At 51.1% G+C, this 115,343-nt stretch carries 92 protein-coding genes, 9 tRNA genes and 6 pseudogenes (2 of these 107 cut by a window edge); 56 read left to right on the top strand and 51 right to left on the bottom strand.

Translation table 11 applies throughout. The features are described 5' to 3' along the window. Window positions 1–736: the 5' portion of a LysR substrate-binding domain-containing protein gene (locus tag KNV97_RS16420; RefSeq protein WP_218562364.1), read on the bottom strand. The gene continues 122 nt to the left of window position 1, outside the view; the window shows 736 of its 858 coding nt (coding positions 1–736); its start codon is at window positions 734–736; its stop codon lies off the left edge, out of view. A 102-nt stretch (window positions 737–838) separates the two neighbouring features. Here KNV97_RS16420 and KNV97_RS16425 point away from each other — a divergent pair, with 102 nt between their 5' ends. Continuing rightward, the gene (locus KNV97_RS16425; RefSeq protein ID WP_218562365.1) at window positions 839–1,486 is read left to right on the top strand and encodes a glutathione S-transferase family protein; all 648 of its coding nucleotides are present in this window, start codon (window positions 839–841) and stop codon (window positions 1,484–1,486) included. A gap of 379 nt (window positions 1,487–1,865) precedes the next feature. On the opposite strand, the gene KNV97_RS16430 is transcribed toward KNV97_RS16425, so the two are convergent. Both KNV97_RS16430 and KNV97_RS16435 read right to left on the bottom strand, forming a co-directional pair. Beyond that, on the bottom strand, window positions 1,866–2,828 hold the full coding sequence (locus KNV97_RS16430) for a transposase (RefSeq protein ID WP_218562366.1): 963 nt from the start codon (window positions 2,826–2,828) through the stop codon (window positions 1,866–1,868). 254 nt (window positions 2,829–3,082) lie between these two features. Next, window positions 3,083–3,616, bottom strand: a complete 534-nt coding sequence (locus KNV97_RS16435) for an acyloxyacyl hydrolase (RefSeq protein WP_256612172.1) — start codon at window positions 3,614–3,616, stop codon at window positions 3,083–3,085. Between the two features lie 331 nt (window positions 3,617–3,947). Here KNV97_RS16435 and KNV97_RS16440 point away from each other — a divergent pair, with 331 nt between their 5' ends. Further along, window positions 3,948–4,520, top strand: coding sequence for a YceI family protein (locus tag KNV97_RS16440; RefSeq protein WP_218562367.1), 573 nt, complete (start codon window positions 3,948–3,950; stop codon window positions 4,518–4,520). A 239-nt stretch (window positions 4,521–4,759) separates the two neighbouring features. Continuing rightward, window positions 4,760–6,515: pseudogene (locus KNV97_RS16445) on the top strand (lysophospholipid acyltransferase family protein). 286 nt (window positions 6,516–6,801) lie between these two features. Here KNV97_RS16445 and KNV97_RS16450 read toward each other — a convergent pair. Next, complete coding sequence (locus KNV97_RS16450) at window positions 6,802–7,731, bottom strand: LysR family transcriptional regulator (RefSeq protein WP_218562368.1); 930 nt, start codon at window positions 7,729–7,731, stop codon at window positions 6,802–6,804. Window positions 7,732–8,026: 295 nt separating this feature from the next. On the opposite strand from KNV97_RS16450, the gene KNV97_RS16455 reads away from it, so the two are divergent. Further along, window positions 8,027–9,526 (top strand): UbiD family decarboxylase, encoded by a 1,500-nt coding sequence (locus KNV97_RS16455; RefSeq protein WP_218562369.1) that lies wholly within the window; start codon window positions 8,027–8,029, stop codon window positions 9,524–9,526. A gap of 362 nt (window positions 9,527–9,888) precedes the next feature. Here KNV97_RS16455 and KNV97_RS16460 read toward each other — a convergent pair whose 3' ends face one another. The 3 genes from KNV97_RS16460 to KNV97_RS22050 form a co-directional block, all read right to left on the bottom strand. Then, the gene (locus tag KNV97_RS16460; RefSeq protein WP_136483254.1) at window positions 9,889–11,622 is read right to left on the bottom strand and encodes a BCCT family transporter; all 1,734 of its coding nucleotides are present in this window, start codon (window positions 11,620–11,622) and stop codon (window positions 9,889–9,891) included. A 328-nt stretch (window positions 11,623–11,950) separates the two neighbouring features. Further along, window positions 11,951–13,480 (bottom strand): CoA transferase, encoded by a 1,530-nt coding sequence (locus tag KNV97_RS22045; RefSeq protein WP_256612175.1) that lies wholly within the window; start codon window positions 13,478–13,480, stop codon window positions 11,951–11,953. A gap of 1 nt (window position 13,481) precedes the next feature. After that, window positions 13,482–14,465, bottom strand: coding sequence for a CoA transferase (locus tag KNV97_RS22050; protein ID WP_256612177.1), 984 nt, complete (start codon window positions 14,463–14,465; stop codon window positions 13,482–13,484). 509 nt (window positions 14,466–14,974) lie between these two features. On the opposite strand from KNV97_RS22050, the gene KNV97_RS16470 reads away from it, so the two are divergent. The 3 genes and pseudogenes from KNV97_RS16470 (at window position 14,975) to KNV97_RS16480 (ending at window position 18,999) form a co-directional block, all read left to right on the top strand. After that, on the top strand, window positions 14,975–16,132 hold the full coding sequence (locus tag KNV97_RS16470) for an iron-containing alcohol dehydrogenase (protein WP_136483252.1): 1,158 nt from the start codon (window positions 14,975–14,977) through the stop codon (window positions 16,130–16,132). A 176-nt stretch (window positions 16,133–16,308) separates the two neighbouring features. Next, a pseudogene (locus KNV97_RS16475) lies at window positions 16,309–17,800 on the top strand (CoA-acylating methylmalonate-semialdehyde dehydrogenase). A 335-nt stretch (window positions 17,801–18,135) separates the two neighbouring features. Continuing rightward, a complete protein-coding gene (locus KNV97_RS16480) occupies window positions 18,136–18,999 on the top strand; it encodes a LysR substrate-binding domain-containing protein (RefSeq protein ID WP_256612998.1) in 864 nt (287 codons plus the stop codon). A 281-nt stretch (window positions 19,000–19,280) separates the two neighbouring features. Here the strand turns inward: KNV97_RS16480 and KNV97_RS16485 are convergent, their stop codons facing one another. The 4 genes from KNV97_RS16485 to KNV97_RS16500 all read right to left on the bottom strand — a co-directional run bounded on the left by KNV97_RS16485 (window position 19,281) and on the right by KNV97_RS16500 (window position 22,685). Then, a complete protein-coding gene (locus tag KNV97_RS16485; protein WP_218562370.1) occupies window positions 19,281–20,606 on the bottom strand; it encodes an MmgE/PrpD family protein in 1,326 nt (441 codons plus the stop codon). 87 nt (window positions 20,607–20,693) lie between these two features. Then, a complete protein-coding gene (locus tag KNV97_RS16490) occupies window positions 20,694–21,713 on the bottom strand; it encodes a tripartite tricarboxylate transporter substrate binding protein (RefSeq protein ID WP_218562371.1) in 1,020 nt (339 codons plus the stop codon). Between the two features lie 89 nt (window positions 21,714–21,802). Further along, a complete protein-coding gene (locus tag KNV97_RS16495) occupies window positions 21,803–22,477 on the bottom strand; it encodes a LysR substrate-binding domain-containing protein (protein ID WP_218562372.1) in 675 nt (224 codons plus the stop codon). After that, window positions 22,464–22,685, bottom strand: coding sequence for a LysR family transcriptional regulator (locus KNV97_RS16500; protein ID WP_218562373.1), 222 nt, complete (start codon window positions 22,683–22,685; stop codon window positions 22,464–22,466). The genes KNV97_RS16495 and KNV97_RS16500 overlap by 14 nt, the downstream gene beginning before the upstream one ends. 148 nt (window positions 22,686–22,833) lie before the next feature. Between KNV97_RS16500 and KNV97_RS16505 the strand changes: the two genes are divergently transcribed. The 4 genes from KNV97_RS16505 to KNV97_RS16520 all read left to right on the top strand — a co-directional run bounded on the left by KNV97_RS16505 (window position 22,834) and on the right by KNV97_RS16520 (window position 25,853). Continuing rightward, window positions 22,834–23,241: an acyl-CoA thioesterase gene (locus KNV97_RS16505; RefSeq protein ID WP_218562374.1), complete on the top strand. Its 408-nt coding sequence runs from the start codon at window positions 22,834–22,836 to the stop codon at window positions 23,239–23,241. A gap of 294 nt (window positions 23,242–23,535) precedes the next feature. After that, window positions 23,536–24,435 (top strand): tripartite tricarboxylate transporter substrate binding protein, encoded by a 900-nt coding sequence (locus KNV97_RS16510; protein ID WP_218562375.1) that lies wholly within the window; start codon window positions 23,536–23,538, stop codon window positions 24,433–24,435. A 226-nt stretch (window positions 24,436–24,661) separates the two neighbouring features. Beyond that, the gene (locus KNV97_RS16515; protein WP_218562376.1) at window positions 24,662–24,910 is read left to right on the top strand and encodes a CoA transferase; all 249 of its coding nucleotides are present in this window, start codon (window positions 24,662–24,664) and stop codon (window positions 24,908–24,910) included. Between the two features lie 7 nt (window positions 24,911–24,917). After that, the gene (locus tag KNV97_RS16520; protein ID WP_256612182.1) at window positions 24,918–25,853 is read left to right on the top strand and encodes a CaiB/BaiF CoA transferase family protein; all 936 of its coding nucleotides are present in this window, start codon (window positions 24,918–24,920) and stop codon (window positions 25,851–25,853) included. A gap of 363 nt (window positions 25,854–26,216) precedes the next feature. Here the strand turns inward: KNV97_RS16520 and KNV97_RS16525 are convergent, their stop codons facing one another. From KNV97_RS16525 to KNV97_RS16545, 5 genes are all read right to left on the bottom strand, one after another. Continuing rightward, window positions 26,217–27,257 (bottom strand): AbrB family transcriptional regulator, encoded by a 1,041-nt coding sequence (locus KNV97_RS16525; RefSeq protein WP_218562378.1) that lies wholly within the window; start codon window positions 27,255–27,257, stop codon window positions 26,217–26,219. A 146-nt stretch (window positions 27,258–27,403) separates the two neighbouring features. Next, window positions 27,404–28,615, bottom strand: coding sequence for a 3-oxoadipyl-CoA thiolase (gene pcaF / locus KNV97_RS16530; RefSeq protein WP_218562379.1), 1,212 nt, complete (start codon window positions 28,613–28,615; stop codon window positions 27,404–27,406). A 71-nt stretch (window positions 28,616–28,686) separates the two neighbouring features. Beyond that, entirely contained in the window at window positions 28,687–30,678 is a 1,992-nt protein-coding gene (locus KNV97_RS16535; protein ID WP_218562380.1) for a 3-hydroxyacyl-CoA dehydrogenase NAD-binding domain-containing protein, read from the bottom strand. Window positions 30,679–30,689: 11 nt separating this feature from the next. Further along, window positions 30,690–32,783 carry an acetate--CoA ligase family protein gene (locus tag KNV97_RS16540; RefSeq protein WP_218562381.1) on the bottom strand — a complete coding sequence of 698 codons (2,094 nt, stop codon included), beginning with the start codon at window positions 32,781–32,783 and terminating at the stop codon, window positions 30,690–30,692. After that, the gene (locus tag KNV97_RS16545; protein ID WP_218562382.1) at window positions 32,783–33,577 is read right to left on the bottom strand and encodes an enoyl-CoA hydratase/isomerase family protein; all 795 of its coding nucleotides are present in this window, start codon (window positions 33,575–33,577) and stop codon (window positions 32,783–32,785) included. Before KNV97_RS16545 ends, KNV97_RS16540 begins: the two co-directional genes overlap by 1 nt. A 390-nt stretch (window positions 33,578–33,967) precedes the next feature. Here KNV97_RS16545 and KNV97_RS16550 point away from each other — a divergent pair, with 390 nt between their 5' ends. After that, entirely contained in the window at window positions 33,968–34,456 is a 489-nt protein-coding gene (locus KNV97_RS16550; protein ID WP_218562383.1) for a tripartite tricarboxylate transporter TctB family protein, read from the top strand. Window positions 34,457–34,465: 9 nt separating this feature from the next. Beyond that, window positions 34,466–35,941, top strand: coding sequence for a tripartite tricarboxylate transporter permease (locus tag KNV97_RS16555; protein ID WP_218562384.1), 1,476 nt, complete (start codon window positions 34,466–34,468; stop codon window positions 35,939–35,941). Window positions 35,942–36,521: 580 nt separating this feature from the next. Here the strand turns inward: KNV97_RS16555 and glmS are convergent. Next, window positions 36,522–38,353 (bottom strand): annotated as a pseudogene (gene glmS / locus KNV97_RS16560) (glutamine--fructose-6-phosphate transaminase (isomerizing)). A gap of 92 nt (window positions 38,354–38,445) precedes the next feature. After that, window positions 38,446–39,207 (bottom strand): DeoR/GlpR family DNA-binding transcription regulator, encoded by a 762-nt coding sequence (locus KNV97_RS16565; RefSeq protein ID WP_218562385.1) that lies wholly within the window; start codon window positions 39,205–39,207, stop codon window positions 38,446–38,448. Between the two features lie 436 nt (window positions 39,208–39,643). On the opposite strand from KNV97_RS16565, the gene pykF reads away from it, so the two are divergent. Next, window positions 39,644–41,056, top strand: coding sequence for a pyruvate kinase PykF (gene pykF / locus KNV97_RS16570; RefSeq protein ID WP_218562386.1), 1,413 nt, complete (start codon window positions 39,644–39,646; stop codon window positions 41,054–41,056). Between the two features lie 444 nt (window positions 41,057–41,500). Here the strand turns inward: pykF and KNV97_RS16575 are convergent, their stop codons facing one another. The 3 genes from KNV97_RS16575 to KNV97_RS16585 all read right to left on the bottom strand — a co-directional run bounded on the left by KNV97_RS16575 (window position 41,501) and on the right by KNV97_RS16585 (window position 45,476). Beyond that, window positions 41,501–43,372: a GGDEF domain-containing protein gene (locus KNV97_RS16575; RefSeq protein WP_256612187.1), complete on the bottom strand. Its 1,872-nt coding sequence runs from the start codon at window positions 43,370–43,372 to the stop codon at window positions 41,501–41,503. A 228-nt stretch (window positions 43,373–43,600) separates the two neighbouring features. Then, window positions 43,601–44,299 (bottom strand): oxidative stress defense protein, encoded by a 699-nt coding sequence (locus KNV97_RS16580; RefSeq protein WP_218562387.1) that lies wholly within the window; start codon window positions 44,297–44,299, stop codon window positions 43,601–43,603. A 274-nt stretch (window positions 44,300–44,573) separates the two neighbouring features. Then, a complete protein-coding gene (locus KNV97_RS16585; RefSeq protein WP_136483205.1) occupies window positions 44,574–45,476 on the bottom strand; it encodes a LysR family transcriptional regulator ArgP in 903 nt (300 codons plus the stop codon). 172 nt (window positions 45,477–45,648) lie between these two features. Between KNV97_RS16585 and KNV97_RS16590 the strand changes: the two genes are divergently transcribed. After that, the gene (locus KNV97_RS16590) at window positions 45,649–46,272 is read left to right on the top strand and encodes a LysE/ArgO family amino acid transporter (RefSeq protein ID WP_218562388.1); all 624 of its coding nucleotides are present in this window, start codon (window positions 45,649–45,651) and stop codon (window positions 46,270–46,272) included. A 135-nt stretch (window positions 46,273–46,407) separates the two neighbouring features. Here KNV97_RS16590 and mscS read toward each other — a convergent pair whose 3' ends face one another. The 6 genes and pseudogenes from mscS to KNV97_RS16620 form a co-directional block, all read right to left on the bottom strand. Next, window positions 46,408–47,271, bottom strand: coding sequence for a small-conductance mechanosensitive channel MscS (mscS, locus tag KNV97_RS16595; protein WP_136483203.1), 864 nt, complete (start codon window positions 47,269–47,271; stop codon window positions 46,408–46,410). Between the two features lie 311 nt (window positions 47,272–47,582). After that, entirely contained in the window at window positions 47,583–48,659 is a 1,077-nt protein-coding gene (gene fbaA / locus KNV97_RS16600; RefSeq protein ID WP_218562389.1) for a class II fructose-bisphosphate aldolase, read from the bottom strand. A 151-nt stretch (window positions 48,660–48,810) separates the two neighbouring features. Further along, on the bottom strand, window positions 48,811–49,974 hold the full coding sequence (locus KNV97_RS16605) for a phosphoglycerate kinase (protein ID WP_218562390.1): 1,164 nt from the start codon (window positions 49,972–49,974) through the stop codon (window positions 48,811–48,813). A gap of 254 nt (window positions 49,975–50,228) precedes the next feature. Further along, window positions 50,229–51,255 (bottom strand): annotated as a pseudogene (epd, locus tag KNV97_RS16610) (erythrose-4-phosphate dehydrogenase). Between the two features lie 244 nt (window positions 51,256–51,499). Further along, on the bottom strand, window positions 51,500–52,456 hold the full coding sequence (locus KNV97_RS16615) for a siderophore ABC transporter substrate-binding protein (RefSeq protein WP_218562391.1): 957 nt from the start codon (window positions 52,454–52,456) through the stop codon (window positions 51,500–51,502). An 89-nt stretch (window positions 52,457–52,545) separates the two neighbouring features. Next, window positions 52,546–54,639: a TonB-dependent receptor domain-containing protein gene (locus KNV97_RS16620; protein ID WP_218562392.1), complete on the bottom strand. Its 2,094-nt coding sequence runs from the start codon at window positions 54,637–54,639 to the stop codon at window positions 52,546–52,548. A gap of 162 nt (window positions 54,640–54,801) precedes the next feature. On the opposite strand from KNV97_RS16620, the gene KNV97_RS16625 reads away from it, so the two are divergent. Further along, complete coding sequence (locus KNV97_RS16625; protein ID WP_218562393.1) at window positions 54,802–55,698, top strand: LysR family transcriptional regulator; 897 nt, start codon at window positions 54,802–54,804, stop codon at window positions 55,696–55,698. An 82-nt stretch (window positions 55,699–55,780) separates the two neighbouring features. Here KNV97_RS16625 and tkt read toward each other — a convergent pair whose 3' ends face one another. Next, on the bottom strand, window positions 55,781–57,778 hold the full coding sequence (gene tkt / locus KNV97_RS16630; protein ID WP_218562394.1) for a transketolase: 1,998 nt from the start codon (window positions 57,776–57,778) through the stop codon (window positions 55,781–55,783). A gap of 378 nt (window positions 57,779–58,156) precedes the next feature. Here tkt and metK point away from each other — a divergent pair, with 378 nt between their 5' ends. The 8 genes and pseudogenes from metK to ruvX all read left to right on the top strand — a co-directional run bounded on the left by metK (window position 58,157) and on the right by ruvX (window position 65,144). Further along, window positions 58,157–59,311, top strand: coding sequence for a methionine adenosyltransferase (metK, locus tag KNV97_RS16635; RefSeq protein WP_136487555.1), 1,155 nt, complete (start codon window positions 58,157–58,159; stop codon window positions 59,309–59,311). Between the two features lie 404 nt (window positions 59,312–59,715). Further along, window positions 59,716–60,513 carry a DUF2189 domain-containing protein gene (locus KNV97_RS16640; protein WP_218562395.1) on the top strand — a complete coding sequence of 266 codons (798 nt, stop codon included), beginning with the start codon at window positions 59,716–59,718 and terminating at the stop codon, window positions 60,511–60,513. Window positions 60,514–60,726: 213 nt separating this feature from the next. Further along, window positions 60,727–61,227: a SprT family zinc-dependent metalloprotease gene (locus tag KNV97_RS16645; RefSeq protein WP_136487557.1), complete on the top strand. Its 501-nt coding sequence runs from the start codon at window positions 60,727–60,729 to the stop codon at window positions 61,225–61,227. A gap of 181 nt (window positions 61,228–61,408) precedes the next feature. Further along, a pseudogene (locus KNV97_RS16650) lies at window positions 61,409–62,124 on the top strand (endonuclease). Window positions 62,125–62,348: 224 nt separating this feature from the next. Further along, window positions 62,349–63,080, top strand: coding sequence for a 16S rRNA (uracil(1498)-N(3))-methyltransferase (gene rsmE, locus KNV97_RS16655; RefSeq protein WP_218562396.1), 732 nt, complete (start codon window positions 62,349–62,351; stop codon window positions 63,078–63,080). A gap of 11 nt (window positions 63,081–63,091) precedes the next feature. Beyond that, complete coding sequence (gene gshB / locus KNV97_RS16660; RefSeq protein ID WP_136487560.1) at window positions 63,092–64,048, top strand: glutathione synthase; 957 nt, start codon at window positions 63,092–63,094, stop codon at window positions 64,046–64,048. A gap of 77 nt (window positions 64,049–64,125) precedes the next feature. Beyond that, window positions 64,126–64,690, top strand: a pseudogene (locus KNV97_RS16665) (YqgE/AlgH family protein). A 28-nt stretch (window positions 64,691–64,718) separates the two neighbouring features. Continuing rightward, window positions 64,719–65,144, top strand: coding sequence for a Holliday junction resolvase RuvX (ruvX, locus tag KNV97_RS16670; RefSeq protein WP_136487562.1), 426 nt, complete (start codon window positions 64,719–64,721; stop codon window positions 65,142–65,144). Between the two features lie 142 nt (window positions 65,145–65,286). On the opposite strand, the gene KNV97_RS16675 is transcribed toward ruvX, so the two are convergent. After that, window positions 65,287–66,402 (bottom strand): PilT/PilU family type 4a pilus ATPase, encoded by a 1,116-nt coding sequence (locus KNV97_RS16675; RefSeq protein ID WP_218563448.1) that lies wholly within the window; start codon window positions 66,400–66,402, stop codon window positions 65,287–65,289. 45 nt (window positions 66,403–66,447) lie between these two features. Next, window positions 66,448–67,485 carry a type IV pilus twitching motility protein PilT gene (locus tag KNV97_RS16680; RefSeq protein WP_136487563.1) on the bottom strand — a complete coding sequence of 346 codons (1,038 nt, stop codon included), beginning with the start codon at window positions 67,483–67,485 and terminating at the stop codon, window positions 66,448–66,450. A gap of 40 nt (window positions 67,486–67,525) precedes the next feature. Here KNV97_RS16680 and KNV97_RS16685 point away from each other — a divergent pair, with 40 nt between their 5' ends. The 7 genes from KNV97_RS16685 to hemW all read left to right on the top strand — a co-directional run bounded on the left by KNV97_RS16685 (window position 67,526) and on the right by hemW (window position 72,625). Continuing rightward, a complete protein-coding gene (locus KNV97_RS16685; RefSeq protein WP_136487564.1) occupies window positions 67,526–68,236 on the top strand; it encodes a YggS family pyridoxal phosphate-dependent enzyme in 711 nt (236 codons plus the stop codon). A gap of 211 nt (window positions 68,237–68,447) precedes the next feature. Then, window positions 68,448–69,266, top strand: coding sequence for a pyrroline-5-carboxylate reductase (proC, locus tag KNV97_RS16690; RefSeq protein WP_218562397.1), 819 nt, complete (start codon window positions 68,448–68,450; stop codon window positions 69,264–69,266). A gap of 122 nt (window positions 69,267–69,388) precedes the next feature. Beyond that, entirely contained in the window at window positions 69,389–69,946 is a 558-nt protein-coding gene (locus KNV97_RS16695; RefSeq protein WP_136487566.1) for a YggT family protein, read from the top strand. Continuing rightward, the gene (gene yggU, locus KNV97_RS16700) at window positions 69,946–70,236 is read left to right on the top strand and encodes a DUF167 family protein YggU (protein ID WP_136487567.1); all 291 of its coding nucleotides are present in this window, start codon (window positions 69,946–69,948) and stop codon (window positions 70,234–70,236) included. Before KNV97_RS16695 ends, yggU begins: the two co-directional genes overlap by 1 nt. A gap of 168 nt (window positions 70,237–70,404) precedes the next feature. After that, entirely contained in the window at window positions 70,405–70,806 is a 402-nt protein-coding gene (locus tag KNV97_RS16705) for a DUF4426 domain-containing protein (RefSeq protein ID WP_256612999.1), read from the top strand. Between the two features lie 17 nt (window positions 70,807–70,823). Continuing rightward, window positions 70,824–71,447: an XTP/dITP diphosphatase gene (locus KNV97_RS16710; RefSeq protein ID WP_218562399.1), complete on the top strand. Its 624-nt coding sequence runs from the start codon at window positions 70,824–70,826 to the stop codon at window positions 71,445–71,447. Further along, window positions 71,447–72,625 carry a radical SAM family heme chaperone HemW gene (gene hemW, locus KNV97_RS16715; RefSeq protein ID WP_218563449.1) on the top strand — a complete coding sequence of 393 codons (1,179 nt, stop codon included), beginning with the start codon at window positions 71,447–71,449 and terminating at the stop codon, window positions 72,623–72,625. The genes KNV97_RS16710 and hemW overlap by 1 nt, the downstream gene beginning before the upstream one ends. Window positions 72,626–72,749: 124 nt before the next feature. Here the strand turns inward: hemW and glsB are convergent, their stop codons facing one another. Both glsB and trmB read right to left on the bottom strand, forming a co-directional pair. Then, a complete protein-coding gene (gene glsB / locus KNV97_RS16720; protein WP_136487570.1) occupies window positions 72,750–73,670 on the bottom strand; it encodes a glutaminase B in 921 nt (306 codons plus the stop codon). Window positions 73,671–73,841: 171 nt separating this feature from the next. Next, window positions 73,842–74,561, bottom strand: coding sequence for a tRNA (guanosine(46)-N7)-methyltransferase TrmB (gene trmB / locus KNV97_RS16725; RefSeq protein WP_136487571.1), 720 nt, complete (start codon window positions 74,559–74,561; stop codon window positions 73,842–73,844). A 194-nt stretch (window positions 74,562–74,755) separates the two neighbouring features. Here trmB and mutY point away from each other — a divergent pair, with 194 nt between their 5' ends. The 12 genes from mutY to KNV97_RS16785 all read left to right on the top strand — a co-directional run bounded on the left by mutY (window position 74,756) and on the right by KNV97_RS16785 (window position 79,557). Next, the gene (gene mutY / locus KNV97_RS16730; protein ID WP_136487572.1) at window positions 74,756–75,811 is read left to right on the top strand and encodes an A/G-specific adenine glycosylase; all 1,056 of its coding nucleotides are present in this window, start codon (window positions 74,756–74,758) and stop codon (window positions 75,809–75,811) included. A gap of 21 nt (window positions 75,812–75,832) precedes the next feature. Continuing rightward, complete coding sequence (locus KNV97_RS16735) at window positions 75,833–76,105, top strand: oxidative damage protection protein (protein WP_136487573.1); 273 nt, start codon at window positions 75,833–75,835, stop codon at window positions 76,103–76,105. A gap of 94 nt (window positions 76,106–76,199) precedes the next feature. Then, window positions 76,200–77,327: a membrane-bound lytic murein transglycosylase MltC gene (gene mltC / locus KNV97_RS16740; RefSeq protein ID WP_136487574.1), complete on the top strand. Its 1,128-nt coding sequence runs from the start codon at window positions 76,200–76,202 to the stop codon at window positions 77,325–77,327. Window positions 77,328–77,477: 150 nt separating this feature from the next. Further along, window positions 77,478–77,553 (top strand) — tRNA-Phe (locus KNV97_RS16745). Window positions 77,554–77,606: 53 nt separating this feature from the next. Further along, window positions 77,607–77,682, top strand: a tRNA-Thr gene (locus KNV97_RS16750). Window positions 77,683–77,689: 7 nt separating this feature from the next. After that, window positions 77,690–77,765 (top strand) — tRNA-Phe (locus tag KNV97_RS16755). Window positions 77,766–77,897: 132 nt separating this feature from the next. Then, window positions 77,898–77,973 (top strand) — tRNA-Asn (locus KNV97_RS16760). A gap of 1,040 nt (window positions 77,974–79,013) precedes the next feature. After that, window positions 79,014–79,089, top strand: a tRNA-Phe gene (locus KNV97_RS16765). Window positions 79,090–79,146: 57 nt separating this feature from the next. Next, window positions 79,147–79,222 (top strand) — tRNA-Thr (locus tag KNV97_RS16770). 33 nt (window positions 79,223–79,255) lie between these two features. After that, a tRNA-Asn gene (locus KNV97_RS16775) sits at window positions 79,256–79,331 on the top strand. 36 nt (window positions 79,332–79,367) lie between these two features. After that, window positions 79,368–79,443, top strand: a tRNA-Thr gene (locus KNV97_RS16780). A 38-nt stretch (window positions 79,444–79,481) separates the two neighbouring features. Beyond that, window positions 79,482–79,557, top strand: a tRNA-Asn gene (locus KNV97_RS16785). 395 nt (window positions 79,558–79,952) lie between these two features. Here KNV97_RS16785 and djlA read toward each other — a convergent pair. After that, window positions 79,953–80,804, bottom strand: a complete 852-nt coding sequence (gene djlA / locus KNV97_RS16790; protein ID WP_136487575.1) for a co-chaperone DjlA — start codon at window positions 80,802–80,804, stop codon at window positions 79,953–79,955. Between the two features lie 215 nt (window positions 80,805–81,019). On the opposite strand from djlA, the gene lptD reads away from it, so the two are divergent. From lptD to apaH, 6 genes are all read left to right on the top strand, one after another. Continuing rightward, window positions 81,020–83,374, top strand: coding sequence for an LPS assembly protein LptD (gene lptD, locus KNV97_RS16795; protein WP_136487576.1), 2,355 nt, complete (start codon window positions 81,020–81,022; stop codon window positions 83,372–83,374). Between the two features lie 63 nt (window positions 83,375–83,437). After that, entirely contained in the window at window positions 83,438–84,733 is a 1,296-nt protein-coding gene (surA, locus tag KNV97_RS16800; RefSeq protein ID WP_218562400.1) for a peptidylprolyl isomerase SurA, read from the top strand. Beyond that, window positions 84,723–85,718, top strand: a complete 996-nt coding sequence (pdxA, locus tag KNV97_RS16805; protein ID WP_218562401.1) for a 4-hydroxythreonine-4-phosphate dehydrogenase PdxA — start codon at window positions 84,723–84,725, stop codon at window positions 85,716–85,718. Before surA ends, pdxA begins: the two co-directional genes overlap by 11 nt. A gap of 27 nt (window positions 85,719–85,745) precedes the next feature. Continuing rightward, window positions 85,746–86,561, top strand: coding sequence for a 16S rRNA (adenine(1518)-N(6)/adenine(1519)-N(6))-dimethyltransferase RsmA (gene rsmA / locus KNV97_RS16810; protein ID WP_136487579.1), 816 nt, complete (start codon window positions 85,746–85,748; stop codon window positions 86,559–86,561). Window positions 86,562–86,749: 188 nt separating this feature from the next. Then, complete coding sequence (apaG, locus tag KNV97_RS16815) at window positions 86,750–87,130, top strand: Co2+/Mg2+ efflux protein ApaG (protein ID WP_136487580.1); 381 nt, start codon at window positions 86,750–86,752, stop codon at window positions 87,128–87,130. 10 nt (window positions 87,131–87,140) lie between these two features. Next, on the top strand, window positions 87,141–87,950 hold the full coding sequence (gene apaH / locus KNV97_RS16820; protein ID WP_218562402.1) for a bis(5'-nucleosyl)-tetraphosphatase (symmetrical) ApaH: 810 nt from the start codon (window positions 87,141–87,143) through the stop codon (window positions 87,948–87,950). Window positions 87,951–88,044: 94 nt separating this feature from the next. On the opposite strand, the gene folA is transcribed toward apaH, so the two are convergent. The 6 genes from folA to rplU all read right to left on the bottom strand — a co-directional run bounded on the left by folA (window position 88,045) and on the right by rplU (window position 92,162). Then, complete coding sequence (folA, locus tag KNV97_RS16825) at window positions 88,045–88,551, bottom strand: type 3 dihydrofolate reductase (RefSeq protein ID WP_218563450.1); 507 nt, start codon at window positions 88,549–88,551, stop codon at window positions 88,045–88,047. Between the two features lie 78 nt (window positions 88,552–88,629). After that, the gene (locus KNV97_RS16830; RefSeq protein WP_218562403.1) at window positions 88,630–89,100 is read right to left on the bottom strand and encodes a threonine/serine exporter family protein; all 471 of its coding nucleotides are present in this window, start codon (window positions 89,098–89,100) and stop codon (window positions 88,630–88,632) included. Window position 89,101: 1 nt separating this feature from the next. Then, window positions 89,102–89,863, bottom strand: a complete 762-nt coding sequence (locus KNV97_RS16835) for a threonine/serine exporter family protein (protein WP_136487584.1) — start codon at window positions 89,861–89,863, stop codon at window positions 89,102–89,104. 242 nt (window positions 89,864–90,105) lie between these two features. Further along, window positions 90,106–91,281 (bottom strand): Obg family GTPase CgtA, encoded by a 1,176-nt coding sequence (cgtA, locus tag KNV97_RS16840; RefSeq protein ID WP_136487585.1) that lies wholly within the window; start codon window positions 91,279–91,281, stop codon window positions 90,106–90,108. 291 nt (window positions 91,282–91,572) lie between these two features. After that, entirely contained in the window at window positions 91,573–91,830 is a 258-nt protein-coding gene (rpmA, locus tag KNV97_RS16845) for a 50S ribosomal protein L27 (protein ID WP_136487586.1), read from the bottom strand. A gap of 20 nt (window positions 91,831–91,850) precedes the next feature. Further along, on the bottom strand, window positions 91,851–92,162 hold the full coding sequence (gene rplU, locus KNV97_RS16850; RefSeq protein WP_136487587.1) for a 50S ribosomal protein L21: 312 nt from the start codon (window positions 92,160–92,162) through the stop codon (window positions 91,851–91,853). A gap of 271 nt (window positions 92,163–92,433) precedes the next feature. On the opposite strand from rplU, the gene ispB reads away from it, so the two are divergent. Next, entirely contained in the window at window positions 92,434–93,405 is a 972-nt protein-coding gene (ispB, locus tag KNV97_RS16855) for an octaprenyl diphosphate synthase (protein ID WP_136487588.1), read from the top strand. 254 nt (window positions 93,406–93,659) lie between these two features. On the opposite strand, the gene mdh is transcribed toward ispB, so the two are convergent. Continuing rightward, complete coding sequence (gene mdh / locus KNV97_RS16860; RefSeq protein WP_136487589.1) at window positions 93,660–94,595, bottom strand: malate dehydrogenase; 936 nt, start codon at window positions 94,593–94,595, stop codon at window positions 93,660–93,662. Window positions 94,596–94,993: 398 nt separating this feature from the next. Here mdh and argR point away from each other — a divergent pair, with 398 nt between their 5' ends. The 5 genes from argR to KNV97_RS16885 all read left to right on the top strand — a co-directional run bounded on the left by argR (window position 94,994) and on the right by KNV97_RS16885 (window position 100,749). Next, window positions 94,994–95,467, top strand: a complete 474-nt coding sequence (argR, locus tag KNV97_RS16865; protein WP_136487590.1) for a transcriptional regulator ArgR — start codon at window positions 94,994–94,996, stop codon at window positions 95,465–95,467. A 384-nt stretch (window positions 95,468–95,851) separates the two neighbouring features. Beyond that, window positions 95,852–96,820: a TAXI family TRAP transporter solute-binding subunit gene (locus KNV97_RS16870; RefSeq protein WP_136487591.1), complete on the top strand. Its 969-nt coding sequence runs from the start codon at window positions 95,852–95,854 to the stop codon at window positions 96,818–96,820. Window positions 96,821–97,067: 247 nt separating this feature from the next. Then, window positions 97,068–99,647, top strand: coding sequence for a TRAP transporter permease (locus tag KNV97_RS16875; protein ID WP_218562404.1), 2,580 nt, complete (start codon window positions 97,068–97,070; stop codon window positions 99,645–99,647). Between the two features lie 118 nt (window positions 99,648–99,765). Next, on the top strand, window positions 99,766–100,203 hold the full coding sequence (locus KNV97_RS16880) for a universal stress protein (protein ID WP_136487593.1): 438 nt from the start codon (window positions 99,766–99,768) through the stop codon (window positions 100,201–100,203). Between the two features lie 162 nt (window positions 100,204–100,365). Then, complete coding sequence (locus KNV97_RS16885) at window positions 100,366–100,749, top strand: DUF2061 domain-containing protein (protein ID WP_218562405.1); 384 nt, start codon at window positions 100,366–100,368, stop codon at window positions 100,747–100,749. Between the two features lie 133 nt (window positions 100,750–100,882). Here the strand turns inward: KNV97_RS16885 and KNV97_RS16890 are convergent, their stop codons facing one another. Beyond that, complete coding sequence (locus KNV97_RS16890; RefSeq protein WP_218562406.1) at window positions 100,883–101,683, bottom strand: glycosyl hydrolase 2 galactose-binding domain-containing protein; 801 nt, start codon at window positions 101,681–101,683, stop codon at window positions 100,883–100,885. A 114-nt stretch (window positions 101,684–101,797) separates the two neighbouring features. Continuing rightward, complete coding sequence (rraB, locus tag KNV97_RS16895; RefSeq protein WP_136487596.1) at window positions 101,798–102,220, bottom strand: ribonuclease E inhibitor RraB; 423 nt, start codon at window positions 102,218–102,220, stop codon at window positions 101,798–101,800. Between the two features lie 14 nt (window positions 102,221–102,234). On the opposite strand from rraB, the gene KNV97_RS16900 reads away from it, so the two are divergent. Beyond that, window positions 102,235–102,417, top strand: coding sequence for a hypothetical protein (locus KNV97_RS16900; protein ID WP_136487597.1), 183 nt, complete (start codon window positions 102,235–102,237; stop codon window positions 102,415–102,417). 96 nt (window positions 102,418–102,513) lie between these two features. Here KNV97_RS16900 and tldD read toward each other — a convergent pair whose 3' ends face one another. The 9 genes from tldD to KNV97_RS16945 form a co-directional block, all read right to left on the bottom strand. Next, entirely contained in the window at window positions 102,514–103,959 is a 1,446-nt protein-coding gene (tldD, locus tag KNV97_RS16905; protein WP_136487598.1) for a metalloprotease TldD, read from the bottom strand. A gap of 2 nt (window positions 103,960–103,961) precedes the next feature. Next, entirely contained in the window at window positions 103,962–104,789 is an 828-nt protein-coding gene (locus KNV97_RS16910) for a carbon-nitrogen hydrolase family protein (protein WP_136487599.1), read from the bottom strand. A gap of 11 nt (window positions 104,790–104,800) precedes the next feature. Next, window positions 104,801–108,742, bottom strand: a complete 3,942-nt coding sequence (locus KNV97_RS16915) for a YhdP family protein (RefSeq protein WP_218562407.1) — start codon at window positions 108,740–108,742, stop codon at window positions 104,801–104,803. Window positions 108,743–108,753: 11 nt separating this feature from the next. Beyond that, window positions 108,754–110,223 (bottom strand): ribonuclease G, encoded by a 1,470-nt coding sequence (rng, locus tag KNV97_RS16920; RefSeq protein WP_136487601.1) that lies wholly within the window; start codon window positions 110,221–110,223, stop codon window positions 108,754–108,756. Window positions 110,224–110,245: 22 nt separating this feature from the next. Continuing rightward, entirely contained in the window at window positions 110,246–110,836 is a 591-nt protein-coding gene (locus KNV97_RS16925) for a Maf family protein (protein ID WP_136487602.1), read from the bottom strand. A 7-nt stretch (window positions 110,837–110,843) separates the two neighbouring features. Continuing rightward, window positions 110,844–111,332 (bottom strand): rod shape-determining protein MreD, encoded by a 489-nt coding sequence (gene mreD / locus KNV97_RS16930; protein ID WP_136487603.1) that lies wholly within the window; start codon window positions 111,330–111,332, stop codon window positions 110,844–110,846. Beyond that, window positions 111,322–112,224, bottom strand: coding sequence for a rod shape-determining protein MreC (mreC, locus tag KNV97_RS16935; RefSeq protein ID WP_218562408.1), 903 nt, complete (start codon window positions 112,222–112,224; stop codon window positions 111,322–111,324). Before mreC ends, mreD begins: the two co-directional genes overlap by 11 nt. A gap of 54 nt (window positions 112,225–112,278) precedes the next feature. Further along, a complete protein-coding gene (locus tag KNV97_RS16940) occupies window positions 112,279–113,322 on the bottom strand; it encodes a rod shape-determining protein (RefSeq protein ID WP_020332232.1) in 1,044 nt (347 codons plus the stop codon). 149 nt (window positions 113,323–113,471) lie between these two features. Next, window positions 113,472–115,343, bottom strand: partial view of a DUF6701 domain-containing protein gene (locus tag KNV97_RS16945; protein WP_218562409.1) — the 3' portion only. 1,329 nt of this gene lie beyond the right edge of the window; only the last 1,872 of its 3,201 coding nucleotides appear in the window; the start codon falls outside the window, past its right edge; its stop codon occupies window positions 113,472–113,474.

Below are 115,343 nucleotides of genomic sequence, written 5' to 3' on the forward strand. Positions count from 1 at the left end.
GCGGAAAGTCACTCAGGATGGTGAGATCGTCGGTTACACTGAGCCGCCCCATCGCGCCAACCGCCAGCCCCTGACGGACAATCGCCCGCTGCGCCGATGACGTATTACAACACGCCACTAAGTGAAACGGCACACCGCGCTTGGTCAGGCTGTCGATCGCAGCAGCATGATAACGGCAATCTGCCTGAAACAGCGCCAGCGGCAACGAAGCACTCTGAGTGACCGCCGCATCCGGCTGCGCGCAGATCCAAACGCCCTGATCACTGGTAATCCAGTACCCTTCCTCACTGTTGGACGAACGCGTCACAATCGCGGCATCCAGCTTACCTTCGTCCAGCCACTGGCGCAGTACCACACTCGGCTCATTAAACACCTGAATTGAACAGGTCGGTTTCGCCGCCAGTAACGCCTGCATTAATTTCGGCAATACCTGATCGTTATAGTCTTCCGGACAGCCGAGTCGCAGTGGCTGTTTGTGCTGGAACTGTTGCAACTCGACCAGCGCCTTATCGTGCCGATCCAGCAGTTCATGGGCATGATTGACCAGGCGGATACCCGCTTCGCTCAGGGCCAGATTACGCCCCTCTTTGACAAACAGTTCACTACCGATTTCCTGCTCCAGCTTGCGCATCTGCGCACTGAACGCCGATTGGGTCCGGGCAATTTGCTTGGCGGCGCGGGTAAAACTGCCGGTGTCGACAAAGGCCAGAAAACTGCGTAACGAGTCAATATCCATATCAATCCATCGCTTTTATTAATGGTTATTATCCAAACAATCCGTTAGTCAGGCTGCGATTGTTTTTCTATGCTGAGCAACAGACAAGACAAGGAGTTATGTATGCAACTTTATATCGCCAATCAAAACTACTCAACCTGGTCACTCAGAGCCTGGCTGATTTTTGCCCACTACCAACTGCCGGTCGAGATCCGTAAACTGCAGCTATGCACCCCGGAGTTTTATACCACGCTGCAAGCCATTACGCCGACAGGCAAAGTCCCGGCGCTACAGAATGGTGACATCGTCGTGTGGGAATCGCTGGCGATTCTTGAGTACGTCAATGACAACTATCTAAATGGCCAAGCCTGGCCTGCGGATAAAGCCGACAAAGCCAAAGCCCGGGCCATCAGCTGCGAAATGCATTCGGGGTTCAATGCGCTGCGTAACGAAATGCCGATGAACTGCCGCGCGCGCCGTCACGTTGAGTTAAGCGATGCCGCACAACAGGATATCGCCCGCATTGATACGTTATGGAGTGAGCAGATGGCGCGCTATCCAGGCCAATGGTTGTTTGGCAAGTGGTCTATTGCGGATGCAATGTTTGCCCCGGTCGCGCTGCGCTTTAAAACCTACGGTATCGAACTGTCACCCGGCGCCGCCCAATACCGGGATCACGTGCTCGCCAGCCCGACCATCCAGCGCTGGCTCAGCGAAGCCAGCTTAGAAACCGAGATTGTTGATATCGATGAGGCCGGCACGCCAGTCTGATTTTTATTGGGACATGATTTTTATTGGGACACACACCGTTATTCTTAACGGGACACACCGTAAATACTCTTAACGGGACACACACCGTAAATATTGACGACTGATTAAAGTGTGTGTCCTGCTAATATATCCGAGCAGGACACACACCTTGAATTATGGTGTGTGTCCTTATCCACTCCCTTCAACACAAATGAATCTGAACAGGACACACACTTTAAGAGCAAAAACTAAACGTATAGTGTCCTTCACTCTCTAAACCAATATCAGAAAACGAAAGTAAATGAGGGTTATGACATCAAGGTGTACCAAAGCGGAAGGAAAGGTGTACCAAAGAGGACGTAAATACAGCAGAAATGAATCTGTACCCGGTTTTAAATAACTAAGAAATGACGATCCCCAGCATACGCTGGCGATTTAACTGCGATTTAGCATGCATGAGATGACGCTGCGAACCAACCCATGCTCTCGGCCTCTTCTCAAGTTCAGAGCAAAGCGTTAAACACTCTTTCTGCACCAGTGATAAACGCTGCAGAATACCCGGTGCGCTCTCATCGAGAACCCCACGTTTACCTTCTCTCATCTGCCGTCCCAGCCAATCCAATAGCTCCAGATAATCCATCAATCGAAACGGGATACCACGCTTTTTTTCCTGGCTGTGGTAACCAATAAAATCCAGCAAAGCACGCGCAGAGGTTTTACCTCTATCCAGGGCAACCAGGCGCGCTTTCACCGAAGTATGGTCAGACTGCTCAGGCGTATCCGCGACTTTCGCCCGTACAGGATTAAGATCAGCGTACGCCATAGCCGCCAGCAGAGCTTTGTCATCGAGCAGGGCCTGAGACTTAAACCGCCCTTCCCAGAACCGACCTGTGCACTGATCCTCTTGATTCGCCTGCCGTGCTATCTGGTAATTTAACTCTTTCATAAACCAGCTCAGTGAGCAAAGACGAGAGCGCCAAACCTCGATAATTTCCCGGCACTTCTGCCATTCGGCGGCAGCTAATTTCTGACCTGATTGATAACGCTGAATCAGTCTAGGCAAACAATGTTCTATCCCCCAGCGTTCAATGACGTCTGAATCGGAAAGTCCAGCCACGCCGTCCATGTCAATAAAGGCCACCAGGTGATAGTGATTACTCATCACTGCATAAGCGCAAATATCAATGCAGTAAATGGTCGCCAGAGTTAAAATGCGCTCTTCCACCCAAGCGCGACGATGTTGATAAGACTGACCGGTATGAGAATCCTCTCCACATAAATACGAACGACGTACGCAGCGAGAAACGCAGTGATAATAGGGTGTGATGTCAGGGCAAATCAACTGAGAGCGTGCTGTCGTCATAGGTCATGTCATTTATGGGTGATATGACGAGTCTGGCGCACAGAGCATAAAGCGCAAACGCACAAGAAAAAACTGCAGTCCAGATATCGTAACAGCTGCAACTGCACTGCTTATAAAGTAGTAGAAAGTGGCCGCTCACCCGGGGGAAATGAACAGAAATAAACAGAGAAATAATCAGGACACACACCGTCAGTCACATTGAAATGATGGTGTGTGTCCTCGTCAAGGGCTGGGAAAAATGAACAGGACTGATGTCACCAGGAATAACGCACATTGATCAGTGCGGTGTTGTAGCCGGCGTTCTCATCATACAGCCCGCCGTTCGAGTAGTGAACATACATAAAGGCGAGATAAACCGCGTCATATTTCAGCCCGGCCGCGATTCGGTCTTCAAACTGGAAGTGGCCGCCCATGTCACGATCGTTGACATAACGGTCGCTGATGTAACTCACCCCGATACCGAACTCAACCACAGGGACGCCACCGAGCAGCGGCTGCGTGAACTGGTAATAGAGCACCGGCGTCAGCGCAATGATGCTGAAATCATCATCGTCGCGCAGGAACCAGCGGTTGTAGGACGCATCCCAGTACACAGCGAGATGGCCGCGGTCACTCTCCAGCCAGCGGTAATCGAGGTCGTGTTGCACCCCAATGCGCCCCAGCAGATCGTCATCAAACGAATAACCGGCCCCGATGCTGACACCGTCCACCAGGCTCTGACTGTAACTGGCAGGAACAAACAGAATAGACATGATGACTATCAATAGATTACGAAATAAAATATTCATAGTTTTGCTTTCTTGTTGTTATTGATAAAGGACATTTTAGTATAGGCACGCCATTAGGAAAGTTGCACAGCAGATCACATTTTGCACTTTCTTGGCGCGGCGTCTGCAGGCAAAATGACTAAGGCTGCGGCAGCGGCCGTTTGCAGGCAGGCAGGCCAGGGTTAAAAAAGTACCAACTGCATGTCGTCGCTTCCGCTCTTATGCCAACGCTGTCTCTCATACCTGCGCATTCTCTGGAGCGACCCTTTCACTCTCATACCAACAATGTTTGTCATCCCGTGAATTAACCGACTACGCTTATGACTAATCCCCTCCCGATAAGGTTAGCATAATGAACAAAATCACCACTTCCCTCTGCCTCGCACTCACCGCTTTCTCTGTGCCAACGCTCGCCGCCGGTGACTACCTGCTTGACCCTAACCTCTCTTCGGTCAGTTTCGCCACCATCAAAAAGCAGTACATCGTCGAGCCGGCCAGCATACGTACCCTGAGCGGACAGCTGAGCGAAGATGGTAAGTTCTCAGTCAATATCGACCTGACAGGCATCCGTACCGGCGTACCGACCCGGGACAGTCGCCTCAACGAGATCTATTTTGAGAGCATGAAATATCCCCAGGTGACGGTCAGCGGTGCGGTCGACAGTAAACTACTGTCCGGGGCCGCCAGCAGCAGCATTATCTCAGCAGAGGTCACCCTGTACGGCCACAGCAAGATGGTGGATTTCCCGGTGGTGATCATTCCCGCCGATGGTAAGGTCATGGTCAGCTCCAGCGCTCCGGTCATCATCAACGCCGCTGATTTCTCGATTCCGGCCGCCAACCTGAGCGCCCTGTCAGACACCGTGGGCGGGCTGAGTTTGTCGGACAGCGTACCGGTCAGCCTGACGCTGCTGTTTCAACAATAAGTTCAGTAATTACTTAAACAGTAACTTCAACAATAACACGCGGCACTTGAGCGCTTAATGGAATCAATAGTTTAGTGAAACCAGCACCAGCCGGCGTCACTAATTTGTAGTCAAGTCACTAATTTGTAATCAAGTCACTAATTTGCAATCAAACCGCCATTAAAGCCTCATGAAAGCGCCGCGAATCTGACACACAGCCTGACTAGCATAACGTCAACACATAGGATTGTGAGGACGTTATGCTATCCACCAGCCCCTTCAAATTACCGCGTAAAACCCCGTTTGGCCTTGGCGAACACTTGGCAGAATGGGCAACCGGATTAAGCCAGCTGGATAAATTCTACGCCCAGCGCCCGGCCGGCTGTGACACCGCGCAGTTCCTGCGCTTTACCCTCGAAATTCTCGGTATCGATTATCAGCTCACGAAAGGCTCGTTAGCTCATGTGCCGCAAAGCGGTGCCACTGTAGTGGTTGCCAACCACCCGCTCGGCTGCGTGGAAGGCGTCATTCTGGCCGAAATGCTGCTGACCCGCCGCTCTGACATCAAGATCCTCGCCAACCACTACCTCAAAACCGTACCGGAACTCGATTCACTGTTTATCGGCGTCGATGTGTTTGAAACCGAGAAATCGGCCAAAGCCAATCTGATCGCGATGCGCCAGGCACATAAACACCTTGAGCAAGGGGGGGTTGCTGCTGATTTTCCCGGCTGGTGAAGTGTCGCAACTGGTCGATCGCAAACAGCGCCGCCTGGAAGACAAAGAGTGGAGTCACTCAGTCAGCCGCCTGATCAAAAAACACAAAGCCAAAACGGTGCCGGTGTTTATCGACGGCCATAATTCGAAACGCTTTTATATGGCAGGTAAAATCCACCCGCTGCTGCGCACCCTGATGCTGGGACGCGAGCTGCTCAATAAAAAACAGAGCTGCATCTCAATCGCGATTGGCGAAACCATTCACTACAAAGAGATTCACGATCTGTGCGACCAGCAGTTGGTCAATTACCTGCGCCTCAACACCTACCTACTGCACAGCCAGCACACCATCACGCGGAATAAGGCGACCCAGGACAGTTCGCTGCAGCCAATCGACAGCCGACTGCCATCGGAGGATCTGCGCCAGGATTTAGCGCGCCTGCCTTTCTCCGATCATCTGCTGCGCCACAACGAATTTGACGTCTACTGCACCCGGGCCGAAAACATTCCGGCCATCATGCATGAGATTGGTCGGGTAAGAGAAATCAACTTCCGTCAGGTCGGTGAAGGCACTGGGCTTGCGCTCGATATCGATGAGTTTGATCGCGACTACCTGCATCTGTTTATTTGGGATCGCGAGCGTCAGGCACTGGTCGGCGCCTACCGTCTTGGCCTGGTGGATCAAATTCTGACAGAGCGCGGTATCGACGGCCTCTACTCCAGCACCCTGTTCCATTACGATCCGCGCTTTTTGCACAACATGGGCAATGCGATTGAAATGGGTCGCTCGGTGATCGACGCCTATTATCAGAAGAGCATGGCACCGCTGCTGCTGCTGTGGAAAGGCATCGCCACTTACGTCAGCCGCAACCCGCAGTACACTCATCTGTTCGGGCCAGTCAGCATCAGCAGTGATTACAGCGATCAGGCTCGGTGCCTGCTGGCCGATACCATGACCCTGCACTACTACGACAAAGCGCAGGCGGATTTGGTCGAAGCCACCAACCCGCTGCCGGTCGGTCAAAATCTGTGGAATGCCAGCCTGCTTACCTCACTGGCCGATCTACAACTGCTGTCGCGGGTGATTGCGCGTATCGATGAAGGCAAAGGGATACCTGTTCTGCTGCGCCAGTATCTCGGCCTGAACGGCAAACTGGTCAGCTTCAACATCGACCCGGACTTTAACGATGCGCTGGACGGCCTGATTGTGGTTGACCTGCGCAACGTGCCGCAGCGCACGCTGGCGCGCTATATGGGCAGCGCCGAAGCTGAGCAGTATCTGGACTACCACCAGCAATAATTATCTGCCAGACGAAACCATCTCTTAGGAGGACACACACCGTAATTAAATGCGTATCTCTTAACAGGACACACACCGCAATTAAAGGTGCGTGTCCTCGTAACAAAGAGGCATCGTAACGGCGTGTGTCCCGCTTACTTTCCCTGCAATCATCTTTCTGCCCGCGAAGCCACGCCCTTTCTTAACGGGACACACACCGTAACTCAAGCAGCAACTAAAGGTGTGTGTCCCCGTAACAAAGAGGCATCGTAAGGGCGTGTGTCCTGCTTACTCTTTCTCTGCAGACTTAAGCGCTACGATGGCGCGGGTGGGTGACAATCTCACTGATGATGTGCTCGCGAAACCAGCGGTGTGCGCTGTCATTGTTGAATTTTTCGTGCCAATAGACGGAATGCTGAGACTGCGCGACCCGAAACGGTAGCACCCGAACCACCAGGCCGAAGTCCTGCGCCATGTATGTCGCCAGATGCTGCGGCACCACAGAGATCATCTCGCTGCTGCGAATGGCACTAAAAGTCGGGATATAGCCCTGAGTGGTCAGTTTAATATTGCGTTTCAGACGGCGTTGGCTGAAATAGCGGTCAATCTGTTTCGAGCTGCCGCCACCAGTCACGGTCTGCACAAACGGCTGGGCAAGAAACTGATCCATGCTGATCTCAACCTGATTAGCCAGCGGATGATCCGCGCTCATCACCATCACCCAGTGATCTTTATCGATCACCTTACGGATGAAATTGGGCGCAAAGTCTTCATCTATGGTGATCACAAAGTCGATCAACCCCTCCAGCAGCAGGCTGCGCGCCTGCACATCCCAGTTGATAGTATGAAACGACACCTGCGACTCATCAGCCAGATAGGGCCGGAGCACATCCGGCAGAATGTAGGCACTGACGTAATCCGGACAGGCAATAATAAACTCGCGCTTATCCTTATCCGGATCATAACTGGCGGCAAAAATATCATTCAGCCCGTCCAGCACCAGCGCCAGACTCGACTGGATCTCAAGCGCAGTTGGCGTGAGCTGCATATGTGACCCGACCCTCACCAGCAGTTGGTCATTGAGTAAGCGGCGTAACTGGGCGAGATGCTTACTCATGGTCGGCTGGGCGATACCCAGCGACTCTGCTGCCGCGGTAACACTCTTGTACTCCAGTAAGGCATTGAGCGGGATCAGCAGATTCATATTGATCTGATTAAGCGGTTTAACCTGCTTCATAAACATTCCAAAACATAATATTTCACATTCATTTTAGGTTATGGATAACTTGTACTCAATCTCTATACTGGACCGCAGATAACAGGTTGCTCTCTGCGACCCGTTCACAGCACCACCCCGCGTACCAACGGCGTATCACCCGCTTTGACAGATCCGACAAATCACGCCCGTCAGACACAGCCTTCATGCTGGGCCGACGCACGCCCGTGATTGCCTTGTGTATTCCTCAAAGCCGCTGCCCACCGTTGTGCGTTAAACCTGAAGTAGCAGCACACCACAGCTGCGAGGATCTAACATGCAAAAATACCGCCCTGAAGATTACCAACGCGCCCGGGAAGAGATCACCGACCTGCGCTCCGCGATTCAATTTCTCTCCGAATATGAAGGCCAGCTGCTGGAAACCGATATCGAAGTCGATCCGGTCGGTGAACTGTCCGGTGTCTATCGCCATATCGGCGCGGCCGGCACCACCATGCGCCCGACCAAAGAAGGTCCGATGATGCTGTTTAACAACATCAAAGGCTTTGAGAAATCACCGGTTGCGATTGGCGTACTGGCCAGTCGCGCACGTACCGCCCTGCTGCTCGGCCATGAGCCGGAACACCTCGGTCATGCCATGATGCAGGCCGCCAATAGCCCGATCAAACCGATCCTGGTCGATCAGGCGCCGTGCCAGGAAGTGGTGCACTACGCCGACGATCCGGACTTCGATATCCGCAAACTGATCCCGGCCCCCACCAACACAGTGGAAGATGCCGGCCCGTACGTCACCCTCGGCCTGGTGTATGCCGAAGATCCGCAAAACGGCGATACCAACGTCACCATTCACCGCCAGTGCTTTCAGTCGCGGGATGAAGTATCGATCTTCTTCGCGCCGGGCCGTCATATTGATGTGTTCCGTAAAAAAGCCGAAGCGATGGGCAAACCTCTTCCCATCACGGTCAATATCGGTCTCGATCCGGCAGTGTACGTTTCCGCCTGCTTTGAGCCACCAGTGACCCCGCTGGGCTTTAACGAACTGGAAATCGCCGGCGCGTTCCGTAACCGCCCGGTTGAACTGGTTCAAGCCAAAACCGTCGATACCAAAGCCATCGCCCATGCTGAAATCGTGATTGAAGGTGAGATCATGCCGGACTACCGCGTGGTGGAAGATCAAAACAGCCACACCGGTAAAGCCATGCCGGAGTTTCCCGGTTACACCGGCGAAGCCAACCCGAGCCTGCCGGTGATCAAAGTAAAATCGGTGACAACGCGCACCAACCCAATCACCCAAACCTGTATCGGCTGCAGTGAAGAGCACGTCAGCCTGGCGGGTATCTGTACGGAAGCGAGTATTTTGTCGATGACTGAGCGCGCTATGCCGGGCCGCGTCCTGAATGTCTACGCCCACTCGTCCGGTGGCGGTAAACTGATGGCGGTGATGCAATTCAAAAAACTGAGCGCCAAAGATGAAGGTCGTCAGCGCCAGGCCGCACTGGTCGCCTTCGGTGCCTTCCCTGAGCTGAAGAACATCATAGTGGTTGAAGATGACGTGGATATTTTTGACTCTAACGATGTGCTGTGGGCGCTCAATACCCGCCACCAGGCCGATGTCGATACCATCGTCATTCCGGGCGTGACCACCCACGTACTCGACCCGTCACAAATGCCGGACATGAGCCCGTCGATCAAGGCGCGAGGTATGTCGTGTAAGACCATCTACGATTGCACCGTGCCACTGGAGCTGAAAGAGACCCGCTTCCAGCGCTCGCAGTTTATGGAAGTCGATTATCAACGCTTCTTACCACAAGACTGATCCTACGAGCAGAGCTCCAGCAGAACATGCGCTAAGCAGGACACACACCTCAACGAGCGATAAACCCAAAGGCGTGTGTCCTCGTTAGAGATAGTGTGTGTCCCGGTTAAAGATTTGCCCTGTTAAGGCTTCAACGATTAAAGGGATTTAAGAGAAGGCGTGTTCAAGTGACCAAAAGTAAAAAGGCACAGCCAGAAATCAATCGGACTGCGCCTCAACAATCGGCAGGACAACCCGGCGTATGCTCCCCCTTATACCGGGTTGTCCCTGTGCTTACTGTGCCCCGGCCAATGGGTGGGCGAGAGACAAGTAACTGATTCACCTAAGGGCGAAGATTATCGGTTAGTGGATCACTCCCTTGCTCAGGAAAGATCGGCGATTTCTCTTTCCACGATTTTTTTCACTTGATCCTCATCGGCAACAAAGCTTTCTCTGTCTTTGCGTAACGATTTCACCAAACCAAACATCATCGCAATAATAACAAGGGTAAAGGGCAAAGCCCCTGCAATCGAGGCCGCTTGCAGTGCTTTTAACGCCTCTTTCCCCCCCATTAACATAATCATCAGGGTGACCACTCCCAGTAACGAGCCCCACAAAATACGTTGCTGGACAGGTGGACGACGCCCGAACGATAGCAGCCGGCCCAATACCAGAGTGCCAGAGTCCGAAGCGGTCACGAAAAAGACCACCACCACAATCAGCGCGCAGACTTTTGCAATGGTCGCTGCGATACCAGGGGTGAGCACATCAAAGGCGGCAAACAAGGTGCCCGCATAATCCCAATGGTTTACCGCGGTGTGGTAAATGGTCATGTTCGAGCCATAAATCGATTGATAGATACCCGCTGAACCGATAACGCTGAACCAGATCAAGGAAACTAACGTCGGGATAAAGATGACGCCCATAACAAACTCGCGGATGGTACGTCCTCGTGAGATGCGCGCGATAAACATGCCGACAAACGCCGACCAGGCAATCCACCATCCCCAATAGAAGATGGTCCAGCCGCCCTGCCAGGTTTGTTCTTCTGTGCTTCGTGCCGTCCACAAAGTCATAAAGAAAGACTGGGAAACGTATTCTCCCAGCGTCGTTAAACTGCTCGCAATCAAGTAGTTACCATTCGATGCCAAAAGAAAATACAGAATAATAGTAATGCAGATGTAGCTGTTGAACTGAGACAGCATATTAATACCTTTGGCGACACCGCTTGTGGCCGACAAGGTCGCAATCAAGGTAATAAAGATGATAGACAGAACGGTGACGGTGGTGGATTTTTCTGCTAAAAAGTTGAGTGAAATGAGTCCGGCGCTGATCTGCTCCACCCCCAGTCCCAGCGTGGTGGCAATACCGAAGATAGTGCCAAAAACGGCCAGTATATCCACCGCATGCCCTATCGGGCCGTAAATCTTATTGCCAATTAATGGATAAAGCGCGGAACGAATTGAAAGCGGCAGCCCCTTCCGAAAAGAAAAATAAGCGAGTGACAAGCCGACGATGGCATACAACCCCCACCCCACAGCTCCCCAATGGAATACGGTTAGGGTCACTCCCCCCACCGCGGCTTCGGCCACCAGATCATTAGGAACCGGAAATCCGGCATCTCCGGGTTGCAAGCCAGCGGCCAGTGCGACCTGTTTGGCTTCAAAAAAACGCCTGACCGCGCTTTTCACCTCGGCGCTCATGAACGGATTGCCGCCGCTCCAGTCGCTGGCAAAGTGTATCATGGGTTCAGACATGGAAAAAAACAGCATACCGGCCCCGGTTCCACAGCCAAACAGCATAGAAAACCAAGCAAAATTGGAAAACTCCGGTTTTTCGTCATCCCTGCCTAACCGAATGCCTCCCACCTTAGAAAGCATTAACGTTGTGCACACCAGGAAAGAAAGCAGCATGATGATAATGTAATACCAGCCCAGCGTTTCTTCGATCCATCTTTTTAGCCCCAGGAACTGCTGACTGGCCACTTCCCCCAGCAAAATGGTATAGAGAATAAACACCACAACCATCACTAAAGCGGTTATTCCCAGGGTTGCATTGAGGCCTTTAAGTACTCCTCGCTGAGCAATAAAGGCATCGATCTGTCTATCTTCAAGCATTGGTAACCTCTTATTTTTTTTATTGTGCCAGTGTTATCCTAAAAATCTAAAAGGGATACAACAAACTAGAAAAACAGGGTCATTCCATAAGTAAATTAATGGATTACCAGCAAAACCCCATCCGTTTAACCCGGTTTATATGCACTAGTGTCGCTTACTCTGGGATAATGCGATCAAGTCATCGCCACAGGGGCAGTGACTTGATCCGATTGCATTATTGAGTCACAACCACTGAATACATGTTCTATTACTTATTACTTATTACTTATTACTTATTACTTATTACTTATTACTTAGTAATTATTGGCTATTGGCTTTTGGCTACGCGCTAGCCGGGCAAATATTGTTTACTCCAGCCTAAGCTGGCGATATTAAGCTCGATCATGCTTGCTATTTCACACTCGCTATAGCCGATACTGGCTAACACGGCTTGGGTTGAGTGACCAAATTTTTCCGTCGCAGCGATCGCCCGTATTGCCGCCCGGCTTGGCCGAATCGAATAGTGGTCAATTTGGGTAAAACAATGCCCGCTGGGATGATCAGGATAAATAGAAAACGCATAACTCCCTAAATGCGTGCCAACGCTGCCATCGTGCACACGGCTGTATTGCTGGCGTAAGGCCTCGATGGAGTTTGGCTCCGCCACCGCGACATCGGCCTCACGGAGAAGATTGAGCCAATGGGCAGTCGCCGCTTGTTTGAAAGCATTTTTTAAATAGACGTGTACATCCGGCGTATCGCTCAGCTCGGTTAAACCCTCAATGGCGGTGAGTTGGCCCAATTCGCTCGGGTTGGAGTCGAGAAAGATCCAACCGTCCAGGGTTTGATAAAAATGTGACAGCGGATGATTGCCTAATACGGTGCGGCCCGATGCCTCGTTAAATGGCTCTCGTCCTTCATAATCAAACATAAACGGAAGCTGAGCCATATTGGTGACCGCCGAAAGAGACGTTCTGACCCTGCTGACCTGACCGGTCATTAATTGATGGTACATCGCCAACGCCATCCCCATACCCGCCGCAAAACCACAGTTGACGTCTAAGGTACCGACATGAGCGTGTTCTTCCGGCGTTTCACTTCCGCCAAAACGCATCATGATGCCACTGTTGGCCTGAATAATATCATCGTAACCAATGTAGTTGGTTTTAGGTCCTGGCAAGGGGCCACCAAAACAGTCTAAGCGACAAAACAGCACCTCCGGATTGACCGCAAGCAGACTCTGAGCGTCCAGGCCCAGAGGTTCAAGCTGGCGTTGCGGGGCATTAATCAGCACCAGATCCACCGACCGGATCAGGCGATGCAGCACTTCACGGCCTTGTTCGGTCATGATGTTAACCAACGCTTTCTTTTTGCCCATATCAGTTTGAAAGCTGTAGACACAGCCGATGAGCGGATCATAAAGCGGCGTGACCGGATCCAGCTTAATCACCTCTGCCCCAAATCGGCCTAAAAACGCGCCCGAGTGAGGTCCGGCGATCACATTGGTCAGATCGAGCACTTTTTTACCGTCCAGCCAGCCTTTCTGCTCTTGGCCAGTGGCGCCAACCGCTTGAACTGCATTAGGTGCAAAAGGAGAAACTGTGCTATTTAAACGCTCTAATGCTGCCTCAAAACTGACAAATTCTCTGCCCCTGGCTTGGATAAACGACGCCGGATTGTGTTCAAACCAGACTAACGGGCCAGGCTGCTTCATCCAACCATATTCTGGGTCATTCACCTCAATAATTAAACCGGCCTGGTTGGTATGCTCGTCATGCAACCATTCTTGCGTTGTACGCTGTGACGCGCCAGGGATCCCCGTGTCGCCAAAAATGCGATCCCACTCACTGGCCGTTTTGGTCAGAAACGCCCGCTTCATTTTAGCGGCAACGACCTTGGCCCATTTTTTCCGGCAACGGGTAGACTCCGAGTGAGGTCTCCCCGTCCCATTCATCGACCGGTAAGTGCAGATCTTTTACTTCGGGAAAGCCTTCCGCCATCAGCTCATCGTACACACCAAGAACCTGCAGAGCACGTTTGGCATGATTACGGTGAGACGGACACACACAGTAAAACTTTCGGCCATCGGCACAATCATAGGTGCGGAAAAACGGATCTAAGTACTCTTGCAGCTCGGCATAACTGAGATCCATGTCTATGTTATTGTCGCGACGATAAGCAATTTCATGCTCCCGCATGGTCTTGTAGCGCTCGGGCAGCTGATCAATCACAAACGAATTATATGAAAGGCCTTCCATTAAGGCCGCCGCGACCGGCACTTCGATGTGGTCGCCCTGGCCGCTTTGCGCCCGTTCATACAAGGCCATGACAACGGAACTGGCAGCCAGCGATATGGCATAGGAGGAGCCAAGCGGAACCGGCGAAAAGCTGGGCTCAATCCCCATCAGCACACGGTTAAATCCCATATCGGTAAAAGAGCCTGAGGTGGCCGCGATGATCGCCTCGGTCGCTTTCCATTCTCGTCTTAGCATGTCGTTGCTGGCAAAGCCTGGTATCGACAAGGTGATCAGTTCAGGACGCTCTGCGCGTAATGCATCGAAATCAATGCCAAGTCGACTTAAAACACCCGGCCGAAAGTTCTCGATCACCACGTCTGCCTGCGCAATCAGCTGTTGTGCCTGGCTCAGCCCCGTCGCGGATTTTAAGTCTAAGGTGATGCACTGTTTATTGCGATTTAACACTGCATTGGCAGGGCTAACCCACTGTGGCCCTTGCGGTGGGTCAATATGAATTACTGTTGCGCCAAGGTCGGCTAACGTCATGGCAACAGCTGGAGCAGCGATTTGTTGTCCAAAGTCCACGACCCGGACACCAACAAGAGGCAGTTGATGGTTATTATTCATCTCTATTGATCCTGTGTAAAAAGCGTCTTTTCACTGAATGAAGAAACCCCGTTTGGAGCGGGCTTATTCACTTGTTTTTTATTACCGCGGCAGAGCCACCTCGTAAGTACTGCAAAGTTCAGCACAGGCGGAATACTAGAATTGCACTTCGATAGCCACTAGCAATAAAAACAAGACCAATGGGTGAATTTTTTTTATGCCTGCGAAAAAATAACAAAGTTGAATATACAAGCGGCTGATAAAAATAAGATATTTAAATAGGCTCACCAGAGCAGATTAACAGCTATAAAAATACTTAACTCTAAGGGTTATTTTTTATTGCTTTAAAGAGCTAAGCTTATTCATAACAATGAAGTTGTTTATCAGTCTTAGGTTGGGTTAATTCCTGCTGAGTCATAACGCAATAATGCTTACCCGTATTTAATTGCCGTATTGAATGCTTAGCCGTATTTGAGGTGTTATTTGCAGATAAGCTAAGGATAAGCTAAATAACAATAAGTGGAGCCGATATGTCTAACCAAATAATTCTGCCTCGTATCCTCCAGGTAGGAGAAAATGCCAGTTTAGAAATTCCGACCATTCTGAACAGTCTAGGGTGCTCTCGCCCCCTCATCATTACAGATAAAATGATGGTTGAACTGGGCTATGCGCAACAAGTTCAGTCTTGCTTAAACGAGCATCAAATCATCTCGGAAGTGTTTGATGATACCGTGCCAGAGCCAACAGTCAGCTCAATTCAGGCGGGAGTCAACGTCGTTCGTCATGGTAACTTTGACAGTATTATTGCTTTAGGCGGCGGCAGTCCAATCGACAGCGCAAAGGCGATCAGTATCCTGGGTAAATTTGGCGGCGAAATGCGCGATTACAAATTCCCAAGAGTCGTCAATGAACAAGGCCTGCCTATCATCGCCGTCCCGACCACAGCCGGTACCGGCTCCGAAGTGACGCGCTTTACCATCATCACCGACGAGACCAATGATGAAAAGATGCTGTGTGCAGGGGTGGGTTTTATGCCAATCGCTGCTCTGGTCGATTACACACTGACCCTGAGCCTGCCTGCCCGAATCACCGCCGATACCGGCATTGACGCTTTGACGCATGCCATAGAAGCCTATGTCAGTAAAAAGGCCAGTCCGTACAGTGACAGCCAAGCCATTGCCGCGATGAAGTTAATCGGCCCTCACCTGCGCCGCGCTTATCACGATGGTCGTGATCATCAAGCCCGGGAAGCCATGATGTTAGGTTCTACATTAGCCGGCATTGCCTTTTCTAACGCTTCCGTTGCCTTAGTGCACGGTATGAGCCGACCGATTGGCGCCGCCTTTCATGTTCCTCACGGGCTCTCCAATGCCATGCTGTTACCCGCGGTGACCGAGTTTTCAATTCCAAGCGCAGCGCACAGGTACGCGGACTGTGCGCGGGCAATGGGTGTTGCTACGCAATCCGATAGCGATCAAGAGGCCAACCGTAAACTCATGGCGGAACTGCATGCGCTCAATGACGAACTGATGGTACCGACGCCAGCGCAATTTGGCATCGACCGCCAGCAGTTTTTGGCACTCATGCCTACGATGGCAGAACAAGCTCTGGCATCAGGCTCACCAAATAATAACCCCGTTGTACCAACACCAGAACAAATCATCGAAATTTATCAACAGCTTTGGTGAGTGAGTACAGCATGACGAGCTCGCCCGGACGGCTCGCTCTTAGCGCAATGTTTGTACTTAACGCAATGTTTGTACTTAACGCGATATTTGTACTTAACACCATATTGATAATTAACGTAATACCTTGTACTCAAAGAAAAAACCAGTGACAGGCAAACTATATTCGAGGAAGAACAATGAACACCATCGGACACCTAATTAACGGTCAGTTAGTAACAACAGCTCAACGCTTGCAAGATGTTTACAACCCTGCAACCGGTACAGCCTCAAAGCAGGTTGCCTTAGCACCGAAAGAAACCGTGCAAGAAGCGATTGCCGCTGCGCAGGCAGCATTCCCGGCCTGGCGCGATACGCCAGCGATCAAAAGAGCCAGGGTTATGTTCCGCTTCAAGGAATTACTGGAGCAACATGCAGATAAAATTTGCCAGTTGATCGGCGAAGAGCATGGCAAGATCTGCCATGACGCGGCTGGTGAGCTACAAAGAGGCATCGAGAACGTCGAATTTGCCTGCGGCGTGCCGGAACTGCTCAAAGGCGAGTTCAGTAAAAATGTCGGGCCAAATATTGATTCCTGGAGTGAATTTCAGCCATTAGGTGTAGTGGCCGGAATTACCCCTTTCAACTTCCCGGCCATGGTACCGATGTGGATGTTTCCGCTCGCCATTGCCTGTGGTAACACCTTCGTTCTGAAACCTTCAGAACGCGACCCGAGCTCAACCCTGTATATTGCCCAGCTGTTAAAAGAAGCGGGCCTGCCGGATGGCGTACTCAACGTAGTCAATGGCGATAAAGAAGCCGTTGATGTGCTATTAACGGATGAGCGTATTAAAGCGGTCAGCTTTGTCGGGTCGACCCCGATTGCCGAATACATTTATGCCACAGCGTGTGCCAATGGTAAGCGTTGCCAAGCATTGGGCGGAGCGAAAAACCACGCGATTGTGATGCCGGATGCGGATATGGACAATGCGGTTAACCAACTGCTCGGCGCGGCATTTGGCTCATCAGGTGAACGCTGCATGGCGTTGTCGGTTGCGGTTGCGGTCGGCAAAGAAGCGGCCAATGCCTTGGTCGACAAAATGCAAACCGCGATGCAGCACCTTGCAGTTGGTGAGTACAGTGACAAAAACAATGATTTTGGCCCGGTGATCACGCGCGAGCATCAGCAAAAGATTATCGGTTACATTAACAGTGCGGAAGCTGATGGTGCGAGCGTAGTGGTCGATGGTCGCCATCCCAACGTAGCGGGCTATGAGAGCGGCTTCTTTGTCGGCGCAACATTGATAGATGGCGTCACCCCCGTCAATGCAAAGCTACCAGGAAGAAATTTTCGGTCCCGTCCTGCAGGTGGTTCGTGTCGAGACCATGGAACAAGCAATGCAGCTGATTAATGATCATGAATACGGAAACGGTACTTGCATCTTCACGCGTGATGGCGAAGCTGCGCGCTATTTCTCTGACCACATTCAAGTGGGCATGGTCGGGATCAACGTACCGCTTCCTGTCCCCGTCGCTTATCATAGCTTTGGCGGTTGGAAACGCTCGCTGTTTGGTGATCTGCATGCCTATGGCCCTGATGGGGTGCGCTTCTACACCAAGCGTAAAACCATCACACAGCGTTGGCCGTCAAGCGGCGTGCGCGAAGGTGTGACCTTTGCTTTCCCGAGCTAAGCCTCCCATCGTCATCATAGCCAGTCCAGCCTAGCGCTGGCCTGGCTTTTTTATCCGGTGTAAAAGTCGCTGTTTACGATATTCAGCGAATCGCTTCTTCATATTCATCACCTCCGTCATTGGATAAACATTAGTCAGTGCAGACCAGAGCAGATTAAAGGGAACTGGTCACAAAATAGCAAATGCAGCCGTTCACGCCCAACTTGTTAAGGTTAGAATGACGGTAAAAAAACGTTTTAAACGCACACAGCCTAGTGAACATAAGAAGCAAAAAATGAAAAAAAAACTGCCCCCCCCTCAATTGGCTTAGATCATTTGAAGTTTCCGCACGCTGCCTGAACTTCACCCAGGCAGCTCAGGAACTTAACATGACTCAAGCCGCCGTCAGCCAGCAAATCAAAGGATTAGAAGCGCAATTAGGCACTGAGCTGTTTAAACGCTTACCCAGAGGCTTAGAACTGACCAAATCCGGCCGTGCATATATTCCCATCGTGCATGAATCTATCAAACGGCTGGCCGACGTCACCAATGAATTGTTTGGACAAGGGCAGACCCGACCGTTAACCATTCGCTCTAGTCTGGTTTTTTTTAGCACGTGGTTAGCGCCGCGATTAGGGCGTTTCAGAAAACTGCATCCAGAGGTCAACCTGCGCCTGCCGGCCAATATCTGGGTAGAAAATCTCGATAAAGAATCGGACATGGAGATTCGTTACGGAATGGGGGAGTGGTTTGGTATGCATTGCCACAGACTCACCTGGGACTACCTGATCCCGGTATGTAGCCCTGCACTTCTCAATACTACTATCCCGCTAACCACGCCCAATCAACTGCTCAATCACACCCTGCTGCATGTTGACGGGTATAACGAAGGATGGGCTTACTGGCTGAACAAAACCGGCTTTGCGCACATTGACTCTTCGCAGGGGATTCATTTTGATACCTTAATTTCAGCCCTCGAACTGGCCAAAGCTGGCGAAGGGGTTGCATTAGGAAGAAGCTCTTTGATTCAAGGCATGCTCACCGCCGGGCAATTGGTGGCGCCATTTGAACAAAAACTCCCAACCAGTGAGGCATTTTATCTGGTAAGCCCTAACCAAGCTATCGAGCATCCCCACGCTCGCCTGTTTCGGTCTTGGCTGTTAAACGAAGTGGAACAAGGAAAAAGCCACTGGTCTTTGCCGGCCTGCGGGACGGCCTAGTGCTGATTATATGGGGTCTGTAGACACAAACGAAGCCCCCTTAAAACTCACTCCTCTCAGCCCTCTTTTAGCAGGACACACACCATCTCTTAACCGGACACACACCGTAACTCAAGCAGCAACTAAAGGTGTGTGTCCTGTTCCGGGAAAGTGAATACACAAAAAGGCGCAGCCAGAAATGCATCTGACTGCGCCTTTGTTGTACACAATTATCAAAGCTCTCGAAGCTTCACAAACTAACGAGCGCCTGATCTAGCCAGCTAAGCTATTCAATAAAAGACCTAAAAATAAGGAATATCCTTTGAACGTAAAACCCCATACTCTAGCTGCGCTTGTTGACTATCATTTAGGATGCCTTCTGTTAACTCTCGGTATTTCTCCACTAAATCCGCATCACTTAGTGGATCTTCAGGATCTCCTTTACGGGTTTTCTGGTGATGCTCAATCACAACTCCAGTGTTCAAAGTAATGACCACTTTGGACGATCTTACACTAGGGTATAATGCACTCAGGCCTTCATCTCGATAAACCTGAATCCGTTTTGCAAAATCGCGGATATCTTGGCGCTGCAAAGTTTCTTCGCTAAACGCATGCAGGCGAGTTTTGCCCGTCAAACAATAAACCGCCACGCAATACTGCAAACTAAAACGGGCTTGCTGGGCATCTTCAGGGGAGGGGCGATCGCACATTTTTTTGGTTGCATCATAGCCATATACGTCTATGGATTGAATATCAGCATAGGTAAGTTGATGTTCTTTAAATACATGTCCGACACCATCAATAGCAGGGAAGATATGCCCACAACATCCATGGTTCTTGACGGTCATTCTAGTGATAGGAGTCCATTCATACATGCCATCAAAGGCATTATCCCAATTCACAGTCGCCTCTGTCGTCGCATTTGCCCAACCATACAAGCCACTCAAACTATCGATGGAAGCTTTTACACCCGCCAATGCCGATTTGCCCGCTAGTATGCCGGCCTGAGCCGCATGACCTGCATGCAACGCTTTTGTCATGCCTTTCCCTTGAAGATTGGCTTGGTGTCCACCGGCAAAACTACTCGCAATGCCGATGGCATGCATGATCTGCTCTTGAGTTCCTGATGCCAACATTACAGTTGCCACAGCTGCACCAATCGTGCCCACTGTCGAAGTGGTATGCCAATATTTATAGTGTGCAGGCTGAATAGCCAATGCTAATCGACATCCCACTTCATAGCCTGCAATGATGGAGCGATGTAAAGCCTCAAGCGAAACGCTATCTTGCTGAGCAACCGCAAGCGCGGCCGAAATAGTCGGGCTCCCCGGATGATAACCGCCGTCTTTGAAAATATCATCGAACTCTACGGTGTGGCTGGCCACCCCATTGATGAAAGCAGCATAGCTTGCCGAAACAAAGTCACTATCCACATAGGAATACGCTTTGCCTAGCCCTTTATCGAGAACATGTTTTAATTCAGTACAAGGGCTTCTGACTGCACCAGGTAAGGTTGTTGCATACCAGTCTAATAATACGCGTCGTGTTGCCCATGAAACACCATCGGACAATGGACAAGACTGCCAGTGAAAGGCTAATTCTGATAGTTCAACGATTGGATTTTTCAAGCGAAGCTCCAAAAAAGCAAATTGTAATGATGTTGAGACATTATCAAATAGAAAAAGGGCATATCTGCCCTTCTTCTATTTACCTAATTATTCGATAACGCCTGCTTTCTTTAGATTGTATTCCGCCAACTCAGAAATTTGTTTAGCAGCTTTGTAATAATCGACAGGACCTAGCCAAGAATCAATAACCCCAGAGTTTCGAGCATAGGATTGATAATCTTCATCCAGCATTGCTTTATGGAAGGCATCAGCAATTTGCTGCTGTGTTTCTTCAGGGATACCTTTAGGTCCAAATACTCCTCGTAACTGCACCCAGCTGTTTTCAACATTATAGCCTTGATCTGAGAAGGTTTTGATACTCTCATAACCATCTAACGGCTGCATGCCATGCACACCTAGCCCTTTAATTCGGCCAGCATCAAAGAAAGACTTCGCACCACCTAGACTAGACATACCTACGTCGATATGGCCACCAAGTAAAGCAGCAACAATATCTGGCGTAGAGTTAAACGCGACCCAGTTAAGCTCCACACCCGCCGCTTCAGCATACATACTCATACTAATGTATTGAGTCGATCCAACAGGGCCAAAGCCCCCTACGTTAATCGTACGTTTTTTAGCGGCTTGTTCTAAATCCTTAAGATCATTTAAATCTGAATCGACACGAACATACATTAGATTTTGATCTTCTTGGGTAGTTGCAATCCAAGAGAAGTCATCTAGAGCAAATGTACCTTTTAAGTTATCCACCATCCCGGTGAAATGAGAAAGCGTGTTAATACCTAATGTTTGACCATCAGGTTTCGCGGATCGTACACGCGCCATTTGCGAAGCACCACCGCCACCAGGTGAGTTGACTACAATGATATTCTCGCCAATCTGAGGCTCAAGCGATTTTGTTAAAGTACGAATAAAGATATCGGACGAGCCGCCAGCCTTAGTATGCATATAAATAGTGACAGGGCCATTAGGCCACTTGTCCTCTGCTATTGCACCTAAACTAACACTAGCTACGACTGCAGCTACCGCGACTTTACCTAAGATTGATTTTATAGACATGCTGTTACCTTCTTTCTTTTTATAGGTGGTTTTATGAACGATTATCATCGTCTCACCGTTGCACCATCCATAAAACTAAATATATGTAAGGCCTGCCCTAACTTTTAATCAGTTTTCTCTCTTAACGGTCATAAGCACTACCTTTCCATTGACCCCCTCATCCACTTAAGGAACTTCAGCAATGCCTCACTAGGCGATGCCTTGCTAGACCAAACCAGGTAATAGCTTTCCCCTGGCTTATAAGATTCAGGGAAAGGCGAGACCAACTGTCCTTTCTCAATCATTCCTTCAACAAAAACTTTTACTGCCAATGCCACGCCCATCCCCATAGAGGCCGCCTCATAAGCGGAAGAAGAGTAATCAAAGCGAATACCTTTTTGGTTATCAAAAGCAATATTTCTTGAATTAAGCCACCCTTCCCAATCATGGTTTCGCGCTAGGGAATGCAGTAACGTCAGACCTTGAAGATCCTCTGGTTTTGAAATTTCATGTTTTTCAAGGAATTCAGGGCTACAGACGGGAATAAGCTCGATATCAACCAGCTTCTCGGCATGCAATTCAGGCCAATCACCAAAGCCCGAACGTATCGCAGCATCAATATTCTGCGTTTCAAAGTCTACTGGCTTAAGAGAGGAAGATATTCGCACTTCAGTAGCTTCAAAATGTTTGTGAAAGTCAGCTAGTCTAGGGATTAACCAACGCTGCGAAAAGGTTGTGTAGGACTGAATGGATAAAATATCTCTGCGTCCCCTACGGGACACCTTACGTGCCGCATCAGCAATGTCTTGAAAGGCATTCTCAATCCCCTTCAAACAACTCTTTGCCTTCGTCGGTTAATTCAATGCCACGGTGCAAGCGTCGAAAGAGCGCCACCCCCAAATAATCTTCTAAAACCTTAACCTGTCTGCTTACAGCGACTTGCGAAACATTTAGATCTTCAGCTGCCGCAGTCAAGCTCAAAAGGCGTGCAGCCGATTCAAACGCTTTGAGTGGGTTCAGTGGTGGCAAAGGCTGTTTCATGATTGACCTACTATCGATAAGTGTAGAGGAACATCATTAGCCATAACTTTTTGTTAGTCAACGCTATTATTGTCAGTCAAATCAGCATAGTAAATTAAAGCTTATTGACTAAAATGAATTTCTTCTGAACATCTAAGCCAAGGTAACTATGCTGCATACTACTATTATCCAACCAAGGTTTTCCGAAACCGATAAGTTAGGGCATATCAGTAACACGGTACTTCCTGTGTGGATGGCCGAATCCCGATCCGCATTTTGTAGGGGCGCCTTAGAAATTACTCAACCTTGGGTGGTTGCTAATATTTCTATCGACTTTGTCAAAGAGATATTCCACGGCGATAATGTGGCGATCACCACATCTGTACATCGAATTGGCTCTAAATCGATCTCATTCTATCAAGAAATATTTCAGAACAATACCCTCTGCGCTTTGGGAAAAACCACTGTGGTATGTATCGATGAACATAATAAAAGCTGCTCTGTACCAGAAGAATGCAAAGACAAGCTTTCTGGATATCTTAAATACCAAGATGAAATAGTAAATTTGACGATCTAATCAGAGGTGGGAGAGTCACCTCATGGACAATCGAGATTCAAACAAGGCCATTAAGTCCAATATGCTGGTCTATGCCTCACAATAAATAAAACACCTTTCACCAATCAATTTGTTTAAGCAAGGTCTCCGTATCTCCTTACCCCTCCATTGAACAGTCATAAATAAGGTCCCCTAACCTTTGGTCACCCAAGCCATGACTTATGATCAGTAGCTCAGAATTCCATCATCTGAGACTCTTTCCATGAGAAATCCCCTGCTCTTCCAACAAAAATAAACAAGAAGGGAGATCATCAAATGATGGTTCAAAAGATATTTAAGAATACGGGAAAATTACTCAGAATTGCGACTATTGCGCTCTCCGCTACGGTTGCAACCAGTTTAGTTCACGCAGAAGGTGACTGGCCTACAGGCCCTGTAAAAATGATCATGCACACCAAGGCAGGTGGCTCTGCTGATGTGTTTATTCGTACTTTGGCGAAAAGCCTAGAACCAGAGATTGGACAAGAAATTATTGTCATTAATTCGCCGGGCGGAGGCGGTGCCAGCCAGATAGGTCGTATCCGACCAGCAGAACCTGATGGTCTTACACTCGGTGTGAATACCCTGACGCACTTCACCAGCATGCTTACTAACCTAAAAGGCACCTTTTCTATCGATGACTTTTCGTGGATTGCCTCCACCCAAGAAGACGCCATTATTTTCTTTGTCAGGGAAAACTCGGATATTCATGACATGAATACCATTAAATCTAAAGCACTGAAAAATAAAGAAAATATTAATATTGATAGCTTAAGGCCGATTGGCTCCATGCAAAATATGGGTATGTCCATGTTGAAAAATGCGGCTGACGTAAAATTCAAATGGGTTGGTTTTAATGCCACGCCAGACATTATCGCAGCATTATTAGGTGGACATTTGGATGTGGGAATTTCCAATCTCGGTGCATTAAAGTCTTTCTTTGATGCTGACCGCATCAAGGGTTTAGGCGTTCTTGGTGAGAAACGTTTATCCGGTCTGCCGGATGTCGCCACCCTCACTCAACAAGGCTATGACGCAGATAACAGTTGGTTACCAGTCCGCGGTATTTTTGGCCCAGCTAACATGCCAATGGAAACACAGCCAAAATCGCTGATGCATTTCACAAAGCCATGCAATCTGACAGCAATCAAACATACGCCCGCGCCGCTGGCGTAGAAAACTCGTTAATGGGGCCTGAAGCCTCCTTTGTCAAAAACATCTCTAAAATCGCGAAGACTCAATTGGATCAAGCAGGCGTCTTAAAATAAAGATCGCCGTTTGAACTTAGATATTTCAGCTCGACATACGTCAACAATATAACGGACATTGATGTCTTTGAACAATATGCTTTAAATAACCATGTCAGGCTAGTGTGCCTGTTCGACAAGAGGTCAACCTTCCCATGCCAAAAGCATTTGATAAAATTCGCATCATCGACACTACCCATGTTCTTGCGGGTCCATTTGCCAGCTATCAGCTTGCCGTTCTTGGCGCTGAAGTGATTAAGGTAGAATCGCCGGATGATCCAGACCAAGCACGCTTGCAAGGCTCGGACAGATCTCTGAATGATATTGGCATGGGCACGGCCTTTATGTCACAGGCATCCAACAAAAAAAACACTGGCTCTGGATCTCAAAACCGAAGCAGGTAGAGAAGCTATGAAGCGCCTGATAGCCACCGCCGATGTGTTTGTTGAAAACTACCGCCCAGGAGCCTTTGATGACCTTGGTTTAGGCTATGAGGAAATGTCTAAGCTAAACCCCCAACTCATTTACTGCTCTATTTCCGCCTTTGGATCCACTGGCCCACGTCGTGAAGTAACCGCTTATGACAATATCATTCAGGGCTTTTCTGGCATGATGGCAATGACCGGTTATGGTGACAAACCTCTTAAAAGCGGCGCGCCTGTAGTAGATTACGCCACAGGAACAACCGCTGCATTTGCTATTTCTACGGCGCTATTCCAGCGTGAACGTGAGGGCGGCAAAGGCCAATTTATCGACGTTTCCATGCTCGAAGTGGCCATGATTCTATACAGTTCTCACATCACCAGTTATATGTGGAATGGCAAGCATCCAGAAGCAAAAGGTAATACCTACCCCTTCGCGACGATTGGTTGCTATGAAGCCTCTGACGTGCCAATGATGATTGCCGCGTCTAACTTGACACAACAAAAGGCTTTGTGGACGGCTCTAGGGCGTGAAGACATGATCAAGATGAACAACAACCAACGTCTTGATAGTCATGCGGAAGAAGCGGCCGTACTAGCTAGCATTATTAAGACTCAAACCGCCGATTATTGGGAAGAGTTTCTCAACAAGAAACGAGTACCAGCGGCGCGTATTCGTCGTATGGAAGAAGTCATGGCCGACCCACAAGTGGCGGCTCGACAAGCAATACAAGCACTTAGTGACCCGAACAGCCAAGTGAATGGCTTAAAAGTGCCAGTCTCTGCATTTAAGTTATCCAGCAGTCCAGCAGAAGTAAATAAAGCACCACAACCCGTTGGCGCACAAAGCGAAGAGCTACTTAAGGAGTTAGGGTATTCGGAACAAGAGATTGCCAATATGCGAAAGCAAGGAGCCACTAACTAGCGCCCTATTCAATGTAATGAGACTACATTTTCTATAGGTATCTTGCTTTTAAAAAGGCGAATGCATCTTAGCCAGTTCGCCTTTTTATATTGAGTTGTCTCGTCCTCAATGTGTCAACACATTTTAGGACGAGACAAGTTAATCCCCCCTACGAAACTCTGTTTAAGAGGACGCAACAATGATCTATACCGTGGAATGCCATTAAACCACTACAAAACCTACTCAAGAAGCAGAATGGAATGAATTTTATCTCATCAATGGAGAAACAACTGACTAGCTTTTAAGAATAGGCTGATAACGTCTCAATAGAAGTAAAATGCCATCCATGCAGAAGTCAAAGTTTAGCCATCTTGGCGATAAACGTTAGTTGTCTTGTTTCTTTATGAGCTTTACCATCCAAGGCACATTCGGCAAAATCAGAAAAATACGCATTAGATGAAACGCCGTTATTAAGGCTACATCATCATGCAAAAACTTAGCCGTTAAGGCCATCTCTGTGACGCTGCCCGGGGCAGATCCAAGCACTAAAGTACGCCAGCTGATGTCACTCAAATCCGCAATAGTTATCGCCAACAAGGCACTGCTAATAATCAATAATCCTGTGGTCGAAACGATACTACCAATCTGCCGTCCTGCCCGCTGGAAAAGCGCTCTCTTAAATGTGGAACCTAGCCATGTTCCCAGTAGTATCTGCCCAATTGCTAAGACTTCACTGGGGTAAGGAGATAGAGGCAGCACATCTGTAGCAGAAGCCATTGAAGCAAATGCAAGCGCTCCTAAAAAAAATGGGCTATTAATCCGAAGGAAATAAAATAGGGTACTGGTAAGCACGGCACCAACGGTTAAGCAGAACATACCTAGATATTCATACTCAAACCCGACTAACGCAGATGCCCTAGAACCAGCGCCATTGATATAGTACAAAGCTAAAGGGATACAAGTCACAATAGCCGTGATTCTTAGTGTTTGTGCGAAAACGACCACGCCTGTATTACCACCATACTTTTGGGCAAGGTTCGCCATCTCGACAGGCCCCCCTGGCAAACAAGACAAAAATGCCGTAACCCGGTCACAGTTAGAAATTCTTTTTAAAAATAGGGATAGGACGAAGCTAAGCAGAACGGTCGAAATTGCCATGCCTATAATAATACCGACATGATCAAATATAGATCGTAGGGCATCTGACGAGAAATATAGACCAACTTGCGCGGCGATTATAATCTGACCGATGGGTCGGGTTCTGACCGGAATCTCCACATTGACAATAAACATATTAATGATGGCCATGCAAACCAATGGTCCAATCATCCAAGGCAATGGCAGATTAAATCTCGACGCTATATACCCTGTTAACGTTGCCAAACCGTAGCACGCAAGAATCCTAATAATATTGCTAGTTTTCATCGTCATATACTCATTTAAAGTGAGAAATCTAGACTCGGCCTTGCTCTAGTAAGCAGGCCTATGGATTGCAACTATCTATATCGCTTTTGAGAGGTAAAAAAGCCAGCCCTAAGGCTGGCAAGACTCTAAACGCGAGGGCGACACGACTAGAATGAAACTCTTTCAATCACCAATGCGATTCCTTGACCAACACCAACACACATACTGATTAATGCATAGCGCTTATCAGTGCTTTCAAGCTGATTGATCGCGGTTGTTACTAAGCGAGCACCAGAAGCACCAAGAGGATGACCGATTGCAATGGCCCCACCATTGGGATTGACTCTCGGATCATCATCTTTCAGGCCAAGTTGTCTGCATACGCCTAATGCTTGCGCGGCAAAGGCCTCATTCAACTCGATCACATCCATTTGTTCTAAGGTAAAACACGTCTGTTCTAGGACTTTATTAATAGCAGGTACAGGCCCCATGCCCATAACACGAGGCGGTACACCCGCCACTGCCATACCAAGCACTTTAGCACGTGGTGTCAGTTGGTAGTCTTTAACCGCTTGATCGTTTGCCATTAACAAAGCACAAGCGCCGTCATTAATGCCCGAAGCATTGCCCGCAGTGACTGTTCCATCGCTCACGGTAACACTACGAAGGCCAGCCAATGCTTCCATAGAGGTGCTAGGGCGTGGGTGCTCATCTTGCCGGATAACCACATCATCTTTCTTTGGATGCGTAATGGTTACAGGAAAAATTTCCTTGTCGAAAAAACCCGCTTGATTGGCCGCATGCCAACGTTGTTGGCTACGGAACGCTAAAGCATCTTGGTCTTCACGACTTATTTTTTCTTCCACAGCAACGTTTTCTGCTGTTTGCGGTAGCGCATCCACCCCATACATGGCTTCCATTTTCGGGTTTACTAAACGCCAACCTATAGTGGTATCTTCCAAGTTTTGGCTACGATCAAAAGCAGACATGGCCTTCTTCATCACGTAAGGAGAGCGACTCATACTTTCTACGCCACCAGCAATCATAAGGCGGGCCTCCCCTAAACGCAGGGCACGGGCAGCGGAGCCAACTGCATCAAGGCCAGAGCCGCAAAGGCGGTTGATAGTAGAACCCGGCACACTATGCGGTAAGCCTGCCAACAAACCAGACATACGCGCCACGTTACGGTTATCTTCACCGGCCTGATTGGCACAACCGTAGATAATGTCATCCACTTTGGCCCACTCAACCGATGGGTTACGCTTCATCAATTCTTTGATCGGCAAGGCACCTAGGTCATCGGTACGGATAGAAGACAAGCCCCCCATAAAACGACCGAATGGTGTTCTAATTGCATCGCAAATATAGGCTTCAGCCATTTTTTCACCTGTAAATATATTAGTTGTTAATCATGGCAAGATTGCCGGCCTTATGGCCTTTTCCACTGACCTTAGCAAGATGCGCCATCAGAGACTCCAACTCCTCTACAGGCATATTGCGAGCAATGAAAATTGGCCCCCCCCTTCCAGCGTGGGAAGCCATAGCCTCTGGTTAACGCAATATCAATTTCTTCTGGGGTCGCACAGACCTTTTCCTCTAGCAGTAGCAGCGACTCATTAATGAGGCTGGCAATAACCCGCTGCTGAATATCGGCTTGGCTAAAATTGACAGGGCTAATGTCTTTCTCAGCACGGTAATCCTCAATCAATTCAGCAATAAAAGAGGACGAAGACGGCGTGCCTTTCTCATCGTAATCGTAATAACCTGCCTGCGTCTTACGCCCCAAGCGGTCTGCTTCACAAATACGGTCAGGGATTTCCACATAGCGGGATAAATGTCGTGTGCTTTGCATCTGTTGACGCATGCGCCAAGCAATATCCAGCCCTGACATGTCCGCCACTTTAAAAGGTCCCATAGCAAAGCCATAGTCTTCTATTGCTTGGTCTACTTGTTCTGGACTGGCGCCCTCTTCAACCAAAAACTCACATTGACGACGGTAAGCCGCATAAATTCGGTTGCCGACAAAGCCCCAAGCATTCTTGGTGGTGACGGCTTTCTTACCCAGTTTTTTGGCAAACACTTTTACTTTATTAAGAGCGTCTTCGCTGGTGCTATCCAGTTCTACAATCTCTAATAAGGTCATAATGTGCGCTGGACTAAAGAAATGCAGACCTAATACGCGGCTAGGATTAGGAACATTGGCGAAAATTTCCTCTACATCTAGGTAAGAGGTATTGGTCGCCAGCAACACATCCGGGCCAACAAGGTTACCAAGCTCAGTAAACAGGGACTTTTTCGCATCAAGGTTTTCAATAATAGCCTCAATCACCAAGTCCACTTCTTTCAAGGAACTAAGTTCACCCGAAGCATGCAGCCGATTGAGACATTGCTCTTTCTGTGCCGCCGTTAGTTTGCCTCGTTTAACTGCGCCTTCAAGCTCTGATACGACATGACTCTTGCCACGCTCAAGGGCGGCGTCATTGATTTCAACCATGAACACTTCATAGCCAGACATCAGGGCATTGATGCAGATACCACTACCCATGGTACCTGCACCGATCACGCCCACCTTGGCCATCGGCTGTTGGGTTGACACTTGTTTACCCAACGCATTTTCAGCAAAGAACAGATAACGTAATGCCTTAGCGGGCAAGCTTCTGCGCAGCTGTAAAAAATGCTCTCTTTCCAACGCAACGCCAGCGGCAAAGCTTAAGCTGGATGTTTGAGACATCAAATCCGCAGCCACCTGAGCCGATGGCAAACCTTTAGCACGCTTGAGTAACCCTTTGGTATGAGCCTGATAAGCATCATGATCGTATACGGGAATATTACGTTCACTCAGCCTTTGCTTGGTCAAAGGTGATCCCATCGCGCTAAGAGCCTGTTTTATGTCGGCTATCGTATCTTCAGCAATAATGGCCGAGAGCAAACCAATATCTTGCGCTTCTTGAGCCAAAATAGGCTTGCCTGACACAATCATTTCTGTTGCTTTTAGCATACCAACGGCACGGGGAAGACGCTGTGTCCCGCCAGCCCCTGGCACAATTCCCACCGATACTTCCGGCAGGCCAAGTTTGGCGTTTTCTACCGCCAGTCGATAATCAGACGCTAAGGCCAGTTCTAAGCCGCCACCTAAAGTAAAGCCTTTGACAATGGCGACGACAGGTAACGGAAACTGCTCAATGGCATGAGTCACTTGAGGCAGTGTCGGCTCGGTCGGCTCAGACTCCAGCTCTTTCAAATCGGCCCCTGCCATCAAGGAACGCCCTTCCCCTCTTAAAATCACCGCCTCAACTTTCTCTTGGTCGATGTTTTCTAAGCAGGAAAGAACCCCTTTTCTAACCGCATCCGTACTGGCATTAACGGGTGGATTATCAATCGAAATCACAGCGAAGGTGTCGACAATTTGCAAAGAGACTGGGTATTGATTAGCCAATGACATCACTCCCCTCCTTAGCTTCTCTCATTGAGAACGAGTACCGCATCCGCAGCAACCACGCCTGCACCCGCTTTCAACACAAATAAGGGGTTTATTTCAGCGGTAACCAGCTCATCTCCTAAGCTCGCAATAAACTCAGAGAAATTCACAATGACCTCAGCTAAGGCCTTGGTATCACGCAAGTCAGCACCACGGTAACCATCCAATAATGGCCAAGCTACCAGGTCACGCATCATTTCCTCAGCCTGTTTGAGGGTTAGCCCTTTGCCATTCTCAAGCAAACGGATGGTCGTGTCTTTATACAGCTCGGCGGCCACCCCCCCCGCGCCTAACAGTATGGAAACGCCCAGTTCATCACGGTTGGCACCGAGAATAATTTCGTAACCACCGGCCACCATTTCTTCAACAAGAAACGCGCTCGGCTCTGTTTTCGTGTGTTTTGCCACGGAGCCACGCATCGCAGTTAAGGCTTGACCAATGCTTTGACGGTCATTAAACAGAGAAACACCACCAATATCGCTCTTGTGCATCAGCTTAGAATCGAGGACTTTCAGCACCACTGGTGCGTTAAGCTCATTAAGTGCGGCTTCTGCTTCTGCTTCGTTGTGAACAATCTTATGAGCTGGTACAGGGATGCCAGCCGCAGCAAACAAAGATTTAGCTTGAGCTTCATCGAATACAGATGTTTCAAAAGGCGCTCTGAGGGCAACCTCTTTTGAACCCTGTGCGCTAAGCAACTCAAGCGCTTCAGGTCGAGTGCGGTACAAAGCTTCTAACGCAGCACTGCAACTTTCCGGTGAAGTGAAACTTGGGATATGAGCCGAGTTCAAACGCTTCAACGTATCAGGCGCATTAGGACTCACATAGGTCATCACTGGCTTATTGCTATTTGGTAAACAATCTTGGATGGCCCCCACCACTAGATCGGGCATAGCTAAACCAGAAGAACCGATGATCACAACCAGCGCATCGTAGCTCTTACTGTCTAATAAGATGGTAATGGCTTTACGCAAGAGATCTGGCTGTAGACCCGCTAAAGTAACATCAATCGGGTTACGATCTAGTACCGTTGGCGTGTCACCTTGTATGTCGCGTAACAACATGGCCGTTTCTTCATCCGGCACTGGTGTTTCAAAGTCCACCATTCCCAGGGCATCGGATACCAGCGTTCCTGCACCACCTGTTGAGGTTAAAATGGCCACTCGACGGCCTAGCATCTTACGGTCGTTACATAAAGCCGCAGGGATATCAATTAGCTCATCAAAGGTATTGGCTCGGATCACACCAAGTTGTTTAAAGAACGCATCATAAACTCGGTCTTCGCCTGCTAGAGCTCCGGTATGAGAGCTCGCTGCACGAGCACCAGCTTCAGAGCGGCCAATTTTAAAGGCTACGATAGGCTTGCCTGCAAGGCTTGCTTTCAGAGCAGCTTCTCTAAAACGTTCAGGGTTACGAATACTTTCAAGGTACAGGGCAATGACTTTGGTGTCTTTGTCATCCACAAGATGCTCAACAAAGTCGGCAACTTCTAAATCCACTTCGTTACTGGTGGACACCAGGGATGAAAGACCAATACCCTTACCCGCAGCACGAGACAGCAATGCACCTAATACACCACCACTTTGCGAAACAACTGCAATATTACCCACAGGTAAGTCGGACACTTCCAATGCACCACTGGCAGATAATGGGATTTTATTAGTGAGGTTAATCAAGCCGATGGTATTTGGCCCAAGAATACGCATATCCCCTGCGGCATCCAGCAGTTGTTGCTGCATATCTAGACCGTCTTGACCTGCCTCAGCGAAACCACTTGCCAATACGATGGCTGCTTTACAACCTAGTTGGCTCAGTTCTCGTACGGCATCAATGCTGCGTTTAGCGCCTAGCAACACAAGCGCCACATCAGGAGCCGCAGGAATGTCATTAATAGACTGGTAACATTTTAGTCCCTGTATTTCGGTCGCTTTTGGATTTACTGGGTAAATGTCTCCGGCAAAGCCATGCTTGATTAGGTAAGAGACAGGGCGTCCAGAGGTTTTGCGAGGGTCTGCAGAGGCACCAATAACAGCAACACTTTTCGGGTTTAACAAAGCATCCATATGCATTATTTGTCTCCTGCACTGCGTTCAAGAAAAGCTTGAACTGATTGACGATGTTCATGCGATGTATAGCAAATGCCTTGTGCTTTACTGCCCTCGGCAAACACTTGGTGCTCTGACATCTCGTAACTTTTATTGAGGATAGATTTGGTTAGCGCTGTCGCTGTACGCGAGCCAGCACTCATTTCTACAGCCATCGCAATGGCAACATTAAGTAGATTTTCAGACTCACAAATACGATCCGCAATACCCAGCTCCAAAGCTTCTTTTTGAGCGACTTTACGACCACTAAAAATTAAATCTTTGGCTCTGCTTAAGCCAACTCGGCGTGGTAGAAAATATAAGCCACCACCGTCTGGCACTAGACCGCGAGCGATGTAAGCCCAAGTAAAACTTGCATAAGGCGCCGCAACGACAAAGTCACAAGACAAGGCAAAATCAGCACCAAGTCCCGCAGCGGCACCATTGACCGCGGCAACCGTAGGAATTGGCAGATTCAGCAGCAGGCTAGCGGCATAATGAACGCCCTGCTGACGATCCCAACCGTTAAAACCTACCGTTGCTGGGTCGGCTTCCATTCGAATTTTCATACCTGCAATGTCGCCTCCAGCACAAAAACCTTTGCCTTCGCCGGTCACAACTAACGCTTTAATGTCTTTATCCGAACGAATGGCGATTAGATGCTGAACGAGTTCTGCTCGCATGGCATCGCTCATGGCATTGCGTTTCTCTGGGCGGTTTAATGTTAGAATTGCGATATTATTTTGAGTTTCAAATTTAACTAATGGAACCTGACTCATAGCAGCCTCGCTTTTGAATTCATTATTTTTGAGGAGGATCAAATCACTATTTGACCAATTGACCTCTTAATTCTTATTCAAAAAGACAAGGCGCCACAATTGAGAATCCATTAATACAAACCTAACTAAATGTTAGGTCAAATATCATCAGCGTTTTTATAAAAACCTCAAAGACGGCAGCTATAACAAAAAATGCATCAGAGCCTAATAAATAGTCAGTTTTGCCACTAACTTTATTAAGTCATAGTTTTCTCGTGGTTACGGCTAAATGAGAAAAACTCCTTTCTCGCTTAGCCTTAGAAAAATAATAATTCAGCAGTCTTGTTCCAATACACGCTCGTGAGCTACCGAAGCCGCGTGCCAAGGGACTAAAAGACGAAGAGGACTACAATGAAAAAAACAATCGGCACTGCACTGCTAGAAACGCCACTCAAGCTATCCTTTAGGGGATTAGAGGCGGTGGTTAGTGCATTACTACTCACTCTATCAATACTCTATCTATTTGAAGCATTGCCATTCCTATCCGTCACTTCCGGGGGAAAGGTAGGTCCGGGTAACTTTCCTCTAGGTATTGCCTGCATTGCTATCGCTTTGACATCTTTGTTTTTAATCATGAGCTTAAGTAAGCGATATAGCCTACATGACTCACGTAAGGTGACATTTGACCGATATTTATGCGTACTTTTCGGAGCAGCGATCATTATTCTTATTGGTAGTCAGCTAGCGTCCTTAGGAGCCTTTTTCGCCCCTTGGGTCATGGCGACAGGAATAATGTTTTGCTGTCAAGAAAAAGGGCTACGTCTGTTTGTCATCCCACCTTGTATTGGTGGAGCAATATACGTTCTGTTCGCACTCGCTCTTGGCGTCTATTTTCCATAGGAACATCACATGATTGACAACTTACTAATAGGGTTTGGCGCGTTTTCAGACCCTCTCGTTTTTATTGGTTTATTAGTTGGTGCGTTTTTAGGATACTTGATTGGAGCAATACCAGGATTAGGTCCTACATTAGGGGTATCTCTATTAATTCCATTTACTTATAGCGTTGACCCACTCGTTGCAGTGGTAACTCTTGTTGCTTTATACGCTGCCGCAGAGTACGGTGGTGCAATTTCAGCAATTTTAATTAACTCTCCTGGTACAGCGGCCGCTGTGGCGACTTCGTGGGACGGATATCCTCTTACTCGACAAGGCAAAGCTGGCCTTGCTTTGAATGTTTCAATCATTTCTTCGGGTATTGGCATCTTCATAAGTACTATCCTGCTCTTCTTTACAGCAGTCCCTTTATCAGAGTTTGCGCTAAATTTTGGACCCGAAGCCTACTTCTCGCTCGCTGTTATGGGATTAAGTTTGGTCTCGATTTTCTCAACTGGATCTTTAATCAAAGGCGGTATTGCTATGATGGTAGGTCTGGGATTAGCAACGATTGGGCTTGATGCCCAATCAGGCGTGCCACGGTTTGCTTTTGACCCTGAGTTTTTTGAAGGTTTACCTCTGGTACCCGCTTTATTAGGGTTGTTTGCTCTATCGGAAGTACTATGCATGATAGAGCAATCCAATAGACCCCAGCATGAAAGCAGTAAAATGAGTGGCATCTTCGTTGTACCTGTTAAGGTTTACTACAATCTGAAGCTAACACTATTGCGCAGCGCTTTCATGGGATATGTAATTGGTATCATTCCAGGTGCAGGAGCCTCTATAGCTTCATTCCTATCATACGGCATAGCAAAACGATTATCTAAAACACCTGAGAAGTTCGGCCATGGCAGTGTAGAGGGTATTTCATCATCAGAATCAGCAAACAATGCTGCAGTTTCTGGTGCTTTAGCTCCTTTACTAGCCTTAGGCATACCAGGTTCACCGACCACCGCGATAATTATTGGCGCTTTGATGATTCATGGTATTCAGCCTGGTCCGTTACTATTCACCATGAACCCAGAAGTTCCCTTCACCATTTTTGCATCCTTGTGGATAAGCGTCCCTATCATGGTGTTAATCGGTCTTTTAGGCGCGAAATATTGGGCTAAAGTCGCGGATGTACCTCGTTCAATACTAGCTTCAATTGTTGCCTGCATCTGTCTAATGGGCGCATATTCTTCCGAAAACTCAATGTTCCCAGTCTACATCACAATCGCATTTGGTATTTTGGGATATGTATTTCGTAAGGCCGATATCCCCCTAGCACCTATTGTACTAGCTCTCGTACTAGGCGAAATGCTTGAAACAAATTTCCGACGTGCTGTAGTTATCTCTGGTGGCGATTACTGGGTATTTTTCCAAAAACCACTTTCTCTGATACTACTTTCTGTCGCGATCATTTCTTTCTTGGTCCCATTAATAAAATGGGCAAAATCTAAAATTTAATCGGAATTAAGGCCATCAAAACTAGGTGGCCTTTTTTATAAGCATGCGAGCAAGTCATGTGATTTCGCGCTGACTTCCGCTATTAAACAATACCTCCTTAAAGGCATTATTATGCCTCGCTTTCTCGCCTAGGAATTAAGCATCCTTCAATTAGACGGATTAATCCATCAAGACAGTCTATTCAAGGATGCTTAATTCCCTCATCGAGAATAAATACTCAATGAATCAGCTATTGGTAAAGGAAATTGCTCTTAAATGTCGTAGGTAAGATGGAAGCGATCAAATACAAGGAAGGCAGAGAATTCAAGGCGAGATAGAAGATGATGGGCTCTAGAAGTGTTTCGACCTCGGATGCGATAGCTCTCACCCGTAGTACTTATTTCATGAACTTTATAAAGGGCTTATAGCTTTCCTCTGAGCCAACACCTCTGGTTTTTAATTTCTTTTCGTCTTTTGGATCAAGCGGTTTATCTGCATCTAACATATCTAGCCTCCTGCTTACTTTCTGAGCATTGCAGGAGGCTAAAAAATATCAAACTATAATGTCACCGCACACTTGTTTTTGGGTCGGGTAACTGAATTACTCTACGGTTACCGCTTTAGCCAGGTTGCGTGGCTGGTCGACGTCGGTGCCTTTGATCAGGGCGACGTGGTATGACAGCAATTGCATTGGTACGGTGTAGAAGATCGGTGCGGTGATCTCGCTGACGTGCGGCATCGGGATGATCTTCATGCCTTCGTCGGCTTCAAAGCCGGCCTTCTCATCGGCGAACACATACAGCAGGCCGCCACGGGCGCGCACTTCTTCTACGTTCGATTTTAGTTTTTCCAGCAGGTCGTTGTTGGGTGCAATCACCACGACCGGCATATCGGCGTCGATCAGTGCCAGCGGGCCGTGTTTCAGTTCACCGGCTGCATAGGCTTCTGCGTGGATGTAGGAAATTTCTTTCAGCTTCAGTGACGCTTCCATCGCGATTGGGTAGTACTCACCGCGGCCCAGGAACAGGGTGTGGTGCTTGTCGGCAAAATCTTCCGCCAGGGTCTGGATCTGCTTGTCGAACGCCAGAGCGCTTTCAATTTGTGCCGGCAGCGCGTGGATCGCCTCAACGATTTCCGCTTCTTTGGCTTTATTGATTCGGCCCTGCTCTTTACCGATTGCCGTGACCAGCATCAACATCGCCGCCAGTTGCGTCGTAAAGGCTTTGGTTGAAGCCACACCGATTTCGGTTCCGGCGCGGGTCATGAACGCGATGTCGGATTCACGTACCAGAGATGAACCCGAGACGTTACAGATGGTCATCGCGGCCATGTAGCCACGCTCTTTGGCGATACGCAGCGCAGCCAGAGTATCGGCGGTTTCACCCGACTGAGACAAGGTGATCAGCAGGCTGTTCGGACGGGTCACGAAGTTGCGGTAACGAAATTCAGACGCGATTTCTACGTCACAGCTGACACCGGCCAGCGCTTCAAACCAGTAGCGCGCTGCCATGCCCGAGTTGTAAGAAGTACCACAGGCGATGATCTGCACGTGCTCTACTTTACTCAGGATCTCGACCGCGTTAACACCAATGCTTTCGGTGATCACTGAATCTTTGGTGATACGGCCTTCCATGGTGTTGAGCAGCGCTTTTGGCTGTTCAAAGATCTCTTTTTGCATGAAGTGACGGTACTGGCCTTTATCACCGGCATCGTGCTCTGCGTTCGATTCGACAATCTCACGCTCAACCTGCTCACCTAAAGTGTTAAAAACTGTCACTTCGCGGCGGGTCATTTCCGCCACGTCACCTTCTTCCAGGTACATAAAGCGGCGGGTCACACTCAGCAGGGCCAGCTGATCTGAAGCCAGGAAGTTTTCGCCGACACCAAAACCGATCACGATCGGGCTGCCGGAACGGGCCACGACCAGACGGCTTGGGTCTTTGCGATCCACAACCACAGTACCGTACGCTCCTTCCAGCTGCTTAACGGTTTTTTGTACCGCTTCCAGCAGCGAAGAAGCGCTGCGCAGTTCCCACTCCACCAGGTGAGCGATCACTTCGGTATCGGTTTGTGATTCAAATACGTAGCCCGCGCGCGCAGTTGCTCACGCAGGGTTTCGTAGTTTTCGATGATGCCGTTGTGCACCACAGCGATGTCACCGGACATGTGCGGGTGGGCGTTGACTTCAGACGGCTCACCGTGCGTGGCCCAGCGGGTATGGGCGATCCCGGTACCACCGGAGACCTGCGCGGCGTCAACCGCGTCGGCCAGTTCCTGCACTTTACCCAGGCGGCGGATGCGGGTCAGCTGCTGCTCTCCATCTACAATCGCTACACCGGCTGAGTCGTAACCACGGTACTCAAGACGGCGCAGGCCTTCGACCAGAATTTCTGCCACATCACGCTGCGCTACCGCGCCAACAATTCCACACATGTTTATACTCCATTAATCATTTTGTTCTGTTTTGAACGACATTATCCTACCCGCCAACACAGGCATACCATTCAAAACGGGATAATTGGTTATCAGGCCCGGATCACCCGCACCTGATGAGATTCAATTTGCGCGGCATCTTCATCTGCCAGACCGCGATCCGTTACCAGCACATCAATACTGTCCCAGGCCAGTTCCAGATTGGGAATCTTACGGCCGATTTTTTCTGACTCGACCATCACAATCACTTCACGCGACACTTCCGCCATCACCTTGCTCAGGCCGACCAGTTCGTTGAACGTGGTGGTGCCGCGTGCCAAATCAATGCCGTCTGCGCCGATAAACAGCTGATCAAAATCATAAGAGCGCAGCACAGATTCTGCCACCTGGCCCTGGAATGATTCCGAATGGGTATCCCAGGTGCCGCCGGTCATTAATAAGGTGGGTTCGCTTTCCAGTTCATTGAGGGCATTGGCGACATTGAGCGAGTTGGTCATCACCACCAGGCCGCGTTTGTCGTTCAGTTGCTGAATCAGTGCCGCGGTGGTACTGCCGCTGTCGATCACAATTCGGTTATGTTCCCGGATTAACTCTGCTGCCGCCTTTGCCAGTTCAACCTTTCGAAACGAAACTTTTGAATTCATTTCATCAGCGACCACTTCGCGCGGCAGGGCTATCGCACCACCGTAGCGTCTGAGCAGCAGGCCATTGGTTTCCAGTGAGGCCAAATCCTTACGGATGGTGACTTCGGAAGTATCAAACTGACTGGAAAGCGCTTCGACGCTCACTTCACCTTTCTCATTGACCAGATTGGCAATCGCGTGGCGTCTGAGCTGAGTGTTTCGTTTCGACATGATTTCTTGTTTTGTTAGTTTCAAATCGAAAGAAATTATAATCAAGATGAAACATTTCTGTCCATTTATTTCGATCCAAAAAATTATTATTTCGCGCTAAAACCTTGTCCTAAGACAAACCTTAGACAGTGATATTGCCTTCATTCAGTGTTAGAATTCACACCCGAAAAGAAAAAAAATTACAGAATCAGACCACGAACTGGTGTCACAAAAGCCGTTCAACATGGATAAGTTGAAGATTTCTGAAATTTCATCCCATACAAATGGTCATAAAATGACTAAATTTGTTGAAAGACTTTCAGCTTTGAGGTGAGTAAAACTCGTGAACTACACTTGGCAATAGAAGAAGATAAGTTGCCACCACCGAGCTCACTTCGACGCTAACAACGAAACTTTACTTTATTTATTAAATTTTATTTACCGGAGAGACCCTTCCATGAAAAAGACCAAAATCGTTTGTACGATTGGCCCTAAAACTGAATCTGTAGAGAAGCTGACTGAACTGGTTGCAGCTGGCATGAACGTGATGCGCCTTAACTTCTCTCACGGTGACTTTGTTGAGCACGGTACTCGCATCGCGAACTTCCGTACTGTCATGGAAAACACAGGTAAGGAACTGGCTATCCTGCTGGATACTAAAGGTCCTGAAATCCGTACCATCAAACTGGAAAACGGTGATGACGTTGAGCTGGTTGCCGGCCAGGAATTCACCTTCACGACGGATACTAAAGTAGTCGGTAACAAAGACATCGTTGCAGTGACTTACGCAGGTTTCGCGAACGACCTGAACGTCGGTAACACTATCCTGGTTGACGACGGTCTGATCGAAATGGAAGTGGTGGCGAAAACTGACAGCGAAGTAAAATGTAAAGTTCTCAACAACGGCGCACTGGGCGAAAACAAAGGTGTTAACCTGCCAGGCGTTTCTGTGAACCTGCCAGCGCTGTCTGAAAAAGATAAAAACGATCTGAAATTTGGTTGTGAGCAAGGCGTTGATTTCGTTGCAGCATCTTTCATCCGTAAAGGTTCTGACGTGAAAGAAATCCGCGACGTGCTGAAAGCATTCGGCGGCGAAAACATCCAGATCATCTCTAAAATCGAAAACCAGGAAGGCGTAGACAACTTCGACGAAATTCTGGAGCTGTCTGACGGTATCATGGTTGCACGTGGCGACCTGGGTGTAGAAATCCCGGCTGAAGAAGTTATCTTCGCGCAGAAGATGATGATCGAGAAATGTAACCGCGCACGTAAAGTGGTTATCACTGCAACCCAAATGCTGGATTCAATGATCAAGAACCCACGTCCGACTCGCGCAGAAGCGGGTGACGTAGCGAACGCGATCATGGACGGTACTGACGCAGTGATGCTGTCTGGTGAAACCGCGAAAGGCAAATACCCGGTTGAAGCTGTGACGATCATGGCGCAAATCGCAAACCGTACTGACGCCGCACTGAAAGCGGAACTGGGCTCTCGTCTCGACAGCCCACGTCTGCGCATCACTGAAGCTGTATGTAAAGGCGCGGTAGATACTGCTGAGAAACTGGCTGCACCACTGATCGTGGTTGCAACTGAAGCGGGTAAATCAGCACGTTCAGTACGTAAGTACTTCCCGACTGCGAACATCATCGCGGTAACGACTAACAAGAAAACCGCCGCTCAGCTGGTGCTGACTAAAGGTGTGCGTCCGGTCGTGGTTGATTCAATCGCCAGCACTGATGACTTCTACCGTCTGGGTAAAGAGATTGCTCTGGAATCTGGTCTGGGTAAGAAAGGCGACATCGTGGTCATGGTTTCTGGCGCTCTGGTTGCTTCAGGTACCACTAACACAACATCTGTTCACGTACTGTAATTTCAGTAGCAGCACTTGTCCGGTCTGCGCCGGATAAAATAACAGACAATAAAAAATCGGGGCATGCCCCGATTTTTTTGTCTTTAATTTCTGTGGTTCAGCTACCAGCCAAAGAACTCTTTGTGATGGGTATTCAGCAATAAAACCATAGGTAGGAAATAAAGTGCGCTCAGTTTTATGCCCAACACCAACAAAAAGCCAATGGTCAGCCTCACCAGAAAGTGGTTAACCATACCTGCCCCGTTTTGCCCGGCGTCCTTATCGTGCTGTCTGTTCATCACGCAGCGGTGACGACATGACCACCCAGTTTCCGGACAGCTATTGATGAAAAGAACAACAGTCTACTTATTGTACAGTTTAGCTCAAGCAAAAAGAGAAATTAGACTTTAGTCTCAGTGTCAGAAAAATGTGACACTCATCAAGATTTGTCGGCATTAATAGACTTTATGCGATATCATCACAGCTATAACAGAGGGAAACCCGGTTACGCCCCAGAGTTTTAGACTCATACAAGGCAATATCGGCGCATTTATAGGAACGGGTGCTGTCCTGATTCAAGTCGGTAATTCCGGCACTGATGGTCACGGTTAGACTTTGGTCTAGGTCAACCGCATGGCGCAGACGCTCGACCACCGCCTGCGCTTCATCGATAGCCGTATGCGGCATAATCACAGCAAATTCCTCACCGCCGATCCGGCTGATAAAGTCGGTGGTGCGTAACTGGCTCACCAGAAGGTCGGCGACCTGCGCGATGACCCGGTCACCGGCGTCATGCCCCTGCTCATCATTAATCCGTTTGAAAAAGTCGATATCAATCAGCACCAGACAAGCATCGTGGCTGTCGGGATAACGCGCCACCAGCTGAGTCTGAGCCTGCAACTCCTGCTCAAATTTACGCCGGTTCCACAAATGGGTCAGCGAGTCCTTCTCACTCAATTCACGCAGCTTATTTTCCAGTGCTTTGTGCTCGGAAATATCCACCAGTGAAGTTATGTAATAACTGATGCGTCCGGCTTCGGAGATAGCCTGGATGCGCATGATGGTGGTCAGATGGCGCTGCTCCGGGGTGACAAATTCCACTTCGCCCTGCCAGAACTGGGCCTGCTCGACCAGTTCCAGCACATGCATTATATACTCGATACCCTGCTGAGACAGCAGTGTTTTCAGGCCGTTGCGGCCGACAACCCGCTCACTGCTGAGGCCGGTGATGTTCTCGAACTCCTGATTGACCTTGATGACCTGGTGCGAGGTATCGGAGATCATCACCGCCGACATCCCCTCCAGAGCCGCGCGCGCCAGTTTGCTTTCAATGTTACGGCGATGGTAATGCAGCGCCATCGACAAGGTCGGCAGGATAAACACCAGCAACAGCAGAAACACGAATATCCCCTGCTTAACCAGATCATCCACATCCCGTTGCAGACGCTGTTCCAATTGCTCAGGCGACAAGGTGATCACCAGATGCAGCTTTTGGTCTGCGGAGAGATCAAAGGTGGTAAAAATCAGCAGATGGCCTTTTTCCTGGGTATAGCCATTTTGTATCTGCTTGATTTCATTCCAGCTGAGCGGAAAACGCTGCGCCAGACTTTCTCCGCGCAGGGAGCCTTGCCCCGGCGCATCTCGGTAATCACGTCCTGAGGCGGCCAAATAGATCCCCTGCTCAGAAACCAGCTGCGGCCGCAGTTCGTTATTTAGTACATAATTGAGCCGGTTGGCCAGATTCCAAGGTTCGACACTGACCATGATGTAGCCATAGCGCTTATCCAGTACCGATACCGGTCTAATGACCTGAATAGACGGTAAGGTTAAGTCAACATCCGGCCCCAGCGCGTGCTGTGAACTCCAGATACCAATATCATCGGCGGCGAGGGTTTGAGCGTAGCGAAAGAATCCGCTCTGTGAGTGATCGTGGCGGTCTTCCGTACTTTGCGCAGAATGGGTATGCGGATAATAATCGACCCGCAGTTTTTCGATGCCTTGATTGTCAACGAAACGGATATGATTGTAGCACTTCTGGCTCTTGAGCACAGAGACGAACATACTTTCCAGTTGGTTCTTATTGTGTTCGCTCGGGTCAAGCGCAAAATCGGCCGTCAGCTGGCCGTCGCCGAGCAGGTCAACCACAGAGAACAGCTGCTCCTGACTGTTGGCAAATTCACGCTCACTGTAGGTCAGTTGATTCAGGCCGCTCTGAGCGATCTCAATAATGGATGCTTGCTTGATTACCTGGTAGCGCTGGGAGTAGTATGCGGCCGTTGCGGTCAAAATCAGGGTGCTGACAATCGCAAGAAAGATCACTACTCTTGAAAATCTCATCACTCTGCGCCACTAATCTGCCAAAAATTAAGTCGGGCATTATAGCACCATCGCGCGCAGACAGAATATAAAATAGCCGATTCATCATTTAACTCCATGCTTTCTGCATTCGGCAGCAAAATAACGTGGTGTTGCAATGAATTATCGGCTGTCGCTGGTGAATCATCCTTGAAACTAAAAGTTAATCAGTTATCCGTTTGTTATTTGAATTGGCTGCGCTCGGCACAGCTACTCCTCCAGACGATAGATAACCTGGACCCGATCGCGGATAGTCAGCACTGAGTCCTGATAGGTATCACTGATGGCGCGCTTTTCGCTCATGTTCATGCTGCGCATCAGTACCGGTTGCTGATTGGCATCGTTATATTCCACCTGCCAGATAGCACCGAGATGACGCTCAAAACCTTTTGCCACTGATTGTGCCTTAAGTTTGGCATCCTCAATCGCGGCCATACGCGCCTGCATCTGATATTTAGCCGGATCACTGACTTTGAGCTGAATGTTATCCACCTGGTTGATACCCGCAGCCAGAGCAATATCGAGATACTGATTCAGATTGGCGATCTCGCCGACTTCAACCGTTACATTACGCGACGCACGGTAGCCGACCAGTTCCGGCTGGCCCGATTGCGGATAATGATACTGCGGCGCAACAAACAGGTTGGAGCTGGCAATCTGCTTACGCTCCACGCCAGATTCGGCCAGGCGGTCGGTAAACTGCGCCACCACCTTGTCCACCGCAGCTTTGGCCTGCTCGGCATTCATCGTGGTTTCCACCACCTGCACCGAGAACTGCGCCATGTCAGGCTGAGCCTCGACTTCACCATACCCTGTGGTCACCAGATGAGGAAAATCCGGAGTTTGTGCAAGCACACTCAGTGATGTCACACTGCAAAACACTAACGCTAGCTGGGCGATCCATTTCATTTATTCACCTTTTCTCGTCAAAGCCGGGGCCTGACCATACAGGGCCCGGGCAGATAAACCAGAGCAATAGCGCATCAACCCGTGCTGACTGCTCCCCTGTCTCTTGTGTTGTCTCGCCTGCACAGTTTAGCTTAGCCCGCAGACACCCCCAACTGTGCACACCACCAACACGCAGACTTTGAGCTTATAATAGGTGAAAGGTTGCACACTCTCCGTCAATCCCAGGTAAACTGACATAACTTTGACCTGATAGCCCTTACGACCCTGACTGTGACTATATTGATTGCGGCAAAACACGCTGCGCCACGCGGATAATGTCGCGCGACAGACGCTTCAGAATGCCACTCTCCAGCTGCCAGTGATGCCAGTACAGCTTTTGATCGATGCGCATACCCGGCAAGATCTCCACCAACAGCCCCTGCTCCAGCTCAGCGCGAATCTGAATTTCCGGGATCATGGCAAACCCGATCCCGGCCAGCGCGCCTTTCACACACGCCTCAGAACTGCCGACACTGTGCTTAACCGGACTTTGCATCTCATAGCCCAGCGACTTACGCACAAAGCGCTCGTTGACATAATCATTGGGATCAAACGCGATTGAAGGGGCGCTTTCCAGTGCTGCGCCGCTCACGCCAGCCGGGAAATAGCGCTGATAAAATCCCGGCGCACAGACACACAGATAAGGCATATCGCCAAGCAGCACCGCTTCACAGCCGGGGATCGATTTAGCCGACTGACTGATGGCAGCGACCACCTCGCCGTTTTTGAGTTTTTCTATCGTGCGGTGCTCGTCATCGACCAGCAGGTTAAGCTGGATATTGCTCTGCTCAACCAACGGTGCCAGCGCCGGGATCAGCCAGGTCGCCAGACTGTCTGCATTGGTAGCAATGGAGACTGAGACGGTTTTGTCGCTGTCATCACCACTCAGATCCGGCAGAATTTCCTGTTCCAGAATGCATACCTGACGATATAAACCGAGCAACTTCTGTCCGGCCGGTGTGACGCGTGGTGGTTGCTCGCGCACCAGCACCGGCTGCGCCAGCCACTTTTCCAGCTGCTTAATCCGTTGTGATACCGCCGACTGCGAGATACACAGTACGTCGGCGGCTTTTTCAAAACTGCGCTGAGCGATGATCTCATCCAGGGCTTCTATCCAGCGATAATCCAATCCGCGCATGACCCGACCTCATTAGCCTAACTTATTAGCAATTAATATTATTAGATTTATTTATTTTCACCCATCCTTTATTTTAACGCCAGATTTAATACTTACTCAGTTTTAAAACATAACTATTGTTTTCTGAACATAACTATTGTTTTCCGAACAACTATTGGCTTTAGGTTTCACTATGAACTTATGGATTTTACTGCAGGGCTTTGGTTTCGGCGCGACCATGATTATTCCGATCGGGGCTCAGAATGCGTTTGTGCTTAATCAGGGCATTAAGCGCAACCATCATCTCACCACCGCCACCCTGTGCAGCTTTTTAGACATCTTTTTTATCTCACTGGGGATCTTTGGCGGCGGCGCAATTCTGACTCAAAATGAATGGTTGCTGGCGCTGGTGACCCTGGGCGGCATTCTGTTTCTGATTTTCTATGGTATCCAGTCGCTGAAAAGCGCCTTTGACCAGCAGCAGGCAAGCAACGATAAGCAGGCGATGCTGCGCGGTCGCCGGGCGGTGATTCTTGGCACCCTGGCCGTGACCGTGCTCAACCCGCACCTGTATCTGGATACGATTGTGATTCTGGGATCGATTGGCGGCCAGTTTGAAGGCAGCGACCGGCTTTCCTTTGCCATCGGTACCATACTGGCCTCATTCGTGTGGTTCTATTCACTCTCCATCGGCGCGGCAAAACTGGCCCCGACGCTGTCCAAACCTAAGGTGAAAAAGATCATCGATCTGGTGGTGGCCGCAGTGATGTTTCTCATCGCCTTTACGCTCGGCCATAACCTGCAGTGGCCGGTTTAATCCGGCGCTGCAGCATAGAAGAAGTGCCAAGCATAGAAAAAGTGCCAAGCACATAACGTAAAAACGGAGGCTGATGCCTCCGTTTTTTCTTAGTGAACCAAGTTGGTCCTAATAAATAACGAGCTGAATGAATAATTAGTCCAGCTTGTTGAGATGCACATCCATTTGCGGGAATGGGATCTCGATACCGTTTTCATCCAGCGCTTCTTTAATTGCCTGAGTCAGATCCCAGTAGACCGGCCAGTAATCGGCACTGTTCACCCAAGGGCGCACAATCAGGTTGACCGATGAATCTGCCAGCGTATGCACGGCAATATTGACCGCCGGATCTTTCAGTACGCGCGGGTCACTTTCCACCACTTTACGCAGCACTTCTTTGGTCTTTTTCAGATCCGCTTTGTACGATACGCCAATCAGCATATCCACCCGGCGGGTGTCGTAGCGTGAGTAGTTGACAATCGAGTCGCCAATCACAGATGAGTTCGGCAGTACGATCATCTTGTTATCCGGCGTTTTCAGAATGGTCTGGAAAATATGGATAGAATCCACTGAACCGGCCACGCCAGCCACTTCGACGTAGTCACCGGATTTGAACGGACGGAATGCCACGATCAGTACACCAGCGGCGAAGTTAGACAGCGAGCCTTGCAGAGCCAGGCCAATCGCCAGACCGGCCGCACCGATAACCGCGACCACAGATGCCGTCTGCACCCCGATGCGGCCCAGCGCCGCAATCAATACGATGACAAACAGCAGGTAACGCACCAGACCGTAGATGAACTGCACCACGGCTTTGTCCATCTGTTTCTTCTGCAGTACTTTGGACACGCTGCCGGCAATCACCTTGACGATGATATTACCGATAAACAAGATCAGCAGCGCAGAGATAATATTCACGCCGTATTGGATCAACAGATCCGAGTTATTGGTCAGCCAGGTATTGACCTGACCCAGACTATCGACAATTGGTATGTCTACACTGCTCGATTCACCAGCCATAGTGTTTATCCTCTAGAGTAATCATTATGTATTTCTATATAAACCACTGACTATCATACACATAATATGCGCCGTGCTGACATCAGATTTTGGTTAATTATTCGTTTGGCACAGCTTATCTGCGACAATTTGCATTAAATTGACACAGTAAGTTTAAAGGCTTACAAAGCAAAAGGTTATGAGGTGAGCATCGTGCCTGTTACAGCGTATGCAATAAATACCGGCGTTGCCAACTCAGGCACTGATTTGTTTGCGGCAGATACAAAAAAACCCGCTCGATGAGCGGGTTTGCGAATCACATCAATGCCAGATTACAGTACGTCAACTGAGTTCAGGTCAGAGAATGCTTGCTCCAGGCGAGTTACCATTGAAGCTTGACCAGCACGCAGCCATACGCGTGGATCGTAGTATTTCTTGTTTGGTGCATCTTCACCAGTCGGGTTACCGATTTGACCTTGCAGGTAATCGTGGTTAGCCGCTTCGTATTCACGGATACCATCCCAACATGCCCACTGAGTATCAGTATCGATGTTCATTTTGATAACACCGTAGCCGATAGATTCGCGGATTTCTTCCAGAGAAGAACCTGAACCACCGTGGAATACGAAGTTCAGTGAGTTTTCTGGCAGGTTGAATTTCTCAGAAACGTATTTTTGAGAATCACGCAGGATAGTTGGAGTCAGTACAACGTTACCTGGTTTGTAAACGCCGTGTACGTTACCGAAAGAGGCTGCGATAGTGAAACGGTGGCTGATTGCGCTCAGTTTTTCGTAAGCGTATGCCACGTCTTCCGGAGAAGTGTACAGCTCAGATGCGTCCATGTCAGAGTTATCAACGCCGTCTTCTTCACCACCGGTACAACCCAGTTCGATTTCCAGAGTCATGTTCATTTTCGCCATGCGCTCAAGGTATTTCGCTGAGATCTCGATGTTTTCTTCCAGAGACTCTTCAGACAGGTCGATCATGTGAGAAGAAAACAGTGGCTTACCGGTTTCTGCGAAGTGTTTTTCACCCGCGTCCAGCAGACCGTCGATCCATGGCAGCAGTTTTTTCGCTGCGTGGTCAGTGTGCAGGATGACAGGCACGCCGTAAGATTCTGCAACAGTGTGAACGTGTTTTGCACCCGCGATCGCACCCAGGATTTGAGTTTGCTGACCTTCAAGTTTCAGACCTTTACCAGCAAAGAAACCCGCGCCGCCGTTAGAGAACTGCACGATAACCGGAGATTTAACTTTCGCTGCTGCTTCCAGTACTGCGTTTACAGAATCAGAACCGATACAGTTTACTGCTGGCAGAGCAAATTTGTTTGCTTTAGCAATTTCAAATACTTTCTGAACGTCGTCGCCAGAGATCACACCTGGTTTAACGAAATCGAAGATCTTAGACATGGATATAATCCTATTTTTGTCGTTTTAATTAAAAACGGTAAGTTTACATTCTTGTAAAAGCTTGCTTACAACTGGCGCTATTCTAGCAGAAGAAACCGGCCGGTGCAGCAAACAAGAAAGCGGGAAATCACTCCCGCTTTCTATCAATTAGTTACGCTTTAGCGCGTGCTTCCAGCATTTCAACTGCAGGCAGAACTTTACCTTCTACAAACTCAAGGAAAGCGCCGCCGCCGGTTGAGATGTATGAAACGTCTGCTTTGATGCCGAACTTGTCGATCGCAGCCAGTGTGTCACCACCACCGGCAACAGAGAAGCCTTCAGACGCTGCAATCGCTTCTGAAATGCCACGGGTACCGGCTTCGAAGTTCTTGAACTCGAATACGCCTACCGGGCCGTTCCACAGGATAGTTTTCGCGTTTTTCAGGATTTCAGCCAGTTGCGCCGTTGAATCCGGGCCCAGGTCGAAGATCATGTCGTCGTCCTGAACGTCAGCCACGTTTTTGATTTCCGCTTCTGCGTTTTCATCGAAGGCTTTGGCACACGCCACGTCAGTCGCAACCGGAATGGCACACTCGTCCATCAGTTTCTTAGCCGTGTCAACCAGGTCAGCTTCGTACAGAGACTTACCTACGTTGTGGCCTGCTGCTGCGATGAAGGTGTTGGCGATACCACCGCCAACAACCAGTTGGTCAGCGATTTTCGACAGTGATTCAAGTACCGTCAGTTTGGTCGATACTTTAGAGCCGCCAACGATAGCAACCATTGGGCGAGCTGGATTGTCCATGGCTTTACCCAGTGCATCCAGTTCGTTCGCCAGCAGAGGACCTGCACATGCAACAGGAGCAAACATGCCCACGCCGTGAGTTGAAGCTTGTGCACGGTGCGCGGTACCGAAAGCGTCCATTACGAATACGTCACACAATGCTGCGTATTTCTTAGACAGCTCTTCTTCATTTTTCTTTTCGCCTTTGTTGAAACGAACGTTTTCCAGAACAACCAGTTCACCAGCGTTCAGTTCCAGACCTTCCAGGTACTCTTTCGCCAGTTTCACTTCGCAGTCCAGCGCGTCGTTCAGGTAGTTCACAACAGGCTGTAGAGAGAACTCTTCTGCGTATTCGCCTTCAGTAGGACGACCCAGGTGAGATGTCACCATTACTTTCGCGCCAGCTTCCAGGCAGTGCTTGATCGTTGGTAGTGATGCCAGGATACGTGCATCAGAAGTCACTTTGCCATCTTTTACTGGTACGTTCAGGTCAGCACGGATAAATACGCGTTTACCTGCCAGATCCAGGTCAGTCATCTTGATTACAGACATGGTTTGTCCTCTCAAATATTCAAAGAAAATAAAGTTTTCGTCAGTTCGGCGATCCTGCCGAACCTGTCAATTCTTAAATTGCTTAGTCAATTTTTAAACTAAGTTAGTCAATTTTCAAACTACTTAGTCAATGTTCAAATTACTTAGGATATGGGGATCATGATATTTATTTCAATGCTAAAAATAAATATTTTTCCCCAATCAGGGGCAGCGTTCTCCCCATTCGGGGGCAACCGCCTCACCAGGCTAAAGCGCTATTGCGCGGCCTGCATCGCTAACGCAGTATCGAGCATACGGTTAGCAAATCCCCATTCGTTGTCGCACCAGACCAGCATTTTGACCAGTTGCCCGTTACTTACCCGTGTCTGGGTTCCGTCCACAATCGCACTGTGCGGATCATGGTTAAAATCGATGGAAACGAGCGGCGCTTCAGTATAGTCAACAATGTTGCTTAATGTACACTGAGACGCCTGTACTATGGTTTGATTTACGTCATTAACTTTCACATTTGTGTTCAAGGTAACGCTTAAATCCATCGCGGTCACATTTACGGTCGGCACGCGCACCGAAATGGCTTCAAATTTGTTGGAAAATTTCGGAAATATCCGTTCGATCCCTTTGTGCAGTTTGGTATCGACCGGAATGATCGACTGGCTGGCCGCACGGGTACGGCGCAGGTCACTGTGATAAGCATCGATGACCTGCTGATCATTCATTGATGAGTGAATGGTGGTGATGGTGCCGGAGTCAATGCCGAACGCATCATCGAGAACCTTGATGATCGGTACGATGCAGTTGGTGGTACAGGAACCGTTGGAAACGATGTGCTGATCAGCGCTCAGAGTGTCGTGGTTCACACCATAGATGATGGTGTTATCGATGTCCGCTGCACCAGGATGGGAAAACAGCACCTTGCCGGCGCCGGCCTCAATATGTTGCAGTCCATCGGCACGCGATCCGTACACGCCGGTACAATCGAGCACGATGTCGACATCAAGATCGCGCCACGGCAGCAGCGGTATTTCAGCCAGATGCAGAATACGCACCCGGTCAAAGTCGCCGTTGTCATGATGAATATACATGTGTTCCTGATCGTGGCTGATTTTTTTTACCAAACCGGCCATGACTGGTGTCATATTGCAACAGGTGCGCCATGGCTTCGGGCTTGGCAAGCTCATTCACCGCCACCACTTTAATGTGTTGGTTTTTGCCACTTTCGTACACAGCCCGCAGCACGTTACGGCCAATGCGTCCGAATCCGTTGATCGCCACTTTTAACATCGGTTCACTATCCCTTATTCCTTGTGCTGTGATGGTAGCGAGAAACGTCCGTTGATTCACCAAAAATCCGCCGCCAGCGGCTATCTTTTCTGCTTGTTTTGGAGTGAAACCGCTCCCAGCCGGGCTGGTTTACTGTACACCCAGTGATTAATTAAGCCGCTCTATGCCTGATTTCGCGCATAAAGAAGCCCGGCACCATGGCCGGGCTTGAAACAGGACAGTGTTCAATCTTAATCAGGCAGGCTTACTGCTCAAAACGACTGCTCAGATCGTTGAGGGTTTTGACTACACTCTGATAGCCGCCCAGGGCCAGGTACCACTCTTTCGGGTTGAGGTAGTAAACCTGATCTTTTTGCCATGCCGTCGTCGCGGTGATCTTGTCCATTGCTGACAGAGTATCCACCGCTTTACCTTCACCACCGGTCGCCGCGCCGCGATCCAGCACAAACAGCCAGCTAGGGTTTTCAGCCAGGGCCGCATCCAGACGCTGCTGACGCTCAGCCTGTTGCTGCTTGGCTTCTTCTGAGCCTGGTTTGGCACGTGGTTTCGGCTCTGCCGCTTCCACGGCCGGTACCACAGATTTGAGGCCGGTCAGGTCATACAGCATACCAAAACGCTCACCCGGCGCATGCAACATCACATGGCCGTTAATGGTAAACAGCACCAGTACCGGGCCTTGTTTGGCCGCTTGCGCATGCAGGCTGTGCAGTTTGTTATTGAATTCGACACTCAGTTGCTGCGCTTTTTCCTGCTGGTTGAACAGGGTGCCGAGCAGTGCCAGATTATGCTGCATGCCTTGCACGAAGTGGCCAGCATCAATGCTCAGATCCAGTGTCGGCGCCAGTTTGCTCAGCTCCTCGTAAGCACGTGACGAACGGCCGGCAACGATGATTAAGTCCGGCTGCAGCTGTTTCAGCGCATCGTAATCGGGCTTGAACAGATCGCCGATTTTAGTGACGTCGTCTCCTGAGTAGTGGCTGAGGTATTGCGGCATAAAAGTGTCCGGCACGCCCGCGGCGCTGACACCCAGGGCATTCATGGTATCCAGGGTTGCCAGGTCAAACACAGCCACACGCTGCGGTGCCTGCTCAACGGTCGTCGTGCCCTGCTTGTGCTGCACGGTCAGCGGAAACGCCAGCGCAGGCTGGATAAAACTCAATACGCTGGCGACTACCGCCAGGCCAACTGCCAATATTTTCATTGCTGTTCTCTTATATAGTCAGGTTTGCTCACGATAAAGCGGAAGGCCGGTATTTTATTCTCCGGGCCTCCCGCCTTTACTCTGTCAACTTAGAAGCGCATGGTCAGCGCCAGGTTGTACTTACGACCATCGAGGATGTAACGGTAGTTCTCGTCTTTCTCCGGGTTGATCTCTTTGTTAAACGCGTTGTACACGCCTGCTTTCAGGCTGATGTCTTGTTTGATTTTGTACACCAGACCGAGGTCAAACAGGGTATAGCCCGGGATCTTGAGGCCGTTGCTTGAACTGCCGCTGGTACCGGTCTGCCAGCGACCGGTGGTTTTGCTGCGGTAGTTACCCTGGGTCCAGAGCAGCAGTTTCTCCGTTGCCTGCCATTCCACTGACGCGTTGTACATGTGTTTCGCCACATCATTGAGCGGCTCACCTTTGTACTCACCGCTCTTCTGCTCGGTTTTGGTAAAGGTGTACGACTGGCGCAGCAGCACATCTTCGTTGATCTGGTAATCCATGGTCGCTTCAATACCGGACATTTCCGCTTTAGCGATGTTTTCGTAGGCGGTATAACCGTATTGGTGCGCCGGATAGACAGTGCCGCCGTAGTTACACTCGACGTTGGCTTCACAGATACGGCCGGTACGGTTGATCTTGTCTTCAAACTCGGTCAGATACGCGGTCAGCGTGGCGGAGATACCCGAATCATAGCTGTCGTCAAAGCCAAGGCCGATTTCATAGTTGATACTGGTTTCCGGTTTTAGATCCGGGTTACCGATGATCACACCACCGCGCGAGGTGGAACCAAAATCGGTTGCGCTCTGGCGCAGGCTCGGCGCTTTGTAGCCGGAAGTCACCCCGCCTTTGACCACCCAGGCATCGGTCAGGCCGTAAACGGTGTACACTTTCGGGCTGAAGTGGTTACCAAACGCTTCGTTGTCATCAAAACGGCCGCTCAGCACAATTGACCAGTCATCCATCGGCAGCCATTCATTTTCGGCAAAAATCGAGTACTGGTAACGTTCCATGGTGTTGATGGCATCGGCGTCGGCGACCACAGGCTCAGACAAGCCATTGCTGGCACCATCTTCCAGTTTTTCGTTTTTGTAGGTCGCGCCGACCGTCAGGGTATTGGCGTCCCAGAACCAGTTGGCTTGTGAGTTCAGGGTCAGCACATCGAAGTCGATACCGTTACCGGTATTTTCGTTCACCCGCGACGGGTTCTCGGAGTGGTCGTAGTTGACGTAAGATTTAACGCGCATGCGATCATAGTGACCTTCATGCTCAAGGAAATAGGTGTCACGGATGGATTTGCTGTAGCTCTGCTCCGCATCACTGATGCTGCCGTCGCGGTTGGTGACGGTTTTCGCAATACTCACGCCCGGGTTATGGGTGCGCTCCTGCTCGGCACGGCTGTAGCCGAATGTCAGGTTGTTTTGCTCATTCACGCTCCAGTTGAGCTTAGTGCTGAAGTTGCGGCGTTTGTATTCCGGATCGGACGCTTCACTGTCATCGCTGCCGATAAAGTGACTTTCGTCCTGATTGAGGTAAGAACCGGTGAACTGCAGTGAGAGCGTATCATCGATCAACGGCGCATTGAGCGCCACGCTGGTCTGGGTGGAATCTTCATTCACTTTGTTCGAGCTGTCGGCCAGGTTGTATTCCGTGGTGATGCTGCCGCTCCACTCATTGCCGACTTTCTTGGTGATCACGTTAATCACGCCGCCCATCGCATCCGAGCCGTACAAGGATGACGCCGGACCACGGATGACTTCGATACGCTCGATTTGCGAAACAGGAGGCAAAAAGTTAATCGGCGTACCAGCCTGGGTGCCATTAAGGCCAAAGGCATCGTTGCCTTGTACCGGACGGCCGTCAATCAGGAACAAGGTGTAATCAGATGACATACCGCGAATCATGATCGACTGCTCTACACCACCACCGGAGACTTGCACCCCGGAAATATTTTTTAACACATCAGTGATGTCGGTGTAGGACTTTTTTTCGATATCTTCAGCGGTGATCACCGAGATGGTTGCCGGGGCACGGGTAATATTCTGCTCAAAGCCCGAGGCGGTGACCACCACAGTTTCGTGAGCCTGATCTTGCGCCTCATTGGCCAGAGCCGGGAATTGACAAACCAGGCCGAGGGATACTGCTAATGAGACTCTAGATGGCGTCCATGTGTACATCTGACACTCCTTTCTGCTTTAAATGAAAATAATTATCAAAATCAAGATGAGAATTATTCACAAAAAGGAGTGCATGAATAGGGCAAGATGTGGAATACTTAGGCCCAGTTATGGAACAAAGCCTAATTTTTGTTGTCACCTCGGCCCGAAGAGGAAAGAAAAATGCAGGATCTCAGTGCAGTGCGCGCCTTCCATGCGCTCTGCCAACACAAAAGCCTGACCGGAGCGGCCAAAGCCCTCAACCAGCCTAAATCCACGCTCAGCCGCCGTCTGACTCAGTTAGAAGAAGACTTAGGCCAGGCTCTGGTCACACGCCAGGGCAACCGCCTGGCGCTGACCAAAGCCGGCGAAGTATTTGCCACCTACTCTGAGCAGTTGCTCGATCTGGCCAATAAAAGTCAGGAAGCCCTGCACGAGCTCAACCATGAGGTCAGCGGTGAAATGACCCTGGTCGTTCATCCTAACCTGACCCGCGGCTGGATGAGCCGGGTACTGGATGAATTTATGCTGCAACATCCGCAGCTGCGTGTGCGTCTCTACAGCCAGTTTCAGCATGGTGAACAGGCGCTGGAACCGGATTTGATTATCTGGATCGGCGATATCGGTCCGGCTGGCTACCGGCGCGAACTGCTCGGAGAGTGGCGCTGCGCCGTCTATGCCTCCCCTGCTTATCTTGAGCAGCATCGCCAGCCCGACCATCCGCGCGATCTGACGCAGCACGCCTGGATTGACCTGGTCGCGCTGCGCCACGAAGCGCTGACGCTGACCCACCCGCAACTGGGCGATTATGTGCTGCCGGCCAAAGAGAGCCGCCTGCAGTGCGACAGTCTCTACATGCAGATCGATACCATTGCCAAGGGACGCGGTATCGGCCTGCTGCCCAACTGGGTGGCACAAAGCTATGAAAAGCATCATCCGGGCAGTATCGCGGTCTGTCTGCCGCAGTGGTCAGCCGCCCCTTCCAATATCAACTGCTACTACCCGACCGGACGCCATCCGTTGCGGCTGCGCCTGTTTATTGATGCGCTGCGCGCCGCCTGCCCCGATGAGTGGAAATAAGCATGTCGCGTAGCATGCCTTAAACGAAAAAGGCCCTGCTCAGTGAGCAGGGCCTTGGGTTTGATTGCGTATTAAACCCGGCTTACGCCAGCAGTTCGTTCGCCGTATTGACCACGTTTTCCGCCGTGAAGCCGAACATCTTGAACAGCTCGCCCGCTGGTGCAGATTCACCGAAAGTAGTCATACCGATGATACGACCGCCAAAGCCGACGTACTTGTACCAGAAGTCTGCGATGCCCGCTTCAACCGCGATACGTGCGGTGACGTCTGATGGCAGTACCGCTTCACGGTAAGCCGCATCCTGCTTGTCGAAGGTGTCAGTCGATGGCATAGACACCACGCGAACCTGCTTACCTGCGGCAGTCAGTTGCGCTGCGGCTTGTACGGTCAGTTCCACTTCAGAGCCAGTCGCGATCAGGATCAGCTCAGGTTTGCCGGCACAATCTTGCAGGATATAACCGCCTTTGGCGATGTCCGCCACTTGCTGCGCGCTGCGCGCTTGCTGAGCCAGGTTCTGACGCGAGAAGATCAGCGCCGATGGCGCATCTTTACGCTCGATAGCCAGTTTCCACGCGACCGCAGATTCGACCTGGTCACACGGGCGCCACGTGCTCATGTTTGGTGTCATACGCAGTGACGCGATCTGCTCGACCGGTTGGTGAGTCGGGCCATCTTCACCCAGACCGATGGAGTCGTGAGTGTAGACCTGGATGTTCTGAATCTTCATCAGCGCCGCCATACGCATCGCGTTACGTGCGTATTCCATGAACATCAGGAAAGTCGCGCCGTAAGGCACGAAACCACCGTGCAGGGCAATACCGTTGATGATGGCGGTCATACCGAATTCACGTACACCATAGTGGATGTAGTTTCCGGCGAAATCTTCGTGAGTCAGCGACTTAGAGCCAGACCACATGGTCAGGTTAGACGGAGCCAGGTCGGCTGAGCCGCCCATGAATTCAGGCAGGATCTTACCGAACGCTTCCAGCGCGTTTTGGGACGCTTTACGTGACGCAATGTTGGCCGGATTGGCTTGCAGATCAGCAATCACTGCGCTGGTCACTTGTTCCCAGTCAGCCGGCAGATCACCGGCCATGCGGCGCTGGTATTCCGCCGCTTCGGCCGGGTAAGCCTCAGCGTAGGCTGCAAATTTTTCATTCCAGGCGGCTTCTTTGGCTGCACCGGCTTCTTTGGCATCCCACTCGGCGTAGATATCGGCCGGGATTTCAAACGCGCCGTATTCCCAACCGAGGAATTCACGCGCAGCTTTGATTTCGTCTGCGCCCAGCGGAGCGCCGTGACAGTCGTGTGAGCCCGCTTTGTTTGGTGAACCAAAACCGATGATGGTCTTGGTACAGATCAGGGTCGGACGACCGGTTTCCGCCTGTGCGGCTTCGATAGCTGCATTAATCGCTTCTGGATCGTGACCGTCTACTGCCGGGATAACGTGCCAGCCGTAAGCTTCGAAACGTTTTGGCGTATCGTCAGAGAACCAGCCTTCAACGTGACCGTCGATAGAGATGCCGTTGTCATCCCAGAAGGCAATCAGTTTGCCCAGACCGAGCGTACCGGCCAGAGAACATGCTTCGTGCGAGATGCCTTCCATCAGACAGCCGTCGCCCAGGAATGCATAAGTAAAGTGGTCAACGATGTCGTGACCTTCTTTATTGAACTGCGCGGCCAGCGCTTTTTCCGCAATCGCCATACCCACGGCGTTAGTGATACCCTGACCCAGCGGACCTGTGGTGGTCTCGATGCCTGGTGCGTAACCGTATTCAGGGTGACCCGGGGTTTTCGAGTGCAGCTGACGGAAGTTTTTCAGGTCGTCGATTGACAGCTCGTAGCCACTCAGGTGCAGCAGAGAGTAGATCAGCATAGAGCCGTGGCCATTGGACAGCACGAAGCGGTCACGGTCAGCCCAGTTCGGGTTTTGCGGGTTGTGGTTCAGGTGACTGCGCCACAGCACTTCAGCGATGTCAGCCATCCCCATCGGGGCGCCTGGGTGACCAGAGTTAGCCTGTTGTACACCATCCATGCTCAGCGCGCGGATTGCGTTAGCCAGTTGTTTACGGGAAGACATGTCAGCTCCTAAAGCAATATGCGAAAAATATCCGTCGGTCGCCAATTGACCTCACCAAGCCGCTTTCAGGGCGTGACGTTGAGGTCAATCGGGGAGAAAATTGGCCGATATTGTCGCAAAGCCGGATCGGCACTGCAAACCTTTTGCTGGCGCTTTGTTCCAATTTTGCAATGCTTTACGACATATTGATGCACAAAGCCTGCAAAAGTCCTGCCGATAAGCAAACGTTTGGTTAGCAATCATTCAAAAAAAGAGCTTGTAATTTAAGCATTCAAAACTAGAATAGACGTCTAGATGTAGAAACGCCTACATAATGAACGATTTTACAGAGCAGTGACCACGGCGCACTGCTCTTTTGATTATAGAATTGGAGCAATCATGGCTAAGCACCTGTTTACTTCTGAATCAGTATCAGAAGGCCATCCGGATAAAATCGCAGACCAAATCTCTGATGCGGTTTTAGATGCCATTTTGGAACAAGATCCAAAAGCACGTGTTGCTTGTGAAACTTACGTGAAAACCGGCATGGTTATGGTCGGTGGTGAAATCACCACTTCAGCTTGGGTTGATATCGAAGAGCTGACGCGTGAAACCGTACGTGAAATTGGCTACACCCACTCAGACATGGGTTTCGATGCGGACTCTTGTGCGGTACTGAACACCATCGGTAAACAGTCTCCAGACATCAACCAGGGCGTCGACAAATCTGACCCTAAAGAACAGGGCGCCGGCGACCAGGGCATCATGTTCGGTTATGCATGTAACGAAACTGACGTGCTGATGCCTGCACCAATTACATACTCTCACCGTCTGGTTGAGCGTCAGGCGAAAGTGCGTAAGAACGGCACCCTGCCGTGGTTGCGTCCGGATGCAAAATCTCAGGTCACTTTCCAGTACGACCAGGGCAAGATCGTCGGTATCGACGCGGTGGTTCTGTCAACGCAACACTGTGATTCAATCTCTACCCCGGATCTGCGTGAAGCGGTGATGGAAGAGATCATTAAGCCGGTTCTGCCAGCTGAATGGCTGAACAAAGAGACAAAATTCTTCATCAACCCAACCGGCCGTTTCGTTATCGGTGGTCCTATGGGTGACTGTGGCCTGACCGGTCGTAAGATCATCGTTGATACTTACGGCGGCGCAGCACGTCACGGTGGTGGTGCATTCTCTGGTAAAGATCCATCAAAAGTAGACCGCAGTGCAGCGTACGCCGCGCGTTACGTAGCGAAAAACATTGTTGCTGCCGGTATGGCTGACCGCTGTGAGATCCAGCTGTCTTACGCTATCGGTGTTGCGGATCCAACCTCAATCATGGTGGAAACGTTCGGTACTGAAAAAGTCTCACACGACATCATCATTGAAGCGGTACGTCAGTTCTTCGATCTGCGTCCGTACGGTCTGCAAGAGATGCTGAACCTGCTGCAACCTATCTACAAGAAGACCGCAGCATACGGTCACTTCGGCCGCGAAGAGTTCCCTTGGGAAGCCACTGACAAAGCCGCTGAACTGCGTGACTTCGCGGGTCTGAAATAAGTTCTTTCAACGGACATAAGTTCAGCCAGCGCACATCATAAAGCGCCACATTTCAAAGCCCTTGCCATCGCGCCAGGGCTTTTTTATTCCCCCTCTTTCTTGCCCGCTTACTTGCCCGCTTAGCTCGCTGCCTATCAGTGCTTTCAATCTGCTATTGCCTGGTTAAATTTTATTCGTTTATTTGTGTTTTTGCTGCACGTCAGCAATAGTTAATACGAACAGACTGAATAGTTAACACCAACAGACGCAATCGTTCATACCAACAGACGAAATAATGAATACCGATAGAATTGATACTGCGCTGCCCGGGGGACTTTCCTCTTCAAGACACCACGCTCTTGCAAGGCACCCCGCTGGCTGCGTTCCTTATCCCACTGCTGTGCCTAATCGATCAGGGAGGATTTATGCCTCGTACGGTTCACTCTTCCGACTTCGACCATAAGCAAAAAGAAGTCGGTCCACAGGAATACGCCCGCACGCTGCCATGTAACTCGGTGAGTGTGTCTGCTCCGTTTCACTGGCTGGCGCTCGGCCTGCATGACTTTATCCGCATGCCGCTCATCAGCGCGTTCTACGGGCTGTGCTTTATGGCCGCCGCGATCGGTATTGTGCTGCTGGTGCAGTGGCAAGGCACCCACCTGGTCATTCTGCCCAGTCTGGTGATCTATATGCTGATTGGCCCTTTCCTTGCGCTCGGTTTGTACGCCGCGAGCTGGGAACGGGAGAAAGGCCACTCCGCCGGTCTGCTCCATTCGATTAAAGCCATTACCCGTAACTCCAGTTCACAGTGGGCATTTGCGGTGATGCTGGCCGTGGCGATGATTTTCTGGATGCGGATTGCCGCGCTGCTGCACGCGCTCTATCCGTCGGTGCAGGGCGCGCCGCTGACCGACTTCCTGCCGTTTCTGGTGATTGGCTCGCTGGTCGGTTTCGTGATTGCCTGTGTCATCTTCAGTATCTCGGCGTTTTCGATTCCGTTGATGATGGAGCGCCGCGTCGATGTGATGACCGCCGTGTTCAGCAGCTTTAACGCGGTGAAGTCCAACATTCAGGCCATGATCGTCTGGGCCGGGGTGATTGGCGGCGGGATCCTGATTGGCTTTGCCACCTACGGTATCGGTATGCTGTTTACTATGCCGATTCTCGGCTACAGCACCTGGCACGCCTACCATGCGATCATCAAGAAGAAACATGACGGCTAATCCTGGCCACAAGCGGACAATGTGTAACAAATGACACTGATGTCAAAGGTCTCCAACCTGACTCACTGTCCCGTCCACTGGATACTACAGCGAGTACGGTCAACAGTGTTATGATAAAACCTCAGCCAAATGCTGAGGTTTTTTTTTATCTTTTCTCTCGTGCCCCCGTGACCACACGCCGTTACTGAGCACGCTTCGCCGGAGTCCCTGTTTGTGGTCGATTTTGAACTGCAGTATCGCGCCAAAGCGCAAATTCAACGTTGTATCGACAAAGCCGAGCGCTATTTTAAGCGTCCCTTTGCCACTCCAAAGCTGAGCTTTCAACTGCGCGGTAAAGTGGCCGGCAAAGCCTATCTGCAGTTGCAGGAGATCCGTCTCAATCCGGTGCTGTTTGGCGAAAACCCGCACGCTTTCATCGAGGAAGTGGTGCCGCATGAAATCGCCCACCTGATCACCTATCAGATTTACGGCCGGGTGCGCCCGCACGGCAGCGAGTGGCAACACATCATGACTGAGGTATTTGGCGTGCCCGCCAATACCACCCACCGTTTCTCGGTCGCCTCAGTACAGGGCAAGACCTTTGAGTATCTGTGTGCCTGTAACCGTTATCCGCTCTCGGTGCGCCGCCACAATAAAGTGCTGCGCAATCAGGCGGTGTACCGCTGCCAGCAGTGCCAGCAAACTCTGACCTTCACCGGCAAACAACTCTCTTAAAGCTGCGTCTGTGCGGCCATTGCCGAGCCTGACTTTATCGGACGTTATGCGCTAACGACCACCGCAGCGCGCAAGTTTTGGTCAGACAGTGCGCTGCGTTCCGTAATGATAAAAACATCTGCTCAAACTGCCATTTATGAGTGATAGACTGGAAAAAATCACACTATAACCAGTCTTTACTATGTTGCGTTTATTACTTGCGCTGGGCTTAAGCAGCCTGGTTTCGGCAGCCTGGGCTTCAGCACCGACCTCTTTTTATCAGGCCAAAAAGGCCGCACTGACGATTTATCAGGATCATCCGGTCAGCTTTTACTGTGGCTGTAACATCACCTGGCAGGGCAAAAAAGGCACACCGGATCTGCAGAGTTGTGGCTATCAGGTGCGCAAACAGCAAAAACGTGCCAGTCGCATCGAATGGGAACACGTTGTTCCGGCCTGGCAGTTTGGCCACCAGCTGCAATGCTGGCAAAAAGGCGGGCGCAAAGAGTGCTCACGTCATGACGCCACCTTCAAGCGTATGGAAGCGGATCTGCACAATCTGACCCCGGCGATCGGTGAGGTGAACGGCGACCGATCCAATCTCAACTTCAGCCAGTGGAACGGCATCGACGGTGCGACTTACGGCCGCTGCGAAGTACAGGTCAACTTTAAACAGCGCCGGGTGATGCCGCCGGAGGCGCGCGCGGCGCGATTGCACGGACCTATCTGTATATGAGCGACCGCTACGGTTTTCGTCTCTCCAAGGCCCAGGCTCAGTTGATGCAGGCCTGGAACCGCCAGTATCCGGTTAACCAGTGGGAGTGCGTGCGCGATCAGCGTATCGAACGCATTCAGGGCAACCACAACCCGTATGTCATCGAGCAGTGCCGCAGCTACGCACTGAGCGCCAAACCTTAATCGTACGCGCTTTATCATCTGCGCGTTAATCCGCGCGGCCACACCACAGCCTGACTGCCCGGCCGCAAGCGGTCGATGACCATGCGGACAGATGACCATGCTGACTTTGCGCCAAAACTGACTTTGTGCCAAAACAAGGGCAATCCGCGATTGCCCCTTGTTTTTTTGCTGTAAAGCGCCCATCTTAAGGGCCAGATAATTAGCATAATTTCAGGAATACCAGCATGCGAGTTCCCCGTATTTATCACCCGCACCCTATTACTCACCTTGGCGCGCTCACTTTGAGTGAGGATGCGGCCGGTCACATCGGGCGCGTACTGCGCATGCAACCGGGTCAGGAAGTCCTGCTGTTTGACGGCAGTGGCGCGGAATTTCCGGCTGTGATTACCGAATCCGGTAAGAAGCAGGTGGTGGTCGAACTTTCTGAGCGGGTTGAGAACAGTATTGAGTCCCCGCTCGATCTCCATCTGGGACAAGTCATTTCCCGTGGCGATAAAATGGAGTTCACCATTCAGAAATCGGTCGAGCTCGGCGTCAACACCATCACACCGCTCATATCTGAGCGCTGCGGCGTCAAGCTGGATCCGAAACGGTTTGAGAAGAAACTGCAGCAATGGCAGAAGATAGCCATCAGCGCCTGTGAACAGTGTGGCCGTAATATCGTGCCGGAAATTCGTCCGATCATGAGCCTGGAAGAGTGGTGTGGCGAGCAGAGCGACGCGCTCAAACTCAACCTGCATCCGCGCGCTAAATATTCCATCAATACCCTGCCACAGCCGGTAAGCAAAGTGCGCCTGCTGATTGGCCCGGAAGGCGGCCTGTCATCACAAGAGATCAAGATGACCCGCGATCACCAATTTGAAGAGACGCTGCTCGGCCCGCGCGTACTGCGCACCGAAACCGCAGCCTTAACCGCAATTACAGCCCTGCAAGTTCGCTTCGGCGATCTTGGCTAACGGAGATGAGCATGATTAAACTCGGCATCGTAATGGACCCGATTTCGTCCATTAACATCAAAAAAGACACCAGCTTCGCCATGATGCTAGAAGCGCAACGTCGCGGTTATGAGATTCATTATATGGAGATGAATGATCTACACTTAGATCAAGGCGTCGCCATGGCTGACACCAAAGTTGTCGAGCTGAAAGAAGATCCAACCGGCTGGTATGAATTCAAGTCCGAGCAATCCATCGCCCTGTCTGAACTCGACGCCGTGCTGATGCGTAAAGATCCTCCGTTTGATACTGAATACATTTACGCGACCTACATTCTGGAACGTGCAGAAGAAGAAGGTACCCTGGTGGTCAACAAGCCACAAAGCCTGCGTGACTGTAACGAAAAACTGTTCACTGCCTGGTTCCCGGAACTGACGCCGACCACGATGGTGACGCGTAAAGCCGAGAAGATTAAAGCGTTCCGCGAGCAGCATGGTGACATTATCCTTAAGCCTCTCGACGGCATGGGCGGCGCCTCGATTTTCCGGGTCAAGCAAGGCGATCCGAACGTGTCGGTGATCATTGAAACGCTGACCAACCAGGGACAAAACTACTGCATGGCACAGACGTTCGTGCCGGATATCAGCAACGGTGACAAACGTATCCTGGTGGTGGATGGTGAACCGATGCCTTACTGTCTGGCTCGTATTCCGGCCGCCGGTGAAACCCGTGGTAACCTGGCTGCCGGTGGTCGTGGTGAAGCACGCCCGATCAGCGACACTGATCGCAAGATTGCCGAAACCGTGGCACCGGTACTAAAAGAAAAAGGTCTGATCTTTGTCGGCCTTGACGTCATTGGCGATAAACTGACTGAGATTAACGTGACCAGCCCGACTTGCGTACGCGAGATTGAGGCGGCCTTCGATATCTCAATCACAGGTAAACTGATGGACGCGATTGAGCGTCGTATCAAAGCCTTGTCATTGTAAGGAGCTCCGCTCCTGAAAATTGGGCCTCACTCGCGGTGCAAATACCGCAGTGCCGGCCCTTGCAAGTGGAGACACAGATGAACCTGACCAACCATTTTCTCGTCGCCATGCCAAGCATGCAGGATCCTTACTTCAAGCACAGTGTGATTTACATCTGTGAACACAATGAAGAGGGGGGCGATGGGGCTGATGATCAATGCTCCGATTGATGTCACTGTCGGCGGGATGCTCGAGCAGGTTGAAGTGGAAGCGGCGTATCCGCAGTCACACGCTGACAGCCTGAAACGTCCGGTATTTAACGGTGGGCCGATTTCGGAAGATCGCGGTTTTATTCTGCACCGTCCGAAAGATCATTATGAATCGAGCATTCATATGACCAACGAGATCAGTGTCACCACCTCAAAAGATATTCTGACGGTACTGGGCACCGATGCCGAGCCAAGCGGCTACATTGTCGCACTGGGTTACTCCGGCTGGTCGCCGGGTCAGCTCGAAGATGAACTGGCGGAAAACTCCTGGCTGACGATTGAAGCCGATCCGGAGCTGATCTTTAACACCCCGGTGCATGAAAAGTGGAATAAAGCGATTCAGAAACTGGGTATTAATCCGCACCAGCTGTCCACCCAGACCGGACACGCCTGAGCGGCGCGCAATTTAAGAGAAACACCCTATGTCACGCACTATTATGGCGTTTGATTTCGGTACTAAGAGTATCGGCAGCGCCATTGGCCAGGAAATCACTGGCACCGCCTCACCATTGAAAGCGTTTAAAGCCAACGATGGCATTCCCAACTGGGATGAGATTGAAAAGCAGATCAAAGAGTGGCAACCCGATCTGCTGGTGGTTGGCCTGCCGACTGACCTGCAAGGCAAAGCGCTGGAAACCATTACCCCGCGCGCCAAGAAGTTTGCCCAGCGGCTGCACGGCCGCTACGGCCTGCCGGTCGAACTGCATGATGAACGGCTGTCAACGGCCGAAGCGCGCGCCGAGCTGTTCTCGATGGGCGGCTACAAAGCGCTGAGCAAAGGCAACGTCGACTGCCAGTCGGCGGTGGTGATCCTGGAAAGCTGGTTCGAAACCCTGTGGGGCGAATAGCGACTGACTGCGCAGCATTTCCATCCTGCTCCAGCAACAGCATGTAAAAAACAGCCTGCTTCGGCTGTTTTTTATCATTCCCCATCACCCCGGGCGCTGAATCCATATACACTTAGTCCATATACACTTAGTCCATATAAACTTAGTCCATATCAATCTGCACATTCGCCAGTGAACCGCCGGACAGCGCAGAACCCTCTGTGCCCGAGCGGGTTTTGAGCATCAGACGCAGATCATTGGCCGAATCGGCACTGTGCAGCGCTTCCTGCTCATCGATTTTATCCTCTGCCACCAGCTGGTACAGCGCCTGATCAAAGGTCTGCATGCCGTTTTCACGTGATTTGGCCATGGTCGCTTTCAGTTCATGCAGATCGCCGCGCCGGATAAGATCCGCCACGCGCGGACTGTTGAGCAATATTTCAAACACCCCGTGCCGCCCCTGACCCTGTTTATCCGCCAGCAATTGCTGCGCGATAATCCCTTGCAGGTTGAGCGACAGATCAAACAGAAACTGCTCGCGGCGCTCTTTGCTGACCAGATGTAAAATGCGCTCCAGCGCCTGGTTGGCATTATTAGCGTGCAGGGTAGCCAGACACAGATGGCCGGTTTCGGCAAAGGTCATGGCGTATTCCATCGTCTCACGTGTGCGGATCTCCCCGATGACGATCATGTCCGGCGCCTGACGCAGCGAGTTTTTCAGCGCCACTTCAAAACTGTCGGTATCCAGGCCGACTTCACGCTGGGTCACGATACTGCGCTGATGGGGATGAACGAACTCAATCGGATCTTCCACGCTGAGGATATGCCCGCTGCGCTCGGCATTGCGATAGCCGGTCATCGCCGCCAGGGTGGTCGACTTACCGGAGCCGGTCGCCCCCACTACCAGCACCAGGCCGCGCTTGGCCAGTGCCAGATCTTTCAGTACCGGCGGCAAATCGAGCTGCTCAAAGGTCGGGATGTCGGTTTCGATGCGGCGGATCACCGCGCCCGGCTGCTCGCGCTGCATAAAAGCACTGACCCGGAAACGGCCAAAGTCACGCACCAGGGCAAAATTAGCTTCATGGCTGGCGGTAAACTCTTGCTGGCGGGCACTGTCCATCATCGCATCCAGCAGTTGCCCGACCTGAGCCGAGCCAAGTGCACTGCCCTCAGCCTCCAGTGCGCCGTTGACCCGGTACAGCAGCGGCGCGCCGACCGTGATATAGATATCGGACGCTTTACGCGTCACCATGCCCTGCAGGCACTCATCGAGTTGCATCATGCTCTCTTTATCCTGATTACTCATAAACGCTCAGTCAGCTGCTTAAAACCCAGCAATATCGGTGGCGATTTTTTGCTGCACTTCAGCCTGATCCACCAGCCCTTTCGCCAGCAGCTGCTTGGCATTCTGCTCCATGGTCTGCATGCCGTGCATGGCACCGGTCTGGATAATCGAGTACATCTGCGCCACTTTATCCTCGCGGATCAAGTTACGGATCGCCGGTGTGGCCAGCATCACCTCATGACAGGCCACCCGGCCGCCCCCGACCCGTTTGAGCAGCTTCTGGGCGATCACCGCGCGCAGTGACTCCGACAGCATGGAGCGCACCATAGATTTATCATTGCCGGGGAAGACATCGATAATCCGGTCGATGGTTTTCGCCGCCGAGCTGGTGTGCAGGGTACCAAACACTAAGTGGCCGGTTTCTGCGGCGGTCAGCGCCAGGCTGATAGTCTCCTGGTCACGCAGCTCACCAACCAGAATCACATCCGGATCCTCACGCAGCGCGCTGCGCAGCGCATTTTTAAAGCTATGGGTATCGCGGTGCACTTCACGCTGGTTAATCAGGCATTTATTGTTGCTATGGACAAACTCGATCGGGTCTTCAATGGTCAGGATATGTTTATTATGGTGGGCATTGATGTAATCCACCATCGCCGCCAGTGTGGTCGATTTACCGGAACCGGTCGGGCCGGTGACCAGCACCAGGCCTTTCTCATAGTTGGCGATTTTACTGAAGATCTCCGGCGCTTCCAGCTGCTCTAAACTTGGAATCGTGGTCGGGATGGTCCGCAGCACCGCTGAGGCACCACGCGCCTGATGAAATGCGTTGACCCGGAAACGGCCGACCGACGGCAGTTCAAAGGAAAAGTCCACTTCGAGCCGTTCTTCATACTCGCTGCGCTGGGCATCGTTCATAATTTCAAAAATTAATCGATGCACGTCAGCATGGCTAAAAGCAGGCACACCAAGCTTTCTCACCTCGCCGTCGATGCGAACCATCGGAGGAACGCCTGCAGAAAGATGTAGATCTGACGCATTATGTTTTACACTAAATTCCAGTAATTCAGAGATATCCATTTAATTTTCCTATGGTCAACAGACCCAAATAAGTCCGGCTATGAGTAGTATTCAACAAAATCTTGAACTTATCACGGCGCAGATCGCAAGCGCACAACAAAAGTGTGGTCGCGCTCCAGGCTCAGTGCAACTTCTGGCAGTGAGCAAGACTAAACCGGTTGAAGCCATTCTGGAAGCTGCCGCGGCAGGCCAGCGCAGCTTTGGTGAAAACTATGTCCAGGAAGGCTGCGATAAAGTGCAGTTTTTCGCCACCCAACATCCTGAGCTCGATCTGGAATGGCATTTTATCGGCCCGCTGCAATCCAATAAAACCCGCCTGATTGCCGAGCACTTTGACTGGATGCACACCATTGACCGCGCCAAGATTGCCCAACGCCTCAGTGAACAGCGTCCGGCCCATCTGCCGCCGCTGCAGGTGCTTATCCAGGTGAATACCAGTGGTGAAACCTCTAAGTCCGGCATCAGTGCGCAGCAATTATTTCCGCTCGCGGAATTGATTTCTACTCTGCCGGGCCTCACGTTAAGAGGATTGATGTCAATTCCGGAGAACGTCACCGACTATCAGTCGCAGTTGGCCGCCTTTCAGCAACTGGCCGCGTTAAAACAGCAACTGGCGGACAAGTTTGACGGCATTGATACCCTGTCGATGGGCATGAGCGGCGATATGGACGCGGCAATTGAAGCCGGCAGTACCATTGTGCGCATCGGTACCGCGATTTTTGGTCAGCGCGATTACAGCCAGAAAGGGTAATCCGCGCCGTGATCCAGGGTGTGGTTAACGTACCATTTGCCGCACCGTTTTACCGTCTGTAACGATTTAAGCGGGTGCACCGCGCAGACAGACTGTACCCTAAGTCATCAGTCTGGTTGTGACACGAATTTGGAACTCAGGTCTGCGGCTCTGAGCCGGTATCGGCCGATATCAGCACAGGTCAGCAGCCACAATATTGGACAAGAGAAGCATGGAACAAAGAACCGTCGCCTTTATCGGCGCAGGAAACATGGCACACGCCATCATCGCAGGTTTGGTCAGCAGCGGCTATCCGGCGCAGAGCATCATTGCCACCGCACCTTCTGAAACCCGCCGCCTGCCGCTGGAGCAGAACTATGGTATCCGCACCAGCAGTGACAACCTGGCGGCGGCTAGCGAAGCCGATGTGGTGGTGCTGGCAGTCAAACCGCAGCTGATGGCTGAGGTTTGTAAGCCGCTGCAGGCGATCGATTTTTCCGGCAAGCTGGTGATTTCGATTGCGGCTGGTGTGTCGGCGGCGCGTCTCAATGAGATGCTGGCAACGCAACTGCGTCTGGTGCGCGTCATGCCAAACACCCCTTCGCTGGTGAACCGCGGTATGGCCGGTCTGTTTGCGACTCCGCAGGTGGCCGAGCAGGATAAAGTGTTCACCGCAGAGCTGATGCGCGCCGTGGGTGAAGTATGCTGGGTGGAACAAGAGTCAGGCATTAACAGCGTGATTGCTGCGGCAGGCAGTGCCCCGGCCTATTTCTTCCTGTTTATGGAAGCAATGCAGGCTGAAGCGATAGCCCAAGGCTTTGACGCGGCAACCGCGCGTCTGCTGGTGCAGCAGTCAGCGCTCGGCGCTGCGGAGATGGTTAAAGCCAATCCGCAGATTGAACTGTCGACCCTGCGTGAGCAGGTGACCTCGAAAGGCGGCACCACCGCCGAAGCCATCCGCACTTTCAATGAGCATCAGCTCAGTGAGATTGTCGCGCAAGCGATGCGCGCTGCCGTGAGCCGCGCACAAGAGATGGAAAAATTATTTTAATATTAACGATCGTTTCATTACCCTAGTGCACACTCAATACTTCCGCTGCCGCACCCGTGCCAGACAGTGGTAAATTGTGGCGTGTCAGACCCAACGATCATCCTACGCAGTAAGGGCAACCTATGAATGCAATGAGTTTTTTAATCTCCACCCTGTTTGATCTTTATATCATGGTCGTGATTCTTAGAATCTGGCTGCAGGCAGCGCGTGCTGATTTCTACAACCCATTTTCCCAGTTTGTGGTAAAAGCGACCCAGCCGGTAGTCGGCCCGCTTCGCCGTGTTATTCCATCCGTCGGCAGCCTGGATCTGGCCACGATCTTGTTCGGTTATGTGTTGTGTATTCTCAAATACGTTGCCCTGATCCTGATCGCCTCCGGCGGCAGTGTGGTATTCAGCGCTGACTTCCTGCTGCTTGGCCTGCTGTCGCTGATTAAAGCGGCCGGTGGCCTGCTGTTCTGGGTACTGCTGCTGCGCGCTATTCTGAGCTGGGTCAGCCAGGGTCGCAGCCCGGTGGAGTACGTGTTCCATCAGCTGACCGAGCCTATGCTGGCACCGATTCGCCGCGTGATCCCTGTGATGGGCGGTTTTGACCTCAGCGTACTGGTGCTGTTCATTGTGCTGCAGTTTGCTAACTTCCTGATGGGCGACTTTATCGGTCCTATCTGGTATCAGCTATAATGAAAGCAGCCTGGTTTGACGGGGACGATCTGGTATTACGGCTGTATATTCAGCCCAAGGCCAGCCGTGACACAATTGTCGGCTTGCATGGCGATGAGCTCAAAGTGGCGATTACCGCCCCGCCGGTGGACGGCAAAGCCAACGCACATCTCAGTAAGTTCCTGGCAAAACAGTGTAAGGTAGCGAAAGGACTGATCGCGATAGAAAAAGGGGAGCTTGGCCGCCACAAACAAGTGCGCATCAGTGCTCCGGTCTGTCTGCCGCCGCCGGTTGCGGCACTGCTCAGTTAATTACATACTTCCCCACCTTATGGTGGGGATTGTTTTTAGAGCAGTGCCATTTGATCACCATCCCGAACCTGCGGACCGGGTGGGTCTTTTATGGAGAAAGCCCTTATGCATCTGAAACATTCTCTGCGCCAGCTCAGCGCACGTCACTGGGCTCTGGGCCTGCTGCTGATGGCCATCGTGCTACCGGCCAGCGCACAACAACAGATCACGATAAAGGATATTGAGGTACACTACTCGGCGTTTAACTCGACCTTCCTCACGCCGCAAGTCGCCACGCAGTACCAGTTGACCCGTAATGGCTACTCGGCCATCCTCAACGTCAGCGTACTCGATACGGCCGCGCTGGGTAAACCGGCCACCGAGGCTAAGCTCTCCGGCCAGGCCAAGAACCTGATCGGCAACATACGTGAGCTGGAGTTTCGCGAGGTGAAAGAAGGCGATGCGATTTATTATCTGGCTGAATTTCCGATCAGTAACGAAGAAAACCTGACCTTTGACATTGACGTCAACGCCGGGATGAAAGGCGCCGGCAAGCTCAAATTCAGCCAAAAATTTTATGTAGAACCGTAAACAAAATTGAGATAAGCATGAACAAGATTGTATTGGCCACTGGCAACCAGGGCAAAGTACGCGAAATGGCCGACCTGCTGGCCGAATTTGGTTTTGACGTGGTCGCACAAAGCGAATTTAACGTCTCTGACGTGGCAGAAACCGGCACCACCTTTATCGAAAACGCGATTATCAAAGCGCGTCACGCCGCCAAAGAGACCGGTATGGCGGCGATTGCTGATGACTCAGGCCTGGAAGTGGATTACCTGGCCGGTGCGCCGGGTGTCTATTCTGCCCGTTACGCAGGTGTTGGCGCGACCGATGCCGACAATCTCAATAAGCTGCTTGAGGCGATGCAGGGCGTACCGCAGGAGCAGCGCACGGCGCGTTTCCACTGCGTGCTGGTAATGATGCGTCACGCTGACGACCCAACACCGCTGGTGTGCCACGGTAAGTGGGAAGGGCGTATTCTGGAGCAGGCTCAGGGCAGTAACGGTTTTGGCTATGATCCTGTGTTCTTTGTACCGCAAGAGAACTGCGCTTCGGCAGAGCTTGAACCGGCGCGTAAGAAGCAGCTGTCACACCGTGGGCAGGCATTGCACAAGCTGTTTCAGGCGATTGAAGAACAAAAGCAGTTTGCCATTGAAGAGCAGAAGCTGTGATGTTAACTCCTCCGGCGCTGAGCCTGTATGTGCACATTCCGTGGTGCGTGCAGAAATGCCCGTACTGCGACTTTAACTCGCACGCCCTGAAAAATGATATTCCGGAAGATGAGTATATTGATGCCCTGCTGGAAGATCTCGATACCGATATTGAGCGTTATCAGCTCAATCAGGCCCCGCGCCCGCTGCATTCGATTTTTATCGGCGGCGGTACGCCAAGCCTGATTTCAGCCGAAGGCATCGGCCGACTGCTGCGCGGGATTGAAGCACGGATCCCGTTTCAGCCGGAGATCGAAATCACCATGGAAGCCAACCCGGGCACGATTGAAGCCGAGCGTTTTGCCGGCTACCGCAGCGCGGGCGTGACCCGGATTTCGATTGGGGTGCAGAGCTTTGAGCCGGAGAAACTGACCCGCCTCGGCCGCATTCATGGTCAGGCTGAAGCGGTCAATGCCGCCAAACTGGCGCACCAGATTGGCCTCAACAGCTTTAACCTTGATCTGATGCACGGCCTGCCGGATCAGAGCCTGGAGCAGGCGCTGGCTGATCTTGACCGCGCGATCGAGCTCGATCCACCGCACCTGTCCTGGTATCAGCTCACCATCGAGCCCAATACGCTGTTTTACTTTAAGCCGCCAACCCTGCCGGATGATGATGCGCTGTGGGATATTTTTGATCTCGGCCATCACAAGCTGACCGAGGCCGGTTATGTACAGTATGAGATCTCCGGTTACAGCAAACCGGGTTATCAGTGCCAGCACAACCTCAACTACTGGCGTTTTGGTGATTATCTGGGTATCGGCTGCGGCTCGCACGGCAAGCTCAGTTTCAGTGATGGCCGCATCGTACGGACCACTAAGGTGAAGCATCCGCGCGGTTATCTGGCGGCCTATCAGAATCTGACCAAGCCGTATCTGGATAACGAGCAGCTGGTGGCCGATATCGATCGTCCGTTCGAGTTCTTTATGAACCGTTTCCGTTTGATCGAGCCGTGTCCGAAAGCTGACTTCACCGCCACCACCGGCCTGCCGCTCAGTGTGATTGAACCTACCCTCAACTGGGCGTTGCAGCAGGGCTATCTGAGTGAGGATGCCACCCACTGGCAGATCACCGAGAAAGGTAAACTGTTCTTAAACGATCTGCTGGAAGCCTTTATGGCGGAAGAAGAAGACGAGTAGCTTCCGTAGCTTGCTCACCTCATCGAGGTTATCTCAGCTGCTGTTCGTGAATGAGAAATAGCAAAAAGTCAGCCGATTGGCTGACTTTTGTCTCTGCAGAGCGAATGATCACACTCCGGTGCACTCAGAAGATAGAGCGGCCGATTCGCTGCGCCAGCAGCTCAAGTGCCCGAGTACCGGCCAGTGAGTTACCGCACGGATCCAGCTCCGGTGACCAGACCGCGATGGTCATTTCGCCCGGCACGATAGCGATAATACCGCCGCCGACCCCGGATTTACCCGGCATGCCGACCCGGTAGGCAAACTCCCCGGCACCATCATACAGGCCACAGGTCGCCAGCAGCGCGTTGATCTGCTTACTTTGCGTGGCAGTGATCACCGGCTCGCCGGTATGCACCGACACGCCTTTATTGGCCAGATAACTGAACATTTTCGCCAGCTCGACACAGCTCATTTTCAGCGCGCAGGCATGAAAATAGTTATTCAGTACCGGCAGCACTTCGTTGTCAAAGTTACCAAACGCACGCATCAGATAAGCGATGGCCGCGTTGCGGTCGCTGTGCATCATCTCCGACGCGGCGACCACTTTGTCATATACTAACTGCGCTTCGCCGCTCAGTTGGCGCGCGAACTCCAGCAGGCGCTGGCGCGGCGCCGACAAGCGGCTTTGCAGCAAATCGGCAATCACAATCGCCCCGGCGTTAATAAACGGGTTGCGCGGAATGCCCTTCTCCATTTCGAGCTGGATCAGCGAGTTAAACGCTTGTCCGGACGGCTCCTTGCCGACCCGGCGCCATAGCTCATCCGGCTGATACAGATTCATGGCCAGGGTCAGGCTGAGCGCTTTCGAGATCGACTGAATCGAGAAGCCCTCGTGCGCGTCACCGGCGGTGATCACGTCACCCTGATTGGTGTACACGGCGATACCCAGCTTGTCATTCGGCACCTGTGCCAGGGCTGGTATGTAGTCTGCGACTTTTCCTTGTCCGATCAGTGGGCGAACTTCATCCAGGATGTCCGCCAGTATGTCTGAGGTCGGTTTCATGTCTTCAACTGTCTTGGTTGTTATTGTTGTTGATAGGATATGAGGTGCAGCCAGCTCAGGCTGCGCAGTCAAAAAAGCCAACATTGCAGTCATGTTGGCTTCGTTTCACGTTATGCCCGGTCAGTATCAGTTGCCCGGTCTGGCTTGTCCAGCGTTAGCTGGCGGCCCAGATTAACTGATGCGCTGAAATTTGATGTCCCACACACCGTGGCCGAGACGGTGGCCGCGCTGCTCAAATTTAGTCAGCGGACGATCCGCCGGACGCTCGACAAAATCGCCTTGCTGCGCGATGTTCTGGTAACCCGGCGCCTGATTCATCACTTCAATCATGTGCTCGGCGTAGTTTTCCCAGTCGGTCGCCATGTGGAAGATACCTTCACCCGGGATCAGCTTCTGACGCACCATCTCCGCGAACTCCAGCTGCACGATACGGCGTTTGTGGTGACGCTTCTTGTGCCACGGGTCCGGGAAGAACAGCTGCAGTGTCGTCAGGCTGCTGTCAGGAATCATATTGGCGAACACTTCCACCGCGTCGTGACACATCACGCGCAGGTTAGTCACCCCCGCCTCACGCGCCGAAGAGAGACACGCCCCCACACCCGGGCTGTGCACTTCGATACCGATGAAGTTTTTCTCCGGTGCATTCTTAGCCATCTCAACCAGAGAGGCGCCCATGCCAAAGCCAATTTCCAGTACCACAGGGTTGCTGTTACCAAATACCTCGCTCCAGTCCAACAGAGCATCCTGATAATCAATACCCATGGTTGGCCAACACTCTTTCATCGCGGCTTCCTGACCTTTGGTCAGACGGCCTTCACGACGAACGAAACTGCGAATTTTACGCACAATTTTGCCGTCTTCAGTGAACTCATTTTTGGTTACTTCAGTCATGGATATTGCCTGCTTAATTTTTACTCTCACTCAAAGGGCTTGTGATTATCCAAAGAATTGCTTTGGGTGCAAGTGTTATTGCTAACCAAAGAACCGCAAAGAGAGCGAAATAACCGCAAATATTGTCTGTTTTACTTCTGGTAAAATATGTGCTGCAATTTTGCCCCATTATTATTCTTAATACAGAGCAAGTCGTGACTCCTTTCGCTAAGGCTATTCTTACCTGGTATGACGCTTACGGGCGTAAAAACCTGCCGTGGCAACACAACAAAACCGCATACAGCGTCTGGCTGTCGGAAATTATGCTGCAACAGACTCAGGTTGCTACCGTGATCCCTTACTACCAGCGCTTTATGCAGCGCTTCCCGACCGTGACTGCGCTGGCCGCAGCCGAGCAGGATGAGGTGCTGCATCACTGGACCGGCCTTGGCTATTACGCCCGCGCGCGTAATCTGCACAAAGCCGCCAAGATTGTCGCCACCGAGTACGGCGGTGAGTTTCCGACCGACATCGAGCAGCTCAATGCCCTGCCCGGCATCGGCCGTTCGACTGCTGCCGCGATTTTGTCTTCGGTGTACAAACAGCCGCACGCTATCTTAGATGGTAACGTCAAGCGTACCCTGGCACGCAGTTTTGCGGTCGAAGGCTGGCCGGGGCAAAAGAAAGTTGAGAATCAGTTGTGGCAACATGCCGAGCAGCACACTCCGGCCACCGATGTCGACAAATACAATCAGGCGATGATGGATATGGGCGCGATGATCTGTACCCGTTCCAAACCCAAATGCAGCCTGTGTCCGGTGATGGAGTTCTGCAGCGCATACCAGCAAGGCAACCCGCTCGACTATCCGGGCAAAAAGCCGAAGAAAGACAAACCGGTCAAAGAAACCTGGTTTGTCATGCTGCATCACGGTGAAGACGTGTGGCTGGAGCAACGGCCGCAAAGCGGGATCTGGGGCGGCCTGTTCTGCTTTCCGGAAACGGCCGATGCCGCGATTGAACACGCTCTGGATCAGCGCAGTATTGCTGATAAGCTGGTAGTAGCGAAAAAGACTTTAATCGCTTTTCGCCACACATTCAGCCATTATCACCTCGATATTACTCCGGTTTTGCTGGAATTATCCGCCAAACCCGACATCATCATGGAAGCGGACAAAGGTCTTTGGTATAACTTAAACCAACCTGAAGAAATCGGCTTAGCTGCCCCTGTAAAGCAGCTGCTGCAAAGTCTTCCATTTGAAATTCATGCATAAAAAATTAAAGAGGAAGTCGTTATGAGCCGCACTGTATTTTGTGCTCGACTACAAAAAGAAGCGGATGGTCTGGATTTTCAGCTGTATCCGGGTGAACTGGGCAAACGTATTTTCGATAACATTTCGAAAGAAGCCTGGGCGCAATGGCAATCTAAGCAAACCATGTTGATCAACGAGAAGAAGCTCAACATGATGGATCCTGAGCACCGTAAACTGCTCGAGCAGGAAATGGTGAACTTCCTGTTTGAAGGTCAGGAAGTTCATATCGAAGGTTACACGCCACCAAGCGAGTAATTCGAGACCATTTCTATGAAAAACAATGACATCATAGCCTTCCGCTCTGGTGTCATTTTTGTTTTTAACCGTCTCAATCACGTTCGGGGAGCAAATGAGAAAGCTAGTTTATTGCCTGACGGCCATGCTGTTGGCAGGCTGCAGCCGGGAATTTGTCGAGAGCTTGTACGATGTCGATTACGAGCCTACTAACCGCTTTGCCACCAATCTGGCGCAGCTGCCGGGCCAGTTTGTCAAAGACACCGCGGCCCTCGATGCGCTGATCAACAGTTTCTCCGGCAATATCGAAAAACGCTGGGGCAGCCGCGAAATCAAGATTGCCGGTAAGCGTAACTATGTCAAATACATCGATGACTACCTGAGCCGGGCCGAAGTTAACTTCAACGACGGTCAGATCCTGGTCGAAACCATCTCGCCGACCGATCCTAAAGGTCACCTCAAGAAAGCCATAGTCACCACCCTGCTCACTCCGGATGATCCGGCCCATGTCGACTTATTCTCATCACAAAATATTGAATTAAAAGGGCAGCCTTTTCTGTATCGTCAGGTGGTCGATCAGGAACACAAGCCAATTCAGTGGAGCTGGCGCGCCAACCGCTACGCGGATTACCTGATTGCTCATCACCTTAAAGTTAAACAGGTCGACTTTAAACAAGCCTATTATGTCGAGATCCCTATGGTCGAAGATCAGGTCGAGATCCGCAGTTACCAGTACGCCAGTATTGTCCAGCGTGCGGCGCGCAAATATGACATTCCGGAAGATTTGATTTACGCCATCATCAAAACCGAGAGCAGTTTCAACCCTTATGCGGTGAGCTGGGCCAACGCCTACGGACTGATGCAGGTAGTGCCAAAAACCGCCGGGCGCGATGTGTTTAAGCTGGTCAAGAACCGCTCCGGCCAGCCGTCCCCCGAATATCTGTTTAATCCGGAGAACAATATTGATACCGGAACGGCCTACTTTCACATTCTCAAAACCCGCTATCTGCGCGATGTGCGCAACCCGGTCTCACTCGAGTACAGCATGATTTCAGCCTATAACGGTGGCACCGGCGGGGTACTCAACACCTTCGACCGCAACCGGCAGCGGGCGATGAATGACCTCAATTCACTCAAACCGAATCAGGTTTACTGGGCTTTGACCAAAAAACACCCGAACGCAGAGTCGCGCCGCTATCTGGAGAAAGTGACCCAATTTAAGAAACAATTTAACGCTGGCTGAGAAAAAGTTAACGCTGGCAAAGAAAAAGTGATGCATTTGCAGCAAAAACCACCACCTTGCTTAAAATAGCGGCGCTTAAGCGATTTTTTAATTTTTTTTAGAAAAACAGGTTGACGACCGGAGGGAAAATCCGTTTAATAGCGCTCCGTTGCCCGGATAGCTCAGTCGGTAGAGCAGAGGATTGAAAATCCTCGTGTCGGTGGTTCGATTCCGCCTCCGGGCACCACAATTTAAATGTTGTTGGTGCAGGTCACCAGCAGCAGTAAAAGAATACAGTGCGCCGACTTAGCTCAGTAGGTAGAGCAACTGACTTGTAATCAGTAGGTCACCAGTTCGATTCCGGTAGTCGGCACCATTCTTTTGCCTCGATAGCTCAGTCGGTAGAGCAGAGGATTGAAAATCCTCGTGTCGGTGGTTCGATTCCGCCTCGAGGCACCATATTATTTCCGGTGCTCACTAACCTTATAAGGTTAAGTTGAAAATCATCGGTCAGTGCCCTGGGCGGGCCCGTTATTCCGCCTCGAGGCACCATTATTTGGTGCTTTACTCTGCAAAGAGTACACAAATAATTCCCCCTTAGTTCAGTCGGTAGAACGGCGGACTGTTAATCCGTATGTCGCAAGTTCAAGTCTTGCAGGGGGAGCCACTTTACAAAACCCAGTCTTCGGACTGGGTTTTTGCTTTTCTGCAGTATGGAAAATTAAACACCTTTGTGAACGGTAGATATGTCGCAACCGAAGGTCGGCCCGTACAAGTCCTGACAGCGGGAACCTCTTTACAAAATCCAGTCTTCGGACTGGGTTTTTGCTTTTGTGCAGTATGAAAAATTTAACGGCTTTGTGAACGGTAGATATGTCGCAACCAGTAGGCTGGCCCGTACAAGTCCTGACAGCGGGAACCTCTTTACAAAATCCAGTCTTCGGACTGGGTTTTTGCTTTTGTGCAGTATGAAAAATTTAACGGCTTTGTGAACGGTAGATATGTCGCAACCAGTAGGCTGGCCCGTACAAGTCCTGACAGCGTGAACCTCTTTACAAAACCCAGTCTTCGGACTGGGTTTTTGCTTTTCTGCAGTATGGAAAATTAAACACCTTTGTGAACGGTAGATATGTCGCAACCGAAGGTCGGCCCGTACAAGTCCTGACAGCGGGAACCTCTTTACAAAACCCAGTCTTCGGACTGGTTTTTTGCTTTTCTGCAGTATGGAAAATTAAACACCTTTGTGAACGGTAGATATGTCGCAACCGAAGGTCGGCCCGTACAAGTCCTGACAGCGGGAACCTCTTTTAGAAAATCCAGTCTTCGGACTGGGTTTTTGCTTTTGTGCGCAATCAACAGTGCCGTATGAGACATTAAACGCTCCTGCCCGGTAACGGATAGCGCCCCGTATACTCACCAACAGCCGTAGTATTCAGTGCAAAAGAGAGCCTCACAGCGTGAAGCTGCCGTTTAGTTTGATCCGCTTTGCCGAAAAAACACCCATTCCGAACTAACTATCTGGCAGCTAACAAGCCAGCGCCCTCGCCTGTCGCCCTGGCGCAACAGCTTTTAGGGCGCGGGATCTGGGCAAATAGTAGCTTCTGATGGATAAAAACAGGCCATTAAGTATAGAAAAACAACAAACGATATTTTTTTTGCATTTTACTGTTGACGGGAAATCGGAAAACTCGTTTAATACACCCCGTTGCCTCGATAGCTCAGTCGGTAGAGCAGAGGATTGAAAATCCTCGTGTCGGTGGTTCGATTCCGCCTCGAGGCACCATATTTTAGAATGTTGGTGTACATCACGAGCATGCAACAAAACATAAAGATTCGGTGTGCCGACTTAGCTCAGTAGGTAGAGCAACTGACTTGTAATCAGTAGGTCACCAGTTCGATTCCGGTAGTCGGCACCATTCTTTACAAGACCTTGAGTCTTAAAAATCTGTTCCCCCTTAGTTCAGTCGGTAGAACGGCGGACTGTTAATCCGTATGTCGCAAGTTCAAGTCTTGCAGGGGGAGCCACTTTTCCTCAATGAGCTTTAATAGCTGATTGAAAAGGCCGACTTAGCTCAGTAGGTAGAGCAACTGACTTGTAATCAGTAGGTCACCAGTTCGATTCCGGTAGTCGGCACCATTGTTTTGACAATAGCAAAACAGTGAACAACAAATAATTCCCCCTTAGTTCAGTCGGTAGAACGGCGGACTGTTAATCCGTATGTCGCAAGTTCAAGTCTTGCAGGGGGAGCCACTTTAGAAAACCCAGTCTTCGGACTGGGTTTTTGCTTTTCTGGTCCAAAAAAACTGTGCGAAAATTCCATTTCTTTGTGAACGATGAATATGTCGCAACCAGTAGGCTGGCCCGTACAAGTCCTGACAGCGTGAACCACTTTTAGAAAACCCAGTCTTCGGACTGGGTTTTTGCTTTTCTGGTATATGGAAAATTCTTCATTTGTGAACGGTAGATATGTCGCAACCGAAGGTCGGCCCGTACAAGTCCTGACAGCGTGAACCACTTTTAGAAAACCCAGTCTTCGGACTGGGTTTTTGCTTTTCTGGCCCCCACCCTGACAGACTGACCAGCCGGCAAACTGCAGAGGTAAAAAAGGCAAGCCGCAGCTTGCCTTGTGCTTGAGCACGCTCAGATTACTTGATGCCTTTTTCCTTTTTGATCAAGTCATAGGCATGCTGGATTTCCTGCGATTTCTCTTTGGCGACGTTCATCATCTCCGGCGGCAGGCCTTTGGCCATCAGTTTATCCGGATGATGCTCGTTCATCAGTTTACGGTAAGCGCGCTTGATTTCTTTCGCGTCGGAATTTTCATCCACCCCGAGTACCGAATACGCATCGGCCAGACGGTCGCGGCTTGACGTTTGCTGCCACTGGCCGCCTGAATAGTGTTGCTGCCCCTGTCCACCAGCGCCACCTTGCTGGAAACGAAACGCCGCTTCCTGCATACGCAGGCGACGCTCTAGCTGGTCAGCCGAAAAACCTAATATCTGAGCAACACGGTGCAGCACATCGCGCTCACTCGGATGCAGATCGCCGTCGGCAAAAGCGGCTGAGATTTGCAACTCGAGGAAAAACTGCAGCAGGTCAAAACGGCCGCCGGACGAAATGCGTACTTTTTCCAGTACCCGGTCAAGCGGGAAATCGGCATCTTTACCGTCACGAAACGCGTCCTGCGCTGCACGGCGCTGGTCGCCATGTAGGTTCATGCGATCCATCATGACACTGGCCAGTTGAATCTCTTGTTTGGTGACCTGGCCTTTCGCTTTGGCCACATGGCCCATCACAGCAAAGGCCGCTTTAAAGAATTCTTCCTGCCGTTCCGCCTGGCTCGGACCGGAACCAAACCCGCCGGAACTGAAGCCGGCACGGCTCATACGACGGGCTTTATCAAACTGATGCCCAATAAACAGGCCAAAGATTGCGCCTAGCGGACCGCCAAACAGGAGGCCGAAGAAAGCGCCAAGAATTTTGCCAAAAATATGCATTATGTGCTCTCAATCTATGAATTTTTTAGGTGTGCCGTGGTCTGATAGTGCCGGGAGCGTGAAATTCCTTTATGATAAGGAACGGTTTTTATTATACCCAAGTCATCTCATCGGCTGTGTCACAGCCAGGTTCAGGATGAATTTACATACAGGTGCTTGGGTGTATCATCTCCCAATATCGGACTTAAACAATTTCAACAGGATAGTACAATTCGATGTCACGTTTTTCCCGCACGTTTTTAGCCGCTTCGATTAGCGCCGCGCTCTTTGCGCCTCAGACTCAAGCAGACGCTACGGTGGATGACAGTGTGCAGGAACTGCCCACTATCGATCAATGCCTGGTGGATAAACCAGCAGCAGAGAATTCCGCCCAACAGCCTATCAATGTCGAAGCGGATAAGCTAGAAGCAATTAATGGCGATCGCGCCACCTACTCCGGCCATGTTGTTGTCATTCAGGGTAATAAGCAGATTCAGGCTGACAATGTGACCCTGCACCAGAAAGAGAACCTGGTGGTGGCTGAAGGTAATGTGAATTTCAGTGACGGCCAGGTCAGAGCGCGCTCAGATAAAGCCACCAATGATCTGACCAATGATCAGATGACACTGGAGAACACGGAATACAAATTCCTGTGTGAGCCAGGCCGTGGTAATGCAGCCTATATCTCCAAGACAGGTAAAGCGGTATACGAGATTGAAGATGGCTCAATTACCTCCTGTCCGGAAGATGATAATGCCTGGCGCCTGAGAGCCTCGGGGATTCATGTCGACCAGGATGAGGAACAGGCCACCTTCTATAACCCGCGTCTGGAAGTGCTCGACGTGCCGGTGTTTTACTTCCCGTACCTGACCGTGCCGATTGGTGATACCCGTAAAACTGGTTTCCTGTATCCGACCGTTTCTTACGGTTCGCGCGATGGTTTCGAACTGGAAGTACCATTCTACTGGAACCTGGCACCGCAGTACGATCTGGAAACCACCCTGCACTATATGGACAAGCGTGGTACTCAGCTCAACAGTATCTTCCGCTACCTGACTGATTTTGGTCAGGGCAGCCTCAAATCTGAGTTTTTGCCGGATGATGATCTGAACCCGGATCTGGGTAAGCGCTGGGCATTCCAGTATCAGCACAGCGGCATTTATGACCAGTCATGGAAATTCGATTTCGATTACTCCAAAGTCAGCGATATTAACTACTTCTCTGATCTGAGCTCGTCGATCGGTAACCGTGAAGACGGTCAGCTGATTCAGGAAGGTGAAGTTGCCTACCGCAGCCAGAACTGGGACAGCGCAATCCGGGTACGCCAATTCCAGCTGCTGCTGGATGATAACAACAGCACCCAGCAGCCTTATCGTCTGATGCCGCAACTGGCGTTTAACTACTATTCACCTCAGGCTCTGCGTTACATGGATCTGGACTTTAAATCGCATATTTCGCGTTTTGAGACCGATGCCAACGGCCGTCCTTCTGCGACCCGGGTACATATCGAACCAGGCATGCAAATCCCGATTGCCACCACCTGGGGCACCTGGACCACAGAAGCGCGCGTACTGGGCACTTACTATCAGCAAGATCTGGACGACGTCGATATGACCGACTCCGATAACCGCGATCTGGAAGAGAGCGTGACCCGCGTCATTCCTGAATTCCGCACTCACGCCGGTATCGTGCTGGAACGAAATACCAAGATCTTTGACAGCTACACCCAGACCCTGGAACCACAGATCCAGTACCTGTATGTACCTAAAAAAGACCAGAGCAATATCGCCCTGTATGACACTACCCTGCTGCAAACCGACTACTACGGTCTGTTCCGCAGCCGCAAATACAGCAACATCGACCGTGTCGCCGCGGCGAACCAGCTAAGCTACGGCGCTTCCACCCGTTTCTTCGACGATGCGTATAAAGAGCGCCTCAATATCTCGTTCGGTCAGATTTTCTATATCGACAAAGATTTGAAAGTCCGCTCCACAGCATCGGATGAAGAGACGGAGTCGAACTACTCGGCCTGGGCAGTGGAAATGGATTTCAACTACGATGACTTCCTGTTTTACCACGGCGGCGTGCAGTATGACGTCGATACCAGCTCCATGCAGCTCGCCAACAGTACGCTGGAATACCGGTTTGATGGTGGTTTCATCCAGACCAACTACCGTTATGTGCCAAAAGAGTACATTCAGGAAACCGTGGACTTTGATGTCTCCAACATTACTGAAGACGGTATTTCTCAGGCCGGTCTGCTGGCCAGCTACCAGCTGTCACGCAAATGGAGCTTCAGCGGCCAGTACTTCTATGATCTGACCACAGATCAGGCGCTGGAGTGGCTGGCGGGCTTCCGCTATACCTCTGACTGCTGGTACATGGGTTTCAACTACAGCAACCAGCTTAAGGGCTGGAACCAGACCCTTAGCGACGGTTATGACAACTTTGGCGATCCTGATTATGAGAACAACTTCAGCTTCAATATCGGCATTATCGGCTTTGGTACCAGTGTTGGTTCCGACTCTGATCTGCTGAGCAGCAGTGATAACTCTCTGGGCTACGGTCGTCCGTTCTTCCTGAATAACTGAGTCTCTGAGTCACGAACAGACAGGCCTGCCCAAGGCAGGCCTTTGCAATAGATAGGACATGTAATGAAATTGTGGAAACACACCCTACTGACGCTTATCGGGCTACTTACTATCGGTACTGCGCAGGCACAGCCGGTTGAAATGGACCGCGTCGCTGTCGTCGTCAATGACGGCGTTATTTTACAAAGCGATGTGGATGCCGCCATGCTGACCGTTCAGGCCAATGCCAAACAAAACGGTCGTTCACTGCCGGCGCAGGATGTGCTGCGTGAGCAGGTGGTGGAAAAACTGATCATTGATACCCTGCAACAGCAGGAAGCAGATCGGATCGGGGTACGCATCGATGATGAACGCCTTAATCAGGCCATCAACGATATCGCACGGGATAACAAACAGACTCCTGAGCAGCTGCGCGCGGCTGTGGCAGAACAAGGCCTGACCTACGCCGAATTCCGCGAACAGATCCGTAAAGAGATGTCCGCCAGTGAAGCGCGTAATGCACTGGTGCGCCGCCGCATCAACATTCTGCCGGCTGAAGTCGATACCCTGGCCGAGATCCTGGCCCAGGAAACCAATGCCACTGTGCAGTACAAAATCAGCCACATCCAGCTACGCTTCAATGACGGGCAGGATAAAGCTGATGTCGAAGCTCAGGCCAAGAAACTGGTCCAGGAGCTGAACGATGGCGCTGACTTCAGTAAAATGGCCAGCACCTACTCAAAGGGCCCGAAAGCGCTCGAAGGCGGTGACTGGGGCTGGATGCGCAAAGAAGAGATGCCAACCATCTTCGCTGACCAGATTAAAATGCAGAACAAAGGCACTATTATTGGTCCGTTCCGCAGCGGTGTCGGTTTCCACATCCTCAAAATTGATGATGTCAAAGGTCTGGAGACCGTGGCCGTGACTGAAGTCAATGCCCGCCATATCCTGATTAAGCCGACTATTATCCTCAGTGATGAAGGCGCTCAGAAGCAGCTCAATGACTTCATTCGCCGCATTAACAACGGTGAAGCGACCTTTGCTGAACTGGCACGTCAGTACAGCCAGGATCCGGGTTCAGCGGCTCAAAATGGTGAACTGGGTTATCAGACCCCTGACCTGTATGTACCGGAATTTAAACACCAGGTAGAAACCCTGCCAGTGGGGCAAATCAGTAAGCCATTTAAAACCGTGCACGGCTGGCATATTGTCGAAGTGATGGATCGCCGCGAAGTTGACCGTACCGACTCTGCACTGAAAAACAAAGCGTACCGAATTCTGTTCAACCGTAAGTTCAATGAAGAAGCCAGCGCCTGGCTGCAGGAGCTGCGTGCCGGTGCTTTCGTTGAAGTACTCAAGGACAACGAAGATGACAATTAAACGCATCGTCGTCACCGCCGGAGAACCGGCGGGCATTGGCCCGGATCTGGTGTTGGCACTGTCGCAGGAAGACTGGTCGCATCAACTGGTGGTGTGTGCCGACAAATCGGTGCTGGCTGAACGCGCCAAACTGCTCGGCCTTGATGTCACCTTATTAGACTACGATGCTGCAGCACCGGCCTCTGCGCAGCGTGCCGGCACCCTGGTAGTGGATCACATCACGATCAGCAAACCTGTGGTTGCCGGTCAGCTCAATGAAGCCAACGGCCGCTACGTATTAAATACGCTAGAAAGAGCCGCTGCAGGCTGTATGAATGATGAATTTGATGCTATTGTCACCGGCCCCGTGCATAAAGGGGTGATCAACCGGGCTGGCGTTGCATTCAGCGGCCACACCGAGTTCTTTGCTGAGCAGTCCAATACCCCTCTGGTGGTGATGATGCTGGCAACAGAAGGGCTGCGGGTTGCACTGGTCACGACCCATATTCCATTGGCTTATGTGTCTAAAGCGGTAACCAGTGAGCGCCTGGAAAAGATCATTCATATTCTCCACAAGGATTTGGTCGAGAAATTTGCGATTGAGCAGCCGAACATTTATGTTTGCGGCCTCAATCCGCATGCCGGGGAAGATGGTGTACTGGGTCATGAAGAGATCGACACCATCACACCAACCCTGGAAAAATTGCGTCAGCAGGATGGTATCAATCTGATCGGTCCGTTACCGGCCGATACCATCTTCAGCGAAAAATATTTGCAGCATGCAGATGCTGTTCTGGGCATGTACCACGATCAGGTGCTGCCGGTACTGAAATACAAAGGCTTTGGCCGCTCGGTAAACATTACCCTCGGCCTGCCGTTTATTCGGACTTCGGTTGACCACGGTACGGCGCTTGACCTGGCAGGTACAGGCAGCGCAGACGTCGGCAGCTTCAGAACAGCCCTTGCGCAAGCGATTGAATTAGTAGACAAGAAGAAGGCTTCTTGACGACAGTAGAAGAATATTGAGAACACTATGAGAAACGATGTCCATTTAGGACACAAAGCGCGTAAACGTTTTGGTCAGAACTTTCTGAACGATCCATACATCATTGATGGCATCGTATCAGCCATTAACCCTCGTCCGGGACAAAACCTGGTTGAGATCGGTCCTGGTCTGGGTGCCATCACCGAGCCGGTCGGCCGTGAAGTGGATAAGTTCACCGTGATTGAGCTTGACCGTGACCTGGCTGAGCGCCTGCGCAACCATCCGGATCTGGCTGACAAGCTGACCATCCATGAAGGCGATGCAATGCGCTTTGATTTTACCCAGCTGGTGAAGCCGGGTAACAAGCTGCGCATTTTCGGTAACCTGCCGTACAACATCTCTACCCCGTTGATGTTCCACCTGTTTGAATATCATAAAGATGTGCAGGACATGCACTTTATGCTGCAAAAAGAGGTGGTTAACCGTCTGGCAGCAGGTCCGGGCAGCAAGGCTTACGGCCGGCTGACCGTGATGGCGCAATACTACTGCAAAGTGGTTCCAGTACTGGAAGTGCCGCCGACTGCATTTGTGCCGCCACCGAAAGTCGACTCAGCCGTAGTCCGCCTGGTGCCTTACGAGGTTCTGCCACACCCGACGACCAGCCTGAAGTGGCTGGACCGCGTGGTACGTGAAGGCTTTAACCAGCGCCGTAAAACGGTACGTAACTGCTACAAAGGTCTGCTGGAACTGGAAGTACTGGAAGAGCTGGGTGTCAACCCGACCATGCGTCCGGAAAACCTGACCCTGCAGCAATTCGTTGCCATGGCCAACTGGCTTGACGCCAACCACGGCCAGCAGGCATAAACAGAAAGGATGACCCTAACGGTCATCCTTTTTTGCATTCTTGCCCGCTTGAGTAATTTGTTCCCTTTCGTTGTTTCGTGTCCGGTATGCCTTTATGAGCGCATCTTGTCAGGTTATGTTTGCGTAACGGTGGTCATCTTCCATATCCTGCGGTAATGTCGACACAGCGATTCGGAAAAGGAGTTTTTATGGATACTGCCACGCCCTGTATTAAGGTACAGGTTCATACCAAATACATACCTGAGCAATCCACCCCGGAACAACAGCGCTATGTTTTCGCCTATTTGATCACGATAAAGAATCTCAGTAACCAAACCGTGCAGTTGATCAGTCGCCGCTGGTTGATTACCGATGCCAACGGCAAACAGATGACAGTCGAAGGCGATGGCGTGGTTGGCGAACAGCCGTTTATCCCCGGTCATGATGAATATACCTACAGCAGCGGTACAGCCCTGGAGACTCCGGTCGGCGTGATGCAGGGCCACTACATCATGCACGATGAAGAGGGTAAACAGTTTATCGCGGAAATTGAGCCATTCCGGCTTGCCGTCCCTCATGTACTGAATTAAAGGATACGGCGTGGCCAATTATATTGTCGGTGATATCCAGGGCTGCCTGGATGAATTACAGCTGCTGCTGCAACAAGCCCAGTTCTCTGCCGAGCAGGATACCTTATGGGTCGCCGGTGACCTGGTGGCGCGCGGGCCAAAATCGCTCGAAACATTGCGTTTTATCCGCGATCTCGGCACGGCCGCTAAAGTCGTACTGGGGAATCACGATTTGCACCTGTTGGCGGTCGCCAACGGTATCCACCCGGTCAAAAAGAAAGACAAGACCGAGCCGATTTTCGCCGCACCGGACGGGCCTGAGCTGCTGCAATGGCTACGTCGTCAGCCGCTGCTGCAGGAACATGATGAGTTTGTCGTTGCCCACGCCGGCATTTCACCGATGTGGGATCTAGCGACTGCCAGAGCGGCAGCGGAGGAAATCAGCGCCCTGCTCAGCGGTGAGCGCTGGTTGTGGCTGATTGAAAACATGTACAGCAATATGCCGGATCAGTGGAGCGCGGATTTAAAAGGTATCGATCGCTACCGCTATATCATCAACAGTTACACCCGGATGCGCTTCTGCCATCCCGACGGCAAACTGGATATGAAATGCAAGTTACCGCCGGATCAGGTCAGCCGTAAAAAGCTGCTGCCATGGTTTGAGCTCAAACAGCGGGTCGCGCTGGATAAAACCGTATTATTCGGCCACTGGGCCGCGCTGGAAGGCTATCGCAGCAAGCAAATCATCGGCCTGGATACCGGCTGTGTCTGGGGCGGAACTCTGACTATGCTGCGCTGGGAAGATAAACGTTATTTTGCAGTTGAGGCGTTGCAGTACTGACCTGCAGCAACCTTGCGGTAGCAAATAAAAACTCGTCATAACGACGAGTTTTTTAGTGCTTACGGCCTGTTTCCGGTGCCGCAGGATTTGGACTCTAGATTTTCTCAAGCACAACAAAATCCATATCGTACTGGTTTTTTTCATCGGCACGGTAGTGCTCACGATGAGTTTCTGTCCAGCTACTGTCCCATTCAGGGAAGTAGGTATCGCCAGAAATTTCCGCATCGATAAAAGTCAGATAAAGTTTACTCGCTTTTGGCAAAGCTTCATTGTAGATGCTACCTCCACCGATAATCATAGCTTCGTCTGCATCTCCAGCTTCTGCCAAAGCGATTTCTAGAGATGGCACTATAGTAACACCCTCGGCGGAATACTCCGGATTGCGTGTAATCACTATATTTCTACGGCCAGGCAAAGGTTTACCAATCGATTCATAAGTCTTACGACCCATAATTACTGGTTTTCCAAGCGTATGTTGCTTGAACCAAATGAAATCCGCAGGCAAGTGCCAAGGCATTTCATTATCATTCCCGATAACGTGTGGATTATCTCGTTCGATATTCCCGTTGCGTGCCAAAGCAGCAATCATACTAATAACCACAATAAAATACCTTTGCTCAAGAATGAGGGTGGGATTATACCTAATTAGAAGAATAGGACAATCTTCACTCATTAGCTCCTATACAATCGGCTTGCGGCGATAGAATAACAGCCCCGGCACAGCAAGACCAACCGCAAGGCCGGCAATGATGAACATCGCTTTAAGAAAGTTCTCAAGCAGGGTTTCCAGCAGCTCCGGATTAAAGCCGAGATGGTTGATCTCCACCATAGCGATCATCGCCCGGTACGCAAATACGCCCGGCACCATAGGGATCAGGGCCGCAACAGTAAACACTTTCGGGTGCGCAAGAAATTTGTGCGACCAGTGCACGCCAATCATACCCACGATAGTAGCGGCGAAAAATGTCGCCCATTCAATCGGAATGCCAAAATGCATCATGATAAAGCGTGAGCCATGCCCTATCGCTCCGCCCAGCGCGCAATATTTGAGTGCCCGCACCGGTACGTTAAACACCAGCGCAAAGCCGACCGCTGGAATGGCGGCAAAAAACATATCGTCAATCAGTCCGAGTAACAGTTGCCAGTTCATCTTACCACCCCCAGATTCCGGTAATACTCATCGCGGCTATAATGCCAAGACAGGTCGACAGCGTCAGCAGACTGGCCATCACAAAACGGGCAATACCGATATCGATGTACCCCTTAAGCATATCTGCCACCGAATTGATCAGCGGGAAACCCGGCACCAGCATCAGCACAGAAGATGCCATCACCAGAGTCGGGTTATTGCCGAGCTGAAAGTTCACCGCCTGGGCGGAAATCACTGAAGTGACAAAAGCGGTCGCGGCAAAGTTAAGCAGCGGATTGAAATGACGATGGCCGATCTCCTGACGTACTGTCATACCGACCGCAGAGGCAATAAAGGTGATGGCAAACACGGTCCAGTCACCACCGGCCAGGCGGCTGAATGCCGCACACGACAAACCGATCATCACGACCACCACCCAGCGGTTGTAGCGCTCTGGGCTGATCTGATTCAGCTTTTTTTGTGCCATGTTATGATCCAGCAAGCCACGCTCGATCATAATGCAGATGCGCTGGATCTCCGTCACTGCCCGCATGTTAATTCCGCGATCCGCGCAGCGGCGGGTCGTGGTAATACAGTGGCCCTGTTGTACTGTGGTAACCACCAGTGAACTGGCTGATAACGAGACTTCCACCTCGCTCATGCCACACGCCAGCCCGATGCGGCGCATAATATCCCCAACCAGGGTACTTTCCGCTCCATGAGCCAGCAGCATTTGTCCGGCCTGAGCAATCAAACGAGAAATACTTCTCTGTTGCGAGGTCATGATCCCTTTCCTAAACGTCAACTTACTTAAAATAAAACCCGCCAAACCAATGGCGGCAACAGGCTGCCAACCACACCGTAACCCAAGCGCTACTCGCAATGGTGCCCGGCGCGCAGGTTACAGTGTGCATGAAAAAAGCGCTTGGAAATATGATTTAGATACAAAAAAGCCGCAATTTCCATTGCGGCTCTGAATTGAGAGTTTTTTGCCTGATACGCGCAAAATCTCAGAATTTAGTCCGATTATTCACGCACATAGATGACGTGACCATCGTCTTCTTCGTCATCCCAGTCATCCCAGTCGTCGTCATCATCTTCGGTGATCACGTTACGACCAGCCATGGCGTCTTTGTGGTAATCATCCCACATAAACTCGACTTTCTGCTCTTCGCTCAGCTCTTCTTCGGCGCGCGGCAGAGTTTCCATGAAGTCAGCCAGCTCGCGACAAAGTTCCGCCGTACCTTGTTTGTTGACCGCTGAAACCTTGAAGTAAGGGCCTTCCCACGCGAGCGCTTCTAAGATCTCCTGGATCTTTTCATCCGCTTCTTCTTCCAGCATCAGATCCGCTTTATTGAACACCAACCAAACAGGCTTCTTGGCCAGCTTTTCGCTGTACTGCTCCAGCTCATCCATAATGGTCAGCGCGTTTTGGGCTGGTTCACTTCCATCGATAGGTAAAATATCGATCATGTGCAATAGCACGCGACAACGCTCAAGGTGTTTGAGGAAGCGAATCCCCAGACCGGCACCTTCAGCAGCACCTTCGATCAGCCCTGGAATGTCAGCAACCACAAAGCTTTTCTCAGGTACTACACTCACGACACCCAGACTTGGGATCAAGGTGGTAAACGGATAATCCGCTACCTTTGGCTTCGCTGCTGACACAGAACGAATAAAGGTTGATTTACCTGCGTTCGGCAGGCCCAGCATACCGACATCAGCCAGCAGCAGCAGCTCAAGACGCAGTTCACGAACCTCACCTTTGGTACCCATAGTCTTTTGACGTGGCGCGCGGTTTACCGACGATTTAAAACGGGTGTTACCCAGACCGTGCCAGCCACCTTTGGCAATCATGACTTTCTTGCCATGCTCAGCCACTTCCCCGACAATCTCATTGGTATGAATATCTACCGCACGAGTTCCAACCGGCACTTTCAGCGTAATGTCTTTACCGCGTTTACCGGTACAGTTACCGCCGCTACCATTTTGACCACGTTCTGCCGCGTAGAAACGCTGAAAACGATAGTCAACCAGTGTGTTTAAGTTCTCATCAGCCTGGATGTAGACATCGCCGCCATCGCCGCCGTCGCCGCCGTCAGGGCCACCTTTCGTTACGAATTTTTCACGCCAAAAGCTCACGACACCGTTACCGCCATCGCCTGCTTCGACTTTAATTACCGCTTCATCAACGAATTTCATTACTTACTCCGCATTACTTGCGTTGCAATATCACCGCGTTGCCATCCAAACCTGCTGCGACAACTGATTGTCGCCACTTAAGCCTGCGCTATGCCAATGATATAAATTTTAGCAGAAGTTTGCGTGACCCAGGATCGCGCCCCCTCTGCTTGGGAACAGATAACAAGCCGCTCTGCAATGACGCTACCTGAGGTAACACTCGGCAGGGCCTCTTGTTATTGGCTCTTCTCTCCAGATAAATAAAAAACCCCACCTAACGGCAGGGCTTTTAAATTCATCGAGAAACTAAACTTATTCAGCGTCGATGCTAACGAATTTACGGTTTTTAGGACCTTTCACTTCGAATTTCACTTTACCGTCAGATAGAGCGAACAGAGTGTGGTCTTTACCGATACCTACGTTAGTACCAGCGTGGAACTTAGTGCCACGTTGACGAACGATGATGTTACCTGCAAGTACAGATTCACCGCCGAAACGTTTTACACCAAGGCGTTTACTTTCAGAATCGCGGCCGTTACGAGTAGAACCACCAGCTTTTTTGTGTGCCATTGTTAAACTCTCCTAATAACTTAAGCGTTGATACCAGTGATTTTCACTTCTGTGAACCACTGACGGTGACCTTGTTGCTTACGAGAGTGCTTACGACGACGGAACTTAACGATTTTAACTTTATCGCCACGACCGTGCTGTACAACTTCAGCAGTCACTTTACCGCCCTCTACCAGAGGAGCGCCAACTTGGATTTCTTCACCGTTAGCAACCAGCAGAACTTTATCAAATTCTACAGTTGCGCCAGTTTCAACGTCTAATTTCTCTAAACGAAGAGTTTGACCTTCGCTTACACGGTGTTGTTTACCACCAGATTGGAAAACAGCGTACATATTTTACTCCGCTCTTTCCGCACAGCCAATGCTTACATTTTGAGCAATAAGGGTGTGCGCTAAACTAATCATCAATAGGGCGCAGATTCTACGTGAATGACGACCCTATGACAAGCCATATTTGAAAAAAATTGGCGAAAAGCTAATCGCCAAATAAAAGTGCGCCAATCATGCCCTTAAGCCATGTATTAATCAACGTTTTTTAGTGTATTATTGCCGCATTCTTGAAGAACCAAATGCCTTACAAGTTCTAACTTCAGCCGGATGTACAATGGATTTTAAAGCTATCCAAACGCTTACTGCCGATGACATGGCAAAAGTGAATGAAACAATTCAAGCGCAGCTCAACTCTGACGTTTCTTTAATCAACCAACTTGGCTTTTATATCGTCAATAGCGGTGGCAAGCGTCTGCGTCCGCTGCTGGCGGTTTTATCGGCCAGAGCGCTCGGTTATCAGGGCCAGGGTCATACCCTCGCTGCTGCGTTTATTGAATTTACCCATACCGCCACACTGCTGCACGATGACGTGGTCGATGAATCGGACATGCGCCGCGGCAAAGCGACGGCCAACGCTGCGTTTGGTAATGCGTCCAGTATACTGGTCGGCGATTACATTTATACCCGCTCGTTCCAGATGATGGTGGAGCTTGGATCGATGAAGATCCTGCAACTGATGAGTGAAGCGGTTAACGTGATTGCAGAAGGTGAAGTTCAGCAATTAATGAACTGTAATGATCCGGACACCAGCGAAGAGAGCTACATGCAGGTCATCTACTCCAAGACTGCCCGCTTGTTTGAAGCCGCTACTCAGATTGGTGCAATCTTAAACGATGCGCCAGCGCCTATTGAAATGGCCCTGCAAAATTACGGTAAATATCTTGGCACCGCATTCCAGCTCATCGACGATGTGATGGACTACACTGCCGACGGGAAAGAGATGGGCAAAAACGTCGGTGACGACCTGGCAGAAGGAAAACCGACCCTGCCACTGCTGCATGCGATGCGGAACGGCACGCCGGAGCAGGAAGCGATGATCCGTGAAGCGATCGAACAGGCCAACGGCATGGATCGTTTAGATGACATTCTCGCGGCAATGGATCAGGCCGGCTCGCTGGCATACACCGTTAAGAAAGCGCAGGACGAAGCCGATAAGGCGATTGCAGAGCTGGATGCGATTCCGGACAGCGAATACAAACAAGCGCTGATTACCCTGGCTCATATGGCGGTACACCGCAGTAAATAGGCCGGCGTCCCCACGCCCAGCGACTCGTCGCGCGACAGTCATAATTCGTCCTCAATGTGTAAACACATATCAGGACGAGACACCGCTAACAATAAAGCCTCGCACCCAGCGAGGCTTTTTGTTACGTAACCGGACCGACCGTATCAGTTGCATAGCTTGCCCATGATCAACCGCAGCGCGCATAAAAAAACCGCTCGTCACAAGAGCGGCTTTTATGTGATTTGTCGGCAGGGCTGAGCGATCAGCCAGACGATTTACTTAACGAAATCAACACCGATTTGGATATCACCTTTCAGGGTATCCAGCATGCCTTCCAGTGCGTCCTGCTCGAACGCGCTCAGCGCGCCGTAGCTCAGCACTTCTTCGATACCCTCTTTACCCAGCTTGACTGGTTGAGCAAAGAAAGAGGCATGTTCACCATCACCTTCGACATACGCATACTCGATAACCGCTTCATCGCCCTGCAGCGCTTTAACCAGCGACAGACCAAAACGACATGCAGCCTGACCCATCGACAGCGTTGCCGAGCCGCCACCCGCTTTCGCTTCTACCACTTCAGTACCCGCGTTCTGGATACGCTTGGTCAGTGCCGCCACTTCTTCATCGCTGAACTCAACGCCCTCTACTTGTGACAGCAGCGGCAGGATAGTCACACCTGAGTGGCCACCAATCACAGGCACACGGATCTGGCCTGGATCTTTGTCTTTCAGTTCTGCAACGAAAGTTTCTGCGCGGATCACGTCCAGCGTCGTGATACCAAACAATTTGCGTTTGTTGTAAACACCGGCTTTTTTCAGCACTTCGGCCGCGATTGGCACAGTGGTGTTGACCGGGTTAGTGATGATACCGATGCACGCATTCGGACAAACTACGGCGATACGCTCAGCCAAAGACTTAACGATACCCGCGTTAACATTGAAAAGATCCGCACGATCCATGCCCGGTTTACGTGCGACACCCGCAGAGATCAAGACTACGTCGGCACCATCCAGCGCAGGGGTTGGATCTTCACCAGAGTAACCTTTGATCGAAACCGGAGTCGGAATGTGGCTTAAATCAGCCGCTACGCCTGGCGTTACCGGTGCAATGTCATATAGAGCCAGATCACTACCGGCAGGAAGACGGTTTTTCAGTAACAGAGCGAGGGCTTGACCGATGCCGCCTGCGGCACCAATAACAGCGACTTTCATCGTAGTTCTCCTTGAGAGTGAATCTTCTTATAAGTTTTTAAATATTATGTAGGGTGGTGTTGTCTATCTTTTATCCAACCCTGAAAAAGCTATAGCAATCACAAAGTGATTACAATCAATTAACGTCAGCTTTGCGACCTTGCGCAACTCCGCTCGTAGCGGCCTTTGGCAAGGGGCGCGATTATGAAATGATTTGTGTTGGATGACAAAGATTTAAGTGCTTAACTGAACTAACCTTATCTATTTTACAGTGACCTTTTAGACAGTTTTAGGTGATAATTTGGCACGACTCCCCGACCTATGGGAAAATACTTTGAGGGGCCGTATCTCTTTCGCGCCAGTAAAACCGCGCAAGAGATACCGCTCTTCATCATCATTTCGCAAACAGTAGAAGAACAATGCGCCATACAGATAACAAACAAGACAATCTCGTCCGTGCTTTCAAAGCGTTGTTGAAAGAAGAACGCTTTGGCTCTCAAGGTGATATTGTCGACGCTCTCAAAAATGAAGGCTTCGACAACATTAACCAGTCAAAAGTATCACGCATGCTGACTAAGTTCGGCGCGGTTCGTACCCGCAATGCGAAAATGGAAATGGTTTACTGTCTGCCAGCCGAACTGGGTGTGCCGACCGTGTCCAGCTCGCTGCGTGAACTGGTCCTCGATATCGACCACAACAATGCCCTGGTTGTCATTCATACCGGTCCGGGCGCCGCGCAGTTGATCGCACGTCTGCTCGATTCTCTGGGCAAATCGGAAGGCATCCTCGGTGTGGTGGCCGGTGACGATACCATTTTCATTACCCCGACCTTAAGCATCAGCACCAAGCAACTGTTCACGTCCGTATGTGAACTTTTTGAGTATGCGGGCTAAGCTTTGCTATCGGCTGCAGTAACCTGGTTTTACTGAGTCAATTACCAACAAAGCGTATTAAAAACAGCCAGATGGAGTCACTCAGCCTAGCGTTAGTGTGACTCCACTCTCAAGTTAACCAAGGGTTAACATCTGGAACAAAATCTAATTAACTGATTGATTTTCATCCCTTTAATGCCTAAAAATCACGCGACTAAGTGTGAATTAAACCAGTCTGTTTTCCTACATATTGAGACAATCCTATAATTATCTTTCAATTTTTTGCTATTATTCAGCGACTTTTTTAACTTGTCGGTTGAAAAAGCTATCGTTTCTCGATGAAGAAACGCCCAAAGCAACTACACTTGGTTTGGGGCAAAATAGTAAAAGAAGGAAGGGAAATTCATGGCATTGAATAAAATAATTAAGGTCGGTGCAATTGCTGCCGCAATATTGGGCGCAGGCGCTGTTAACGCACAGGAATTCATCACAATTGGTACAGGTTCAGTAACTGGTGTTTACTATCCTACCGGTGGTGCTATCTGTAAGCTGATTAACAAAGACCGCAAGGAACACAATATCCGCTGCTCTGTAGAATCGACTGGCGGTTCTATTTACAACGTCAACACCATTCGTTCCGGCGAACTGGATTTCGGTATCGTTCAGTCTGACTGGCAATACCACGGTTACAACGGTACCAGCGAGTTTAAAGACCAAGGCCCGTACAAGAAACTGCGCGCAGTGTTCTCTCTGCATACCGAACCTTTCAACATCATCGCTCGCTCAGATTCAGGCATCAACAACGTGAAGGATCTGGCCGGTAAGCGCGTCAACATCGGTAACCCGGGTTCTGGTGACCGCGCCACCATGCAGGTTGTGATGGATGCATTTGGCTGGACCAATGATTCATTCAAACTGGCTTCAGAACTGAAAGGCTCCGAGCGTTCACAAGCTCTGTGTGACAACAAGATTGACGCCTTCATCTACATGGTTGGCCACCCGAACGGTTCAATCAAAGAAGCAACCACTTCTTGTGATGCAAAACTGGTTCCTGCTACCGGTCCTGAAATCGAGAAAATTGTTGCTGACAACCCGTACTACGCTTACAGCACAGTACCGGCTGGCATGTACCGCGGTACTGACACTGACGTGAAAAGCTTCGGTGTGGCAGCCACACTAGTGACCAGCGCTGATGTATCAGACGATGTGGCTTATAACGTGGCCAAAGCGGTGTTCGAGAACTTCGACACCTTTACCCGTCTGCACCCTGCTTTCGCTAACCTGAAAAAAGAAGACATGGTCAAAGCAGGTATCTCTATCCCACTTCACCCAGGTGCAGTGAAATACTACAAAGAAGTTGGTCTGCTTAAATAATTAAGCCGGCTGACTGATGCCCCGCTAACATCAGCAGACCTACGTCTGCTGATGATGACAATATCAAGCCCGATCTTTATCGGGCTTTTAACAGTAGTGTTTTTAGTCACTACCGTGTGTTTAGTAACAACCATGTATTTAGTAACAACCATGTGTTTAGTAACAACCGTGTGTTTAGCTTTTCGTTTGCTTTGAAAGGCTGCCTTTCCATGTTTACCAAGACCATCAAATAATAAGGATAACATCCATGACGCAGACAACGACGCCGTCGCAAGATGTGCAAGAGATGGTTGCACAGGCTGATACCGGAGCAAGGAATCCAAAAGGGATCCCAGGCCGAATTCTGTGGTTTGTACCACTGTGCTGGTCACTGTTCCAGCTGTGGTACGCCTCCCCGCTGCCATTCATTTTTGATTTTGGCGTACTCAATGATACCCAGGCTCGCGCCATCCATTTAAGCTTCGCTATTTTCCTCGCCTTCACCGCCTATCCGGCGCTGAAGAGCTCTTCCCGTGAGCGTATTCCGGCGGTCGACTGGATTCTGGCTCTGGCGGGCAGCTTTTCCGCGGCCTACATTTATCTGTTTTACCAAGAGCTGGCCGGCCGTTCAGGCGCACCAACCACGCTCGATGTGGTGGTCGCCGGCACTGGGATGCTGTTACTGCTCGAAGCGACACGGCGCGCGCTCGGTCCGCCGCTGATGGCGGTAGCCGGTGTTTTCCTGCTGTATACCTTTGCCGGTCCTTACATGCCGGACGTGATTGCTCACAAAGGTGCCAGTCTGAATAAAGCCATGTCGCACCTGTGGCTGACCACAGAGGGTGTCTTCGGTGTGGCACTCGGCGTATCAACCTCGTTTGTATTCCTGTTTGTGCTGTTCGGCGCGATGCTGGAACGCGCAGGTGCCGGTGCTTACTTTATTAAAGTCGCCTTCTCGATGCTCGGTCACATGCGTGGCGGTCCGGCCAAAGCGGCAGTGGTTGCCTCCGGTTTGTCCGGCCTGGTATCCGGCTCTTCGATTGCTAACGTGGTGACCACAGGTACCTTCACCATTCCGCTGATGAAGCGGGTCGGTTTCCCGGGCACTAAAGCGGGGGCAGTGGAAGTTGCCGCATCAACCAACGGTCAGCTGACACCGCCGATTATGGGCGCAGCCGCGTTCCTGATGGTGGAATATGTCGGTATCTCCTATGTGGAAGTCATTCGTGCCGCCTTGCTGCCAGCACTTATTTCCTACATTGCATTGATTTATATCGTGCACCTTGAAGCGTGTAAGGCCGGTATGCAAGGTCTGCCACGCCGCCACAACCCGACCCTGCTGCAAAGCCTGGCGTCATTTATCGGCACCATTCTTGCCCTGTGTGTCATCAGTGCCGTGGTGTATTACGGCATTGGCTGGACCAAAGATGTGTTTGGCGCTGCCGCCACTCCAATGGTTACCATCGCATTGCTGATCGTCTACGTCCTGCTGGTACGCGTGTCAGCCAAGTACGCCGATCAAGCCGGTATGAATCTCGATGAGGAACTGACTGAAATCCCGGACACCGGGCCAACGGTCAAATCCGGCCTGCACTTCCTGCTGCCGATTGTGGTTCTGGTCTGGTGTCTGACCGTTGAGCGTTTCTCGCCGGGTCTGTCTGCATTCTGGGCCACGGTGTTTATGGTGTTCATTCTGCTGACCCAGCGCCCGCTGATGGCAATCTTCAATCAGACCGGAGATCTGTCCGGCAAGCTGAATGAAGGCGTAACGGATCTGCTGGAAAGCCTGGTTGCCGGTGCGCGCAACATGATCGGTATCGGTGTAGCGACTGCAGCAGCAGGTACGGTTGTTGGCGTAGTGACTCTGACCGGTATCGGCCTGGTGATGACTGACTTTGTCGAGTTCATCTCTGGTGGCAGCGTGATCATGATGCTGATCTTTACTGCGGTGATCAGCCTGATCTTAGGTATGGGCCTACCAACCACAGCCAACTACATTGTGGTATCCACCCTGATGGCCCCGGTGATTGTCACCCTGGGCGCGCAGCACGGCCTGATCATTCCGCTGATTGCCGTACACCTGTTCGTGTTCTACTTCGGTATTCTGGCCGATGATACACCGCCGGTCGGTCTGGCCGCGTTTGCTGCGGCAGCGATTGCCAAGTCAGACCCGATACGGACCGGTATCCAGGGCTTTACCTACGATATCCGTACTGCCATTCTGCCGTTTATGTTTGTGTTCAACACCCAGCTTCTGTTGATGGGGATTGATACCTGGTGGCACCTCGCGCTGACGGTGATATCGTCGATTATCGCCATGCTGCTGTTCTCGGCGGCCACTCAGGGTTGGTGGTTTACCAAGACCAAATGGTGGGAAATCGTCGCCCTGCTGGTGCTGACGTTCACCTTCTTCCGTCCGGGATTCTGGTGGGATATGGTTTATCCGGCGCAGAAACTGTATCCGGGTACTCAGCTTGAGCAGGTGGTCGAACAGACTCCGGTCGGCCAGTCGGTGGCGATGATTGTGGCTGGTGACACGCTCGACGGTGATCATGTCTCGAAAACCGTATTGCTGCCGTTTGATGATCGTGCCCAGGGCGCGGATGAGCGCATTGCTTCAATGGGACTGATGCTGAAACCGGAAAACAATCGTATGCTGATTGATATGGTGGAATTCGGCAGTCCGGCAGAAGCGGCCGGTATCGACTTTGACTGGGAGATCCGTTCGATTGTGGTCGACAGTGATCGTCCGATGAAAGAGTGGGTATTTCTGCCAGCGCTGTTGCTGACCCTGTTACTGGGCTGGAACCAGAAACGCCGTGCGGCGCGCGAGCAGAATATTGCCTGATGCGATTGATCAGATGCCCTGCCTGGCAGGGCATCTGTGATCAGGCCCCCGGCAGCCAAATCCTGCTCAGATATACTGGGTAGTATGAAGGCCCTACCCTACACAGAGATTACGCATCATGTATAAACATATCCTTGTACCGGTTGATTTAAACGAAAAAGGCTTTGGTGATAAAGCCCTGCAACAGGCAATCTGGCATGCCAAACAAGCCAATGCCACCCTGCATCTGCTTAACGTGTTACCCGGCATCCATATGTCGATGGTCGCGACCTACTTTCCGAAAGATGCGGCCGCCAAAATGAAGCAGGATGTGCGTCAACAGCTGACTGCATTTGCCGAGCAACAGATTGGTGATGCCGTGCCTTATCAGTTGCATGTTGCTGAAGGCAAACCGTATTCGACCATCCTCGACTACGCTAAACAACTGCATGCTGATCTGATTGTCATGCCAAGCCACAAGCGCTCGAAACTTGATAAAGTCATGCTCGGTTCAGTGGCCAGTAAAGTCGTGGAGCTTTCACCGGTTCATGTACTGGTGGTCAAACCCCAGGCTTAACTCTGCTTTGCCCGCAGCGGCCATCTTAGTGATAGAAAAAGACGCTCAATGCGTCTTTTTTATTCGGTAAAACCTATTAAATAAATCGTTCAAACCCATTTTTGTTTTTGCGAATAATTATCAATAATACTCGCATCAAACAGATACAGGGTTGGACCGATCATGAAAAAGACACTCAGCTTTGCCGCTATTCACTTCACCATTGCGTTTAGCGTCGCCTACATTCTGACCGGGGATGTCATCATCGGCAGCCTGATCGCCATGCTGGAACCTATGGTCAATACCGTGGCTTTTTACTTTCATGATCAAGCCTGGAACCGTTACGCTCAACGCAGCGGTAAGACGGTCAATGCGCGCATCAAAACCGCGACCTTTGCACTCATTCACTTCAGTGTCGCCTTTAATGTCGCCTATCTGCTGACGGGGAGCTGGTTAGTCGGCGGGATCATGGCGCTGATTGAACCCAGCATTAATACCTGTGCTTACTATCTGCATGAGAAAAACTGGCAAAGTAAACACACCACTTCGTGGGGATGTGCTCACTAAGTATAAAGAATCAGTCATGCCAGCGCCGCTCTGCTGAAAATAGAAATCCCGCCTGCCTGCGGGATTTGTTGACCTCTGTCGGAGCTTAAAGCGCAGTGACCTCGGCTCAGAGCGGAATGACGCCACCGATAGCTCATAACGGGAAATGGCTGACGCACAGATCCTGATTTAACCCGAGCTGGAACGCCAGTATCTGCCCGTCCAGCTCAATCCGGACATCATAACGGGCTTGGTTTTCCGGCCGCTGCGGATCAAAGTATTGCGGAGCCTCAATCTGGAACAGTGCGCTGGCACGGCTGCTGCGTACATCAATCGGCAGCTGATAAGTCATGCTGCCAAACTTAACCGTCGCCGCAATCAGTCCGGGTGAATAGGTCTGAAAGAACAACTCCACCAGCACTTCACAACCACCGCCATGGTGCCAGATCTGCTCGGTCGCAACATGCTCAAGCCGCACATGGCGGATACACTGCAAAAACGGCGCACGCCAGATGCCGATCCGGCTGTCATAAGGTTTGGTCTGCTCAGCCGATAAGGCACACAGCTGGGCCGGCTCTTCATCAAGCAGCCACTCTTCCTCCTGTTCAAGGAACAGGATTTCAAACCGGTTACGGCCCGGATTCAACCAAGGTCGAATATCTTTACGATACACAGCCTGCAAGCCATCGCAGTCAAACAGGGCAACTCCGTTGAGACGCACTTCAGCATGATAGTCGATCCCCTCCAGCACCAGATCAATCGCCGCAAAGCTGAGCAGAGTGTCGTCGACCTCGATGTCATGCATCAGATGCCATTCCTGCTCAGCAATGCTCTGTTCAGACAGCTCATCAGGCAACACGGCGCTGAGCGGCGCCGGAAAGGTAATGTCATTCTGGGGAATGGATAAATCGGTCAGAGGAGAGAGCTGCCAGAGGCCGGCAAGAGAAAGCTGCATGAGATCCGCCGTTAGATAATAATCAGTTAAGGGCTTGAAGCACGGTTTACTTCATTCAAACATGCAGGGTAAAAAAATACCAGCCAAGTGGCTGGTATTTGTAACGATTATTATTTATGCGTCGTCGTCTTCATCTTCTTCGTCGTCACCGTACAACGCATCTTCACCCTCATAGTAGGTGCCCCAGCCGTCGTAAATGACGTCGTATTTTTCCGCCAGGTTGACCAGCTTCTCGACCTGCGCATCAATGCTGTCTGCATTCAGTGCAGACTGCATGGTCGCATCGAAACACAACAGCTTGTTGCCGTCTTCATCTTCGGTTTCTTCCGCTTCAAGCACTTCGAAACCCATCTTGAACGCTTCGACTGCCGCTTTCTCTAGCGTGTCAAAATCTTCGGCAAAGAAGTGGTGTTCGATCTCGTACTCAGCTTCTGGATCACTGCCGTCCTCAAGGAGTGCCTGAATGATATCGCGAGTCTCTTCCTTTTGGATCTCGAGTAACTCTTCAACTGACAGATATTCATCTTCATGAGACATAAGTGTGCTCCAGAATGGTTAAATTAGGTCAAATTTCAGTGCGACGAAATATGGCACGGATCGTCAGTAATTACCACCCACAAAACGATCCGGATCCGATCTTTCTGCCGCTGTTGGTTGATAAATATGCCAAAACCACCTCACGCCAGCAAGCCGCCAAAACAAAGCCGCATCACTGCGGCTTGGTTATGATATGAGCTGACGAATTAGCTATGAACTGATATTAGTTATGCACCGATATTCGTTATAAAGCGGTATTACTTATAAAACGGCATTAGTGATGAACCGATTCTCTACTCGGTACCACCCACGGTCAACGCATCCAGCTTCAGCGTTGGCTGACCAACACCGACCGGCACGCTCTGGCCGGCTTTACCGCACACGCCGACCCCGCGGTCGATACTCAGATCGTTACCGACCATAGAAACTTGCTGCATCGCTTCAATCCCGGAACCAATTAAGGTGGCGCCTTTTATCGGATGAGTCACTTTACCGTTTTCAATCATGTAAGCTTCAGAAGCTGAGAACACAAACTTACCGGAGGTGATGTCAACCTGACCGCCACCGAAGTTCGGTGCGTAGATACCTTTCTTCACTGTCGAGATGATCTCTTCCGGCGTATGCTGACCAGGCAGCATGTAGGTGTTGGTCATACGCGGCATTGGCAGATGGGCATAAGACTCACGGCGGCCGTTACCGGTCGGTGCCACCCCCATCAGGCGCGCATTGTGCTTGTCCTGCATGTAGCCTTTCAGAACACCTTTTTCGATCAGCACATTGTACTGACCGTTCACACCTTCATCATCAACGTTGAGTGAGCCGCGCAGATCTTTCAGCGTGCCGTCATCGACGATGGTACACAGATCAGAGGTGACTTTCTGGCCAATCTTGCCGGAGAAGACCGACGATTCTTTGCGGTTGAAGTCGCCTTCCAGACCATGACCTACTGCTTCGTGCAGCAGTACGCCCGGCCAGCCAGAGCCCAGTACCACCGGCATAGTACCGGCCGGGGCCGCGACCGCTTCCAGGTTAACCAGCGCCTGACGAATCGCTTCGTCAGCAAAAGAGTACGCCATCTGCTGACCATTTTCTTCCGAGAGGAAAAAGTCGTAATTGAAACGGCCACCGCCGCCTGAGCTGCCGCGTTCACGGCGATCGCCTTTTTGCGCCAGAACACTGATCGACAGACGCACCAGCGGACGGATATCACCGGCATAAGTACCATCGGTCGCTGCGACCAGGATCTGCTCATGCACACCACTTAGGCTGATAGAGACTTCCTGAATCAGCGGCTCTTTGGTGCGGATGTAAGCATCCAGCTGTTTGAGCAGTTCGGTTTTCTGCTGTTTCTCCCAGCACTCCAGCGGATTAACCGCAGCGTAGTAACTCTGGTTACTGCTGCGTTGAAAAGCCTGAACTTTGCCATTCTGGCCTTGCTGGGCAATGCCGCGCGCTGCGATAGCGCTCTGTTTCAGCCCGTCGAGCTGGATTTGGTCAGAGTAGGCAAAACCGGTTTTCTCGCCGGTAATCGCACGCACACCGACACCACAGTCAATGTTGAATGAACCGTCCTTGATGATGCTGTCTTCGAGCACCAGTGACTCATGCCAGCTGGACTGAAAGTAGATGTCAGCATAATCAATTTCACGAGTGGCGATGGTCGCCAAAGTGTCAGCGATATCCTGCTCTGTCAGCCCGGCGGGGGTTAATAGTGCTTCTTCAATACGGGTAATACTCATAGCTAACTCTTTATCTCTTTAAATTGATTATCAAAGCGCGTGTGCTCAATGATAGGCATGGTACGTCTTAGCCTGTCCAATTGGTCCAGTTCAATATCAGCCACCAGATTGGCAGGGCTTTGTCCCAGCGAAGCCACTACTTCACCCCACGGGTTGATGATCATGGAGTGGCCCCAGGTTTCACGTCCGCACGGATGGTGACCGCCCTGACCGACCGCGATCACCCAGCACTGGGTCTCGATTGCGCGGGCACGCAGCAACACTTCCCAGTGCGCGCGTCCGGTTACCGCGGTAAACGCGGCAGGTACCAGCAGAATCTGAGCCCCGAGGCGGCGCAGCTCTGCGTATAAATTAGGAAAACGAACGTCATAACAGATAGACAGCCCAAGCTGTCCGAACGGTGTCGGTACGACCACCACTTGGTTACCCGGGGTAAAGGTTTCCGACTCCCGATAACGCTGATGGCCATCGGCAACATCCACATCAAACATATGCAGCTTATCATAATGTGCCACTGCTGCGCCCTGCGGATTAAATAAAATCGATGTGGTTGTCACGCCCTCAGCTCTGGCGATCGGCATACTGCCTACCAGTAACCATAGCTGATTGTCGCGCGCAATGCGGGATAGCTCAGCCTGCATCGGCCCCTGGCCGAACGCTTCAGCATGACTGTGGTAGTCTTCGCGATTGCCCAGTACCACCGCGTTTTCCGGTGTCACCACCCATTCCGCACCCTGACCGGCCAGCACTTGTGCCTGCCTGGCGATGTAGGCCAGATTCTGTTCTACATCCGGACCTGAGGTCATCTGAATTAATCCGACACGTTGCATGTTCTCACTCCCTATTCTGCTAACTTTCTCAGCTTTTCCGGTAACTTGAACTCACCGCGGGTACGCGAGAGCTCTTTAACCGTCGGCGCATCCAGTGGCCCTTTCACTTCATAGTTGACCTGGGTAAAGATCTCGACCACAGGTGAAATCAGCGTATTAACGGCCAGCACATACAGCGCGGTGGCCGGCGTGACCGCAAATGCGCTCAAAACCGGAATACCGGAGGTCAGATCCGGCACAAAATTCACTTCCGCATCAACCGTTCGGGTGTTGAGATCCGCCAGACCTTTAATGGTCATCTCGCCCGCCACCGCATCCATTTTGATGTTATTGGTGACAAACACCCCCTGGGAAATTTCGCCGTTACCGGTGATCGAGTTAAATGCCATGCCGTCATCAAACACGTCACTGAAATCAAGCTGCATTTTACGAATGATCGAATCGAGGCTGAACAGCCCCAGCAAGCGGGCCGCGCCGCTGACATTCGAGATCACGCCTTTGCCGAGCTCAGTCTCCAACTTGCCCTGCAGAGTGTTGACCTTCATTGACCAAGGCGCCCCGTCCCACTGCAGCTGGCTGGTCATATCAAACGGCGCTTTCTGAATACCGGAGCTGATACCGAAACGCTCCATCAGATCGCTGTTATTGTCACCTTTCATGGCCAGATTCATCGTGGTATGGCTGCGGTCATTGTGCAGCGTCCAGCCACCGTTGATGTGCACTTCATTGGTACCGCTGGTCAGATCAATCTGTTTCCAGTTCAGGGTATTGTGCTGGCGTTCCATCGCCATCGCCAGCTTACCGACTTTATAGCCCTGCAACCAGAAGTCACTGATATCCAACTTAAGATCCGGCATCAGCGCGTGGAACTGACGATCAAAATCAGAAATCAAGGGGGCATCCTGTTTCTCGATATCGACCAGCGGCGCTTTCCCATCCTGCTCATCGAGCTGCGGAATATAGAGATGCAGACGCTGTAAGTTAACACTGAGCTTGTCCGGCAGTTGATAATCCGCCACACCCTGCGCTTCCTGACTGTCGATCGTCATCTGCCACAACTGATCTTTCTGACGCGCATTAAAAACCACATCATGCCAGTCCAGATCCGCCACATGCAGCTCTTTGACTCGCACGTCGACCCGCTGCGGGGGCGGGATCTGCGGGGTATTCACAGTCGCCAAAGCTGAGGTTGACTTGCTTTGTGGCTCAGGCTGCAGCAGAGAAATCCACTGGTCAAGATCTAACTTGTCAGTACGGATCTGCGCATCATGCCCGACCACTGGGCTGATGCGAAAACTGCCCTGGCCGACCACCAGATTGGTGGCGGTCAGGACCGGAACGGACTTGGTAATGTCGATTTCAGCCTGGTACTTGGCATTCGGCACCTGAACCCGGGCACTGATCGACTGCTGGTTACCGGAGGCTTGCAGCAATGCCGTCCCCTTGCTATTAACCGGCTTATTGAGCGGATACGGATAACGGCTTGCCACCCGGTTCAGATTAGCACGTGCATCAATCTGATAGGTAAAGCCGACATCGTTAAGCTGAATATCGACGCCCATCTGCCACGGCGCATGGCCCTGGAGAGGATTGAGCCAGCGCGCGCCGACATACGGCGCGAGCGGTTTCAGTTCCCAGTCACCGACCAGATCGATATTAACCGCATAGCCCTGCGCGGCACTTTCGCCCCGAAAATCAAACGAAATCGGCTGCTCAAGCAGCGAAGCCGACAAACCGGCGGCGGTCACCACATCATTGTCAAACTCAATCCGGCCGCTGACCGCTTCCAGCGTCATCGGCGGCGCATCAATCTCGACATGGTTTTTATCCAGGTCCACCCAGCCCCAGGCACGCGGCTCCTGCTCGGAGCTAAACGGAATATTGAGCTGGAATTCAGACGTCACATCACCGCTGACCTGAATCGCAGTCAGTGCCGCCCCCACCGAGTCGACCAGCGGCGTCGCGGTCATGTAATCACGCACCGTATTGCCCTGCGCCACTGCGCTGGCTTCAATTTCAATATGTCCGTCCGATTCAAGATGCGGAATACGGCCGGTAATGCGCTGCGCTTTGACCTCTTTCAGTGTTGCGGCATGTGAGTCAAGGTACATGGCATCATTTTCAAACAGCAGATCAAGCTGCATATCGGTAATCGCCGGCCAGGCGGTATCAAAACTAAAGGTCGCCTGTTTGAGACCAACCCAGGCCTGGAACATGCCGTTGTGATTCGAATAAGGGAAATCGCCCAGCTCACCGTACCACAGCAGCTTGGCAGTATTGACTTTACCGCCCTGAATCGCGGTTGAGAGATAGTCGGTCAGCTCATGACCCAGCGCCAGGGTCGGCAGATAACGCCAGGTCTCGCCGGCATTATGCAGATCGGCTTCGGCGTAAAAGGACAGAAACGGACTTTTATCCTCAGGAAAATCGAGCCGGAACGCGCCCAGCACCTGCAGATCCGGGGTCGCCGCGGTGACTTTATCCGCCCACAGTGACCAGCCGCTGTCATCGCGCTGCCACACCATATCGACCTGACCCTGGCGAATATTGAGCGGCGCCTGGAACACGTCACCATACGGCAGCACATCATCAATCAGACTGGCGTGAATCACCGCCTTATCCGGCGTTCCGCTCACTTTAGCCTGCAGATTATGCACTTCCGGCAGCAGTTCCCACTGCTTGATACCGATATCTTGCAACGTGGCCGAATAGCGCAGTGACTCAGGCGTCACACCTTGCTGCACACGCAGGTTTTCCACCAGACCGCTCGGACTGAGCTCATCAAGTAACTGATTGGTTTGCTGGGATTCCGGCACCAGACGGGTCAAGGGCAGCAGGGCCGCAATATCCAGTTGGGAGACGTTGAGGCGCCACTGCTGCGGCTGCCAGTCCAGGGCGAAATCGAGCTCCGGCCACGGCGTATCGTCAGTACGAGCTTTTAGTAAGTGCGCACTTACTTTCCAGCCATCTTTATGCGGAGAAAGGACCAGAATACCCGATTCAAGCAGCAGCTCATGGCGCTGCGAATCTGTGGCTTGTTCACTGCCGGATGACAACTCGGCATCCTGCTCAGCTTCTGACTCGGCAGGAGCCTGCTGCCAGATAAGCTCAGACGGTTTTAAGGCGACATAGCCATCGACCGGCTGATTGTTCTCCAGTGTCATCCAGCCGTCGAAGCTGACCACACCGCGCTGAATCCCGGTCGCATCTTTCAGATAACGGGTCAGCCACGGCAGGACGCGCAGCTTATCGGCACTGACATAGAAATCACCGGAAATGTCACTCAAAGAGCCGTGATCGCGAAAGTCAGCACTCACTTTGAGCGAGTTGATTTCCGCATCGGCCAGGCTGACTACCCCTTCGGCCAGATGGCGCTGGCCCTGGTTTTTCCAGTGCAGCTTATCAATATCGAGCTGGCGCATATCGCCGGCCAGACTTTGATACTGAATGGTGGAGTTCTGCAAAGAGAAGTCATCTAACTGACGTAAGAAAAGATCATCCAGGCGGCGTAATACCCGCCCCTGAGCGCCGGGCAGCGCCTCGTCACCGGAAGACGGGTTCAGCTGGTTGAGATCAACCGAACGGATATCAAGCCTGAGCTGATGGATAACCAGATTAGCGACCACCGGCTCTTGCTGTAGCAGCGAGTCAAACAGATCAAACTCGACATCAATCCGGTCGGTGTTAAATTGAATCTGACTGCCGTCAGGGAAACGGGCCTGAACGCCCTGCAGGGCCAGCGACGGGTGGGTATTGCGCCAGAAGCCACGTACATCCGAGATTTCAAACTGAATGTGGCTCTGCGCGCTGACCCAGCCCTGGATCTCATCCTTAAAGCGATTCATTTCCGGCAACAGAACACGCAGCGCCGTGATGGCAATTGCCAGCAGCACCAACAAACTGACCAGCAGCCAGGTTACGATCCGCCCAAGGCGAGTTAACATTGAGATCACTCGCTGTCCTATTACATCATTACGACATCAAATTGCTCTTGCACATACAAAGGTTCAGCCTGAATACGTACTTCCTTCCCGATGAAGACTTCCAGCTCCGCCAGTGAGTGTGATTCGTCGTCGTGCAGCGTTTCTGCCACCGCCGGTGACGCATAGACCACAAACTGATCCGCATCGTAGGCCCGATTAACCCGGGTAATTTCACGCAGGATCTCGAAACACACGGTATCAACGGTCTTCACGCTGCCACGCCCTTCACAAGTTGGACAAGTGGAACACAGCACATGTTCAATACTTTCGCGCGTCCGTTTACGGGTCATTTCCACCAGACCAAGGTGGGTAAAGCCGTTAATGTTGGTTTTCACCCGGTCTTTGCTCAGGGCTGCATCAAGCGAAGTAAGTACCCGCTTACGGTGTTCTTCGGATATCATGTCGATAAAGTCGATAATGATAATACCGCCCAGGTTACGCAAACGCAGCTGGCGCGCAATCGCCTGAGTGGCTTCAATATTGGTGTTGAAAATCGTCTCTTCCAGATTACGACGCCCGACAAACGCACCGGTGTTGATATCGATGGTGGTCATGGCTTCGGTCTGATCGATGATCAGGTAACCGCCGGACTTCAGTTCGACTTTACGCTCCAGGGAACGCTGAATCTCGTTCTCGGTGTCGTACATATCGAAAATGGGCTGATCGCCTTCGTACAACTCAAGCTTATCGGTCAGCTCAGGCACAAATTCCGAGGTGAACTCAAGCAGATTTTCATATTCCTGCCGTGAATCGACCATAATTTTGGTCAGGTCAGTACCGACGAAATCACGCAGAATGCGCTGTGCCAGGCCCAGTTCGCCATACAGGGTCGAACGACTCTTGTATTTAGCCCGGCGCTCCATCACTTTACCCCACAGACGCTTAAGGAAAGCGGCATCCTGGGACAGCTCTTTCTCTTTCGCCGCTTCGGCAGCGGTACGGATAATAAAGCCACCGTGCTCATCGCAATATTGCGAGACCACATTTTTCAGACGATCACGTTCAGATTCGCTTTCAATCCGCTGCGAGACACCGACATGGCTGGCACCCGGCATGTAGACCAGGTAACGGGAAGGAAGAGTGATATCTGTGGTCAGACGCGCACCCTTAGTGCCAAGCGGATCTTTCACCACCTGCACCACGATATCCTGGCCCTGACGCACCAGTTCCGAAATATCACGCACCTGGAATTGCTGTTTCTCGTTCTCGGCCACGCATTCAGTGTGCGGAACGATATCAGAAGCATGCAAAAACGCCGCTTTGTCTAAGCCGATATCAACAAACGCAGCCTGCATACCAGGCAGAACCCGGCTCACTTTGCCTTTGTAGATGTTGCCGACAATGCCCCGCTTTGCTTCACGTTCAATGTGGATTTCCTGAAGGACACCGCCTTCAATCATCGCCACCCGCGTTTCACTCGGTGTGACGTTTAAGAGCAACTCTGCACTCATGAGCGCACCTCAATGTTTTAAATTATAAGAATTCGCGCAAGAGCTGGTCAGTTTCGTAGAGTGGTAGCCCGACGACGGCGTAGTAGCTGCCTTCTAATCTTGTTACAAATCGTCCACCCAATCCCTGAATGCCATAACTGCCAGCTTTATCGCAAGGTTCACCGCTTTGCCAGTACTGTTCGATTTCTTGTTCGGTCAGAGCTTTAAACCAGACGTCTGTGGTCACCACGACAGAGCGATGCTGCTGTGCTGTAGCCACCGTTACCGCGGTCATCACCTGATGGCGATTGGCCTGCAGATGCAGCAGCATGCGGCGGGAGTCCGCAAAATCGTGCGGTTTTTCCAGCACCAGTCCGTCCTGCACCACTATGGTGTCGGAGCCAATCACGACCATATCATGACTTGCTACCGTATGATTGCTGGCTGCTGCCAGGGCTAAGCCAGCCAGCGCTTTATCACGGGATAAACGTGCTACATACTGCCGCGCACTTTCATCCGCTTGCTGCGCTTCTTCGACATTGGGGACCAGGACATCAAACTGATAACCCAACTGAGCTAACAATTCGCGCCGTCTTGGCGAGCCGGAAGCTAAGATCAGTTTTTTATCGCTCATCGCGTTATCACTTAATATGCCAATGACGTCGAACCCGACGCAGTAATAAGAACATCCACGGCCAGAGTATACAGCTAATTAAGCCACTCCAGAGTGACAATGGATTAAATGTCACGTCCTGGATCAAATATTCGCCAAAGAAAATCAGGATTTCCAGCACCATAGAAAGCACGGCAATCACCATTGCCTGCTGCCACAGTGCCATATTACGCAGCACCAGGAAGTTGAGTGCGACCAGGTAAACCACGATCGACATCATCATGCCGCGAATACCCAGCGTCGAGCCGAGCAGTAAATCCCACAGTAAACCCAGTATCAGTGCGCTACCGACGTTGACCCGGTGCGGCAGCGCCAGCACCCAGTAACAGGTCACCAGCAGCAACCAGGACGGGCGCAGCAGATCGAGCGCACCTGGCCAGGGAATGGTTTGCAACACCAGAGCAAAAAAGAATGAGGCCCAGATAACAACACGGCCTGCCCAATCATTACTGGCCATTATTATTGTCCTCTGCACTACTGCCAACTGTTGTCGGTTGCATATCAACGTTAATCACTTGCTGCTGGCGGTCTTCATTCGGCCAGATCAATAGCAGGTAGCGTAAGCGGTCAAAATCGACCACCGGCGTTGCTTTAATCGCCGCAAATTCACGCCGGGTATCTTTATCGACCTGGGCAACGTAAGCCACCGGATAACCTTCCGGATAAACCCCGCCCAACCCCGATGTCACCAGCATATCGCCGACTTCAATATCGGTACTGGTGGCAATGTGCTCAAGCTGAATCTCATCGCTCTGACCGTTCCCGGACGCGATGACACGGATATCATTACGGATATTCTGCACCGGAATGGCATTGTTGGGGTCAATCAGCAGCAATACGCGGCTGTTATGCGCCGCAACAAAGGTCACCTGACCGACAATCCCTTTTTCATTGATGACCGGCTGGCCTTCGTAAACGCCATCCACGCGGCCTTTATCAATCACCACCTGATGACGATACGGTGAGGTATCGACCGCCATCACTTCCGTCACGACTTTTTTCTCATCTCGCACAAAAGTAGAGCCAAGCAGTTTACGCAGGCGCTGGTTTTCTTCGCGGTATTGGTCAAGCAGGATCAGATCGCTTTTCAGCGTCAACACGTCCTGTTTCAGCGTGCGATTCGATTCCATCAGTTGCTGACGGGTGTTAAAACGCTCGTAGAATCCATCAAACATGCTGCGCGGCAGGTCGGCAGCATATTGAATAGGCGCAACTAAACTGTTGAGCAAAAAACGTACATGAGTGAATGTACCTAAACGACTATCAGCCAGCATAAGGCTGGCTGATATAATGACCGCGAAAAACAGACGCAACTGAAGGGAAGGCCCACGGCCAAATATTGGCTTCATCTTAAACCATCCTAAAGTTGAATTCGGGCACTCCGCAGAGTGCCAGACAAGCCATTATTCATCGCTGAACAGATCGCCACCATGCATATCGATCATTTCAAGAGCTTTACCGCCACCACGCGCCACACAAGTCAGCGGGTCTTCAGCGATAACAACTGGGATGCCGGTCTCTTCTGTCAGCAGACGATCCAGATCTTTCAGCAGTGCGCCGCCGCCGGTCAGAACCATGCCGTTCTCGGAAATATCAGACGCCAGCTCTGGCGGACACTGTTCCAGCGCCACCATCACCGCCGAAACGATACCGGTCAGCGGCTCTTGCAGCGCTTCCAGGATTTCATTCGAGTTCAGGGTAAAGCTGCGTGGCACACCTTCGGCCAGGTTACGGCCGCGTACTTCAATTTCCTGAACTTCATCGCCCGGATAAGCGGAACCGATCTCGTGTTTGATCTTCTCGGCAGTCGCTTCACCGATCAGGCTGCCGTAGTTACGGCGCACGTAGTTGATGATCGCTTCATCAAAACGGTCACCACCGATACGCACTGATGATGAGTACACCACACCGTTCAGAGAGATAACCGCCACTTCAGTGGTACCACCACCGATATCGACCACCATAGAACCGGTTGGCTCAGACACACGCAGGCCCGCACCGATCGCCGCCGCCATCGGCTCATCAATCAAATACACTTCACGTGCACCGGCACCCAGCGCCGATTCACGGATTGCACGACGCTCAACCTGGGTTGAACCACATGGCACACAAACCAGCACGCGCGGGCTAGGTTTCAGAATACTGTTGTCATGCACGCTGCGGATAAAGTGCTGCAGCATTTTCTCTGTCACGTAGAAGTCAGCAATCACGCCGTCTTTCATCGGACGAATAGCGGAAATATTGCCCGGCGTACGGCCTAGCATCTGCTTAGCTGCGTGACCCACAGCCGCAACAGTTTTGCCACCACGACCTTTATCCTGGCGAATGGCAACGACAGAAGGCTCGTCTAGAACGATACCCTGTCCTTTAACATAAATAAGTGTGTTGGCTGTACCTAAATCGATCGATAGGTCATTTGAAAACATGCCACGAAGTTTTTTGAACATAATCTTCGTTCGTCCTGCAAGAAATGAAGAGAAAAATTGCACTAAATGTACCAATGCCTTGCCATCACAGCAAGGCATTGAGGTCTAAACATGGGCTGAAACACGCAATTTCTAACAGATTCCTAACCTGGGGGGTGAAAATGACGGGATCATTGCCCGGTCAGGCGTGCTTCACCACGGAAAATCACCCGATCGTTGCCGCGATGCACGCCGAAGGTCACCACTGCCGACGGATCCTCATCACCAACACCGCGCCAATTGTATTGCAGCCAGGGATTATCGGCCCCCTGCGGACCACAGGTTACGCTGCTGTCGGCCAGCTGCGGCGAGCGGCTACTGCTGTCATCAAGTCGCAGCCAGAAACGTACCTGTTCACGCACACTGTTCTGCTCCTGCTCGGAATGGGGAGTCGCCATCAGTTGATCGCTCTCTCCTGCCGCTACTGTCGGGGTTTGCAGTGACGCCTGGCGCGGCTCGAGTGATGAATTGAACTTATCGGCATCTGCAGTCCATATGCTCTGGCGGCAAACCGAATTGGCGCTCGATCGGAACCAGCTGCCGTTATCATCACGGTTGGTGACAAAGCGGCTGCCCTGCCAGTATTCCGTCCGCAGCGGTACATTTATCTTACTGACGGTGGTACCGCCGACGTCATCCAGCACCATACGCCCGTAACGAATATCCGGTTGCGAACCAAACACCGCACCGCGATCCACTGTCGTTCCATCCTGAGTTAATGTCAGTTGCGGTGAAGTAAAGTCCACACCATCCACTTTATCGGTCACCCGCAAGCCAAATCCGCTGCTAAACGGACCATCCGCGCTGGTGGTATAAGGAGAGGGATTGGTTACACGCTTGCTGAATGTCAGTGAGTGCTCACCTGACAACACACCATCCGACCAGGAGCCGGAGCCATCCCAGAACTGTAGGTCGTAATCGGCAATCCGCGCGCCGAGATCGCCACCACTGCTGTCCACCGCCAGCAGCTTAATATCGGCGATCAGAGCCGGATCAAATGATGAATAGTTTTGGGTAACCTGGCCCTGGCTGTTCTGCGCTTCAACACTAAACCCATAACCAAACGGCTGATTCATGTAAGCAAAACCTGTCTGACCATCGGGATAATCCCAGTCGTTGGCGCTGAGACTGAGCCAGGCCGGATAAAAGCGGCCAATTTCGCGATAACCCGGATTGACCGTCATGCCGAGGTACTCATCACTCAGGCCCGCTTGTACCCGCAACACCCCGACTTCACTCCAGTTGAGATCGCTAAAGGGCAGATATTCATCGTTAACCCCTGAGGTATTGTATCGTTGCAACTCACCATTGAGCGTACCGTTCGCTCCATCTTCGGGTTCAGCAACCCGATAGCTGAGTTCTGCCTTTGCACTGAGTTGTACGGCAGACGAAAAGAAGTTTTGCGTCACCGGCCGGGCACACAGGCCTGAAGTTTCAATCTCACCTTGTGCGGCGCCACCACTGATCCAGCGTAGCGGACGCACATTCAGCCCGAATGTGTTGCCGGCCGCAGTAAAGGCAGTGCTGTTGCGATCGGTAATATTGCCGTCCATCGCACTGCTGTCACCGGGCGAACAAATGGCTAAGGTCCACGGACGTGAATAGACAGTAAAACTGCCCTGCAACGTGCCTTTACCTTTGATCGGGCAATCGTCGCCCAGCTCGCGGCAGTTAAAGTTGCTGTCTTCCAGCAGCACGGTTTTGATGCCGCTGTCGTCCATCACTAAATCTGCGGTTGCTTCGCCTTCAGTGAAAGTCGGGTTGAAGGTCAAGTCACCGACACCATTTGCTGGTGCCTGCCATTCAGAGCTGATCGTTGGCGTGCCTTGGTAGGCCAAATCTTTTGGGCTGCCATCCGCAGTACAGGTTTGGGCCGTGATAGTAACTGGCTGCGGTTTGCTGGCAATCACATGCTGGTCATCGGCGGCCAGTTTATACGGTACAAAATGGTAAGTGCCGACGACCGAGTCACTGGTGCCTTTTGGATTGAGATGCCCGCTGAT

This window comes from Vibrio ostreae, assembly GCF_019226825.1.
Taxonomy (GTDB): Bacteria; Pseudomonadota; Gammaproteobacteria; order Enterobacterales; family Vibrionaceae; genus Vibrio; species Vibrio ostreae.

What these genes read in the sequence shown, in the direction of transcription:
- KNV97_RS16435 (WP_256612172.1), bottom strand. Translation starts at nt 3,616, where the DNA reads ATGAATATTTTATTTCGTAATCTATTGATAGTCATCATGTCTATTCTG.
- ruvX (WP_136487562.1), top strand. Translation starts at nt 64,719, where the DNA reads ATGTCACGCACTATTATGGCGTTTGATTTCGGTACTAAGAGTATCGGC.
- KNV97_RS22045 (WP_256612175.1), bottom strand. Translation starts at nt 13,480, where the DNA reads ATGAAGCGGGCGTTTCTGACCAAAACGGCCAGTGAGTGGGATCGCATT.
- rsmA (WP_136487579.1), top strand. Translation starts at nt 85,746, where the DNA reads ATGAGAAACGATGTCCATTTAGGACACAAAGCGCGTAAACGTTTTGGT.
- KNV97_RS16875 (WP_218562404.1), top strand. Translation starts at nt 97,068, where the DNA reads ATGACGCAGACAACGACGCCGTCGCAAGATGTGCAAGAGATGGTTGCA.
- KNV97_RS22050 (WP_256612177.1), bottom strand. Translation starts at nt 14,465, where the DNA reads ATGAATAATAACCATCAACTGCCTCTTGTTGGTGTCCGGGTCGTGGAC.
- KNV97_RS16540 (WP_218562381.1), bottom strand. Translation starts at nt 32,783, where the DNA reads ATGCATATGGATGCTTTGTTAAACCCGAAAAGTGTTGCTGTTATTGGT.
- KNV97_RS16680 (WP_136487563.1), bottom strand. Translation starts at nt 67,485, where the DNA reads ATGGATATCTCTGAATTACTGGAATTTAGTGTAAAACATAATGCGTCA.
- ispB (WP_136487588.1), top strand. Translation starts at nt 92,434, where the DNA reads ATGGATTTTAAAGCTATCCAAACGCTTACTGCCGATGACATGGCAAAA.
- KNV97_RS16685 (WP_136487564.1), top strand. Translation starts at nt 67,526, where the DNA reads ATGAGTAGTATTCAACAAAATCTTGAACTTATCACGGCGCAGATCGCA.
- proC (WP_218562397.1), top strand. Translation starts at nt 68,448, where the DNA reads ATGGAACAAAGAACCGTCGCCTTTATCGGCGCAGGAAACATGGCACAC.
- gshB (WP_136487560.1), top strand. Translation starts at nt 63,092, where the DNA reads ATGATTAAACTCGGCATCGTAATGGACCCGATTTCGTCCATTAACATC.
- rpmA (WP_136487586.1), bottom strand. Translation starts at nt 91,830, where the DNA reads ATGGCACACAAAAAAGCTGGTGGTTCTACTCGTAACGGCCGCGATTCT.
- pdxA (WP_218562401.1), top strand. Translation starts at nt 84,723, where the DNA reads ATGACAATTAAACGCATCGTCGTCACCGCCGGAGAACCGGCGGGCATT.
- cgtA (WP_136487585.1), bottom strand. Translation starts at nt 91,281, where the DNA reads ATGAAATTCGTTGATGAAGCGGTAATTAAAGTCGAAGCAGGCGATGGC.
- KNV97_RS16450 (WP_218562368.1), bottom strand. Translation starts at nt 7,731, where the DNA reads ATGAAGCAGGTTAAACCGCTTAATCAGATCAATATGAATCTGCTGATC.
- KNV97_RS16510 (WP_218562375.1), top strand. Translation starts at nt 23,536, where the DNA reads ATGATGGTTCAAAAGATATTTAAGAATACGGGAAAATTACTCAGAATT.
- KNV97_RS16545 (WP_218562382.1), bottom strand. Translation starts at nt 33,577, where the DNA reads ATGAGTCAGGTTCCATTAGTTAAATTTGAAACTCAAAATAATATCGCA.
- trmB (WP_136487571.1), bottom strand. Translation starts at nt 74,561, where the DNA reads ATGACTGAAGTAACCAAAAATGAGTTCACTGAAGACGGCAAAATTGTG.
- KNV97_RS16460 (WP_136483254.1), bottom strand. Translation starts at nt 11,622, where the DNA reads ATGCTTGAAGATAGACAGATCGATGCCTTTATTGCTCAGCGAGGAGTA.
- KNV97_RS16550 (WP_218562383.1), top strand. Translation starts at nt 33,968, where the DNA reads ATGAAAAAAACAATCGGCACTGCACTGCTAGAAACGCCACTCAAGCTA.
- KNV97_RS16455 (WP_218562369.1), top strand. Translation starts at nt 8,027, where the DNA reads ATGCAAAAATACCGCCCTGAAGATTACCAACGCGCCCGGGAAGAGATC.
- KNV97_RS16605 (WP_218562390.1), bottom strand. Translation starts at nt 49,974, where the DNA reads ATGTCTGTAATCAAGATGACTGACCTGGATCTGGCAGGTAAACGCGTA.
- KNV97_RS16885 (WP_218562405.1), top strand. Translation starts at nt 100,366, where the DNA reads ATGAAAAAGACACTCAGCTTTGCCGCTATTCACTTCACCATTGCGTTT.
- KNV97_RS16525 (WP_218562378.1), bottom strand. Translation starts at nt 27,257, where the DNA reads ATGAAAACTAGCAATATTATTAGGATTCTTGCGTGCTACGGTTTGGCA.
- KNV97_RS16890 (WP_218562406.1), bottom strand. Translation starts at nt 101,683, where the DNA reads ATGCAGCTTTCTCTTGCCGGCCTCTGGCAGCTCTCTCCTCTGACCGAT.
- KNV97_RS16590 (WP_218562388.1), top strand. Translation starts at nt 45,649, where the DNA reads ATGAACTTATGGATTTTACTGCAGGGCTTTGGTTTCGGCGCGACCATG.
- KNV97_RS16675 (WP_218563448.1), bottom strand. Translation starts at nt 66,402, where the DNA reads ATGCAACTCGATGAGTGCCTGCAGGGCATGGTGACGCGTAAAGCGTCC.
- KNV97_RS16585 (WP_136483205.1), bottom strand. Translation starts at nt 45,476, where the DNA reads ATGCGCGGATTGGATTATCGCTGGATAGAAGCCCTGGATGAGATCATC.
- KNV97_RS16735 (WP_136487573.1), top strand. Translation starts at nt 75,833, where the DNA reads ATGAGCCGCACTGTATTTTGTGCTCGACTACAAAAAGAAGCGGATGGT.
- KNV97_RS16515 (WP_218562376.1), top strand. Translation starts at nt 24,662, where the DNA reads ATGCCAAAAGCATTTGATAAAATTCGCATCATCGACACTACCCATGTT.
- mreC (WP_218562408.1), bottom strand. Translation starts at nt 112,224, where the DNA reads ATGAAGCCAATATTTGGCCGTGGGCCTTCCCTTCAGTTGCGTCTGTTT.
- KNV97_RS16835 (WP_136487584.1), bottom strand. Translation starts at nt 89,863, where the DNA reads ATGACCTCGCAACAGAGAAGTATTTCTCGTTTGATTGCTCAGGCCGGA.
- KNV97_RS16620 (WP_218562392.1), bottom strand. Translation starts at nt 54,639, where the DNA reads ATGTACACATGGACGCCATCTAGAGTCTCATTAGCAGTATCCCTCGGC.
- yggU (WP_136487567.1), top strand. Translation starts at nt 69,946, where the DNA reads ATGAAAGCAGCCTGGTTTGACGGGGACGATCTGGTATTACGGCTGTAT.
- KNV97_RS16440 (WP_218562367.1), top strand. Translation starts at nt 3,948, where the DNA reads ATGAACAAAATCACCACTTCCCTCTGCCTCGCACTCACCGCTTTCTCT.
- pykF (WP_218562386.1), top strand. Translation starts at nt 39,644, where the DNA reads ATGAAAAAGACCAAAATCGTTTGTACGATTGGCCCTAAAACTGAATCT.
- metK (WP_136487555.1), top strand. Translation starts at nt 58,157, where the DNA reads ATGGCTAAGCACCTGTTTACTTCTGAATCAGTATCAGAAGGCCATCCG.
- KNV97_RS16580 (WP_218562387.1), bottom strand. Translation starts at nt 44,299, where the DNA reads ATGAAATGGATCGCCCAGCTAGCGTTAGTGTTTTGCAGTGTGACATCA.
- KNV97_RS16625 (WP_218562393.1), top strand. Translation starts at nt 54,802, where the DNA reads ATGCAGGATCTCAGTGCAGTGCGCGCCTTCCATGCGCTCTGCCAACAC.
- apaG (WP_136487580.1), top strand. Translation starts at nt 86,750, where the DNA reads ATGGATACTGCCACGCCCTGTATTAAGGTACAGGTTCATACCAAATAC.
- KNV97_RS16695 (WP_136487566.1), top strand. Translation starts at nt 69,389, where the DNA reads ATGAATGCAATGAGTTTTTTAATCTCCACCCTGTTTGATCTTTATATC.
- KNV97_RS16900 (WP_136487597.1), top strand. Translation starts at nt 102,235, where the DNA reads ATGGTTAAATTAGGTCAAATTTCAGTGCGACGAAATATGGCACGGATC.
- mdh (WP_136487589.1), bottom strand. Translation starts at nt 94,595, where the DNA reads ATGAAAGTCGCTGTTATTGGTGCCGCAGGCGGCATCGGTCAAGCCCTC.
- rng (WP_136487601.1), bottom strand. Translation starts at nt 110,223, where the DNA reads ATGAGTGCAGAGTTGCTCTTAAACGTCACACCGAGTGAAACGCGGGTG.
- KNV97_RS16870 (WP_136487591.1), top strand. Translation starts at nt 95,852, where the DNA reads ATGGCATTGAATAAAATAATTAAGGTCGGTGCAATTGCTGCCGCAATA.
- tldD (WP_136487598.1), bottom strand. Translation starts at nt 103,959, where the DNA reads ATGAGTATTACCCGTATTGAAGAAGCACTATTAACCCCCGCCGGGCTG.
- KNV97_RS16880 (WP_136487593.1), top strand. Translation starts at nt 99,766, where the DNA reads ATGTATAAACATATCCTTGTACCGGTTGATTTAAACGAAAAAGGCTTT.
- hemW (WP_218563449.1), top strand. Translation starts at nt 71,447, where the DNA reads ATGTTAACTCCTCCGGCGCTGAGCCTGTATGTGCACATTCCGTGGTGC.
- glsB (WP_136487570.1), bottom strand. Translation starts at nt 73,670, where the DNA reads ATGAAACCGACCTCAGACATACTGGCGGACATCCTGGATGAAGTTCGC.
- rplU (WP_136487587.1), bottom strand. Translation starts at nt 92,162, where the DNA reads ATGTACGCTGTTTTCCAATCTGGTGGTAAACAACACCGTGTAAGCGAA.
- KNV97_RS16555 (WP_218562384.1), top strand. Translation starts at nt 34,466, where the DNA reads ATGATTGACAACTTACTAATAGGGTTTGGCGCGTTTTCAGACCCTCTC.
- pcaF (WP_218562379.1), bottom strand. Translation starts at nt 28,615, where the DNA reads ATGGCTGAAGCCTATATTTGCGATGCAATTAGAACACCATTCGGTCGT.
- KNV97_RS16425 (WP_218562365.1), top strand. Translation starts at nt 839, where the DNA reads ATGCAACTTTATATCGCCAATCAAAACTACTCAACCTGGTCACTCAGA.
- KNV97_RS16535 (WP_218562380.1), bottom strand. Translation starts at nt 30,678, where the DNA reads ATGTCATTGGCTAATCAATACCCAGTCTCTTTGCAAATTGTCGACACC.
- tkt (WP_218562394.1), bottom strand. Translation starts at nt 57,778, where the DNA reads ATGTCTTCCCGTAAACAACTGGCTAACGCAATCCGCGCGCTGAGCATG.
- lptD (WP_136487576.1), top strand. Translation starts at nt 81,020, where the DNA reads ATGTCACGTTTTTCCCGCACGTTTTTAGCCGCTTCGATTAGCGCCGCG.
- mreD (WP_136487603.1), bottom strand. Translation starts at nt 111,332, where the DNA reads ATGGCCAGTAATGATTGGGCAGGCCGTGTTGTTATCTGGGCCTCATTC.
- KNV97_RS16500 (WP_218562373.1), bottom strand. Translation starts at nt 22,685, where the DNA reads ATGAAACAGCCTTTGCCACCACTGAACCCACTCAAAGCGTTTGAATCG.
- mltC (WP_136487574.1), top strand. Translation starts at nt 76,200, where the DNA reads ATGAGAAAGCTAGTTTATTGCCTGACGGCCATGCTGTTGGCAGGCTGC.
- mscS (WP_136483203.1), bottom strand. Translation starts at nt 47,271, where the DNA reads ATGGCTGGTGAATCGAGCAGTGTAGACATACCAATTGTCGATAGTCTG.
- KNV97_RS16710 (WP_218562399.1), top strand. Translation starts at nt 70,824, where the DNA reads ATGAACAAGATTGTATTGGCCACTGGCAACCAGGGCAAAGTACGCGAA.
- KNV97_RS16925 (WP_136487602.1), bottom strand. Translation starts at nt 110,836, where the DNA reads ATGAGCGATAAAAAACTGATCTTAGCTTCCGGCTCGCCAAGACGGCGC.
- KNV97_RS16430 (WP_218562366.1), bottom strand. Translation starts at nt 2,828, where the DNA reads ATGACGACAGCACGCTCTCAGTTGATTTGCCCTGACATCACACCCTAT.
- KNV97_RS16910 (WP_136487599.1), bottom strand. Translation starts at nt 104,789, where the DNA reads ATGCAACGTGTCGGATTAATTCAGATGACCTCAGGTCCGGATGTAGAA.
- fbaA (WP_218562389.1), bottom strand. Translation starts at nt 48,659, where the DNA reads ATGTCTAAGATCTTCGATTTCGTTAAACCAGGTGTGATCTCTGGCGAC.
- KNV97_RS16490 (WP_218562371.1), bottom strand. Translation starts at nt 21,713, where the DNA reads ATGATAATCGTTCATAAAACCACCTATAAAAAGAAAGAAGGTAACAGC.
- KNV97_RS16565 (WP_218562385.1), bottom strand. Translation starts at nt 39,207, where the DNA reads ATGTCGAAACGAAACACTCAGCTCAGACGCCACGCGATTGCCAATCTG.
- argR (WP_136487590.1), top strand. Translation starts at nt 94,994, where the DNA reads ATGCGCCATACAGATAACAAACAAGACAATCTCGTCCGTGCTTTCAAA.
- surA (WP_218562400.1), top strand. Translation starts at nt 83,438, where the DNA reads ATGAAATTGTGGAAACACACCCTACTGACGCTTATCGGGCTACTTACT.
- KNV97_RS16830 (WP_218562403.1), bottom strand. Translation starts at nt 89,100, where the DNA reads ATGAACTGGCAACTGTTACTCGGACTGATTGACGATATGTTTTTTGCC.
- rsmE (WP_218562396.1), top strand. Translation starts at nt 62,349, where the DNA reads ATGCGAGTTCCCCGTATTTATCACCCGCACCCTATTACTCACCTTGGC.
- KNV97_RS16575 (WP_256612187.1), bottom strand. Translation starts at nt 43,372, where the DNA reads ATGAGATTTTCAAGAGTAGTGATCTTTCTTGCGATTGTCAGCACCCTG.
- KNV97_RS16520 (WP_256612182.1), top strand. Translation starts at nt 24,918, where the DNA reads ATGAAGCGCCTGATAGCCACCGCCGATGTGTTTGTTGAAAACTACCGC.
- djlA (WP_136487575.1), bottom strand. Translation starts at nt 80,804, where the DNA reads ATGCATATTTTTGGCAAAATTCTTGGCGCTTTCTTCGGCCTCCTGTTT.
- KNV97_RS16615 (WP_218562391.1), bottom strand. Translation starts at nt 52,456, where the DNA reads ATGAAAATATTGGCAGTTGGCCTGGCGGTAGTCGCCAGCGTATTGAGT.
- KNV97_RS16940 (WP_020332232.1), bottom strand. Translation starts at nt 113,322, where the DNA reads ATGTTCAAAAAACTTCGTGGCATGTTTTCAAATGACCTATCGATCGAT.
- KNV97_RS16470 (WP_136483252.1), top strand. Translation starts at nt 14,975, where the DNA reads ATGTCTAACCAAATAATTCTGCCTCGTATCCTCCAGGTAGGAGAAAAT.
- KNV97_RS16705 (WP_256612999.1), top strand. Translation starts at nt 70,405, where the DNA reads ATGGCCATCGTGCTACCGGCCAGCGCACAACAACAGATCACGATAAAG.
- KNV97_RS16640 (WP_218562395.1), top strand. Translation starts at nt 59,716, where the DNA reads ATGCCTCGTACGGTTCACTCTTCCGACTTCGACCATAAGCAAAAAGAA.
- KNV97_RS16505 (WP_218562374.1), top strand. Translation starts at nt 22,834, where the DNA reads ATGCTGCATACTACTATTATCCAACCAAGGTTTTCCGAAACCGATAAG.
- rraB (WP_136487596.1), bottom strand. Translation starts at nt 102,220, where the DNA reads ATGTCTCATGAAGATGAATATCTGTCAGTTGAAGAGTTACTCGAGATC.